General features: G+C 65.6%; 96 protein-coding genes and 1 pseudogene (1 of these 97 cut by a window edge). 53 read left to right on the forward strand and 44 right to left on the reverse strand.

Annotated features, from left to right (window positions below; genetic code table 11):
- Positions 1-277: 277 nt before the first annotated feature.
- Positions 278-1,486 carry an ammonium transporter gene (locus BZL41_RS10435; RefSeq protein WP_084334083.1) on the reverse strand — a complete coding sequence of 403 codons (1,209 nt, stop codon included), beginning with the start codon at positions 1,484-1,486 and terminating at the stop codon, positions 278-280.
- 382 nt (positions 1,487-1,868) lie between these two features.
- Between BZL41_RS10435 and BZL41_RS10440 the strand changes: the two genes are divergently transcribed.
- From BZL41_RS10440 to BZL41_RS10455, 4 genes are all read left to right on the forward strand, one after another.
- Positions 1,869-2,252 (forward strand): YqjD family protein, encoded by a 384-nt coding sequence (locus BZL41_RS10440; RefSeq protein WP_095599229.1) that lies wholly within the window; start codon positions 1,869-1,871, stop codon positions 2,250-2,252.
- Positions 2,253-2,265: 13 nt separating this feature from the next.
- Positions 2,266-2,652: a phage holin family protein gene (locus BZL41_RS10445; protein WP_095599230.1), complete on the forward strand. Its 387-nt coding sequence runs from the start codon at positions 2,266-2,268 to the stop codon at positions 2,650-2,652.
- Positions 2,649-2,966 (forward strand): hypothetical protein, encoded by a 318-nt coding sequence (locus BZL41_RS10450; protein WP_095599231.1) that lies wholly within the window; start codon positions 2,649-2,651, stop codon positions 2,964-2,966. The genes BZL41_RS10445 and BZL41_RS10450 overlap by 4 nt, the downstream gene beginning before the upstream one ends.
- Positions 2,967-3,198: 232 nt before the next feature.
- Positions 3,199-4,374 (forward strand): EAL domain-containing protein, encoded by a 1,176-nt coding sequence (locus tag BZL41_RS10455; RefSeq protein WP_095599320.1) that lies wholly within the window; start codon positions 3,199-3,201, stop codon positions 4,372-4,374.
- Here BZL41_RS10455 and BZL41_RS10460 read toward each other — a convergent pair.
- Positions 4,371-4,760 (reverse strand): YkvA family protein, encoded by a 390-nt coding sequence (locus BZL41_RS10460; RefSeq protein WP_095599232.1) that lies wholly within the window; start codon positions 4,758-4,760, stop codon positions 4,371-4,373. The genes BZL41_RS10455 and BZL41_RS10460 overlap by 4 nt on opposite strands.
- A 215-nt stretch (positions 4,761-4,975) precedes the next feature.
- On the opposite strand from BZL41_RS10460, the gene BZL41_RS10465 reads away from it, so the two are divergent.
- The 3 genes from BZL41_RS10465 to BZL41_RS10475 all read left to right on the forward strand — a co-directional run bounded on the left by BZL41_RS10465 (position 4,976) and on the right by BZL41_RS10475 (position 10,813).
- Positions 4,976-6,307: a deoxyguanosinetriphosphate triphosphohydrolase gene (locus BZL41_RS10465; protein ID WP_095599233.1), complete on the forward strand. Its 1,332-nt coding sequence runs from the start codon at positions 4,976-4,978 to the stop codon at positions 6,305-6,307.
- Between the two features lie 311 nt (positions 6,308-6,618).
- The gene (locus tag BZL41_RS10470; protein WP_095599234.1) at positions 6,619-7,722 is read left to right on the forward strand and encodes an FUSC family protein; all 1,104 of its coding nucleotides are present in this window, start codon (positions 6,619-6,621) and stop codon (positions 7,720-7,722) included.
- Between the two features lie 91 nt (positions 7,723-7,813).
- The gene (locus BZL41_RS10475) at positions 7,814-10,813 is read left to right on the forward strand and encodes an HD domain-containing phosphohydrolase (protein ID WP_095599235.1); all 3,000 of its coding nucleotides are present in this window, start codon (positions 7,814-7,816) and stop codon (positions 10,811-10,813) included.
- 219 nt (positions 10,814-11,032) lie between these two features.
- Here BZL41_RS10475 and BZL41_RS10480 read toward each other — a convergent pair whose 3' ends face one another.
- Complete coding sequence (locus BZL41_RS10480; RefSeq protein WP_084334097.1) at positions 11,033-11,377, reverse strand: YggL family protein; 345 nt, start codon at positions 11,375-11,377, stop codon at positions 11,033-11,035.
- 210 nt (positions 11,378-11,587) lie between these two features.
- Between BZL41_RS10480 and dacB the strand changes: the two genes are divergently transcribed.
- Positions 11,588-13,048, forward strand: a complete 1,461-nt coding sequence (dacB, locus tag BZL41_RS10485) for a D-alanyl-D-alanine carboxypeptidase/D-alanyl-D-alanine-endopeptidase (RefSeq protein ID WP_095599236.1) — start codon at positions 11,588-11,590, stop codon at positions 13,046-13,048.
- Positions 13,049-13,168: 120 nt separating this feature from the next.
- On the opposite strand, the gene BZL41_RS10490 is transcribed toward dacB, so the two are convergent.
- Positions 13,169-15,985 (reverse strand): diguanylate cyclase, encoded by a 2,817-nt coding sequence (locus BZL41_RS10490; RefSeq protein ID WP_095599237.1) that lies wholly within the window; start codon positions 15,983-15,985, stop codon positions 13,169-13,171.
- Positions 15,986-16,103: 118 nt separating this feature from the next.
- Positions 16,104-18,287: a bifunctional 23S rRNA (guanine(2069)-N(7))-methyltransferase RlmK/23S rRNA (guanine(2445)-N(2))-methyltransferase RlmL gene (gene rlmKL / locus BZL41_RS10495; RefSeq protein WP_095599238.1), complete on the reverse strand. Its 2,184-nt coding sequence runs from the start codon at positions 18,285-18,287 to the stop codon at positions 16,104-16,106.
- Positions 18,288-18,708: 421 nt separating this feature from the next.
- Here rlmKL and rmf point away from each other — a divergent pair, with 421 nt between their 5' ends.
- The gene (gene rmf / locus BZL41_RS10500) at positions 18,709-18,924 is read left to right on the forward strand and encodes a ribosome modulation factor (protein ID WP_084334105.1); all 216 of its coding nucleotides are present in this window, start codon (positions 18,709-18,711) and stop codon (positions 18,922-18,924) included.
- A 91-nt stretch (positions 18,925-19,015) separates the two neighbouring features.
- On the opposite strand, the gene BZL41_RS10505 is transcribed toward rmf, so the two are convergent.
- Positions 19,016-20,041, reverse strand: a complete 1,026-nt coding sequence (locus BZL41_RS10505) for a quinone-dependent dihydroorotate dehydrogenase (protein WP_095599239.1) — start codon at positions 20,039-20,041, stop codon at positions 19,016-19,018.
- 52 nt (positions 20,042-20,093) lie between these two features.
- On the reverse strand, positions 20,094-20,315 hold the full coding sequence (locus BZL41_RS10510) for a DUF2835 domain-containing protein (RefSeq protein ID WP_095599240.1): 222 nt from the start codon (positions 20,313-20,315) through the stop codon (positions 20,094-20,096).
- Positions 20,316-20,460: 145 nt separating this feature from the next.
- On the opposite strand from BZL41_RS10510, the gene BZL41_RS10515 reads away from it, so the two are divergent.
- Complete coding sequence (locus BZL41_RS10515; protein ID WP_095599241.1) at positions 20,461-21,336, forward strand: DUF6685 family protein; 876 nt, start codon at positions 20,461-20,463, stop codon at positions 21,334-21,336.
- Between the two features lie 54 nt (positions 21,337-21,390).
- Here BZL41_RS10515 and BZL41_RS10520 read toward each other — a convergent pair whose 3' ends face one another.
- The gene (locus BZL41_RS10520) at positions 21,391-21,906 is read right to left on the reverse strand and encodes a helix-turn-helix transcriptional regulator (protein WP_095599242.1); all 516 of its coding nucleotides are present in this window, start codon (positions 21,904-21,906) and stop codon (positions 21,391-21,393) included.
- Positions 21,907-22,027: 121 nt separating this feature from the next.
- Here BZL41_RS10520 and BZL41_RS10525 point away from each other — a divergent pair, with 121 nt between their 5' ends.
- Together BZL41_RS10525 and BZL41_RS10530 are read left to right on the forward strand one after the other, a co-directional pair.
- Positions 22,028-22,234 (forward strand): hypothetical protein, encoded by a 207-nt coding sequence (locus BZL41_RS10525; RefSeq protein ID WP_095599243.1) that lies wholly within the window; start codon positions 22,028-22,030, stop codon positions 22,232-22,234.
- A gap of 426 nt (positions 22,235-22,660) precedes the next feature.
- Positions 22,661-23,599, forward strand: coding sequence for an alpha/beta fold hydrolase (locus BZL41_RS10530; protein WP_095599244.1), 939 nt, complete (start codon positions 22,661-22,663; stop codon positions 23,597-23,599).
- 70 nt (positions 23,600-23,669) lie between these two features.
- Here the strand turns inward: BZL41_RS10530 and BZL41_RS10535 are convergent, their stop codons facing one another.
- Positions 23,670-28,532 carry an NAD-glutamate dehydrogenase gene (locus BZL41_RS10535; RefSeq protein WP_095599245.1) on the reverse strand — a complete coding sequence of 1,621 codons (4,863 nt, stop codon included), beginning with the start codon at positions 28,530-28,532 and terminating at the stop codon, positions 23,670-23,672.
- 443 nt (positions 28,533-28,975) lie between these two features.
- On the opposite strand from BZL41_RS10535, the gene BZL41_RS10540 reads away from it, so the two are divergent.
- Positions 28,976-30,172: an expansin EXLX1 family cellulose-binding protein gene (locus tag BZL41_RS10540; RefSeq protein ID WP_095599246.1), complete on the forward strand. Its 1,197-nt coding sequence runs from the start codon at positions 28,976-28,978 to the stop codon at positions 30,170-30,172.
- Between the two features lie 42 nt (positions 30,173-30,214).
- On the opposite strand, the gene BZL41_RS10545 is transcribed toward BZL41_RS10540, so the two are convergent.
- Positions 30,215-30,772, reverse strand: coding sequence for a DUF3365 domain-containing protein (locus BZL41_RS10545; RefSeq protein ID WP_095599247.1), 558 nt, complete (start codon positions 30,770-30,772; stop codon positions 30,215-30,217).
- A gap of 364 nt (positions 30,773-31,136) precedes the next feature.
- Here BZL41_RS10545 and BZL41_RS10550 point away from each other — a divergent pair, with 364 nt between their 5' ends.
- From BZL41_RS10550 to BZL41_RS10575, 6 genes are read left to right on the forward strand one after another with little or no spacing between them, the layout of a single operon-like run.
- Positions 31,137-32,096, forward strand: coding sequence for a MoxR family ATPase (locus tag BZL41_RS10550; protein WP_084334126.1), 960 nt, complete (start codon positions 31,137-31,139; stop codon positions 32,094-32,096).
- Between the two features lie 39 nt (positions 32,097-32,135).
- The gene (locus tag BZL41_RS10555) at positions 32,136-33,077 is read left to right on the forward strand and encodes a DUF58 domain-containing protein (RefSeq protein WP_095599248.1); all 942 of its coding nucleotides are present in this window, start codon (positions 32,136-32,138) and stop codon (positions 33,075-33,077) included.
- Positions 33,074-33,568 carry a DUF4381 domain-containing protein gene (locus tag BZL41_RS10560; protein WP_095599249.1) on the forward strand — a complete coding sequence of 165 codons (495 nt, stop codon included), beginning with the start codon at positions 33,074-33,076 and terminating at the stop codon, positions 33,566-33,568. The genes BZL41_RS10555 and BZL41_RS10560 overlap by 4 nt, the downstream gene beginning before the upstream one ends.
- A complete protein-coding gene (locus tag BZL41_RS10565) occupies positions 33,561-34,580 on the forward strand; it encodes a VWA domain-containing protein (RefSeq protein ID WP_095599250.1) in 1,020 nt (339 codons plus the stop codon). Before BZL41_RS10560 ends, BZL41_RS10565 begins: the two co-directional genes overlap by 8 nt.
- Positions 34,577-36,331, forward strand: a complete 1,755-nt coding sequence (locus BZL41_RS10570) for a VWA domain-containing protein (RefSeq protein ID WP_095599251.1) — start codon at positions 34,577-34,579, stop codon at positions 36,329-36,331. The genes BZL41_RS10565 and BZL41_RS10570 overlap by 4 nt, the downstream gene beginning before the upstream one ends.
- Positions 36,328-37,962 carry a BatD family protein gene (locus tag BZL41_RS10575; RefSeq protein WP_095599252.1) on the forward strand — a complete coding sequence of 545 codons (1,635 nt, stop codon included), beginning with the start codon at positions 36,328-36,330 and terminating at the stop codon, positions 37,960-37,962. Before BZL41_RS10570 ends, BZL41_RS10575 begins: the two co-directional genes overlap by 4 nt.
- A 21-nt stretch (positions 37,963-37,983) precedes the next feature.
- On the opposite strand, the gene BZL41_RS10580 is transcribed toward BZL41_RS10575, so the two are convergent.
- From BZL41_RS10580 to norR, 4 genes are all read right to left on the reverse strand, one after another.
- Positions 37,984-39,165 (reverse strand): MFS transporter, encoded by a 1,182-nt coding sequence (locus tag BZL41_RS10580; protein WP_095599253.1) that lies wholly within the window; start codon positions 39,163-39,165, stop codon positions 37,984-37,986.
- Between the two features lie 182 nt (positions 39,166-39,347).
- Positions 39,348-40,586 (reverse strand): gephyrin-like molybdotransferase Glp, encoded by a 1,239-nt coding sequence (gene glp / locus BZL41_RS10585; protein ID WP_095599254.1) that lies wholly within the window; start codon positions 40,584-40,586, stop codon positions 39,348-39,350.
- Positions 40,583-41,137 (reverse strand): molybdenum cofactor biosynthesis protein B, encoded by a 555-nt coding sequence (moaB, locus tag BZL41_RS10590; RefSeq protein WP_095599255.1) that lies wholly within the window; start codon positions 41,135-41,137, stop codon positions 40,583-40,585. The genes glp and moaB overlap by 4 nt, the downstream gene beginning before the upstream one ends.
- Before the next feature lie 323 nt (positions 41,138-41,460).
- Positions 41,461-42,996 (reverse strand): nitric oxide reductase transcriptional regulator NorR, encoded by a 1,536-nt coding sequence (norR, locus tag BZL41_RS10595; RefSeq protein WP_095599256.1) that lies wholly within the window; start codon positions 42,994-42,996, stop codon positions 41,461-41,463.
- A 152-nt stretch (positions 42,997-43,148) separates the two neighbouring features.
- Here norR and ytfE point away from each other — a divergent pair, with 152 nt between their 5' ends.
- The 4 genes from ytfE (at position 43,149) to BZL41_RS10615 (ending at position 48,348) form a co-directional block, all read left to right on the forward strand.
- Positions 43,149-43,835 carry an iron-sulfur cluster repair protein YtfE gene (ytfE, locus tag BZL41_RS10600; RefSeq protein ID WP_095599257.1) on the forward strand — a complete coding sequence of 229 codons (687 nt, stop codon included), beginning with the start codon at positions 43,149-43,151 and terminating at the stop codon, positions 43,833-43,835.
- Positions 43,828-46,104: a nitric-oxide reductase large subunit gene (locus BZL41_RS10605; RefSeq protein ID WP_095599258.1), complete on the forward strand. Its 2,277-nt coding sequence runs from the start codon at positions 43,828-43,830 to the stop codon at positions 46,102-46,104. Before ytfE ends, BZL41_RS10605 begins: the two co-directional genes overlap by 8 nt.
- Positions 46,105-46,493: 389 nt before the next feature.
- Positions 46,494-47,438 (forward strand): ABC transporter substrate-binding protein, encoded by a 945-nt coding sequence (locus tag BZL41_RS10610; protein ID WP_095599259.1) that lies wholly within the window; start codon positions 46,494-46,496, stop codon positions 47,436-47,438.
- Between the two features lie 121 nt (positions 47,439-47,559).
- Positions 47,560-48,348 (forward strand): exodeoxyribonuclease III, encoded by a 789-nt coding sequence (locus tag BZL41_RS10615; RefSeq protein ID WP_095599260.1) that lies wholly within the window; start codon positions 47,560-47,562, stop codon positions 48,346-48,348.
- Between the two features lie 472 nt (positions 48,349-48,820).
- Here the strand turns inward: BZL41_RS10615 and BZL41_RS10620 are convergent, their stop codons facing one another.
- On the reverse strand, positions 48,821-53,314 hold the full coding sequence (locus BZL41_RS10620) for a DEAD/DEAH box helicase (protein ID WP_095599261.1): 4,494 nt from the start codon (positions 53,312-53,314) through the stop codon (positions 48,821-48,823).
- Positions 53,315-53,666: 352 nt separating this feature from the next.
- On the opposite strand from BZL41_RS10620, the gene BZL41_RS10625 reads away from it, so the two are divergent.
- The 8 genes from BZL41_RS10625 to egtD all read left to right on the forward strand — a co-directional run bounded on the left by BZL41_RS10625 (position 53,667) and on the right by egtD (position 63,526).
- Positions 53,667-56,636 (forward strand): aminotransferase class III-fold pyridoxal phosphate-dependent enzyme, encoded by a 2,970-nt coding sequence (locus BZL41_RS10625; RefSeq protein WP_095599262.1) that lies wholly within the window; start codon positions 53,667-53,669, stop codon positions 56,634-56,636.
- Positions 56,637-56,660: 24 nt separating this feature from the next.
- The gene (locus tag BZL41_RS10630; RefSeq protein WP_095599263.1) at positions 56,661-57,596 is read left to right on the forward strand and encodes a fatty acid desaturase; all 936 of its coding nucleotides are present in this window, start codon (positions 56,661-56,663) and stop codon (positions 57,594-57,596) included.
- A gap of 16 nt (positions 57,597-57,612) precedes the next feature.
- The gene (locus BZL41_RS10635) at positions 57,613-58,446 is read left to right on the forward strand and encodes a metal-dependent hydrolase (protein ID WP_095599264.1); all 834 of its coding nucleotides are present in this window, start codon (positions 57,613-57,615) and stop codon (positions 58,444-58,446) included.
- The gene (locus BZL41_RS10640; protein ID WP_095599265.1) at positions 58,443-59,486 is read left to right on the forward strand and encodes a DUF2156 domain-containing protein; all 1,044 of its coding nucleotides are present in this window, start codon (positions 58,443-58,445) and stop codon (positions 59,484-59,486) included. Before BZL41_RS10635 ends, BZL41_RS10640 begins: the two co-directional genes overlap by 4 nt.
- Before the next feature lie 2 nt (positions 59,487-59,488).
- Positions 59,489-60,499 (forward strand): fatty acid desaturase, encoded by a 1,011-nt coding sequence (locus tag BZL41_RS10645; RefSeq protein WP_095599266.1) that lies wholly within the window; start codon positions 59,489-59,491, stop codon positions 60,497-60,499.
- Positions 60,500-60,578: 79 nt separating this feature from the next.
- Positions 60,579-60,890: a hypothetical protein gene (locus tag BZL41_RS10650; protein WP_095599267.1), complete on the forward strand. Its 312-nt coding sequence runs from the start codon at positions 60,579-60,581 to the stop codon at positions 60,888-60,890.
- Between the two features lie 378 nt (positions 60,891-61,268).
- A complete protein-coding gene (egtB, locus tag BZL41_RS10655) occupies positions 61,269-62,564 on the forward strand; it encodes an ergothioneine biosynthesis protein EgtB (protein WP_095599268.1) in 1,296 nt (431 codons plus the stop codon).
- A complete protein-coding gene (gene egtD, locus BZL41_RS10660) occupies positions 62,561-63,526 on the forward strand; it encodes an L-histidine N(alpha)-methyltransferase (RefSeq protein WP_095599269.1) in 966 nt (321 codons plus the stop codon). Before egtB ends, egtD begins: the two co-directional genes overlap by 4 nt.
- A 95-nt stretch (positions 63,527-63,621) precedes the next feature.
- On the opposite strand, the gene BZL41_RS10665 is transcribed toward egtD, so the two are convergent.
- On the reverse strand, positions 63,622-64,014 hold the full coding sequence (locus tag BZL41_RS10665; protein ID WP_095599270.1) for a transcriptional regulator: 393 nt from the start codon (positions 64,012-64,014) through the stop codon (positions 63,622-63,624).
- A gap of 151 nt (positions 64,015-64,165) precedes the next feature.
- Between BZL41_RS10665 and BZL41_RS10670 the strand changes: the two genes are divergently transcribed.
- Positions 64,166-65,935 (forward strand): S8/S53 family peptidase, encoded by a 1,770-nt coding sequence (locus BZL41_RS10670; RefSeq protein ID WP_095599271.1) that lies wholly within the window; start codon positions 64,166-64,168, stop codon positions 65,933-65,935.
- 74 nt (positions 65,936-66,009) lie between these two features.
- Positions 66,010-66,291 (forward strand): hypothetical protein, encoded by a 282-nt coding sequence (locus BZL41_RS10675; protein WP_095599272.1) that lies wholly within the window; start codon positions 66,010-66,012, stop codon positions 66,289-66,291.
- Between the two features lie 71 nt (positions 66,292-66,362).
- Here the strand turns inward: BZL41_RS10675 and BZL41_RS10680 are convergent, their stop codons facing one another.
- Both BZL41_RS10680 and BZL41_RS10685 read right to left on the reverse strand, forming a co-directional pair.
- Positions 66,363-67,088 carry an ABC transporter substrate-binding protein gene (locus BZL41_RS10680; RefSeq protein WP_095599273.1) on the reverse strand — a complete coding sequence of 242 codons (726 nt, stop codon included), beginning with the start codon at positions 67,086-67,088 and terminating at the stop codon, positions 66,363-66,365.
- Between the two features lie 179 nt (positions 67,089-67,267).
- On the reverse strand, positions 67,268-68,323 hold the full coding sequence (locus BZL41_RS10685) for a phosphorylcholine phosphatase (RefSeq protein ID WP_095599274.1): 1,056 nt from the start codon (positions 68,321-68,323) through the stop codon (positions 67,268-67,270).
- A 286-nt stretch (positions 68,324-68,609) separates the two neighbouring features.
- Here BZL41_RS10685 and BZL41_RS10690 point away from each other — a divergent pair, with 286 nt between their 5' ends.
- Complete coding sequence (locus BZL41_RS10690; protein ID WP_095599275.1) at positions 68,610-69,590, forward strand: zinc-dependent alcohol dehydrogenase family protein; 981 nt, start codon at positions 68,610-68,612, stop codon at positions 69,588-69,590.
- A 195-nt stretch (positions 69,591-69,785) separates the two neighbouring features.
- Here BZL41_RS10690 and BZL41_RS10695 read toward each other — a convergent pair whose 3' ends face one another.
- A complete protein-coding gene (locus tag BZL41_RS10695; protein WP_095599276.1) occupies positions 69,786-71,120 on the reverse strand; it encodes a DEAD/DEAH box helicase in 1,335 nt (444 codons plus the stop codon).
- 208 nt (positions 71,121-71,328) lie between these two features.
- Between BZL41_RS10695 and BZL41_RS10700 the strand changes: the two genes are divergently transcribed.
- The 3 genes from BZL41_RS10700 to BZL41_RS10710 all read left to right on the forward strand — a co-directional run bounded on the left by BZL41_RS10700 (position 71,329) and on the right by BZL41_RS10710 (position 72,894).
- The gene (locus BZL41_RS10700) at positions 71,329-71,745 is read left to right on the forward strand and encodes an anti-virulence regulator CigR family protein (RefSeq protein WP_095599277.1); all 417 of its coding nucleotides are present in this window, start codon (positions 71,329-71,331) and stop codon (positions 71,743-71,745) included.
- 178 nt (positions 71,746-71,923) lie between these two features.
- Positions 71,924-72,484: a dihydrofolate reductase family protein gene (locus tag BZL41_RS10705; RefSeq protein WP_095599278.1), complete on the forward strand. Its 561-nt coding sequence runs from the start codon at positions 71,924-71,926 to the stop codon at positions 72,482-72,484.
- Complete coding sequence (locus BZL41_RS10710) at positions 72,481-72,894, forward strand: NUDIX domain-containing protein (RefSeq protein WP_095599279.1); 414 nt, start codon at positions 72,481-72,483, stop codon at positions 72,892-72,894. Before BZL41_RS10705 ends, BZL41_RS10710 begins: the two co-directional genes overlap by 4 nt.
- 2 nt (positions 72,895-72,896) lie before the next feature.
- Here BZL41_RS10710 and BZL41_RS10715 read toward each other — a convergent pair whose 3' ends face one another.
- Together BZL41_RS10715 and BZL41_RS10720 are read right to left on the reverse strand one after the other, a co-directional pair.
- Positions 72,897-73,238 carry a PilZ domain-containing protein gene (locus BZL41_RS10715; protein ID WP_095599280.1) on the reverse strand — a complete coding sequence of 114 codons (342 nt, stop codon included), beginning with the start codon at positions 73,236-73,238 and terminating at the stop codon, positions 72,897-72,899.
- Positions 73,239-73,406: 168 nt separating this feature from the next.
- Positions 73,407-74,735, reverse strand: a complete 1,329-nt coding sequence (locus BZL41_RS10720) for an MFS transporter (protein WP_095599281.1) — start codon at positions 74,733-74,735, stop codon at positions 73,407-73,409.
- Between the two features lie 363 nt (positions 74,736-75,098).
- Here BZL41_RS10720 and BZL41_RS10725 point away from each other — a divergent pair, with 363 nt between their 5' ends.
- A complete protein-coding gene (locus BZL41_RS10725) occupies positions 75,099-77,303 on the forward strand; it encodes a bifunctional diguanylate cyclase/phosphodiesterase (RefSeq protein WP_095599282.1) in 2,205 nt (734 codons plus the stop codon).
- A 29-nt stretch (positions 77,304-77,332) separates the two neighbouring features.
- On the opposite strand, the gene BZL41_RS10730 is transcribed toward BZL41_RS10725, so the two are convergent.
- Positions 77,333-78,223, reverse strand: coding sequence for an NAD(P)-dependent oxidoreductase (locus BZL41_RS10730; protein WP_095599283.1), 891 nt, complete (start codon positions 78,221-78,223; stop codon positions 77,333-77,335).
- A gap of 139 nt (positions 78,224-78,362) precedes the next feature.
- On the opposite strand from BZL41_RS10730, the gene BZL41_RS10735 reads away from it, so the two are divergent.
- The 4 genes from BZL41_RS10735 to phnE are packed head-to-tail and all read left to right on the forward strand — an operon-like array spanning position 78,363 to position 81,602.
- Positions 78,363-79,214 carry a putative selenate ABC transporter substrate-binding protein gene (locus BZL41_RS10735; protein WP_095599284.1) on the forward strand — a complete coding sequence of 284 codons (852 nt, stop codon included), beginning with the start codon at positions 78,363-78,365 and terminating at the stop codon, positions 79,212-79,214.
- Complete coding sequence (locus tag BZL41_RS10740) at positions 79,211-80,017, forward strand: phosphonate ABC transporter ATP-binding protein (RefSeq protein WP_095599285.1); 807 nt, start codon at positions 79,211-79,213, stop codon at positions 80,015-80,017. The genes BZL41_RS10735 and BZL41_RS10740 overlap by 4 nt, the downstream gene beginning before the upstream one ends.
- Positions 80,011-80,838 (forward strand): ABC transporter permease, encoded by an 828-nt coding sequence (locus BZL41_RS10745; RefSeq protein WP_095599286.1) that lies wholly within the window; start codon positions 80,011-80,013, stop codon positions 80,836-80,838. The genes BZL41_RS10740 and BZL41_RS10745 overlap by 7 nt, the downstream gene beginning before the upstream one ends.
- Positions 80,835-81,602, forward strand: a complete 768-nt coding sequence (gene phnE / locus BZL41_RS10750) for a phosphonate ABC transporter, permease protein PhnE (protein WP_095599287.1) — start codon at positions 80,835-80,837, stop codon at positions 81,600-81,602. Before BZL41_RS10745 ends, phnE begins: the two co-directional genes overlap by 4 nt.
- A gap of 45 nt (positions 81,603-81,647) precedes the next feature.
- Here phnE and BZL41_RS10755 read toward each other — a convergent pair whose 3' ends face one another.
- Both BZL41_RS10755 and BZL41_RS10760 read right to left on the reverse strand, forming a co-directional pair.
- A complete protein-coding gene (locus BZL41_RS10755; RefSeq protein ID WP_095599288.1) occupies positions 81,648-82,013 on the reverse strand; it encodes a DUF5064 family protein in 366 nt (121 codons plus the stop codon).
- Between the two features lie 67 nt (positions 82,014-82,080).
- Positions 82,081-82,398, reverse strand: a complete 318-nt coding sequence (locus tag BZL41_RS10760) for a DUF2288 domain-containing protein (protein ID WP_095599289.1) — start codon at positions 82,396-82,398, stop codon at positions 82,081-82,083.
- Between the two features lie 378 nt (positions 82,399-82,776).
- On the opposite strand from BZL41_RS10760, the gene BZL41_RS10765 reads away from it, so the two are divergent.
- The 5 genes from BZL41_RS10765 (at position 82,777) to BZL41_RS10785 (ending at position 87,794) form a co-directional block, all read left to right on the forward strand.
- Positions 82,777-83,898 (forward strand): branched-chain amino acid ABC transporter substrate-binding protein, encoded by a 1,122-nt coding sequence (locus tag BZL41_RS10765; RefSeq protein WP_095599290.1) that lies wholly within the window; start codon positions 82,777-82,779, stop codon positions 83,896-83,898.
- A 250-nt stretch (positions 83,899-84,148) separates the two neighbouring features.
- Positions 84,149-85,072, forward strand: coding sequence for a high-affinity branched-chain amino acid ABC transporter permease LivH (gene livH, locus BZL41_RS10770; protein ID WP_084334203.1), 924 nt, complete (start codon positions 84,149-84,151; stop codon positions 85,070-85,072).
- On the forward strand, positions 85,069-86,325 hold the full coding sequence (locus BZL41_RS10775; RefSeq protein ID WP_095599291.1) for a high-affinity branched-chain amino acid ABC transporter permease LivM: 1,257 nt from the start codon (positions 85,069-85,071) through the stop codon (positions 86,323-86,325). Before livH ends, BZL41_RS10775 begins: the two co-directional genes overlap by 4 nt.
- Positions 86,322-87,089, forward strand: coding sequence for a high-affinity branched-chain amino acid ABC transporter ATP-binding protein LivG (gene livG, locus BZL41_RS10780; protein ID WP_095599292.1), 768 nt, complete (start codon positions 86,322-86,324; stop codon positions 87,087-87,089). The genes BZL41_RS10775 and livG overlap by 4 nt, the downstream gene beginning before the upstream one ends.
- 3 nt (positions 87,090-87,092) lie before the next feature.
- A complete protein-coding gene (locus BZL41_RS10785) occupies positions 87,093-87,794 on the forward strand; it encodes an ABC transporter ATP-binding protein (RefSeq protein WP_084334209.1) in 702 nt (233 codons plus the stop codon).
- A 113-nt stretch (positions 87,795-87,907) separates the two neighbouring features.
- Here BZL41_RS10785 and rarD read toward each other — a convergent pair whose 3' ends face one another.
- The 3 genes from rarD to BZL41_RS10800 all read right to left on the reverse strand — a co-directional run bounded on the left by rarD (position 87,908) and on the right by BZL41_RS10800 (position 90,313).
- The gene (gene rarD, locus BZL41_RS10790; protein ID WP_095599293.1) at positions 87,908-88,807 is read right to left on the reverse strand and encodes an EamA family transporter RarD; all 900 of its coding nucleotides are present in this window, start codon (positions 88,805-88,807) and stop codon (positions 87,908-87,910) included.
- Between the two features lie 419 nt (positions 88,808-89,226).
- A complete protein-coding gene (locus tag BZL41_RS10795) occupies positions 89,227-89,826 on the reverse strand; it encodes an FMN-dependent NADH-azoreductase (RefSeq protein ID WP_095599294.1) in 600 nt (199 codons plus the stop codon).
- Between the two features lie 169 nt (positions 89,827-89,995).
- The gene (locus tag BZL41_RS10800; protein ID WP_095599295.1) at positions 89,996-90,313 is read right to left on the reverse strand and encodes a 3-phosphoglycerate kinase; all 318 of its coding nucleotides are present in this window, start codon (positions 90,311-90,313) and stop codon (positions 89,996-89,998) included.
- Between the two features lie 48 nt (positions 90,314-90,361).
- Here BZL41_RS10800 and BZL41_RS10805 point away from each other — a divergent pair, with 48 nt between their 5' ends.
- From BZL41_RS10805 to BZL41_RS10820, 4 genes are all read left to right on the forward strand, one after another.
- A complete protein-coding gene (locus BZL41_RS10805; RefSeq protein ID WP_095599296.1) occupies positions 90,362-91,288 on the forward strand; it encodes a LysR family transcriptional regulator in 927 nt (308 codons plus the stop codon).
- 7 nt (positions 91,289-91,295) lie between these two features.
- Positions 91,296-92,111, forward strand: coding sequence for an alpha/beta fold hydrolase (locus tag BZL41_RS10810; protein WP_095599297.1), 816 nt, complete (start codon positions 91,296-91,298; stop codon positions 92,109-92,111).
- Positions 92,105-92,659, forward strand: coding sequence for a peptidylprolyl isomerase (locus BZL41_RS10815; RefSeq protein ID WP_095599298.1), 555 nt, complete (start codon positions 92,105-92,107; stop codon positions 92,657-92,659). The genes BZL41_RS10810 and BZL41_RS10815 overlap by 7 nt, the downstream gene beginning before the upstream one ends.
- Before the next feature lie 190 nt (positions 92,660-92,849).
- The gene (locus BZL41_RS10820; protein ID WP_095599299.1) at positions 92,850-94,682 is read left to right on the forward strand and encodes an ABC transporter ATP-binding protein; all 1,833 of its coding nucleotides are present in this window, start codon (positions 92,850-92,852) and stop codon (positions 94,680-94,682) included.
- Positions 94,683-94,860: 178 nt separating this feature from the next.
- On the opposite strand, the gene BZL41_RS10825 is transcribed toward BZL41_RS10820, so the two are convergent.
- The 10 genes from BZL41_RS10825 to BZL41_RS10870 all read right to left on the reverse strand — a co-directional run bounded on the left by BZL41_RS10825 (position 94,861) and on the right by BZL41_RS10870 (position 103,000).
- Positions 94,861-95,985 (reverse strand): GNAT family N-acetyltransferase, encoded by a 1,125-nt coding sequence (locus tag BZL41_RS10825; RefSeq protein ID WP_095599300.1) that lies wholly within the window; start codon positions 95,983-95,985, stop codon positions 94,861-94,863.
- Positions 95,986-96,082: 97 nt separating this feature from the next.
- Positions 96,083-97,381 (reverse strand): OprO/OprP family phosphate-selective porin, encoded by a 1,299-nt coding sequence (locus BZL41_RS10830; RefSeq protein WP_095599301.1) that lies wholly within the window; start codon positions 97,379-97,381, stop codon positions 96,083-96,085.
- Positions 97,382-97,578: 197 nt separating this feature from the next.
- A complete protein-coding gene (locus BZL41_RS10835) occupies positions 97,579-98,178 on the reverse strand; it encodes a DoxX family protein (protein WP_095599302.1) in 600 nt (199 codons plus the stop codon).
- Positions 98,172-98,891, reverse strand: coding sequence for a DUF2063 domain-containing protein (locus BZL41_RS10840; RefSeq protein ID WP_095599303.1), 720 nt, complete (start codon positions 98,889-98,891; stop codon positions 98,172-98,174). The genes BZL41_RS10835 and BZL41_RS10840 overlap by 7 nt, the downstream gene beginning before the upstream one ends.
- Positions 98,888-99,730, reverse strand: a complete 843-nt coding sequence (locus BZL41_RS10845; protein WP_095599304.1) for a DUF692 domain-containing protein — start codon at positions 99,728-99,730, stop codon at positions 98,888-98,890. Before BZL41_RS10845 ends, BZL41_RS10840 begins: the two co-directional genes overlap by 4 nt.
- A gap of 13 nt (positions 99,731-99,743) precedes the next feature.
- Entirely contained in the window at positions 99,744-100,025 is a 282-nt protein-coding gene (locus BZL41_RS10850; RefSeq protein ID WP_095599305.1) for a hypothetical protein, read from the reverse strand.
- 152 nt (positions 100,026-100,177) lie between these two features.
- Positions 100,178-100,417, reverse strand: coding sequence for an anti-sigma factor (locus BZL41_RS10855; RefSeq protein ID WP_084334234.1), 240 nt, complete (start codon positions 100,415-100,417; stop codon positions 100,178-100,180).
- On the reverse strand, positions 100,411-101,019 hold the full coding sequence (locus BZL41_RS10860) for an RNA polymerase sigma factor (RefSeq protein ID WP_095599306.1): 609 nt from the start codon (positions 101,017-101,019) through the stop codon (positions 100,411-100,413). Before BZL41_RS10860 ends, BZL41_RS10855 begins: the two co-directional genes overlap by 7 nt.
- 8 nt (positions 101,020-101,027) lie before the next feature.
- Positions 101,028-102,149, reverse strand: a complete 1,122-nt coding sequence (locus tag BZL41_RS10865; RefSeq protein WP_095599307.1) for a beta-ketoacyl-ACP synthase III — start codon at positions 102,147-102,149, stop codon at positions 101,028-101,030.
- A 410-nt stretch (positions 102,150-102,559) separates the two neighbouring features.
- Complete coding sequence (locus tag BZL41_RS10870; protein ID WP_095599308.1) at positions 102,560-103,000, reverse strand: carboxymuconolactone decarboxylase family protein; 441 nt, start codon at positions 102,998-103,000, stop codon at positions 102,560-102,562.
- A gap of 121 nt (positions 103,001-103,121) precedes the next feature.
- On the opposite strand from BZL41_RS10870, the gene BZL41_RS10875 reads away from it, so the two are divergent.
- Complete coding sequence (locus BZL41_RS10875; protein WP_095599309.1) at positions 103,122-104,042, forward strand: LysR family transcriptional regulator; 921 nt, start codon at positions 103,122-103,124, stop codon at positions 104,040-104,042.
- A 47-nt stretch (positions 104,043-104,089) separates the two neighbouring features.
- Here BZL41_RS10875 and BZL41_RS10880 read toward each other — a convergent pair whose 3' ends face one another.
- The gene (locus BZL41_RS10880) at positions 104,090-105,055 is read right to left on the reverse strand and encodes a lipin/Ned1/Smp2 family protein (RefSeq protein ID WP_095599310.1); all 966 of its coding nucleotides are present in this window, start codon (positions 105,053-105,055) and stop codon (positions 104,090-104,092) included.
- A 311-nt stretch (positions 105,056-105,366) separates the two neighbouring features.
- Between BZL41_RS10880 and BZL41_RS10885 the strand changes: the two genes are divergently transcribed.
- A complete protein-coding gene (locus BZL41_RS10885) occupies positions 105,367-105,978 on the forward strand; it encodes a LysE family translocator (RefSeq protein WP_095599311.1) in 612 nt (203 codons plus the stop codon).
- A 58-nt stretch (positions 105,979-106,036) separates the two neighbouring features.
- Here the strand turns inward: BZL41_RS10885 and BZL41_RS10890 are convergent, their stop codons facing one another.
- The 6 genes and pseudogenes from BZL41_RS10890 to fadD1 form a co-directional block, all read right to left on the reverse strand.
- Positions 106,037-106,579, reverse strand: coding sequence for a GNAT family N-acetyltransferase (locus tag BZL41_RS10890; protein ID WP_095599312.1), 543 nt, complete (start codon positions 106,577-106,579; stop codon positions 106,037-106,039).
- A gap of 4 nt (positions 106,580-106,583) precedes the next feature.
- Positions 106,584-107,009: a 3-isopropylmalate dehydratase gene (locus tag BZL41_RS10895; RefSeq protein WP_095599313.1), complete on the reverse strand. Its 426-nt coding sequence runs from the start codon at positions 107,007-107,009 to the stop codon at positions 106,584-106,586.
- A gap of 321 nt (positions 107,010-107,330) precedes the next feature.
- Positions 107,331-111,341: an ATP-dependent RNA helicase HrpA gene (hrpA, locus tag BZL41_RS10900; RefSeq protein WP_095599314.1), complete on the reverse strand. Its 4,011-nt coding sequence runs from the start codon at positions 111,339-111,341 to the stop codon at positions 107,331-107,333.
- 302 nt (positions 111,342-111,643) lie between these two features.
- Positions 111,644-112,399, reverse strand: coding sequence for a methyl-accepting chemotaxis protein (locus tag BZL41_RS29390; protein WP_371916511.1), 756 nt, complete (start codon positions 112,397-112,399; stop codon positions 111,644-111,646).
- A 102-nt stretch (positions 112,400-112,501) separates the two neighbouring features.
- Positions 112,502-113,371, reverse strand: a pseudogene (locus BZL41_RS29395) (cache domain-containing protein); the annotation flags it as partial.
- Between the two features lie 61 nt (positions 113,372-113,432).
- On the reverse strand, positions 113,433-114,292 hold the 3' portion of the coding sequence (gene fadD1, locus BZL41_RS10910; RefSeq protein ID WP_095599316.1) for a long-chain-fatty-acid--CoA ligase FadD1. The gene runs 829 nt beyond the window's last position; 860 of the gene's 1,689 nt are visible here — the last part of the coding sequence; its start codon lies off the right edge, out of view; its stop codon occupies positions 113,433-113,435.

Raw genomic sequence — 114,292 nt, forward strand, 5'->3', positions numbered from 1 at the left:
CTGTTGGAGAGACATAAAAAATCCGATGCCAGAGACCTGGCATCGGATTTTCGGGGAAGCCCCGCCGGGGCTCAAATGCTTAAGTGAACAGCATTACGCCACCCGGCGGGCTTTTTTTCGCCAGCAGAGCTGGCTCCTACGAAAAACCAGCCCGTGTAGGGACGAGTTCCTTCCCCGAGGGTGGGGTTGGGCGAATAAATCCCCTATGCCCCGTAGAAGCCAGCTCTGCTGGTGATATTCTATGTGGCCATTTGCGAGCAAAGCTCATCAACGACACTCAATCGACGCTGACCGCACCAATCTTGTGCACGGACAGATCGGCCCCGTTGAACTCCTCCTCCTGGCTCAGGCGAAGCCCCACAACGGACTTGAGCACTCCATACACCAGCAAGCCACCGAGGAAGGCCACCAGCACACCGAGCACGGTGCCGGCGAGCTGGCTGGCCAGGCTCACGCCGCCCAGGCCGCCGAGCGCCTGCTGGCCGAAGATGCCGCAGGCGATGCCGCCCCAGACACCGCACAGCCCATGCAGCGGCCAGACGCCGAGGACGTCGTCGATCTTCCACTTCACCTGGGTCGCGGTGAACGCCCAGACGAACAGCGCACCGGCCAGCGCGCCGGTAGCCAGGGCCCCCACCGGGTGCATCAGGTCGGACCCGGCGCAGACCGCCACCAGCCCGGCCAGCGGGCCGTTGTGCAGGAAGCCGGGGTCGTTGCGGCCGACCAGCAGGGCCGCCACGGTGCCGCCCACCATGGCCATCAACGAGTTGACCGCCACCAGCCCGCTGATGCCTTCCACGGTCTGCGCGCTCATGACGTTGAAGCCGAACCAGCCGACGATGAGAATCCAAGAGCCCAGCGCGAGGAACGGAATGTTGGATGGGGCGAAGGCCACCAGACGGCCGTCGCGATAGCGGCCGTTGCGCCGTCCCAGCAACAGCACGGCAGCCAGTGCCAACCAGCCGCCCACCGCATGCACCACCACCGAACCGGCGAAATCATGGAAGGCGGCACCGAAACGTGCCTCCAGCCATGCCTGCAACCCGAAGTTGCCGTTCCACACCATGCCTTCGAAGAAGGGATAGACGAACGCCACGATCAATGCGGTGGCGCACAGTTGCGGAGCAAATTTGGCGCGTTCGGCGATACCGCCGGATATGATCGCCGGGATCGCCGCGGCGAAGGTCAGCAGGAAGAAGAACTTCACCAGACCGTAGCCATGGTCCGCGGTCAACGCCGCGGCCGGCTCCAGGAAGGTTACCCCGTAAGCGATCCAGTAGCCGATGAAGAAATAGGCCAGGGTGGAAACGGCGAAGTCGGAGAGGATTTTCGACAAGGCGTTGACCTGGTTCTTCAGGCGAACCGTGCCCACCTCGAGGAAGGCGAAACCGGCGTGCATCGCCAGCACCATCACGGCGCCGAGCAGGATGAACAAGGTGTTGGAACCGTGGATCAGGGTTTCCACGGCACTGCTGAGATTTTCCATCAGGTCTGTTTCCCCAGTCGAAAAGCACCAAAACAGCTCTCACCGATCCATAAACGCACCGATATAAGGCATTCAGGCTCCAGAGCCCGACCCTCATACGCCCTGCCATGGAGCATTCCTTTCGGAAATTCACGAGCGTGACGCGCGAACTTCCCTTTGTTTTTCAGTGCTATGGCGAGAAATCAATAAGTTGCGGCGCTTTACGAAGCGCGCCTTTAAGGAGCACGAACGAGCGAAAGCGCACCAGACCGATGCAAGCGACATACCAAACCTGCCCCGAAACGCGACGGGGAACCTTGCGGCACGGCCGGGCTCGAAAAATTCAGTAGCCCTCGCCCTGCTACCCTTCGTGGAACATGAAAAAACCGACAGGAGATTCACCATGACTCTGCAAAGCACTTCGACGCCTTCCCCGGATGGTCTCGGCCAAGGCCCGGTCGACGAGAAGGCCGTGCACAAGCGCAACCTGCACGCCGCCCAGGACGAACTGATGGCCGAGTTCCAGAACCTGATCGGCGATACCGAAAAACTGCTCAAGCACACCGCCAGCGTTGCCGGTTCCCAGGCCGAGGAACTGCGCGCGCGGATCAACGAGAACCTCACCCGCGCCCGGGCGATGATCAAGGACAGCGAAGCCAGCCTGCGCGACCAGGGCCGCGCCGCTGTCGAGGCCACCGAGGAGTACGTGCATAGCCATCCCTGGCAATCCATCGGCATCGCCGCCGGGGTCGGTTTCCTGCTCGGCCTGCTCGCCGGCCGCCGTTGATCGAGGAGCGCGAATGGAATCCCTGCCACCACCCGCCGACGACGCGCCCAAGCCATCGCTGAAGAAGCTCGCCGGCGCGTTCGTCGGCTTGCTGCAAAGCCATCTGGAATTGCTCGGCATCGAGTTCCAGGAAGAGAAGGCACGCACCTTTCAGTTGTTCGTCTTCTCCGGGCTCAGTCTGATTTTTGGCCTGATGGTGATGCTGGGGCTGTCGGCGGCGGTGATCATCGCCTTCTGGGACAGCTACCGGCTGACGGCTACCCTCCTGCTATGCGCGTTCTACGGCATCGCCCTGCTGTTCTGCATCAGCAAGGCCGTCCACCTCGCACGCAAGGGTGAATCGCCGTTCCAGGCGACTGTCGAAGAACTCGCCCGCAACCGGGAGCAACTGTTGCCATGAGCACGCCCCTATCCAGTTCGGCCCGTCGCAGCATGCGTAAGGACCTGATCCGCCTGCGCATGGAAATGCACCGTCAGCAGTTGCTCTATCACTCGCGCCCGCTGACCCATCCGCTCGAACAGATCGGCCGCTTCCTGCCCAGCCAGGGCGGCATGCTCAGTTCCAGCAAGACGCCCCTGGCCATCGGCGGCGCGCTGTTCCTGCTGCTGTTCGGCAAGCGCCTGGGCGCCTTCGGCAAGCTGGCGCGCATTGGCCTGGCGGTGTACCCCATCGTCCGTCAGTTGAAGCGCCCCCGCCTCCCTGACAGGCACTGATCCATGCCAGGGCACCGGATGCCGCGTTGCGGCATTCCGGTGCATCCTTCCTCCGCTCCCACTGTTATGTACCCCGCTTGCAGCCTTTCTCCCCGCGCCAATTCCTTTCCTCGCCCGGCGCGCCATTAAATGGCCACATTCTTGCAGTTGGCCAGTACCTATCCGGCGAGTGAGCCCGATGACCTGCCAACTGCCGAACGGCTTTCCGTTCCCACCGCTCAAGGACGCGTCCGTGACAGACGGGCAACCGATTGCGTGTTTCCAGCCTTTCATCGATACCGCCACCGGTTGCATCGCCGGCATCGAAGCGCTCGGCCGTCTGCGCCAGGAGGACGGCGAACTGCGCTCCGTCGGTCCACTTTTCCTCGACCCGAAGAACTCCCCCGCCGCGCTGCGCCGGCTCGATCGGCTGATCCGCGAGGACGCCCTGCGGCGCTTGGCGGAGGCGCCCGACGATTGGTTCCTCAGCCTGAACATCTCGCCGCGCTGGATCAGCCGGCTGCGGCCGGGCCAGCCGCTGCCCAGCCTGAAGCAGTTGGAGCGCCAGGGCGTGCCCGCCGAACGCATCGTCTTCGAAATCACCGAATTCGGCGGCGCCAGCCACCGGCTGCCGGAGGTGGTGGCGCGCTACCGGGAAGCCGGCGCACGCATCGCCATCGACGATTTCGGTGCCGGCTATTCCCAGCTCGACCGCGTGCTGGCGTTGCAGCCGGACATCCTCAAGCTGGACATGCGCCTGTTCCAGGCCGCTGCGCGAGGCGGTCCCAGCGGCGAAGTAGTGAAGGCCCTGGCGATAATGGCGGAGAAAACCGGTTGCTGGATCATCGCCGAAGGTGTGGAGACCGAAGCCGAACTGCACTTCGCCCTGGAATGCGGTGCCCGTTACGTGCAGGGCTACCTGTTCGCCCGGGCCGAGCCGGAGTTCTTCCCGGCCGGTGCCTTCGTCGAGCGCTTCGCCCAGTTGCGCGACCGCTATGTCCACGACAAGCTGGCCGAGCGGGCCCGCGGCATCGCGCTGCGCCAGCAACTGCTCGAACTCATGGGCATCCTCAAACCCTGGGCGGAAGCCGGCGCGGCGCCCGGGCAACTGCCGTCGCTGCAGCGCTACCCGTGGCTGCTGCGTCTCTACCAGTGCGACCGCCAGGGCACCCAGGTCAGCCCCAACCTGGAGCGGCACCAGGGGCAATGGCGGGAAGATGCCCGCTACCTCGGCCATAATTGGTCGTGGCGACCGTACTTCTACCAGTTGCTCGCCGAGGGCTGGGAAGAGCGCCGGCTGTCCGTCTCCGGGACCTACCGCGACGCCACCACCAACCAGTATTGCCTCACGGCCGGGCAATTCGTCGACAACGGTCGCCGGTTGCTATTGGTGGATGTGGATGCGGCGAGCTTCCAGGCAAAGGTTTAATCGGCGCCCACCCAGGCGCCTATCCAACGCACCAACAGCCACGTCAGCAGCAGCCAGATCAGCAGGATGAACGCCGCCGCCCCGTAGCTGACCGGCTTGCCCGCCGCTTGTTGCGCCTGCTCGCGGGCGCTGTTCAAAACCTCCGGCGGGGTCAACTTCACCACCAGGGCCAAGCCCAGGGGAATCAGCAACAGGTCGTCCAGGTAGCCGATCACCGGAATGAAATCGGGGATCAGGTCGATCGGGCTCAGCGCATAGGCCGCCACCAGCAGCGCCAGCAGCCGCACGAGAAGCGGCGTGCGCGGATCGCGCGCAGCGAAGTACACCGTCAGGGTGTGCTGCTTGAGTTGCCGTGCGCGGTGTCTAAGCGAATCCAGCCAGCCCATGTTCGAAGCCCCGGTCGTAATGGCGAGCCAGGATGCTCCGCCGTCCCGGCGAGGAAGGCAATCGGAACGCAAGATCAGGTGAAAAATCCCCTGCCGCGCTGTCGAAACCGGTACGCGCCCGGCAAAACCCGCTCCGGCGCCCGTTCCGGCCCTTGCGGCCAGCGGTACGAACCCTGAAGCTACGGGCATTGGCTATCGAATGGCGAGGACTGGCCTTGGACTGGCAAACCCTGTTGACCCGCGAACGTCTCGGCAAACCGGTGCACAGCACTGATGAACTCGGCCGCAGCCCCTTCCACAAGGACCACGACCGCATCATCTTCTCCGGCGCCTTCCGCCGCCTGGGGCGCAAGACCCAGGTCCACCCGGTGTCCAGCAACGATCACATCCATACCCGCCTGACCCATTCGCTGGAAGTGAGCTGCGTCGGCCGCTCGCTCGGCATGCGGGTCGGCGAGGTCCTGCGCGACGACCTGCCGGACTGGTGCGCGCCCTCCGACCTGGGCATGATCGTGCAGTCCGCCTGCCTCGCCCACGACATCGGCAACCCGCCGTTCGGTCATTCCGGAGAAGACGCCATCCGTCACTGGTTCCAGCAGGCCGAAAGACGCGGCTGGCTCGACGGCATGAGCGAGCCGGAGCGCGCCGACTTCCTCAACTTCGAGGGCAACGCCCAAGGCTTTCGCGTGCTGACCCAGCTGGAATACCACCAGTTCGACGGCGGCACCCGGCTCACCTACGCCACCCTCGGCGCCTACCTGAAATACCCCTGGACGGCGCGCCACGCCGAGGCCCTGGGCTACAAGAAGCACAAGTTCGGCTGCTACCAGAGCGAACTGCCGCTGCTGGAGCAAATCGCCGCCAAGCTGGGCCTGCCGCTGCTCGAAGAACAGCGCTGGGCGCGGCACCCGCTGGTCTACCTGATGGAAGCAGCGGACGACATCTGCTACGGCCTGATCGACCTCGAAGACGGCTTGGAGATGGACCTGCTCGACTACGCCGAAGTGGAAGCCCTGCTGCTCGGCCTGGTCGGCGACGACCTGCCGGAAACCTACCGCCAGCTCGGCCCGCGCGACTCGCGCCGGCGCAAACTGGCGATCCTGCGCGGCAAGGCCATCGAACACCTGACCAACGCCGCCGCACGCGCCTTCGTCGAACAGCAGGACGCGCTGCTCGCCGGCCGCCTGCAAGGCGATCTGGTGGAGCACATGCACGGGCCGGCCAAGCGCTGCGTACTACACGCCAAGACCATCGCCCGCGAAAAGATCTTCCAGGACAAGCGCAAGACGCTGCACGAAATCGGCGCCTACACGACCCTGGAAATCCTCCTCAACGCCTTCTGCGGCGCGGCCCTGGAACAGCATGGCGGGCGCCCCCTGTCATTCAAGAACCGGCGCATCCTCGATCTGCTCGGCAACAATGCGCCGGACCCGCACTGGCCGCTGTACCGCTCCTTCCTGCGCATGATCGATTTCATCGCCGGGATGACCGACAGCTACGCCACCGAGATGGCGCGGGAAATGACCGGGCGCTCGAGCCCGGTCTGAAGCCGGATGGCCGCGAGCGTCGGAAAAAACCAACGAAGCGGCGCCCACGGAGGGTTCGCTTCGCTGCCGAACGGCTATTTTTAGTACGTGATCCAACCTCACCCGTCGGGCGGTAAGGATCGAATGTGAGATGCGGCCTTTGCCGAATGGGGACTTTCGAACAGGATGCGAAGCCGGCCTTCCGTGGAATGGCCGCCTGCGGGCGTGCCTGGAAGAGAGTGCAAGGAGTGACGACACGATGACCACATCCGGGCGACAGCGGAGTTGCCCCCTGACGAACGCCGTCCGCAACCGGCGGAGCCGCATCTGAGATGCGTCGGCTGATACGACAGAGCCTGCACTGGCGTCCGGTGACGCCTGCCTGGGGGCCGGCGATGGTGGCTGGCCTCGGCTGCGCCCTGCCGTTGCTGCTCGGCCTGTTCAGCGCCCATTCGGGTTTCCTCTGGGCCTCGGTCGGCGCCTTCCAGGCCGCCCAGACCAACCCCCTGCACCGCTTCGGCATGCTGCGCATGCTGCTGCTCATCGGCCTCGGCGCCTGTAGCGCGGGACTGGGCTTCTGGGCCGCCATCCATCCGCTTATCAGCCTGGGCTTGTTCGCCGCCTTCGGCCTGCTCCTGGCCTGGCTGCAGCGCTTCGGCAACGAAGCCGGCAAGCTGGGTATCGGCCTGGCCGTCTGTCTTTGCCTGGGACAGGGCCAGTACGGCCTGGGCAACCTCAACAACCCCTATGCGGTGGCCGCGCTGTTCACCCTCGGCGGGCTCTGGGTGATGCTGCTCGCCTTCGGTCTGCGTGGCCTGCACGGCCTGCGCATGTGGCCGTACATGCCGCGCCTGATGGCCCTGCTGCGCGTCCTGCGGCGCCACGCCCGACGCCTGCCACGCATCCAGTGGCGGCTGCATGCGCTGAACTGCACCCTGGCCGGCGCGCTGGCCGGGCTGATCGTCGAACTCGCCGACCTGCCGCGTGGCTATTGGCTGACCCTGACGGTGTTCAGCACACTGCAACTGGAGTTCCAGCACAGCCTGGTGCGGGCGGTGCAATCCAGCTTCGCCAGCCTGTGTGCAGCCGGCCTGCTGATCTTCATCGGCCACAGCTTGCAGAACCCGCCGATGATCGTGGCCAGCATGCTGCCGCTGATCGTTCTGAGCCGGGCGTTCCAGGTCAATCATTACGGCCTTTTCGTGATGCAGAACACCTTCTGTTTCGTGCTGCTGGCCGAAAGCCTGTCCCAGGACTGGCACCTGCCCGAGCAGCGCATCGTCAACACCCTGCTCGGTGCCGGGGTCGCCCTCGGCGTCGCCCTGCTGATCCATGCCGCGCGCCTGCGCCTGGCCAAGCGGAGCGCCCCGCAGGCCAGCGAGGCAAACGCCGGCCCCACCCTGCACGAGCTGGACCAGCCCTCCCGCACCCGGTGAAACACTTCACATTTGTTCCGTGGTATTGAGCACATCGGAAAAGCCTTCACTATTCTTGGGGGCACCCCCGCATTGCCAAGGAGTGCCAGCAATGCCCAAGACGGCCCCGCGCGGCGACAGACGCTATCCCCTTCATATCCACATCAGTGTCGTTTTCAGCCTTCTGCTCCTGATCGCCGGCCTCGTGCTGGGCTATTTCAACTACCGGCAAACCACCGCGATCATCTTTTCCAGCAGCGACAAGCTCTTCGAACGCATCCAAGAGGCCGTCCGCCTCGATCTCGAGCATACCTACGAACCCATTCGCCACCTGCTCAGCCTGCTGGCCCTGGGCGAAGCGGCCCAGGTATCCGACCTCGACGCACGCCTGACACTGCTCAAACCGCTCGCCCAGGCATTGCGCGACCAACCGAAGCTGGCCTCGATCTACCTGGCCGACGAAGACGGCGACTTCTTCATGCTCCGCCCGCTGCGCACCGACGCCTTGCGCGAGCGCTTCGACGCGCCCTCCGACGCGGCGTTCCAGGTCTGGTCGATCGAGCGCAGCGGCGATGCCATCGAGGCTTCGTATTTGTTCTTCGATGGCTCGCTGAACCTGCTAACGCGCCGTCCGCGCCTGCAGGAGACCTTCGACCCGCGTACCCGCCCCTGGTACCGCAACGCCCGTGACGATGGTGGACAAATCACCACCGCACCCTACGTATTCTTCTCCACCGGCGATGTCGGCACCACTCTGGCCCGGCGTGCCGGCATGCGCGGAGTGATCGCCGCCGACCTGACCCTGGCCGACCTGTCCGCCACCCTGGCCCGGCACCGGGTCACTCCGTCCACGGAGGTCGTGCTGTTCGATCCCCAGGGCAACGCCGTGGCCTATCCGGATGGCAGCCGGCTGGTGGTGGAGAACGGCTCGGTGCACCTGGCGCGGGCGGAAGCATTGAGCCCGGCGCTGACGGCCTTGCTGGCCAGCGACTTGCAAGGGCGCCGCCAAGGGGTGACGACCCTGGCCAAGCGTCGCTGGGTGGTCTCCCGCAGCCACTTGCAGGAAGGCGGTCCGCAGGGCCTGCATCTGGCGCTTCTGGTACCGGAGGACGAATTGCTGGCCGACGCCTACCGCATCCGCTGGCAGGGCGCGATGATCACCCTGCTGATCCTGCTCCTCTGCCTGCCCCTGGGCTGGCTGGCCTCGCGGCTGGTGGTCGGCCCCCTGGTCGCCCTGATGCGCGAAGCCGAAGCCATCCGCAGCTTCGATTTCAGCTACCCGGCCAGCGGCCGCTCGCCGGTGCTGGAGATCGACCGGCTGGCCGTGGCCATGGGGCGGATGAAGGAAACCCTCTCCAGCTTCCTCGAGATCACCGCCAGCCTGTCCGCCGAAACCCGCTTCGATGCCCTGCTCACCCGCGTCCTGCAGGAGACCCTGGATATCAGCGAAGCCAATGGCGGCCTGCTCTACCTGATCGACGACGATGGTCGGCTGGAACCCCATGGCCTGTTTCTCGACGGCCGTGCCCACGCGCTGGAAACCCACGGCATTCCCGGCTATGCCAGGAACGCTCCTGACCTGCCTCACTGGCTCGGCCAGCCCGCCAACGGAGGCGACACCGCGGTGGTCTCCCTCGGCTACGACAAGGCCGACGCCTTCCGCAGCCTGCTCAGCAGCCTCGACAGCCCGCGCGTGCACCTGGTCGGCGCCGGTCTGCACAACCGCCAGGGCGATACCGTCGGTGTGCTCGTCCTGCTGCATCGCGACACCGGTAACGAAGCCGACCTGGCGATGCTGCGCCCGGAACGGATCGCTTTCGTCGAAGCGGTCTCCAGCGTCGCCGCCTTGTGCATCGAGAGCCAGCGCCTGCTGCGCAAGCAGAAAGCGCTGCTGGACGCCTTCATCCAATTGATCGCCGGGGCCATCGACGCCAAGAGCCCCTACACTGGCGGCCACTGCCAGCGCGTGCCGGAACTCACCCTGATGCTCGCCCGCGCCGCGGCATCCAGCGACGAAGCGCCATTCCGTCACTACCGGCCCAGCGAGGAGGAATGGGAGGCCCTGCACATCGCCGCCTGGCTGCATGACTGCGGCAAGGTCACCACACCGGAATACGTGGTGGACAAGGCGACCAAGCTGGAGACGCTGTACGACCGCATCCACGAGATTCGCACCCGCTTCGAAGTGCTCAAGCGCGACGCCTGGATAAGCTACTGGAAAGGCCGTGCCGAAGGCGGCGACGCCGAACGGCTCGGCCAATGGCGCGACGAACTGCTGGCCACACTGGACGACGAATTCGCCTTCGTCGCCCGCTGCAATCTGGGCGGCGAGGCGATGGACGAGGCGGATCTGCAACGGCTGCGGCAGGTCGCCCAACGCACCTGGATGCGCACGCTCGACGATCGTCTCGGGGTGTCCTGGGAAGAAGCCCGCCGACTTGCGCGGACGCCAGCCAAGCCGTTGCCGGTGGAGGAGCCATTGCTGGCCGACCGGGAAGACCACCTGATCGAACGGCCCGACAGCGAGCGCATGCCGGACGACAATCCCTGGGGTTTCAAACTGGATGTGCCGGCGTTCAAATTCAATCGCGGGGAGCTGTACAACCTGTCCATCGAGCGCGGCACCCTGACGGCGGAAGAGCGCTACATCATCAACCACCACATCGTGCAGACCATCCTGATGCTCGATCGCCTGCCCTTCCCGCCGCACCTGGCGGATGTGACGGAAATCGCCGGTGGACATCACGAGAAGATGGATGGCACGGGCTACCCGAAACGCCTGACCCGCGGGCAGATGAGCCTGCCGGCGCGGATGATGGCCATCGCCGACATCTTCGAAGCCCTGACCGCGGCGGACCGCCCGTACAAGAAAGGCAAGACGCTTTCCGAAGCCCTCGGCATCATGGCCGGCATGTGTCGCGGCGCGCACATCGACCCGGAGCTGTTCGGCCTGTTCCTCCGCTCGGGCATCCACGCCGACTATGCGCGACGCTTCCTCAAGAGCGAACAGATCGATGCGGTGGACGTCGAAGCCGTCCTGGCCAAGGCCGGCCTGGGTGATGGCCGCCAGACCGGCGCAGCAACGGGGCGGGACGTGTCGACGCATCTGTAGGCCGACGACATCGGGCCGGGCGAATGAATTCGCCCCTGCACAGGCTGGCTTTTCGTAGGAGCCCAGCTCTGCTGGCGAGATTTCCACGTAGCCATTCGCGAGCAGAGCCCGCTCTTGCAAATCGTCGTCGCAGCGGACTCGTAGGGCGAATTCGTTCGCCCAACGAAACCCCACCGAACGACACCGCTCCCACCAAACGACGGAAGCGGCAGCCCGGACTCACGCCGGCTTGTTGATCGGATTTTCCGGGTACCACACATCCATCAGCGGGCTGACGGTGAAATCGGCCAATTCGCTGCGGCCCTTCAGCCAGGCCTCGACCTGGCCCCGCTGCTCTTCGCTGACCGAGCCACGCTTGCCCAGGCAGACGAAACCATAGTCTTCGCCGCCGACATAGCCCAGCCCATTGCCTTCGATGGCTTGGCGCAGGAACGCCTCGAGGAAAGCCTCCAGGTCGGCGGGCGCCATCCCGTCCTTGTAATTCAGGGTCAACTCGAAACCCAGTTCCTGGAATTCGTCGACACAGAGCTTCTTGCGCAGGCGGCGGGAGCGGTTGGTGGCCATGGGGCTATCCTCTAGATGATGAACGCGCGGCACTCTAGCAGGTTGACCGGCGAGACGCCCGTTTCTTCGTCCGGTATCGAGGTTACGCCGGTCGCAGAGCGGTCCCGCCGCCCTTGCGCTTGAGGCATAATGCTGCGCATTTCCCGAACCCTAGTGGGAACTCCTGATGCCTGCTGTTCTGTTTTACCCTCGCCTGGAGGGTGTCTGCCCATGATCAAGTCGCTCCGCCCCCTCGTCCTCGCCTGCCTGCTCCCACTGGCCCTGCCGGCCACCGCCGCACCGACTACCAGCGTCCTGCCGGCCAACGTGCAGAAGGCCCTGCAAGCCAACAAGCTGACCGCCGATGCGATCTCCGTGGTCATGCTGCCGCTGAATGGTCCCGGCACAGCGACCATCCACAATGCCGACGTATCGGTTAACCCGGCATCGACCATGAAGCTGGTCACCACCTATGCTGCGCTGGAGCTGCTGGGGCCGACCTACCAGTGGCAGACCGAGTTCTATGCCGACGGCCCGCTGCAGAACGGTGTGCTGAACGGCAACCTCTACCTCAAGGGCGGCGGCGACCCCAAGCTGAACATGGAGAAGCTCTGGTTGATGATGCGAGACCTGCGCGCCAACGGCGTGCAGAAGGTCACCGGCAACCTGGTGCTCGACCGTAGTCACTTCGTCCAACCGCAGTTGCCGGTCTTCGACGACGACGGCGGCGACGAGAACAAACCCTTCCTGGTGACCCCCGACTCGCTGTTGGTCAACCTCAAGGCACTGCGCTTCATCGCCCGCTCCGAAGGCGGCAAGGTGAACATCGCCGTGGAGCCGCCGATCGCCACGGTCAAGATCGACAACCGGGTCAAAGCCACCGCCGCAGCGAAATGCCCGAGCTGGCCCGACGTCCGCTACAACCCGGTGCAGGAATTCGACGGCGTCACGGTGATCGCCACCGGGAAACTGCCCGCCGGCTGCAGCGCCCAGACCTACCTGTCGCTGCTCGACCACCCGGCCTACGCCGCCGGCGCGGTGCGCGCCATCTGGCAGGAACTCGGCGGCAGCATCCTCGGCAAGGACACCGTCGGCAACGTGCCGAAGAGCGCCCGCCTGCTGTCCCGCGCCTATTCGCCGGACCTGGTGGAAATCATCCGCGACATCAACAAGTACAGTAACAACACCATGGCGCGCCAATTGTTCCTCAGCCTCGGCGCGCAGTTCCGCAATTCGGCCGACCCGGACGACGCCAAGGCCGCGCAGCGGGTGATCCGCCAATGGCTGGCACGCAAGGGCATCACCGCCCCGCATCTGGTGATGGAGAACGGCTCGGGCCTGTCCCGCGACGAACGGGTCAGCGCGCGCGAGATGGCGACCCTGTTGAAGGATGCCTGGAACAGCCCCTACGCCGCCGAGTTCATTTCCTCGATGCCGCTGGCGGCAATGGACGGCACCATGCGCAAGCGCCTGCGGCGTACCGCGCTGGTCGGCGAAGCGCACATCAAGACCGGCACGCTGAACAACGTGCGCGCCATTGCCGGCTACAGCCGCGACATCAACGGCAACACCTGGGCGGTGGTGGCCATCCTTAACCACCCTCGGCCCTGGGGCGCCTCGGCGATCCTCGACCAGGTTTTGGTGGATCTATACCGCCAGCCGAAGATTTCCAGCAACACCGCCCAGCGCTGATCCCGAGAGATCGATCCACAGGCTAATCCCCCCCTCTCTCCCGTTCACGGAAGAGAGGGGGCGAAAACACCGCAAAACTTGTCGCTTCATCCTCCTCCTAACGCGGCCCTCCTACCGCCCTCAGAGCAACTCCAGGCTCTCCTGCTCGATGCGATCTCGGCCCTTCTGCTTCGCCCGATACACCGCCACGTCCACACGCCGGAGCAAGGCATCCGCGCCTTCTCCCTCATGCCAGTTGGCGATGCCGAAACTGGCGGTCACGATGCCGATGCCCTCGACCGATTCGCGCCGCAGCGACTGCCACAACGCCTCGGCGAGCACACCGACTTGCTCGGAACCGGTATCCGGGCAGAGCACAATGAACTCTTCCCCACCCAATCGGCAGAACACGTCGATCCGCCGCAGACGCTGGCTGATTCGCCGGCAGACTTCCCGCAGCACGCGGTCGCCGGCTTCATGCCCATGACGGTCGTTGATCTGCTTGAAGTGATCGATGTCCAGCATGATCAGCGCCAGGGGCCCTTCCTGACGCTCGGCGCGGGCGATTTCGTTTTCCAGACGCTCTTGGAAATAGCGTCGATTGTAGGTGCCGGTGAGCGCATCGGTGATGGAGAGCGCCCGTAACTCTTCTTCCACCAGCTTGAGCCCGGTGATATCGGAAATGTAGCCATACCAGAGCGTGGAACCATCCGGTTGGCGCTCCGGCACCGACTCGCCACGTACCCAACGCAAGCCCTGGCGAGGCAACAGCAACCGGTAATCCTCGCGCCAGGGGGTCAGATCGCGGGCCGAGCGCAGGATCGAGGTGAATACCCGTTCCTGATCCTCGGGATGGACGCGCCGGAACATCGTCTGCACGCTCTGCCTGGCATGTTCGGGCTCCAATTCGTAGACAGTGCGCACCGCCGCGCTGACATAAGGCATCCTGTCGCGGCCGTCCGGAAAGCGCTGGTACTGGTAGATGACGCCGGGCACCCGCGAAGTGAGTTTCTCCAACAAACGATCCCGCGCCTCCAGCGCTTCGCGGACCCGCTTGCGCTCGGTGATATCCAGGGCGATGGCGAGGTAGCCGACCAAGCGGCCCTGCACGTCGTGCACACCGGTAACAATGAGGTTGACCGTCAACCGGCTGCCATCGCGCCGCAGCCAGGTCCACTCACGCTCCTCGTGACTATTCTCCTCGACGGCTTCCGCCACCAGGATTTCGAACCCCACCACCGTGCGGCCGTAGCGCTGGCTCAATTCCAGACCACGGGCCTGCAACTCATCGGCGACGAACAGCCGCTCCGGCGTCCACTGCCCGATCATGTCCAACGCCCGATAACCCAGCATGCGCTCGGCACCGACGTTGAAAGTAAGGATCACCCCCTCCAGATCGGTCGCAATGATCGCCACCTGGGTCGCGGCGTTGAGCACGCCGCGCAACTGCGCGTTGGCGCGGGCGAGTTCCAGTTCGGCGGCCTTGCGTGCGCTGATATCGGTCTGGGTACCGATCAGCCGGCGTACTGCGCCCTCCTTGTCGCGCTCTACCGCCCTGCCGCGCTCCTGGACCCAAAGCCAGCGACCATCCCGGGTGAGCATGCGGTGCTCGTCCTGATAGAACGAGGTCTCGCCGGAAAAGTAACGTGCCAGGCTGGCTTCGCAGCCCGGCGCATCCTCGGGATGCAGCAAGCGCAGATAAGCCCGGCGGTTGTTTTCCACCTCGCCCTCGGCATAGCCGAGCATCGCCACCCAGGCATGCGAGAAAAACACCTCGCCACTCTCCAGGTTCCAGTCCCAGACGCCGTGCCCCGCCCCATCCAGGGCAAAGCCCCAGCGCTCCTCGCTGACCGCCAGCTCTTCCTCGCGCAGTTGCAGATCGGCGGTGCGTTCATCCACCAGCGCCAGGGCCCGCTGGCGCTGGCTCACCAGGCTGTAGCAGAAGGCACTGAACAACAGGCTCAGCAGTGCTCCCAGCGTCGCGAGCAGCCCCAGGCCGGAGGCCTGGTTCGCCAACAGGTAGCGCTGCGTGGGACGCAGATTCAGTTCGTAGTAGCGGTCGGCCAGGCGCAACGTCCGGCTGATCCGCAGCGGGCTGTCGGCAGGCTCTTGCGGCGAGCGGTAGAGCGCCTTTCGCAGCGAGGCGCCATCCATGTCGGTTAATTCCGCAGCTAGGTGCAGGCTGCTCTCCTCGGTCAGCCCGTCCTCCATCAGCTGCTCCAGGCTGATGCTCGCCATGACGAAGCCGCGCAACTGCGCGCGACGCTGTTCGGCCGTCGCCGGCGGCACCGGCCCAGGGTAGAGGGCAACCAGCATGACCAGCCCCGAACGGTCGTCGCCCCTCGATTGCGCCAGGTGAACCGGGTCGGATACCACCATCTCGCCGCTCGTCACCGCCCGCTCCAGCACGGCGCGCCGCGCGGTTTCCGAGGCCATGTCGACCCCGATGAGCGGAAGGGCCGTCCGCCGGGCGGTATTGAACAGGACCGGGAAATACTCTGCTCGCTCCGGCATGGCATACCGGTCGCCCGCTTCGTCCATCCCCTCGATGGTGAACCCGACAATCCCCTCGTCGCGCACCTGCCTCTCGAATGTCGCGCGCTCGCCAGAGAGGATGCGCGGCCCCCAGGAATAGGACAGCGTGCCGTTCAGCAACGGCCTGGCGTAACCGGTGAAATCCGCGCGGACGACCTCGCCGGCGTACAGCATGAAGCGCCGCAGGCTGTCCAGCTTCAAGACTTGATCGTCGAAACGCTCCTGGGTGCGGCTGAAACGTTCGCTGGCCACCAGCTCGAAACGCTGGCGAATCTGGCGTTGATGAATGTCCTGAGTAACGACGATGACGCTGGCGGTCAGCAGGGCGCCCCCCAGCAGGGCAACGCTGGCCACCAGCCAAGCAGCATGGGGCCGTCGAATGAAACGCTGGTTTTTTTCACCAACGGCCGAGAGGACAGACATGGGACAGACTCGCGACAGGCCTGTCCGTGGCAACTACTTGTTAAAAGACTTTCCGTTCTTATAGCCAATTGCCAGCATTTTGCCTAGACTCCGAGCCGTGTAATCCCCCGCCGTTCGTCTAGCGCGCCGTGAAACGCCAGGCGCGATGGATCTTCGGGTTGCGGGCGAAATCCGGGTCCAGCGTGGACGCGCTGATTTCCTCCACCGCGTAGCGGGCCGCCACGCCCTCGTCCAGCTCGAACTTGCGGAAGTTGTTGGAGAAATACAGAACCCCGCCACGGGCCAGACGGGCCATGGCCAGGTCGAGCAGCGCCACCTGGTCGCGCTGCACGTCGAACACGCCCTCCATGCGCTTGGAGTTCGAAAAGGTCGGAGGATCGATGAAAATCAGGTCGTACTCGCCGCGATCCTCCGCCAACCAGGCCATGACATCACCCTGCTCCAGCCGCTGCCTGTCGGAAAAACCGTTCAGTGCCAGATTGCGCCGCGCCCAGTCGAGGTAGGTCTTCGACAGGTCGACGCTAGTGGTGCTGCGCGCGCCGCCCTTGGCCGCATGCACCGTGGCCGTGGCGGTGTAGCAGAACAGGTTGAGGAAGCGCTTGCCCGCCGCTTCGCGCTGGAGGCGCAAACGCAGGGGGCGATGGTCGAGGAACAGGCCGGTGTCGAGGTAGTCGGTGAGGTTGACCAGTAGCTTCACGCCGCCCTCCGTCACCTCGAGGAACTCACCCTTGGCCGCCTGCCGCTCGTACTGGCGAGTACCGCTCTGCCGCTCGCGCCGCTTCACCACCACCTTGCCCGGATCGACGCCAAGCGCCTGGGGAATGGCGGCCAGGGCATCGAGCAGGCGGGCCTGGGCCTTCTCCGGGTCGATGGAGCGCGGCGGCGCGTATTCCTGTACATGCACCCAATCGCGGTACAGATCGACGGCCAGGGCATATTCCGGCATGTCCGCGTCGTACAGGCGATAGCATTCGATACCTTCGCGCCGGGCCCATTTGCCCAGTTGCTTGAGATTCTTTTGCAGGCGATTGGCGAACATCTGGCCGCCCTCGCTGAGACGCGCCGGCTCGCTGGGCACCGTCGCACCGGCCTCCTGCGGCCGGGTCTCGCTGCGCCGCTCGCCGGTGACGAATTGATCGGGCTGGACCTTGATCAGCAGCAACTTGCACGGCAGCGCGCCATTCCAGAAGGCGTACTGCTTGTGGCTGCGGATGCCCATGCGCTTGCCCAGCTCGGGCGCGCCGGTGAATACCGCGGCTTCCCAGTTCAGGCAGGACTGGCGCAGGCGCTCGCCGAGGTTTTGGTAGAGATAGAGCAGGCTCGCTTCGTCACCCAGACGCTCGCCATAGGGCGGGTTGCACACCACCAGGCCGGTCTGGTTGCGATCCGGGCGCGGCTCGAAGGTGGCCAGTTCGCCTTGGTAGATGCGAATCCACTCGCCCAATCCGGCGCGCTCGACGTTGTTTCGTCCCGGGGTGATCAGGCGCGGGTCGGCCTCGTAACCGCGAATCCACAGCGGCGGCCGTGCGAGACCGGCCTCGGCGCGGGCGCGTGCCTCTTCGTGCAGCTTCTTCCAGAGGGCGGGCACATGGCCGAGCCAGCGGGAAAAGCCCCAGTGCTCGCGCTTGAGGTTCGGTGCGATGTCGGCCGCCATCATCCCGGCCTCGACCAGGAAGGTACCGACGCCGCACATGGGGTCGGCCAGCGCCCCGCCGGCGGCGGCGATGCGCGGCCAGCCGGCGCGGATCAGAATGGCGGCGGCCAGATTCTCCTTCAGCGGCGCGGCGCCCTGCTGCAGGCGGTAGCCACGCTGGTGCAGGCTGTGCCCGGAGAGATCGAGGGACAAGATCGCCTCGCCCCGGTCCAGGCGCAGGTGGATGCGCACGTCCGGGTTCAGTTTGTCCACCGACGGGCGCTGGCCGGACAGGCTGCGCAGCTTGTCGACGATGGCGTCCTTGACCTTGAGCGCACCGAAATGGGTGTTATCGATGCCCGCACCGCGTCCACTGAACTCCACCGCCAGCGTACCGCTGGGCTCCAGATGGTCGGCCCAGTCCACGGCCAGCACCCCACGGTAAAGCGCCTCCGCATTCTCCACCGGGAAGCGCTTGAGCATCAGCAGTACCCGGTTGGCCAAGCGCGACCACAGGCACAGGCGATAAGCCGTCTCCAGCGTCGCGTATCCCCGTATCGCCGCGCTCTGCTCGCGCGCCTCCTCCAGGCCCAGGGCGGTGGCTTCCTCGACCAGCAGGCCTTCCAGGCCCTTGGGGCAGGTGAGAAAGAGTTCATAACGATCCGACATGGAGATCAGCAACCTCGACAATGAGGGCGCGCGGAACGGTCCGCGACACCGGAAATAGTGCGACAAAGAGTCACGAGCGGCCCTTCGTCGGAATTGGTTACATCTGCAACCGCTAGGTATTCGCGATGGCAAAAGGCGTTCACGAAACCCTGCAGCCCTTCTAGCATGGGGCCTTGCCCTTTCAGGTCCTGATCGAGGGCCCGGGCTTATGGCCCCAACCCCAAAAGCGTTACGTCCTTATGACAAAACGATCATTCACAGGTCTAAGGGCTTTCGTTAGAAATCAGCTTAACCGACGCCGCAACGGTGTCGTCAGGAGACCCGCCACGCCGGCAGCGGGCTCCGTTGGCAGAGCCATTCTCTGCCGGGCCTCGGCATGAGGCCAACGGGACATAACAGTCAACAGTGAGGGCAATACCCTATGAGAAGACTTAAGCGTGATCCGTTGGAACGAGCATTTCTGCGCGGCTATCAGCACGGCATCCATGGTAAATCCCGGGATCTTTGTCCTTTCACCCATCCGTCCACCCGCCAAGCCTGGATAAACGGCTGGCGCGAAGGTCGAGGCGACCAGTGGGACGGCCTGACCGGCACGGCCGGCATCCATCGACTCAACGAACTCCACGCCGTAGGCTGATATAGGATCACTCGATTTCATCAAGCGCGCCCCATCCGGGCGGCGGGCGCAAGCCCAGAAGGGCTCCTCCGAGGAGCCCTTTTTTATGCCCTCACGCCTTCGGCAGCGCCGCAATCGCGTCCACCGCTTCTCGAATCAGCGCCGGTCCCTTGTAGATGAAACCGGAATAGACCTGCACCAGGCTCGCACCGGCAGCGATCTTCTCCGCCGCATGCCGGCCCTCGGTGATGCCGCCCACAGCGATGATCGGCAACCGCCCGCCCAGGGCATCGGCCAGCACCCGGACCGTGTGCGTGCTCTTGTCGCGCACCGGTGCGCCGGACAGACCGCCCGCCTCGTCGGCATGCAGCATGCCCTGGACGCCTTCGCGGCCCAAGGTGGTGTTGGTGGCAATCACCGCGTCCATGCCGGCATCACGCAGCGCCTCGGCGACCTGGACGGTTTCCTCGTCGCTCATGTCCGGCGCAATCTTGATCGCCAGCGGCACACGCCGGCCATGCAGTTGGGCCAGATCTTCCTGGCGCTGGCGCAAGGCTTCGAGCAACTGTTTCAGCGACTCGCCGAACTGCAGGCTACGCAGTCCGGGGGTGTTCGGCGAACTGACGTTCACCGTCACGTAGCTGGCATGCGGGTAAACCTTGTCCAGACATAGTAGGTAGTCATCCACCGCACGCTCGACCGGCGTGTCGAAATTCTTGCCGATGTTGATGCCGAGCACACCCTTGTATTTCGCCGCCTTGACCCGCGCCAGCAGATGATCGACACCCTGGTTGTTGAAACCCATGCGATTGATGATCGCCTCGGCCTCCGGCAGGCGGAACAGGCGTGGTTTTGGGTTGCCCGGCTGCGGACGCGGCGTGACGGTGCCGATCTCGATGAAACCGAAACCCAGTTGGGCGAAACCGTCGATGGCGTCGCCGTTCTTGTCCAGCCCCGCCGCCAACCCGACCGGATTGGGGAACTCCAGGCCCATCACCCGCACCGGCAGACTCGGCACCGGTTTGCTCAGCAGGCGGTTGAGCCCCAGGCGCCCGCCGGCCCCGATCAGGTCGATGGACAATTCATGGGACGTTTCCGGGGACAGTTTGAACAGGAGATCGCGGGCCAGGCTGTACATGGGCGAGCATCGTTGGACGAATGGGCCGGGGATTATAGCCGCCCCCTCCCGCTCAGGCGAGGCGGCGCAAGGCCAGAAGCTCGCCGTCTGTGTTGAATTCCAGGGCAAAGGAACCGTAGACGCCATCGTGAGTCAGAAAGGGGCGCAGATGATGGGCCGGCAGGCTGACCCGCCGACCATCGCGACTGCGCAGCAGCACCCGATTGGCACGCCCCTGGTAGACAGCGCGCAGCCGCTCGGCGGACAAGGCGATATCCAGCAACAGGCTGGGCATGGATGGAGGTTCCCCTCGCAATGATTGCGTTCAGTTTGCCACAACCCCAGGCGTTGTCAGGTTACTATTCGCTTCGCGAAGCCCGTGCGTCCCGCGTAACCCTCTGCCACACTGGCATACATGCCCCTGGAGTTCCCCTCTGGCCATGAGTCTGCCCGAGCCGATGCCATCTCTGTCCTCCCGCCTTGCCGCACTGACCCAGCGTCTGGGGCTGACCGGCCGTGCGGCACGTCACATCCTGGAGCGCGCGCATGCCTTGCGCCTGCCGTTCCAGGCTCTGCCGGCCGTCAGCGACAGCATCTGGTGGCAAGCCAGCCCACCCCTGCAATGGTTGGTCGACTTACCGCGCGGCGCCCTCTCCGGCCCGGTGCAGGAAGACAAGGCCATGGCCCATGCCGCATTGGTCCGGGTGGTCGAACAGAGCCAAAGCCACCTGGATGCCATCGACCTGCGCCAGATCGACGGCCTCGGTGGCGGCACAGCGGATTCGCCAGCCTGCCGCACCCTCGAAGACTACGCCGCGACCCAGGCATGCCGAAGTGTGCGCATCATCAGCTACAAGGATTTCCTGCGCGCCATCGGCCAGCCGCTGCCCGGTTTCTCGAGCGGCGAACCGATTACGCTGCGCCAGGCGACCTGGCGGGGAGAACGGCTGTTCTGGGCCGGAGAGCACCATGGCGAAGCCTTCGCCTGTGCCATCGTCTATGCCCGCCGCCGCGGACTGGAGATCAGCCTGCCGGCGGAGCTGACCCGCTATCGCCTCAGCGAAGAAGGATTGAACGCCCTGCGCCTGAACTATCACGCGCTGGCCATGCCGGTTCAGTCCTGGAACGATCCAGGCTTCATGGGCCTGTTGCTGGACAATGGGCTGCCCTATGCCCGCCTGTCCCTGCTGCGCACCCCGGGAGCCCCCGAAGTGTTGCTGCTACCCAGGCAGAACCCCGAGGCCAACGCACTGGGCGAAGGGCTTCATCTGGCCGGTGCTGCCGATGTGATTGCTTATCTGAAAACGTTGCTCTGACCGGCCGCCTATAAGGCGGCCTCCGTCCGGCAGGCCGGACGGCCATCTCGCTCGTTACGTCGGCTCGCTGTCCGTTGCCTTGGCTTGGGCTTCAGCCAGGGCTTTGGCTCTTTTCGCTCTGGCCTTGCTCTTGGGCTTGACCTCCGGTATTTCCTCGCCCTCCTGCAGTGCTGCAGCTGCCTGCTGTGCTTCGGCTTCCTGTAGTTCGTTGAGGATATTCTCGTGGCGCTGCTGCCACTCCTCGAAGGTCAGATCACTGCCCTCGAGCAACTCCGGGTTGCGATTGACCAGGTAGACCGCGGCCTTCTGCGCCGAATCGGCCACCTTCAACTCCATAGGCTTCGGGTCGAGTGGCCCTTCATAGGAAATCCAGCGGCTGAACTCAGGGAATACGCTGCAAACCTTCTGGAAGTCCTCGTCATGCATGCGCTGCCAGCCGTTCTCGATATTTTCCAGTCGCTTCGGCTTGATGCCGACGACCATGGAGAATTTTCGACGACTCAGCCCGGCCAGTTCGCGCAGACCCCGCATGCGTTCGCCGGCCGAAAACATGAAGTATTTCTTATTCATGAAAATCCCATCCTGGGTACACCACTGAAAGCATTGACTTACTAAATATTAGTAAACAAGAATGACGATATCCGACCTGCCCGAGGTCGGAAATGGACTTGCTCATGTTGCAGGAAGCCGCATGAAACTGGAAGAACTCTCCCCGGCGCAATTTGTTGAATACCCCCGCTATATCAGCGTGATGCGCTTCGCAGAACTGATTGGTCTGGGCGAAAAGCAGGAGATCGTGGCGACATGGATAGAAAGCGGAAAATTACCCGTCCGGCGCTTCGGCAAGCAGACTCTGGTGGATCTGGAGGAGCTGGAAAAACGCATCCGGCAACCCTGACACCCGGTGAGGTCAGCCTGCCTCGCCTCTGCCATCACGCCGTCGATCTCGCACGCGGCAAACCCATCTGGCTGAACCATGCCGAGCAGGAAGCCTTTCGCTCCCTGGCCGAACTGGGTTATCTGCGTTTCCGCGATCCGCAAGGTGGCCAGACGCTCTGCACCTGCCTGCACCCGGCCTTGTTCGAGTTCCACTTCTATTACCGCTGGCTGCCGGAGCATTCGCACCGTTTCAGGCCCCGGCGCGCCACCTGACCGCGACCGCCGCATGTGAAACCTCAGGCCGGTTCGACGCTCGAATCCTGAGCCCCGCCGACGAATCGGCCGGCTCGGACGCCTGAAGGAGAAATCGCATGCCACGTGGCCGCTTTGCCTGATCCCGCTTCTTTGCCTGCCCGCCCTGGCGAACGCCTCTTCCACCACCGAAATGCCCAGCTATGGCGAACGGCTGGAAGGGTTCGAGTATCCCTTCCCGGTCAAGACCTTTGCCTTCCAGTCCCAGGACGAAGCGCTGGAGATGGCCTACCTGGACGCCCAACCGGAACGCCCCAACGGCCGCACCCTCGTGCTGCTGCACGGCAAGAACTTCTGCGCCGCCACCTGGGAAGACAGCATCCGCGCCCTGACCCAAGCCGGCTACCGCGTGGTGGCGCCAGATCAGGTTGGCTTTTGCAAATCGACCAAGCCGACTCACTACCAGTACAGCTTCCACCAGCTCGCAGCCAACACCCGCGCCCTGCTCGACAGTCTCGGCATCAGCCGTTTCGGCCTGATGGGACATTCCATGGGTGGCATGCTCGCCACCCGCTATGCCCTGCTCTACCCGGAGCAGGTCGAGCAGCTCATCCTGCTCAATCCGATCGGTCTGGAAGACTGGAAAGCCTTGGGAGTGCCATATCGCAGCGTCGACGAGTGGTTTCTGCGCGAACAACGGACCAGCGCCGACAGCATCCGCGCCTATCAGCGCACCACCTACTACGCCGGCGAATGGCGCCCCGAATTCGAGCGCTGGGTCGGCATGCAGGCAGGCCTGTTCAAGGGGCCGGGCAAGGACAAGGTGGCCTGGAACTCGGCACTGACCTACGACATGGTCTTCACCCAGCCGGTGTTCTATGAATTCGAAGGATTGAAAATGCCGACCCTGCTCCTGATCGGTGAGCGCGACAATACGGCCATCGGCAAGGACGCCGCGCCCGAGCCGCTGCGCAAGAAGCTCGGCGATTACCCGCGCCTGGCCCGGGAGGCCGCCCGGCGCATCCCCGGCGCCACTCTGGTGACCTTCGCCGATCTCGGCCATTCGCCACAGATTCAAGACCCGCAGCGCTTCCACGAAGCCTTGCTGAAGGGATTGGAAAGAGCGCAGTGACCGGAACCGCAGGATAAAAAAGCCCCGCACGAGGCGGGGCTGAGCACAAAGCCAATGACGCAAGCGTCGATCAGGGAATGCAAACTCCCTGTTTGTCGCTCTGCGCCAGATCCATCAGCTCGCGGTTGGCGACGGCATACATGGCGTAGTCGGTGCCGGTAGCCGCCCGCAGCTCGGCCAGCATGGCGCGCCAGCGCTCGACCAGCGGACGATGCTGTTCCAGCCAGAGCGCAACGCGCTCCTCGATGTCTTCCGGGGCATCGGCCAGTTGCAGCACCGAGACGGTAATCGCCCGCTGCTGCCAATCCAGATCGTCACGGAAGGCTTCCCGCGCCAGGGCCTGCCAGTTGTTCTCCACCGGCAGACTGGTGATCTGCTGCAGGTACCAGGTCAGGTCCAGAGCACCGCCGACGGCGAAGTAGGCCGCCGCAACCTGGGCCGGGTCCTGCCCGGTGAGGTCCGCCGCTTCGAGAATCGGCAACAGGGTATACAGGTGGCTGGTACCGGCGACCATGCGCGCCAGCAGCTCCGGTACACCCGCATCCACATAAGCCTGGAAGCGCGCCTGCCACAGCTCTCGGGTCGGGCCCTCGAGCAGTTCGTCGAGCTTCAGGCCGAGCGCGGCGATGCGCGGACCGAAGTGGGCGACATCGCGGGCGGCATCCAGCTCGTTGCGTCGATTACGCAGGAACCAGCGGGTCGCGCGACGGCCCAGACGCATCAGTTCGTCCATCAGGCTCAGTTGCAGCTCGGCAGGCACCTGGTAATCCAGGGCTTCGATCTGACGGAACCAATGCGGCAGGTGGAAGATGTCGCGCACGATCACGTAGGCGCCGGCCACATTGGCGGCGCTCATGCCGGTGGACTCCTTCAGGCGCTGGACGAAGGTGATGCCCATGTGGTTGACCAGATCGTTGGCGATCTGGGTGCTGACGATCTCGCGCTTCAGGCGGTGGCGACACATGGCCTCGCCGAACTTCTCGGTCAGCAGCGCCGGGAAGGCGGTCTGCATCTCGCGGGCAAGGTAATCGTCGTCCGGCACCTGGGACTTCAGCAGCGCTTCCTTGAGGTCGATCTTGCTGTAGGAGATCAGCACCGACAGCTCGGCACGGGTCAAGCCGTGGCCGTTGGCGGCGCGCTCGATCAACTGCTCGTCGGTGGGCAGGAACTCCAGGGCACGGTCCAGCTTGCCGGCCGCTTCCAGCGCGGCGATCAGGCGGCGGTACTCGCCGATCCGCTCGCGGGCGCGGCGCTGCGCCAGGGACAGCGCCTGGGTCTGCTTGTAGTTGTTGTTGAGCACCAGTTGGCCCACGGCATCGGTCATCTCGGCCAGCAGCTTGTTGCGCTGCTTCTCGGTCATGTCCCCTGCCGCCACCACTTCGTTCAGCAGGATCTTGATGTTGACCTCGTGGTCCGAGCAGTCCACGCCGCCGGCGTTGTCGATGAAGTCGGTGTTGCTGGCGCCGCCATTGAGGCCATATTCCACGCGGCCCAGTTGGCTCATGCCGAGGTTGCCGCCCTCGCCCACCACCTTCGCACGCAGCTCGTTGCCGTTGACCCGCAGGGCGTCGTTGGCCTTGTCGCCGATGTCGGCGTGGCTCTCGCTGCTGGCCTTGACGTAGGTGCCGATGCCGCCGTTCCAGATCAAGTCGACCGGCGCCTTGAGCAGCGCGTTGATCAACTCGGTCGGGGTCAGCTTGTCGGCGGCGATGTCGAAGCGCTCCTTCATCTCCTTACTGATCGCGATGCTCTTGGCGCTGCGCAGGAAAATCCCGCCACCAGCGGAAATCAGCTTGGCGTCATAGTCGGCCCAAGACGAACGCGGCAGGTTGAACAGGCGCTGGCGCTCGGCGAAGCTCTTCTCCGCATCCGGGTTCGGATCGATGAAGATGTGCATGTGGTTGAAGGCAGCCACCAGTTGCAGCTTGTCGGACAGCAGCAGGCCGTTGCCGAACACGTCGCCGGCCATGTCGCCGATACCGATGACGGTGATGTTGTCCCTCTGCACGTCCAGCCCGCGCTCGCGGAAGTGGCGCTGCACCGACACCCAGCCGCCCTTGGCGGTGATGCCCATGGCCTTATGGTCGTAACCGGCGGAGCCACCCGAAGCGAAAGCGTCGCCCAGCCAGAAGCCGTATTCGGCCGCGATGCCGTTGGCGATGTCGGAGAAGGTCGCGGTGCCCTTGTCGGCCGCCACCACCAGATAGGGGTCATCCTCGTCGTGGCGCACCACGTTGGCCGGCGGCACCACCTCGCCTTCCTTCAGGTTGTCGGTGATGTCCAGCAAGCCGGAAATGAAGATGCGATAGCAGGCGATGGCCTCGGCCTGCACCTCGTCACGCGAACCGCCGACGGGCAGGCGGCGCGGCACGAAGCCGCCCTTGGCGCCGACCGGCACGATCACCGCGTTCTTCACCTGCTGGGCCTTGACCAGGCCGAGCACCTCGGTGCGGTAATCCTCCTCGCGGTCGGACCAGCGCAGGCCGCCACGGGCGACCTTGCCGCCACGCAGGTGCACGCCCTCGACGCGCGGCGAATAGACGAAGATTTCGAACTTCGGCACCGGACGCGGCATTTCCGGAATGGCGCGCGGGTTGAACTTGAAGCTGAAGTAACTCTTCGCCTGACCGTTGGCGTCCGGCTGATAGAAGTTGGTACGCAGGGTGGCCTTGATCAGGTCCAGGTAGCGCCGCAGGATGCGGTCTTCGTTGAGTACCGCGACGTTGTCCAAGGCGCTGAGGATGGCCTGTTCGAGCTTCTGCTGCTTGTCGTCCAGATCTTCTGCGGACAGCTTGCGCGCCAGGTAGAAGCGGGTGCGGAACAGACGCACCAGCTCCTTGGCGATGTCGGTGTGGTTGATCAGGGTGCTGGCGATGTAGCCGAGGTCGAAGCCCAGGCGGATCTGCTTCATATAGCGCGCATAGGCACGCAGCAGCGCCACGTCACGCCAGGCCAGGCCAGCGGTCAGCACCAGGCGGTTGAAGGCATCGTTCTCCGCCGCACCGTTGCTGATATGGATGAAGGCATCCTGCAGGGTGTCATTGAGCTGCTGGATATCGATGTCCACGCCTTCGGCATAAGTGAAGGCGAAGTCATGGATCCAGAACTCGCGGCCGTTCTGCTGGCGCATGCGATAGGGGAACTCACCGAGCACGCGCAGGCCGAGGTTCTCCAGGATCGGCAGCACGTCGGACAGCGGCAGCGGGCTGTCGGCGTGGTAGAGCTTGCAATGCAGCGTCTGGCCGACCTGCGTCAGCGGCTGGTAGAAGCTCATCACCAGCGGGCGCTGGTCGCCCAGGCTGAGCAGGTGCTGCATGTCGACCACCGCCGAGTGCGGGGCGAAACGCTCGCGGTAGCCGGCCGGGAAACCGCCCGGGAACTGGGCCAGGATCGACGTGCCCTGGGCCTCGCCAAAGCTTTCCACCATCAGACTGGTGTAGTCGTCCTTCCACGAACGGCAGGCCTGGATGACTTCCTGTTCGAGGCGCAGCGGATCGATCTGCACCTTGTTCTTCGGGTCCACCCGCAGGATGAATTGCACCCGCGCCAGCACCGACTCGGAGAAGTAGGTCCAGAATTCGCAATCGCTGGCCTGCAGACGCTCCATCAGCACCTGCTGGATCTTCACCCGGGTCTCGGTGGAATAGATGTCACGCGGCACGTAGGCCAGGCAGTAGCAGAAGCGACCGTAGGGGTCCTTGCGCAGGAACAGGCGCAGCTTGTTGCGCTCCTGAATCTGCACGATGGAAATGGCGGTGTTGAACAGCTCGTCCACCGGGGTCTGGAACAGGTCGTCGCGCGGCAGCACCTCCAGCACCTGGGCCAGTTCCTTGCCCAGGTGGGCGGAGCTTTCGAAGCCGGAGCGGCGCTTGATCTCGGCAACCTTGCGGCGGATGTAGGGGATGTGATGCACGCTTTCGGCATACACCGAGGAGGTGTAGAGGCCCATGAAACGGCACTCCTTGACCACATTGCCCTTGCTGTCCAGTTCGCGGATGGAGACGAAATCCGGGTAGGCCGGACGGTGCACACGGCTCGGCACCGCCGCCTTGGCGAAGGACAGCAGCAGCGGCTCGCGCAGGTAAGCCACGGCTTCCGGCTCGATGTGCACGTCCTCCGGCTTGAGCCCGGTGCGCAGACGCCTGGACAGGCCCAGCAAAGACTTTTCGTCGTAGACCATGTGGCCGCCGCCGGGCTGTTCGGCAACGGTGAATTCTTCATAGCCGAGGAAGGTGAAATGGTTGTCCAGCAGCCAGCCGAGGAAGACCTTGACCTCCGCCAACTCGTCTGCGTCCACCTTCAGCTTGCCCTTGTCCAGCGCGGCCAGCAGCTCCTGGGCCTTGGCCTTCATCGGCTGGAAGTCGGTCACCGCCAGGCGCACTTCCTCGAGCACTTCCTGCAAGGCGCTTTCCAGAGCCCGCAGCTCGCCCACGTTGGCGCAGCGATCAATCTCCAGGAACATCAGCGCTTCCTGCTGCACGCCCTCCTCCTGACTGCCCTTGGGCAGCAGTTCGAGCAATTCGCCAGCGGCGTTGCGGCGCACGCTGAGCACGCTGTTCTGCAGGGTGTGGATGCTATAGCCGCGGCGGTTCAGCTCCATGCGCACTGAGTCGACCAGGAACGGCAGGTCGCGGTGCAGCACTTCCACCGCTGTGTGGGTGGACTGCCAGCCATGCTTCTCGTAATCTGGATTGAACACCCGCACTTCGGGCTTGGCGGGATCGAAGTTCTCCAGCAGCCGCCAGGACGACAGCGTGCAGCCGACCAGGTCGGACAGCCGGCGCTGGATCAGTTCGTCGAGGGCGATGATGCCGAAGAATTGTTCGGCGAACAGACTCACTTGTGGCAGTGCCTGCTCGCTGACGTGCTGCGCCAGGGCCGCTTGCAGTTGATGCTGGAAGTCGGCTTTGCTGGCCGCCGTAAAGAACGCCATGGTTTAACTCCAGTTGGCTGTTGTTCGATCGAAAGTGCCCAAAGGCTGACGGGTTGGAAGACCGGTGCGCGACGCCGTGGTTCAACATCCGGCCCCTGCGGAGCACCGCCTGCGCGTACTCCGTACAGAGCCTAGTCCAATGCATCGAACCGGCACCCCATGGAACTCAGGCGCGTCCCACGACCCATCAGTCACATCCGCGCCAAAGCTTAGCGAGTGACGGCGCTTCGCAGCTTTCCAGGCTGCGACATATTCGTTCAGGAAATAGGGCTGCTTCGGGTTATCGCCGAATCGAAACAACTGCCAACCACGTATCGCATGACCTGCGAATCAATTGACAAAACAAGCACGACCGTACCGCTTAGACTGCAGCTTCGCCTCGGGAAGGCGCGCCCAAACGAAACGCCAGGGAACCGGCCCCACCAACGGATGAAGGTGTGGACATGAAAACAACGATGAAACGCCGCTTTACCCTCCTGGCTGCCGGCCTGCTCCTCAGCACGTCGTTGCCCTCCCTGGCCGACGACCTCGGTTACGACCAGATCCACTATGGCGAAGCCACCGGATACGGTGGCGGCCCCGGCGGGCAGTGCAGCTTCCCGCTGCCGGACGACCTGCCCATCGTCGCCATGAACCACACCGACTATGCCGGCTCCCAGGCGTGCGGCGCCTGCGTCGAGATCACCCGGCCGGAAACCGGCAAGACGGTGATCGCACGGGTCGACAACCGCTGCCCGGAGTGCGCGCCGGGCGACATCGACATGAGCGACCCGGCCTTCCTCCAGATCGGCACCTATCAGGAAGGGCGCTTTCCGATCAGTTGGAAGTACATCCCCTGCTCCTACGCCTCGATGTCGCTGTTCTTCAAGGAAGGCTCCAGTCAGTGGTGGACCGCCGTGCAGGTGCGCGACGCGCGCTATCCGGTGAAGAGCCTGGAGTATCGTCGCAGCAACGGCGATGCGGCCTACAAGACGCTGCCGCGGGAAATGTACAACTACTTTCTCGAAGCCGGTGGCATGGGCGAAGGCCCGTATGATTTCCGCATCACCGATGTCTTCGGCCACGTCGTCGAAGCCAAGGGCATCGCCCTGGTGGTGACCACGCCCATCGTGCTGAACCAGCAGTTCGAGACCAGCCCGGAGCCCGTCCCGGCGGCCTGCGCCGATGGCATCGACAACGATGGCGACGGCAACACCGATTACCCGGCCGACAGCGGCTGCACTTCCGCCAGCGACGATGACGAAGCCGGTTCCGTGCAGGAGCCGGCGAAAGCCTGCTTCGACAACATCGATAACGACGGCGACGGCCTGATCGACTACCCCACCGACCTCGGTTGCGACTCGGCGGGCGACGATGATGAAAGCGGCCCGACGACCACACCGCCGGCCAGCGAAGCGACCGTCGCCCAGCGCATCGACAACGACTGGGGCAACGGCTATTGCGCCACCGTCACCGTCGCCAACCCCAGCAGCACAGCGCTGACCTGGAACATCGCGCTGAACGTGGAAGGCACCCTCTACACCGCCTGGAATGCCACCTGGAGCCAGGACGGTGCGACCCTGACGGCCTCCGGCGTCAACTGGAACGCCACCCTCGCCGCCGACGCCAGCACAGAGTTCGGCTACTGCGCCAACCGCTGAACTCCCTTTCCGCCCGTTGCCTGCTGCAACGGGCGGAATCCCCTATTCCGCCGACGCCTCCAGCGGACGCCGCAGAGTGAAGGCACCGCGCAGGTCGCCCACGGCAAAGTCGCGTGCCTGGTCGCCCGGGTAGCGCTGGTCGATAAGCGCCGCCAAGGCTGGCTCGATCTTCTGGCCATGGCACGCCAGGCAGGGTTCTCCAGTGGGAATGGCCTTCATCAGCCGTACCTCTCCGTCCACCACGTCAACCTGCTGCATCGACGCCAGCGGCTCGCCGGCCGCCGCCCGCTCGGTGAAGCGCTCGAGCACGGCACGCTCCCAGGCATCCGGCGCGTTGTCCGGGTTGCGCACCTTCAACGCCGTCCGCCCCACCGCCCAGCCATCGCGCCCATGGGCGGACGCGATACCCGGCGCCAGCAACTGGCAAGCTTCCACCGCCTTGGCCGGCCCACCGCTGGCCATGGTGGTCTTCACCGTCTCCAACAATTGCTGCTGGAACGGCGGGATCAGCGCCGCGCCTTCGGCGGCCAGTTCCTCCAATGGCTCGGCGGCGACATGCACACTGAACAGGACACAACAGACAGCGGTGAGGTGGCGCATGAGGACTCCTTCGGCCCAATGACCTTCAAAGAACAGAAACGGCGGTACATGCGAACCCTGCTCTGCCCCGGGCAAGCGCACTGCGAACATTCCGGCCGATGCACCGGAAAGCCCGCCCGCCAAACGGATCGAATGTTGATGCCCGAGACGAATGCTCGGGATTCACTTCAACAAACAATATTATGTATTTTTATATATTGTATTTCGGTAGTATGTCCAGCGAAACGGTGCTCTCCGGGTGCTACGACAAATCCACTAACGCTCTTCGTGCGCTGGCCGTTAGTTTCCACACCGCTCTTGGATTAAAGTGATCGCCCGACCATGACGGTCCACCCCGTCGGAACCCTTGAACAAGAGCCCCTCGATGGAACACCGTGAAGCGCTCGTCGCGCTGCGACACTTTCTTTCAAGCCAGATTCTCGGCCAGGAAAAACTCATCGAACGCCTGCTGATCGCGCTGCTCGCCGACGGCCACCTGCTCGTCGAAGGCGCCCCCGGCCTGGCCAAGACCAAGGCGATCAAGGACCTGGCCGAGGGGCTCGAAGCCGAGTTCCACCGCATCCAGTTCACTCCCGACCTGCTCCCGGCGGACATCACCGGCACCGAGATCTATCGCCCGGAAACCGGCAGCTTCGTGTTCCAGCAGGGGCCGATCTTCCACAATCTGGTGCTCGCCGACGAAATCAACCGCGCCCCGGCCAAGGTGCAATCGGCGCTGCTCGAAGCCATGGCCGAGCGCCAGGTCAGCATCGGCCGCAGCACCTACGAGCTGTCACCGCTGTTCCTGGTCATGGCCACGCAGAACCCCATCGAGCAGGAAGGCACCTACCCGCTGCCGGAGGCTCAGCTCGACCGCTTCCTCATGCACGTCAGGATCGGCTTCCCGGATGCCGGCGTGGAGCGGCGCATCCTCCAGCAGGCCCGCGGCGAGGCGCTCAACGGCGAGACCAAGCCGGAGCGCCGCCTGAGCCAGCAGGCGATCTTCGCCGCACGCAAGGAAATCCTCGGCCTGTACATGGCCGACGCGGTGGAGGAGTACCTGGTGCAATTGATCATGGCCACCCGCACGCCGGCCAAGTTCGATCCCGAGATGGCCGAGTGGATCGCCTATGGCGCCAGCCCACGCGGCTCCATCGCTCTCGACCGCTGTGCGCGTGCCCATGCCTGGCTGGCCGGGCGCGATTTCGTCAGCCCCGAGGACATCCAGGCGGTGCTGTTCGACGTGCTGCGCCATCGCATCATCCTGTCCTTCGAGGCGGAAGCCGCCGGCATCGACCAGGACCGGGTCATCCAGCGCATTCTCGACGTGGTGGCGGTGGCCTAAATGCAGCAGCAAGCCGTAAGCGACCAGCCGTAGCCCGCCATGCACAGCCTCGCCCCGCAACCCGGCATCTATGCCAGCCTGGCCGAACTGATCGAGATGCGTCACCGCGTGCGCGAGGTGCCGTTGTTCTCCACACCCGGCCGGCGCAGCCCGTTGATCGGCCTGCACCACTCCAAGCTGCGCGGGCGCGGCGTCGACTTCGACCAGGTGCGCGTCTACCAGGCCGGAGACGACGTGCGCAACATCGACTGGCGCGTCACCGCGCGCACCCAGGAACCGCACACCAAACTGTTCCACGAAGAGCGCGAAAGACCGATCTTCGTCCTCGTCGAACAGAGCCGACAGTTGTTCTTCGGCTCCTCGCTGATGTTCAAGTCGGTGCTCGCCGCCCAGGCCGCCGCGTTCATCGGCTGGGCCGCCCTGGGCCACAATGATCGCATCGGCGGGCTGGTGTTCAGCGACAGCGAACACCATGAAATCAAGCCCCGGCGCAGCAAGCAGAGCCTGCTGCAACTGCTCAACCGCCTGGTCCGCGCCAACGTCGCCCTGCACACCGAAATCCAGCCCAACCGCGATGCCTTCGCCCTGGCCCTGCGCCGCACCCGAGAAGTACTGCGTCCCGGCAGCCTGGTGGCAGTGCTATGCGACGAACGCACCCTGAACGACAGTGCAGAACGCCAGCTCGCCCTGCTGGCGCGGCACATCGACCTGTTGCTGCTGCCAATCGCCGACCCACTCGACCGCGCCATGCCCGCCGCCGGCCTGCTGCGCTTCGACCAGCGCGGAGCCCTGCTCGAACTGGATACCCACGCCGCCGAGCTGCGCCGCACCTACCGCGACCGCGGCGAAGAGCGCGGCGCTCGCTGGCAACGCCTGGCGCAGAAGCTGCGCGTACCGCTGCTGCCGCTGAGCACGCAGTACGAGCTGGTCGATCAGTTGCGCGACCACCTCGCCGTGCAACGCCAGGACATCGCCCCATGAACCCGCTGGACCAGTTGCAACCGCTGATACTGCCACCGCCGGTGAGCTGGTGGCCGCCGGCGCCCGGCTGGTGGCTGCTGGCCGTGCTGCTGCCGCTGCTGGTCGCCGGGCTCTGGCGACTGCGCCGTCGGCTGCCCTGGCCACGTCGCAAGGTCGCCACCGAACAGCCGCTGGACCCGCTGCGCCTGGCCGCCCTCGCCGAGCTGGCGCAACTGCGCAAACCCTACGACGGCGTGCCGGCCGGCCCCTGGCTGCAACAGCTCAACGCCCTGCTCAAGCGCCTCTGCCGGGCCCATTACCCGGATAACCACAGCCATACCCTCAGCGGCCGCAGTTGGCTCGCCTTTCTCGACAGCCGCTGCCCGGCCGCCGGCCTGACGCGCTGGATGATCCTGGTGGAAGGCGCCTACCGCGCTGAATGCCGACTCGACGACAAGGCCGTGGACGGTCTCAACCAGGCCGTGGAAACCTGGATTCGCAAGCATGTTTGAGTTCGCCTGGCCCTGGGTCTTCCTGCTCGCCCCGCTGCCCTGGCTGCTGCGTATCCTGCTGCCGGTGGCCGACAGCGGCGAAGCGGCACTGAAGGTCGCCTACCTCGACGAGCTGGAAGGGCTGGCCGGCCGCCGCGCCCGCGCCAACCTGCCGGCCTGGCGCCAGCAGGCACCCTTCGCCCTGCTCTGGCTGCTCCTGCTGCTCGCCGCGGCCCGCCCCGAGTGGGTCGGCGAACCGCTGCCACTGCCGGCCAGCGGGCGCGACCTGCTGCTGGCGGTGGACGTGTCCGGCTCCATGGATTACGCCGACATGGAATGGGAAGGCACCGAAGTCAGCCGCCTCATCCTGGTCAAGCATCTGCTCGGCGACTTCATCGAGGATCGCCGCGGCGACCGCGTCGGCCTCATCCTGTTCGGCAGCCAGGCCTACCTGCAATCGCCACTGACCTTCGACCGCGCCACCGTGCGCACCTGGCTCGACGAGGCGCTGATCGGCATCGCCGGCAAGAACACCGCCATCGGCGACGCCATTGGCCTGGCAGTCAAGCGGCTGCGCGAGCGCCCGGCCAATAGCCGCGTTCTGGTACTGGTCACCGACGGAGCCAACAATGGCGGCCAGATCGAACCGATCACCGCGGCCCGCCTAGCCGCCGAAGCCGGCGTGACCATCTACCCCATCGGCATTGGCGCCGACCCGCAGCAGAGCGGCGCCCTCGGCCTGCTCAGCTTCAACCCCGGCGTCGACCTGGACGAACCGACCCTGCGCGAAATCGCCGAACTGACCGGCGGCACCTACTTCCGCGCACGCTCCAGCGAAGAACTCGAAGCCATCGAAGAAACCCTCGATCGCCTGGAGCCGGTCGCCCAGCAACCCACCCAGGCGCGCCCGGCCCTGGCCCTGTATGCCTGGCCGCTGGCCGCCGCCCTGCTGCTCAGCCTGCTGCTGGTCGTCCGCGAACTCTGGCCGCAGGCCCTGCACCGGCCGCCGCGCGGATTCTGGAGGCGTACATGATCGCGCTCTGGCCTCACTGGCTACGCCCCTACTGGCTGATCCTGCTGCCATTGCTCGGCTGGCTGCTCTGGCAGCTCTGGCACCGCGAACGGCGCAGCGGGCACTGGCAACTGCTGCTGCCGCCCGCCTTCCATGCGGTACTGCTGTCCGGTGGCCGTGGGCGCGGCAGCCGGCTGCCCTGGATCGCCCTCGGCCTGGCCTGGCTGCTCGCCCTCCTGGCCCTGCTCGGGCCGAGCTGGCAGCGCGTCGAGCAACCCGCGCAGAAACGCGCCGACCCACTGGTGATCCTGCTCGAACTGACGCCTGCGATGCTCGCCACCGATGCCGCGCCGAACCGCCTGGAACAGGCCAAGCGCAAGCTCCTCGACCTGCTGGAAGTACGTCGCGACGCACAAACGGCCATCGTCGTTTTCGCAGGCAGCGCTCACACGCTGGTCCCGCTCTCCGACGACCTCGCCACCACCCGCAACCTGCTGGAGTCGCTCAAGCCGTCGATCATGCCGGTGCCGGGGCGGCGCGCCGACCTCGCCGTGGAAAAGGCGTTGGCCCTGCTCCAGCAAGGCGCCCAGGGCAACGGCCAGATTCTGCTGATCGGCTCGGAACTCGACGAACAGGAACGCCAGGGTATCCGCCGCGCCCTCGACCAGGGTGAGCGCCTGCGCATCCTCGGCATCGGTACACCCCAGGGTGCACCCATCGCCGCCGAGAACGGCGGTTTCCTCAAGGATGCCCAGGGTGCGATCCTCCTGCCGCGCCTGGACAGTGCCGGGCTCAAGCGTTTCGCCAACGAACTGGGCGGCAGCTACCGGCAGGCGCGCCTGGACGACAGCGACCTGCGCGCCCTCGGCCTGCTCGATGGCCCGCAAAGCCTGCGCAGCGACGGCGAACCGACCCGCCTGCAAGCCTGGGCCGATCAGGGCTACTGGTTGCTGCTGCCGCTCCTGCTGATCGCCGCCTGCGCCGGCCGTCGTGGCTGGCTGTTCTGCCTGCCGCTGCTGATGCTCAGCCTGCCGCAACCCGGTTATGCCTTCGATTTCGACGACCTCTGGCTGCGCCGCGACCAACAGGGCCAGCGCCTGCTCGACGCACAGCGCCCGGCCGAAGCCGCCCAACGCTTCGAAGACCCGCGCCGCCAGGGCCAGGCGCTCTATCAGGCCGGCGATTATGCCGCCGCCGCCGAACGCTTCGCCCAGAGCGACAACGCCGCCGATCAATACAACCGCGGCAATGCCCTGGCCCGCAGCGGTGAACTGGAAGCCGCGCTGGATGCCTACGACCAGGCCCTGGAGCGTCAGCCGGACCTGGAGCCGGCGCGCAAGAACAAGGCGTTGGTGGAAGAGTTGCTGCGCCAACAGAAGCAAAAACAACAGCAGGGCCAGAACGCGCAGCAGGACGGCGATTCCAGCCAAGGTCAAGCCTCCCCACAGAGCGCCGGCGACAGCCAGAACGGCGATGAGGGAGAGAAACAGCAGGCCGGCAACGAACCGCAGAATGGCGGGAAAGACAACGGGAATACCGGCGAGCAGAAGCCTTCGGAGCAACAGGCCGGCCAGCCGCAAGGCAACGGCCAGGAAAACGGCGACGGCGATCCCGCCAAGGCCAGCCAGGCCGAAGAAGCCCTCGACTCGCTCGACACCGAGCGCCGCCAGGCCCTGGAACAATGGCTGCGACAGATCCCCGACGACCCGGGCGAGCTGCTGCGGCGCAAATTCTGGTATGAACAGCAACAGCGTCAGGAACAGAACCGATGATCCGCCTGCTTTGTGCCCTTCTGCTCAGCCTGCTCGCCTTGCAGGCCGGCGCCGCGGGCTTCTCCGCCAGCGTCGACCGCACGCGCCTGAGCGAAGGCGAAACCGTCGAACTGATCCTGGAATCCAGCGACGCCACGCTGTTCGGCAAACCCGACCTGAGCCCCCTCGAAGAGCGCTTCGAGGTGCTCGGCACGCGCCAGGTCAACCGGCTCACCACGCTCAATGGCGAAGCCCGCGCCACCACCCGCTGGATCGTCACCCTGCAGCCGAAACAGAGCGGTGAAGTGCAGATCCCCCCCCTGCGCCTGGCCGACGCCGAGACCCAGCCCATCATCCTCCACGTCCAGCCCAGCGGCAGCGCGGACACCGCCCAGTTGGCCCCGGTGTTCATCGACGCCAGCCTGGACCAGGACAGCGTCTACGTGCAGGCCCAGGCGGTGCTGACCCTGCGCATCTATCATTCGGTTTCGCTCTACGACGACAGCAGCCTGACCCCGCTGCAGATGCCCGACGCCCGCATCGAGCCACTGGGCGAACCGCGCACCTACGAGAAGACCATCAACGGTGTGCGCCACGGCGTGATCGAACTGCGCTACGCCATCTTCCCGCAGCGTAGCGGCGAGATGACCATCCCCGCACAGACCTTCAGCGCTACCCTGGTGGACCGCTCGCAGCGCGACGACTTCCTTCCCTTCGGCCCGCGACCGGGCAAGCTGACCCGGGTGAAATCCCCGGAAATCCCGCTGGAGGTCAAACCGATCCCGGCCGGTTACCCCAACGATGCCCCCTGGTTGCCGGCCCGCTCCGTAGGACTTGCCGAAGCCTGGAACCCCGACCCGGCCCACGCCATGGTCGGCGACTCGCTGACCCGCAGCCTGATCCTCAAGGCCGAGGGCCTGTCCAGCGCCCAGTTGCCGCCGATCCGCACCGGCCAGGTGGAGGGCCTGCGGCGCTACCCCGACCAGCCGCAACTGTCCTCGACGGCGGGCGAACGGGGCCTGACCGGCAGTCGGGAAGAACGCGAGGCACTGGTGCCCACCCGCGCCGGGCGCATCGAGCTGCCGCCAGTGGAAGTGGTCTGGTGGAACACCCGCGAAGACCGCCTCGAACGCACCCAACTGCCCGGCCGCAATCTGGACGTGGCAACCAACCCGAACCTGGAAATGGACAGCCCGCGAGGCGTGGAGCCCAGCCCGATCCTCGTCGAAGGACCGGTCGTATGGCCGTGGCAGCTCGCCACCGCACTGCTGGCCGGTACCACCCTGCTCGGCTTCGGCCTCTGGTGGCGCGCCCGCCGGCAGCCGGCGATCCCGCCCAGCACACAGAGCGGCCCGAGCCCACGCACGCTGCTCGACGACCTCAAGCGCGCCTGCCTGGCCAACGATCCCCAGGCGACCCGCCAGGCCCTCGATGCCTGGGCCCGCCAGCAACCGGAAACCCTGGCGGACATGGCGGCGCGTTTCATACCCCTGTCGGATGCCCTGGATGGCCTGAACGGGGCGCTCTACAGCGAAAGCGGCCAGCACTGGCAAGGCGAGGACCTGTGGAAGGCGATCCGCGCCCTGCCCGCCGCCGAAGCGCCCAGCGGCCCGCAGGAACCGAGCCCGCTGCCGCCGCTGTACCCGCGCTGAAGTCAAGCGTCGGGGAAAGTTCTACAGGCGCCTCGCACGCCACGCCGCGAGCACGAAGACGGCGGCCAGCAGGCCGAGCAACGGCAGCCAGCCGGCGTGTTCCCAGACATAGCCGCCGATATAGCCCACCAGACTGGAGCCCAGGTAATAGGCGCACAGGTAGAGCGCCGACGCCTGCGCCTTGGCCCCCTGGGCGCGCTGGCCAACCTGCCCGCTGGCCACCGCATGGGCGGCGAAAAAACCCAGGGTGACCAGAGCCAGGCCGATCACCGCGGCACTCAGCCAGGGTAGCGCGCAGAGCGCCACGCCAGACAGCATGATGCCGATGCCGCCGAGCATCACCCGTCGGGCGCCGAAGTGCGGCACCAGGCGCCCGCCCCAGCCGGCGCTGAGGATGCCCACCAGGTAGACGGTAAAGAGCAGACCGATCACTGTCGAAGACAGGCCGAACGGCGGCCCGGCGAGGCGGAAGCCGACGTAGTTGAACAGCGCGACGAAACCGCCCATGAGCAGGAACGCCAGCAGGAACAAGCCGCGCAGGTCCGCATTGCCCAGGTGGGCCCGGAAGTTACCGAGCAACCCGCCGAGGGACAGCGGATGGGCCTTGAAATGCCGCGACGGCGGCAACAGCCAGACAAACAGCGCCAGGGCCGCCAGCCCCACCGCGGCAATGCCGCCGAGGGCCAGTTGCCAGCCGCCGAGGTCGCTGAGCAGGCCAGCGAGCAGACGGCCGAGCAACCCGCCCAGCGCGGTGCCGCCGATGTACAGCCCCATCGCCGCCGGCAACGCTTCCGGGTCGAACTCTTCACCGACATAGGCCATGGCCAGCGCCGGCAACCCGCTCAGTGCCAACCCGAGGGCGGCACGCAGCACCAGCAGCAGATGCCAGGACTCCACCAGCGCACAGGCGATGCCGAGCGCACTGGCCAATCCCAGCGCCGCCGCCATCACCGGCTTGCGTCCCCAGCTTTCCGCCAGGGCCCCGGATACCAGCAGGCAGACCGCAAGGCTCAACGTGGTGAGCGACAGGACCAGACTGCTGCTCGCCGCCGACACCTGGAAATATCCGGCCAGAAGGGGCAGCAAAGGTTGCACGCAGTACAACAGGGCGAAGGTGGCGAAACCGGCGCAGAACAGCGCCAGCGTGGCGCGCCGGTAAGCGGCGGTACCGCGCTTGAGGAAGGTATCGGGCGTGGGGGACATCGGCAGGGCTCGCAACGAACGGGGTCCTGATTGGACCGCGCGGCAGCCTAGCATGTGCCCGTCCGACCGGCTTTGCCGATCCTGCAAAGGGCCTTTGCGGGGATGACAAAGGCCGGGCTCGCGACGCGGAGCGTCGCAGGCGGCATTCCCACGCGGAGCGTGGGAACGATCGATGCTTTCGCCTACCCCCGCAACAACCCATCGAACGGTAGGAACGCCACCGTCTCGCCCCGCGCCAGGGTGGCGCCCCGCTCCACCACCGCCAGGCCGTCGGCCCAGCTTGCGGCGGTGAGCATTGCCGAACCCTGCTGCGGATGCGGGATCACCTCCAGCCGCCCGTGATCGCCGCGCTCCAGGCGGGCGCGCAGGTACTGGCGACGCGGGCGCGGCTCCGGCCAATCGAACCCGGCGGGCAGCGGCATGGCCTTGGGCAGCACATGCCGCTGGCCCTGGGCGCGTAACAGGAACGGCCGCGCCACCACCAGGGCAGTGATCAACGCCGCCGCCGGGTTGCCCGGCAGCCCCAGCCAGGGCTTGCCGCTCACCTCGCCGAAGGCCAGCGGCTTGCCCGGCTGGATCGCCAGACGCCAGAGATGCAGCTCGCCCAACTCGCGAATCGCCTGCTTGAGATGATCTTCCTCGCCCACCGACACTCCACCGGAGGTGATCAGCAGGTCCCACTCGGACGCAGCCAGGCTCAGGGCGTCGCGGCTGGCGGCCAGCTCGTCGACCATCACCCCGTAGTCTTCCACCTCGACGCCGAAGCCCTGCAGCACCGCGCCCAGGCTGAAGCGATTGGCGTTGTAGATCTGCCCCGGCCCCAGCGACTCGCCCGGCTCCCGCAGCTCGTCGCCGCTGCTCAGCAGGCCGACACGCAGGCGTCGGTAGACCGGCACCTCGGCCTGCCCCAGGCTGGCCAGCAGCCCCAGCTCTTGCGGCCGCAGACGGTGACCGGCGTCCAGTACCGGCTGGCCCTGCCGCAGCTCCTCGCCCTGGGGGCGCACGTGGGCGCCGCGCCGCACCGGAGGCAGCCAGACGGCCTCGGCCTCGGCCCGGCAGTGCTCCTGCGGCACCACGCTATCCGCTCCCGGTGGCAAGGGCGCACCGGTGAAAATCCGCACGGCGTGCCCCGCCGGTAACGGCGTCAGGCCCGCATCGCCGGCCGCGACGCGCCCGGCCAGCGGCAACCGGCCACCCTGGGGTGGCAGATCGGCGGCGCGCAGGGCGTAGCCGTCCATGGCACTGTTGTTCCAGGCCGGCACGTCGGCCGGCGCCAGGATCGGTTCGGCCAGGACCCGGTCCAGCGCATCGGCCAGTGCCACGCGTTCCACCGGCGGCGGCCCCGACACGCGCCCAAGCAGGTGTTCGATGGCTTCGTCGACCGGTCGCAGCTCGCCGCCATCGCAGCCGCAGGCGCTCATGACCGGCTCCCACAGGCGACCGCCGGCTGCTCCGGCAGCGCCTTGAGGTGCGGCACGAAGTTGCAGGGCCGGGTGCGACTGTCTAGTTGCTGGCGGAGGATACCGGTCCAGCCGGTGCGGCACGCGCCCGGCGAGCCCGGCAGGCAGCAGACCAGGGTGCCATTGGCCATCCCGGCGAGCGCCCGCGATTGCAGGCTGGAGGTGCCGATCTCGTCGGTGGAAATCTGCCGGAACAGCTCGCCGAAGCCTTCGACGCGCTTGTCCAACAGCGGCTCCACCGCTTGCGGCGTGTTGTCCCGCGCGGTGAAACCGGTGCCGCCGGTGATCAACACCACCTGCACCAGCGGATCGGCGATCCACTGCGAGAGTCGGGCACGGATGCGGTAGATGTCGTCGATGACCAGATCGCGCTCGGCCAGGGCGTGGCCGTCCTGCTCCAGCAGATCGATCAGTGTCTGTCCGGATGTGTCGGTGGCGAAGGTACGGGTGTCGCTGACGGTCAGCACGGCGATGCGCAGCGACTGGAAGTCCTGCCGGGCCAGGTGAGCCATAGTGAAATCCTCGGGTGTAACGGTTTCGCCAGAGCCTGAACCGGCACGGTCTCCCGGCCTATTCCCCGAAGGAGGTAAGGGCGGGGCGAAAGGCATACGCAGCGACCTTGCGGGCTGCGGTGTTTTGTCTCAGGGGATGTACGAGGGGGTTCGGCGACACGAAAGAGGATTGCAGGTCATCGCGAATGAATTCGCTCCCACAAAAGAAGTTCGGTGCTTTTTGTAGGAGCGAGCTTGCTCGCGAATGGGGCTGCATAGAAGCTTCGCCAGCAGGGCTGGCTCCTACAAAAAAGCCCACACCCCGTAGCCCGGCAGGGCGCGCCTCACCCCTGCTTCACCCCCAATCGTTTCGCCAGTTTGTGCAGGTTGCTCGGGTCCAGGTCGAGCAGGCGGGCGGCACTGGCCCAGTTGTCGTCGCACAGCTCCAGGGCGCGGCGGATGCTCTGCCTCTGGCAATCCTCCACCGCCTGGCGCAGCGGCACCGGCTGCGTCGCAGACGGCAGCTCGCCTGCCATCCCGACGATGGGTGTCACGGCAGCCGGCACGGTGTCGAGGTCGAGCAGTTCCGGCGGCAGGGTAAGGATTTCGCTGCGCGACGCGCCGCTGCTGAGCAGCTTGAGCGCGGCACGGCTGATCACGTGTTCCAGTTCGCGCACGTTGCCCGGCCAGGGGTAGGCCAGCAGCGCCCGTTCGGCGGCCGGCGACAGGCGCACGCTGCGCAACCCGAGGCGGGCGCGGTTGAGTTCGAGGAAGTGGCCGGCAAGGATCAGCACGTCGTTGTCGCGCTCGCACAGCGGCGGGATCGGTGCCGGGTAGACCGACAGCCGGTGATAGAGGTCGGCGCGGAAATGCCCGTCGCGCACGCTGTCGCCGAGCTGGCGGTTGGTCGCGGCGATGATGCGCACGTCCACATGGCGCGGCTTATCGGCACCGAGCCGCTGGATTTCGCCGTTCTGCAAGGCGCGCAGCAGCTTGGCCTGCACCGTGAGCGGCAGCTCGCCGACTTCGTCGAGGAACAGGGTGCCGCCATTGGCCGCTTCGAAGCGTCCGGGGCGGTCGCTGGCAGCGCCGGAGAACGCACCCTTCACATGACCGAACAGCTCGCTCTCGGCCAGTGACTCGGGCAACGCCGCACAGTTCACGTGGACCAGCGGTTTGTGCCGGCGCCGCGAGTGGCGGTGCAGCCAGCGGGCGAACAGTTCCTTGCCGACGCCGGTCTCGCCGAGCAGCAGCACCGGCAATTCGGAATCCGCCACCACTTCCAGCTCCTGCAACAGGTCGCGGATCGCCTTGCTCTGGCCGAGGATTTCACCCTCCCCTGCGACATGCTCGATTTCCACCACCTCGCTGCGCGCCTGGCGCAGGCTGCGGTTCTCCCGCTCCAGGCGGGTGATACGCACCGCCGCTTCGATCAGCAGCGTGTATCGCTGCAAATCGCGCCGGGCCTGATCGTCGAAGGTACCGGCGTGCAGCGCATCGAGGGTCAGCGCGCCCCACAACTGGCCTTCGACGAACAGGCTCACGCCCATGCAATCGTGCACCGGCAGGGGTTCGCCGACGTGTTCGTCGAGCAGGCCGTCGTAAGGGTCGGGCAGGCGGCTGTCCGGCTCGAACCAGGTCGGCTCGCGGCGCGCCAGGATCGCCGCCAGACGCGGATGCTGGGCGACCACGAAGCGCCGGCCGAGGGCTTCGTGCACCAGCCCTACCGCCGCCACCGGGCGCAGGCTGTCCTCGTCCAGGCGCAGCAAGCCGACGGCGCCGCAATGGAAATGCTCGCGCAGAGTCTGCACCAGGCGTTGCAGGCGCACGGCGTTCGGCAATTCGGTGATCAAGTCGGCCAGCAGGGCTTCTTCCATCATGGTGTTTTTTACCTTTAATGGTTTTTTTAACCCTATCGCATAAAGGTATTTTTAACCATTTAAAATTTAAAACCCTTTATTTTCAGAGACTTAAACAATGGCACAGCGTTTGCCCTGTATCAGGTGTCTTTTCCCCAACCGGAGATACCTGAATGAGCAACGCCCTCCTCGACGAAACCCTGGGCAACCTGGCCTGTGAAATTCCGGGCGCTACCCGGGTATTCCACGAATACAACCTGGACTTCTGCTGCGGCGGCCAGAAGACCCTGCGCGAAGCGGCCATCCGCCGCGGTGTCGATCCATCAACCATCGCCGCCCGCCTGGAAGAACTGCAAGCGCAGCCGGGCCAGGGTACCGACTGGCGCGGCGCCGATACCGACAGCCTGATCAGCCATATCCTCTCGCGCTTCCATGCCCGCCATCGCGAACAGCTACCGGAGCTGATCCGCCTGGCCCGCCGCGTGGAGCAGGTACACGGCCATCGCCGCGACTGCCCGAACGGCCTGGCCGACCACCTGAGCGACATGCATCAGGAGCTGGAGAGCCACATGCTCAAGGAAGAACAAGTGCTCTTCCCCATGTTGCTGCGCGGCCAGGGCGCGTTCACCCAGGGGCCGATCTCGGTGATGCGCTTCGAACACGACCAGCACGGCGCCGCCCTGGAACGCCTGCACGGCCTCACGGCCGGCATCACTCCGCCGGAAGACGCCTGCAACACCTGGATGGCGCTGTACCGCGGGCTGACTGAGCTGCGCAACGATCTGATGCAACACATCCACTTGGAAAACAACGTCCTGTTCGTCCAGGCCCTTGCGCCGCAGGAGGTGCATCATGGGTGAATACCGCAAACTCTGGGGCCTGCTGATCCTGGTCCTGGGCATCACGTTCTGCCTGCTCGGCTGGTTCGGCCGGGAAGTCTATCGGCAGGCACCGCCGATTCCGCAGCAGGTCATGACGCTTGACGGCGAGCGGCTGTTCGGCGCCGACGACATCCTCGACGGCCAGACCGCCTGGCAGAGCGTTGGCGGTATGCAGCTCGGCTCGGTCTGGGGCCATGGCGCCTACCAGGCGCCGGACTGGAGCGCCGACTGGTTGCACCGGGAGCTGGTCACCTGGCTCGACCTGGCCGCCGACGAAGCCTACGGCAAGCCGTTCGCCGAACTGGACGACGAGGCCCAGGCCCTGCTGCGCCATCGTCTGAAGCGCGAATACCGCGACAACGACGTCGATGCCGCCGGCAACCTGCTGCTCTCGCCGCGCCGCGTCGAGGCCGTGCGCCAGACCGCCGCCTACTACGACAGCCTGTTCGGCACCACGCCGGACCTGCAAGGCACCCGCGAAAGCTACGCGATGAAGGAAGGCACCCTGCCCGATGCCGCCCGTCGCGAGCAACTCACCCGGTTCTTCTTCTGGACCGCCTGGGTCGCCGCCACCGAACGCCCGGACAGCGACGCCACCTACACCAACAACTGGCCCCACGAGCCGCTGATCGACAACAAGCCCACCGCGGAAAACCTGATGTGGTCGATCGTCAGCGTGGTGCTGCTGATCGCCGGCGTCGGCTTCCTGGTCTGGGCCTGGGCCTTCCTGCGCGGCCAGGAGGAAGAGGAACCGGCCGCTCCGGCCCACGATCCGCTCAGCCTGGTCGGCCTGACCCCGTCGCAGAAGGCCCTGGGCAAGTACCTGCTGCTGGTGGTCGGGCTGTTCGTCTTCCAGGTCTGCCTCGGGGGCGCGACCGCCCACTACACGGTAGAAGGCCAGGACTTCTACGGTATCCCGCTGTCCCAGTGGTTCCCCTACTCGCTGCTGCGCACCTGGCACATCCAGAGCGCGCTGTTCTGGATCGCCACCGGCTTCCTCGCCGCTGGCCTGTTCCTCGCCCCCATCATCAACGGCGGCAAGGACCCGAAGTACCAGAAGCTCGGCGTGGACGTGCTGTTCTGGGCGTTGGTCGCCGTGGTGGTCGGTTCCTTCATCGGCAACTACCTGGCCATTGCCCAGTTGATGCCGGCCGAATGGAACTTCTGGCTCGGCCACCAGGGTTATGAATACGTCGACCTCGGCCGCCTGTGGCAGATCGGCAAGTTCGCCGGCGTCGCCTTCTGGCTGCTGCTGATGCTGCGTGGCATCGTCCCGGCCTTCCGCCAGCCCGGCGACAAGAACCTGCTGGCCCTGCTCTCCGCCTCGGTGATCGCCATCGGTCTGTTCTACGGCGCCGGCTTCGGCTACGGCGAGCGTACCCACCTGTCGGTGATGGAATACTGGCGCTGGTGGGTGGTGCACCTGTGGGTGGAAGGCTTCTTCGAGGTCTTCGCCACCACCGCCCTGGCCTTCATCTTCTCCAGCATGGGCCTGGTCTCCAAACGCATGGCCACCACCGCCAGCCTGGCCTCGGCCTCGCTGTTCATGCTCGGCGGCGTGCCGGGAACCTTCCACCACCTGTACTTCGCCGGCACCACCACGCCGGTGATGGCGGTGGGCGCCACCTTCAGCGCCCTGGAAGTGGTGCCGCTGATCGTGCTCGGCTACGAGGCCTGGGAGAACTGGCGCCTGAAGAGCCGCGCAGCCTGGATGGAACGGGTCAAGTGGCCGCTGCTGTGCTTCGTCGCCGTAGCCTTCTGGAACATGCTCGGCGCCGGGGTGTTCGGCTTCATGATCAACCCGCCGATCTCGCTCTACTACGTGCAGGGCCTCAACACCACGCCGGTGCATGCGCATGCCGCGCTGTTCGGGGTCTACGGCTTCCTCGCCCTGGGCTTCACCCTGCTGGTGCTGCGCTACGTCCGCCCGCAGATGCAGTTCAACGAGCGGTTGATGAAGACCGCCTTCTGGTGGCTCAACGGCGGCCTGGTCCTGATGATCGCCACCAGCCTGCTGCCGATCGGCATCATCCAGTTCCACGCCAGCGCCAGCCAGGGCCTGTGGTATGCCCGCAGCGAAGCCTTCATGCAGCAGGACATCCTGGAAACCCTGCGCTGGGTGCGCACCTTCGGCGACGTGGTGTTCATCGTCGGCGCCCTGGCCATGGCCTGGCAGGTGGTCTCCGGCGTGCTCTTCGGCAACCGTCGGCAGGAGCCGGTCGTCCTTGGCGCCAACCAGCGCGCCTGAAGCAAGCGGGCCCCAGGGAGGGGGCCTTTCCTCCGCCGTCCCGTCATCCCCTCCCTGATGGGAACGGCGGTTCCCCTACCCCTCGGCCATGGACTGGCCGAGGGGTTTTTCCGCTCGGACAACGCAGCCGTTCATCCCGCTGAGGATGAGCGAACGGAATGCCTGTCCAGGCGGGAAGGCACCGCAGGGTAAACGATATCCGACACCGACGTGTGCCCAGCCGTTCTCGCCCAGGGCGCCAGACGCATGACAAAGGTCTGTTTTCGGCACGTCGACGTCGTATTTTGCCAACCGCCCAGCCCATCTCTTGCTGTGTACTAACGTGCCCGGTCCTTCACGGAAGTTTCTCACCCAGGCGCCCCGCTCACTCACAGAGGCAGGTACGGTTGATGAACAGATACACGCACTGGCTGCTCGCACTCCCCTTCCTTTTCGCTGGCAGCCTGCAGGCCGCCGAGGATGCTCGCTGCGAACTGGTACGTCTCTCCGACGTGGGCTGGACCGACATCACCATGACCACCGCCGTGGCCCGCCTGGTGCTCGGGGAGATCGGCTACCGCACCCAGATCAAGCGCATGTCGCTGCCGGAAACCTACCGCACCCTCGCCGAAGGCCAGACCGACGTGTTCCTCGGCAACTGGATGCCGGCGCAGAGCGAGCTGGTCCAGCCGCACCTGGATAGCGGCCGCATCGAGAAACTGCAGACCAACCTGCCGACGGTGCGCTACACCTTGGCCGTACTCACGCCCGGCTATGAGGCCGGGCTGCGCGATTTCGCCGACATCCACAAGTTCAAGGAGCAGTTGAACGGCCAGATCTTCGGTATCGAGCCCGGCAACGAAGGCAACGCGATGATCAAAGGCATGATCCGCGACAACACCTTCGGCCTGAGCGGCTTCACCTTGGTCGAGTCCAGCGAGAGCGGCATGCTCAATCATGTCGAACGCGCCCAGCGCCTGGGCAAATGGGCGGTGTTCCTCGGCTGGGAACCGCACCCGATGAACGAACGCCTGCGCATGAACTACCTGTCCGGCGGCGACAAGTTTTTCGGCCCCAATTATGGCGCCGCACAGGTCAACACCGTCGCACGCGGCGGCTTCAGCGACGAATGCCCGAACCTGGCGCGGCTGTTTCGCAACATGACCTTCACCATCCCCGCGGAAAACCAGCTGATGGGCGCGGTGCTGGAAGGCAACACCAACCGGCGCCGGGTAGCCAAAGCCTGGATCGAGGACAACCCGCAGACCATCGCCGCCTGGCTCGACGGCGTGACCCATTGGCAAGGCGGGCCCATCACCGGCATTTTTGGCCTACCTTTGGGTCGAAAGGACTGAACAGTCCCAGTGAGAACCTGGTTTACGCTCTCGCGAGCTAGAGCCATGCAAGGCCCCGGCGGCCCTACGAAAGCAGGGCCGACGCGCAGCAGATCGTAAACAGGTTCTGAGAGGTCCTTCGATGGATACCCTGAAGATCGCCACCTTCAACATCAACGGCATCCGCTCGCGCCTGCCGGCGCTACTGGAGTGGCTGGAGCGCGAAGCACCGGACGTGGCCTGCCTGCAAGAGCTGAAGGCACCGGACACGGCATTCCCCATTGACGCCATCCAGGCAGCCGGCTACGGGGCGATCTGGCAGGGCCAGCCGTCCTGGAACGGCGTGGCCATCCTGGCGAAGAATGCGGAACCGCTGGAAATCCGCCGCGGGCTGCCCGGCATGGAGGAGGACAGCCATAGCCGCTACCTGGAAGCGGCCGTGCAAGGCGTGATCGTCGCCAGCCTCTACCTGCCCAACGGCAACCCGCAGCCGGGGCCGAAGTTCGACTACAAGCTGGCCTGGTTCGAGCGCCTGATCGCCCATGCGGCCGGGCTGCTGGAGAGCGGGCATCCGGTGGTGCTGGCCGGCGACTTCAACGTGGTGCCCACCGACGAGGACATCTACAACCCGCGCTCGTGGCTGAAGGACGCCCTGCTCCAGCCGGAAAGCCGCGCCTGCTACCAGCGCCTGCTCGCCCAGGGCTGGACCGATGCGATCCGCGCCCGCTACCCGGACGAGCGCATCTACACCTTCTGGGATTACTTCCGCCAGCACTGGGAGAAGAATTCCGGCCTGCGCATCGACCACCTCCTGCTCAGCCCCGACCTCGCCCCGCGCCTGCGCGATGCCGGTGTCGACCGCTGGGTCCGCGGCCAACCCCACGCCAGCGATCATGCGCCGACCTGGATCACGCTGGAGCGGAGCCGGTAGGGCCGCCGGACGAATGAATTCGCCCCTACACCGGACCGCGGGCTTTTCGTAAGCGTCAGCTCTGCGGGCGGACCTTGCGCACCCCATTCGCGAGCAGAGCTCGCTCCTACAGGTGCGTGCATCGATATCGACCGTAGCCCGGATAAACGAAGCGCAATCCGGAAATCCGTTGCCCCGGATTGCGCCAAGGCTTATTCGGGCTACGGACTGCGAAGCTTCTGTGCAGGTCCATTCGCGAGCAGAGCGCGCTACAAGAGCACCGGACCTCTGGTGTGGGAGCGAATTCATTCGCGATAGACCGAAAGGCTGCCTTCGCGGATGAATCCGCTCCCACAGGCTGTACGTCACACCGACCGCTTCCGTAGGAGCCAGCTCTGCTGGCGAAGCCTTTTACACGGGTTCGTTTCACGTGTTTTTACAGGACAACACCAACCCTGTAGGGGCGAATTCATTCGCCCACCCCGCCCAACCCTCACGGCCGCTGCACCAACCGCGCCTGGACCTGGCGGGTGTTATCGGCGTCCAGCTCCAGCCAATACTGCGGCTTGCCGGCCACGATGGCGGCGGCCGGCACACCGTCGCGGTAGAGCACGCGGTTGCCGGCCACGGCCGGGACCTTGGTGCCGGGGATCAGGCTGCCCACCAGGTTCAGCGGGTCGGCGGCGGACACGCAGACCAGGCTGCCGTCCGCCGGGCGCTTGCGCACGTCGCGCAGCAGGCCCACCGCTTCCGGCAGGGCGAACTGTTCGCCGGCCAGCCCGCTGACGAAGCGCCCGCCGCGAATCTCGCCACGGGCCTCCAGGCGGTGGTAGACGCGCAGCAGATCGCGCCAGGGCGGCAGCCAATCCGCCTCGCGCTCCAGCAGCCGCCAAAACACCACGCCGTAGCGACGCAACAGGCAGCGGGCGATATGCTCCAGCGCCTCGTCGGCCAGCGCCGGACGCCGCCCGCCCATCGGCTCGACCGGCTCCGCCGCGGGGCGCCGGACCAGCGCCCAGCGCCCCGCGTCGGCCATGCCGCCGATGAACGCGCCGCCCCGCGCCCGCCGACCGGCGCGTACCCGCTGCTTGTTCGCCGGCATCAGCAAGGCGCGCAGGCCGGCGAAGCTGTCGGCATTCACCAGTTCGACCGCCACCAGCTCGCCCAAGGCGTTCTCCAGTTCGGTGCGCAGCAGACGCACCTCATCCAGCAGCTCATCGAAGAACAGCGCACCGTGGCGACCCAGCGCATCCAGCACCAACTGCGCCCGGGACGACAGTTGCGGCGTCGGCGCATCCGCCGCGAGCGCACTCCAGGCCCCCAGGTGACGACGCGGCAGCAGCACGATGGGCGTACCGCGCACCGGCCCGCCGCTGGCGCGCAGGCGTCCGGCCAGGCGCAGCCAGACCACCCGGCCGGAGCGGCACAGCTCATCCAGCCTGGTAATGCCGTAATCCTTCACGCGCGCCGGCAGAATCTCGCTCTCCCAGGCCCCCGCTGCGGCCTGGAAGCCCTCCAGTTGCCCGACCACCCCAGCCAGGGCCTCGGCGCCCTGCACCCGGGTCGTCGGGGTGACCCGCTGCCAGTCGAACAGGAAGCGCAGGAAATCCACCCGCTCCACCGGCTCGATCTCGCGGCGCAAACGCTTGACCGTGTAGCGATGGATGCGTGCCAGCAGGTGCCGCTCGCACCATTCGTCCTCTGCCGTGCCCGGGGTGAAACGGCCACGCAGCACGTAGCCTTCCGCCTCCAGGCGTACCAGCGCCTGGGCCACCTGCGAAGCGGGCAAGGCCAGAGCGCGGGCGATCAGGCCCACCGGCAGCGGGCCGAAGCCAGTCAGACGGGCGCGGACGACATCGACCAGCGCGTCTTCCTCACTCCACGGCTCGGCGAACTCGGCCGGCGGCTGCACCGGCGGCTCGATCGGCGCCACCGGGTACACGGCACGAAAGCTCTGCAGACGCTCCACCGGCAACCACAGCGCCGTCTCGCGTGCCACCTGCATACGCGTGGCGCGCCCGGCCCTGGCCAGCGCCGAGAGCCAATCCGGCCAGCCGTCCTGGCGCTGCGCCTCGGCCTCGGCGATGCAGGCCAGCCCCATCAACGCCTCGTGCATTTCGTCCGCATCGCGGGCCTCGGGCCAGGCTTCGGCAGCCACGGCGGCGATGGCCTCGGGGTCCAGCGCGCCGAGGTCGTCGGCCGATTCAGGGTCGGTCCAGCGGCGAGCGAGCACCGCCTGGGTGCGGCGCTCTTCCAGCGGCGCATCGTCGAGAAAGGCATAGGGCCGGGCATTGAGGATTTCCGCCGCCAGCGGCGACGGCGCCGGCAGGTCGCGGGCCACCAGGCGCACCTCGCCGCGCTCCATGCGCCGCAGCAGGGCCAGCCAGCCTTCGCTGTCCATGGCATCGTGCAGACAATCGTCGAGGGTCTGGGCGACCAGCGGGTGATCGGGAATCTCGCGCTCGCCGACGATATTCTCCAGGCACGCCACCTGGTCGGGGAACACCGTGGCCAGCAGGTCTTCGCTGCGCATACGCTGCAGTTGCGGCGCCACCTTGCGCCCCCCGGCCATGCGCGGCAGGGCCAGCGCGGTGGTGGCGTTCCAGCGCCAGCGCACGCCGAACAGCGGCGCATCGAGCAGGGCCTGGATCAGCACGTGCTCGGCGGAGTTGGAATGCAGGTAGCGCCAGACGTCCTCCAGCGGAAAGCTGTGGCTGGTGGACAGCGACAGCACGATGGCGTCCTCGGTGGCCGCCGCCTGCAATTCGAAGTTGAAGGTACGGCAGAAGCGCTTGCGCAACGCCAGCCCCCAGGCGCGGTTGAGACGGCTGCCATAGGGCGAGTGGATCACCAATTGGGTGCCGCCGGACTCATCGAAGAAGCGCTCCATCACCAGGGTCCGCTGGCTCGGCAGCACGCCCAGGGCGGCGTGTGCGCGGGCGAGGTATTCGACGATCTGGCGGGCGGCGGCTTCGCCGAGGCCGAGTTCGCCGGTCAGCCAGTCGAGGGCGGGTTGCAGGGGGTTGTCCGGGCCCGTGGGCTGTAGGCGCGCATTCATTCGCGATGCGGGCTCGACCGAACTCTCTCTTTCGCGAATGAATGCGCTCCCACTCGCCAGCAGTTCGTCGATCCGCTCGCGCAGGCGCGCCACCCCTGCCGACAGCTCATCGCTGCGCCCCGGCGCTTCGCCGAGCCAGAACGGGATGTTCGGCGGCTGGCCCCGGGCATCCTCGACCCGCACCCGCCCCGGCTCGATGCGCAGGATGCGGTAGGAGGCATTGCCCAGCTGGAAGACGTCGCCGGCCAGGCTTTCCACGGCGAAATCTTCGTTCACCGTGCCAATGTTGTGCGCCTGGGGTTCGAGGATCACCGTGTAGTCGGCGTTGTCAGGGATGGTCCCGCCGGAAGTGACGGCGGTCAGCCGGCCATTGCGGCGGCCGCGCAGGGTACGGTTCACCGTGTCGCGGTGGATGTAGGCGCCGCGCGCGCCGTGGCGGCTGCTGTAGCCCTCGGCGAGCATGCGCAGCACGGCCTGGTAGTCCTCGCGGCGCAGTTCGGCATAGGGCGCGGCGCGGCGGAACAGCGCGAACAGCGCGTCCTCTCCCCACTCCTGGCAGGCCACTTCGGCAACGATCTGCTGGGCCAGCACATCCAGCGGGGCCCGAGGGATGGCCAGGGCGTCCAGCTCGCCGCGCCGCACGCAGTCGAGCAGCGCGGCGCATTCGATCAGGTCGTCGCGGGAGTTGGGGAACAGCCTGCCCTTGGGCAACCCACCGACCTGGTGCCCGGAACGGCCGACGCGCTGCAGGAAGGCCGCGATGGAGCGCGGCGAGCCGAGCTGGCAGACCAGCTCCACGTCGCCGATGTCGATACCCAACTCCAGCGAGGCGGTGGCGATCAGCACGCGCAGCTTGCCGTGCTTGAGGCGTTGCTCGGCGTCCAGCCGCTGCTCGCGGGCCAGGCTGCCGTGGTGCGCCGCCACCGCCTCGGTGCCCAGACGCTCGGACAGGTGCCGCGCGGCGCGCTCGGCCATGCGCCGGGTGTTGACGAAGATCAGTGTGGTGCGGTGCTGCCGGGCCAGTTCGGCGAGGCGGTCGTAAACCCGCTCCCAGACGTCGTTGGCCATCACCGCTTCGAGGGGGACCGGCGGGACTTCCAGGGCCAGGTCGCGGGCACGGGTATGGCCGATGTCGACGATGGCGCAGGGGACGAGTGGGGATTGGAGGGTGATGTTGGGTCGGGACTCCGCATCCTCACCCCCCACACCCTCACGCCTCCCCTCTTCTCCCCTCACCCCCACCAAAAACGCCGCCACCGCCTCGATGGGCTTCTGCGTCGCCGACAGACCGACCCGCACCAGGCGGCGGCCGCAGAGGGCTTCGAGGCGTTCCATGGAGAGGGCCAAGTGGCTGCCGCGCTTGCTGCCGGCGATGGCATGGATTTCGTCGACGATCAGGCTGCGGGTGGTGGCGAGCATGCGCCGGCCGGATTCCGAGCCGAGCAGCACGTAAAGCGATTCCGGGGTGGTCACCAGGATGTGAGGGGCGCGCTTGCGCATCGCATTGCGCTCGGTTTGCGGGGTGTCGCCAGTACGCACGGCGGTACGGATTTCCAGGGCCGGCAGGCCCTGGCGCACCAGCTCGGCGGAAATCCCCTCCAGCGGCGCTTCGAGATTCAGACGGATGTCGTTGGACAGCGCCTTGAGCGGCGAAACATAGACCACCACCGTTTCGTCCGGCAGCGTGCCGCCGCGCGCCAGGCCCTCGCGGACCAGTTCGTCCAGCGCGGCGAGGAAGGCGGTCAGGGTCTTGCCGGAACCGGTCGGCGCGGCGACCAGGGTCGGCCGGCCGGCGCGGATCAGCGGCCAGGCGGCGACCTGCGCCGGCGTGGGTGCGGGAAAGGTGCGGCGGAACCAGGCGCCGACGGCGGGATGGAAGCCAGCCAGCACGTCGTCCGCGAGCGGGGTGTCGAGGGTCGATTGGCTCATTCGCGGACTATGGCGGGAGCCCGCCCAAGGCACAAGCCACAAGACTTGCATGGGCCAAAACCTGACCATCCGGTCGTCGCGAAGCGGGTACCGCACCCGCCGTTTTTTGTGATCAGTTTCACACCTGAAACACGAGCGGAAAAACTTTTCGCAAAACTCTACTTCGATAGGAACGTTGCGCATCAGCCACAAGAACAACGCCGCGATGTCGCTTCGAACGTGCGCGAACGTGTGCGCTGATGGCGCTTTCTTGCCCGGTTTCCCGCAGTAGCCAGGCCCAGGTTCATGGAACGCACGTGACCGTACCGGTCACGCCTTGCAGGACGGCTTCGCGCCGCCACGGGAGAAGTGCATGCTGGCCGAGAACAGACTGGCGTTCGCCACCACCACCGACGACAACCGTCTCAACTACCAACGCTTCGTCCGCCCGCTCACCGGGCGCCTGCTGGAAGCCCTGCGCCTGGACGTGGAGTACGTCTTCGGCGAGGGCGACACCCTCGAATACTTCGACGAGCACGGCGAACGCGTGCAGGTCTACGATTTCCTCGGTGGCTATGGTGCCCTGCTGTTCGGCCACAACCACCCGCAACTGGTGGATACCGCCATCGACCTGCTGCGCGCCGGCCGGCCCTTCGCCGTGCAGGCCAGCCTGCGCGGCTACAGCGCCCAGCTCGGCCGCAAGCTGAACGACATGCTGCAGGCGCGCCTCGGCCGGGAATACGTCACCACCCTCGCCAACAGCGGCACGGAGGCCGCCGAAGCAGCGCTCAAGCACGCCCAGTTAGCCCACCGCAACCGCAAGCAGGCGCTGCTCGACCGCCAGGAGGCCCGCCTGCTCAAGCTACGCAACCAGCAGCACCCCGAGCGCCTGCCGCTGGCGCCGGAATCCGCGCGGCTGTTGCGCAGCCTGCTCGGCGAGAAGATCGAGACCTTCGCCCAGGCCGTAACCGCTGTGCGCCGGCTGAACCGCGAACGGTTCCTCGAAACCGGGGCGCTGTTCTGCTGCCTGAACAAGTCCTACCACGGCAAGACCGCCGGCGCGGTGAACCTCACCGAAAACGAGCTGTACCGCAGCCCGTTCGTCTCCATCGGCCCCTCGGTGCTCTTCGTCGATCGCCGCGACCCGGCCGATTTCGAGCAACAGGCACGAGCCAACCGGTTACGCTACTTCAGCCTCGCGCTGGACGAACAACGCCGGGTGACGGTGCAGAGCCACGACTTCTGCAACATCGCCGCGCTGTTCGTCGAGCCGATCCAGGGCGAGGGCGGCGTGCATGTGCTGGACGGCGACTACCTCGCCGCGCTCCGGCGGATTTGCGACGAACACGGCATCCAACTGGTGTTCGATGAAATCCAGAGCGGCATGGGCCGCACCGGCCACTTCCTCGCTTCCGAGCCCAGCGGCGTGCGCGCCGACTGCTACCTGCTGTCGAAGAGCCTCGGCGGCGGCCTGGCGAAGATCGCCAGCGTCAGCATCGCCCGCGACTGCTTCGAGGAAGACTTCAGCCTGATCCACACCTCCACCTTCGCCGAGGACGACTTCAGCTCGGCCATCGCGCTGCGCGGCCTGGAGTTGCTGGAGAGCGACCGGTCGATCCTGCGCAACTGCCGTGAGGTCGGCGCGGAGATCAAGGCCGCCCTGCTCGGTCTCCAGCGACGCTACCCTGAGGTGATCGCCGAGGTGCGCGGCGAAGGGTTGATGCTGGCCATCGAGTTCGCCGACCAGGGCGAAGCCGAGTCCCATGGCCTGCGTGCCCTGGCCTGCAGCGAGCTGATCGGTTTCGTCTACGCCGGCTACCTGCTGCACGAGCACCGCATCCGCGTGGCGCCGCTGCTGTCGAACAACAACGTGCTGCGCCTTGAACCGGCCGCCTGCGTCAGCCGGCAGGCACGCCAGCAACTCTACGCCGCCCTCGATCGCCTGTGCCTGGCCCTGCGTCAGCAGCACTTCCACGAACTGGTGAAGTTCATCGTCGGTCAGGCCACCCCCGGCCGGCACGAGCCGCTGGCCGACTATCGCGGGCGCTGCTTCAGCACGCCGCCCGAGGAGGCCGTGGACCGCACCGTCGGTTTTCTCATGCATTTCGTCGATGCCAGCAACATGCACCTCTTCGACCCGAGCTGCGAGCAGTTCAGCCTGGCCGAGCTGGAAGACCTGCTGGAGCGCTGCTACCTGTTCCTCAAGCCGTTCCGCATGCACGCCCACGTGCTCTATTCGAAGACCGGCAAGAAAGTGCGCCTGCAACCGTTCGGCCTGGCCATCACCTCGGAAATGATCCAGCGGCACATGCAGGCGCGCGATCTGGAACCGTTGCAGACGCTGATCGAGACCGGCATCGACAAGGCCGTCGCCGCCGGCTGCGAGGTGCTCGGCTTCGGCGGTTTCACCTCCATCGTCATGCAGAACTGCAAGGCGGTGCGCGCAGAGACGCTGGCGGTGACCACCGGCAACTCGCTGACCGTCGGCATGGGCTACGAAGCCCTGCTACAGGCCGCCGCCGAGGCCGGCATCGACCTCGACAGCGCCTGCTTCGCCGCCATCGGCGCCAACGGCAACATCGGCAGCCTCTACTGCGAGCTGATGGCGGAGAAGGTGCCGAGCCTGGTCCTGATCGGCCGCCCCGGCCGCGAGCGCGCCTTGCAGGCGCTCGCCGCGCGACTCTATGCCCAGGCATTCCGCCGCCTGCGCGCGGCGCTGGCGCGCAAGGGCGGGCTGGTCCGCCTGGCCGAGGAGCACACGCTGGCCGCGCGACTCGCCGAACTGCCGGCGGCTCGCCGCTGGCTGGAGGATGAGACCGATGACGAAACGATCGGCACCCGCCTCTACCACGGCCTGCTGGACGCGCTCGGCGAAGAGGCCCCGGTGCGGATTTCCACCGATCCGGCGGACATTCGCCACGCCAACCTGATCCTCGGCGCCAGCAACCAGGCTGGCAGCCTGATCCTGGCGGAGTACCTGCGGCCGGGGCCGGTGGTGATCTGCGACGTCGCCCTGCCGGCCGACACCCACCCTTCGGTGGCCAGCCAGCGACCGGACGTGCGGGTGATCAAGGGAGGTCTGGTACGAGTACCGCCGGCGCCGGATTACGTGGCGGCACGCAATGCCCACCTGGGCGTGTGCGACTTCCTGTTGGAAGGGCTGCCGATCCCGCCGGAGCACGTCTTCGCCTGCATGGGCGAAACCCTGCTCATGGGCCTCACCGGCATCACCAGCCACTACAGCCGCGGCGACGTGCGCCAGGAGCAGGTACGGGAAATGCTCGAGCTGGCGCGGCTGCACGGCTTCACGCTGGGCGACCTGAAGACCGGGCGCAGTTTCTGACCCCACCCCACGTCGGAGACAGACATGAACATCACGGACCCCGTTGCCCGTCACGGGCATTCCCTTGCCGGCCATCCGGCCGCCGAGGGCGATATTCGCCAGGACAGCCTGCGCCTGGAGGGCGGTTGGCTGTTCCGCCACAGCGCCCTGGACGGCCTGCTGGTGCTGCTCTCGCTGGGCAACGCCGCCGCCCTGGCGGCCACCGCCCTCGCCTTCGAACGCCTCGGCGGCTGGGCACTGGCCGGGCTGGCGCTGTTCTTCATGGCGATGATCTGCACCAACTACCAGTGCATCGCCCATAACCACATCCACAACCCGTTTTTCCGCCATGAGGGTCTGAACCGGCTGTTCGCGGTGCTCAACTCGCTGTCGCTGGGCATGCCGCAGACGCTCTACCGCGTGCATCACCTCAACCATCACCGCTACAACAACGACCCCAAGGACCCGCTCAGCGGCCTGACCGGCGACCTGTCCTCGCTGTACCGCTTCTCCCGCCGCGAGGGCCGGCCGGAGAACATCTGGTGCTATTCGCTGCTCGGTCCGCTGCGCACCGACTTCGCCCTGCTCTACCGCATCGCCCGGCGACGCCGGCTGGATGGCCAGGTACGCCTGGAAAGCGCGGCCCTGGTGGCCTTTTATGCCGGGCTGGCCTGGCTCGACTGGCGCTTCGCGCTGTTCTACTTCCTGCCGGTGCTCTACGCCGGCCAGGTCCTGGCGCTGGCGGAGAACTACCTGGAGCACTACGGCGCCGACCCACGCGACCGCCGCACCGATTCGGTGAGCTGCTACGGCCGGCTGTACAACCTGCTCTGGTTCAACAACGGCTACCACCAGGAACACCACTTCCGCCCCGGCGTGCATTGGCGGCTGGTACCGCGCCTGCGCCCGGCCATGCTGCCGGAAGACCGCCGCCGGGTGGTCCGCGGCGCGCACGTTTTCAACTTCTTCCGCCAATCCTGACCGTCCGGGGGACACCATGAGCGAACCCGTCAACGCTTCGATCCGCGCCCGCCACTTCGCCGTCGACTATGCCGAGCCCAAGCCGGCGCGGCTGTGGGCCGGCGGCAGCCCGTTCCTGACCCACTGGCTGAACGCCTACACCATGACCATCCCGGACGGCGAAGCCTTCATCGTCCAGACCTTGCGCAATTTTCTCGACCGTATCGAAGACCCACAGCTCGCCCGCGACGCGTTGGGACTGATCGGCCAGGAAATCTCCCACTCGCGCGGCCATCTGAAGTTCATCGAGGCGCTGCGCGAACAGGGCTTCAAGCTGGACACCTACCTGCGCTTCACCCGCTTCATTTCCTTCCGCATCCTCCAGCCCACCGCCACGCCGCTGCAGCAACTGGCCTTCGTGGTGGGCATCGAGCGGGTCAACGAGCTGTTCGCCGAAATCACCCTGGGCAGCGGCAAGCTGGCCGGCGCGGAGCCGTCGGTGCGGGCACTCTACGAGTGGCATTTCGCCGAGGAGATCGAGCACAAGGCGGTGGCCTTCGACGTCTACCAGGCGGTCTCCGGCAAGCGCTTCTGGCTCGCCTACGGGGTGCTGTTCTGCTACGTGGTGAACATGAGCTACCTGTTCCTGGCCTGCGCCACCTTCCTGCGCCAGGACGGCCAATTGTTCAAGTGGCGGGTGTGGAAGGAGGCATTCCACTACTTCTTCCTCGACGAGCGTTTCCTGCCACGCATGACCCGTGGCTGCCTGCAGGCGATCCGCCGCGGCTTCCACCCGTCCCACAGCGACAACCGCCCGCTCGCCGAGCACGTCCTGCGCCGGCAGGTGATCAGCACGGAGGTCGCGCCATGATGAACGGTACCTCCCTGGTTCTCGGCGAGCCCCTGGAAGGCGCCGCCACCAACCGCGATGCGCGCCTGCGGCACTTTCTCGGCCGCCACGGGCGCGGCTGCATGGCCTACTCGACGCTGCAACCGGGCCTGGAGTATTTCATCCACGACTCGCTCGGCTACCTCGCCTACCTGCCCTTGCGCCATCCGCTGTTCGCGCCGGGCCGGCTGCATGTGGTGATCGGCGACCCCATCGCCGCGCCCGCCGACTACGAGGCGCTACTGGATGCCTACCTGGCCGCGCCGGGTGCGGCGGCCACGGTGTTCCTGGAAATCGGCGCGGCCTTCGCCGATATCCTCGCCCGGCGCGGCCTGCCGGTGAACGAGATGGGCATCGAGTGGGAAATCGACCTGCCGACCTTCGACAGCGATCTGCGCGGGCCTGCCTTCGCCCATCTGCGGCGCTGGCGCAACAAGGCGCGCAAGGACGGCGTGGAAGTGGCCGAGGGACGCATCACCGACCTCGACGCCGACGAACTGCTCGCCCTCAGCCGGCAATGGCTGCAACGCAAGGGCGGCCACGAGTTCATCGGCCTCAACCGGCCGCTGCTGCTGGAGAATGAGCCGGATGCCCGCTATTTCTGGGCGACTCGCGACGGCCGCCTGCTGAGCCTGGCGATCTTCGACCCGCTGTACCGCGACGGCCAGGTGATCGGCTACCTGCATAATCTGTCGCGTACCCTCGCCGAAGCGCCCCACGGCACCAACGACCTGATCGTGCTGGAGGCGATCCGCCGCTTCCAGGCCGAAGGCCGCGAGGTGCTGTCCCTCGGCCTGTCGCCTTTCGCCGAGGTGGAAAACGGGCCCTATCCGCACCGCGCCTACCTGACCGGGCTGTTCCGCTTCATGTTCCGCCACTGCCCGTTCATCTACCCGTTCCAGGGCAACTACTTCCACAAGGACAAGTACCGCGGCCGCTCCTTCAAGGTGTACCTGGCCTCGGTCCCGGCGCTGAACCTGTACCGGGTGCTGGGGGTGTTCAAAGCGCTCAAGGTGTTCTGACCATGACCAGCCTGACCGTTCGCCACCCACAACTACGCAGCCAGTTGCTCGCACTGCGCGATGCCTATGCGCAGCCCCGCCCCTGGCGCTCCACCTGGCAACTGGCAAGCACCCTGGTGCCGCATTTCGTGCTGACCTGGCTGACCTACCGCCACTGGAACGGGCCGTTGTGGATCACCCTGGCCCTGCTCTATGCCAACAGCCTGTTCCTCAACCGCCTGTTCGTGCTGTTCCACGACCTCATGCACGGCTCGATGTACCGCTCGCGGCGGCTGGGCAACCTGCTCGGCACCCTGACCAGCCTGCTGCTGTTCATGCCGGCCCATCACTGGCAGTACGAGCATAACTTCCACCACGCCAGTTCCAACGACCTCGGCCGGCGCGGCTACGGCGACATGCCGCTGCTGACGGTGCGCGAGTATCACGCTCTGCCCCCCTGGCGACGTCTGTGCTACCGGGTGCTGCGGCATCCGCTGTTCCTCTTCGGCCCGCATGCACTGTACAAGCTGGTGCTCTTCCCAAGGGTGGTGGCCAACCCGGCCTGGCCGGTGCGAGTGAAGCGCTCGGTGTACCTGACCAACCTGGCGCTGCTGGCGATCTTCCTCGGCCTCTGGGCGGCCGGGCTGGAGCGGCTGTTCTGGATCCAACTGGCGAGCTTCGCCATCAGCACACCGACCACGGTGTTCCTCTTCTACATCAACCACCACTTCGAGCAGTCGCAGTGGCGCGCGCCGGCCCAGTGGAATTTCGTCGACGCGGCGCTGCGCGGCACCTCGGTGCTGATCTATCCGCCCTGGATGCGCTGGTTCGCCGCCGGCATCGGCATGCACTGCATGCACCACCTGGTGCCGAAAATCCCCAACTACAACCTGGAGCGCTGCTGGAAGGAAAGCCCGCTGTTCGACCAGGCCACGGTGATCCCCTTCCGCGACAGCCTGGCGGCGACCCGGCTGCGCCTTTGGGACGAGGACAAGCAGCGCTACGTGGGCGCCGAGGGCTATCGGCGTGGCTGATACCGGTCGTCAGCGCGGCTCTTTTCCGCCGGGGCGCTGTCTACCTTTAGGTATGTTTTTCCACAGCAGGAGGCAAATAATGACCACCACCCCGCTGGATATCGATGCCGCCATGAAGCTTGCGTCCGAAGCCTTCCAACCCTACGGGTGCGTGACCAGCGCCAACCCCGAGGACGACAGCTTCGGCTTCACCGTGATGAGCAGCGCCGGAGCGGAGGTGCTCGCCGTGCCGCACGTACCGCGCACCCAGTACGCCAACCCGCTGCGGCTGTGCGGCGTGATCGAACAGGCGCGGCTGGATCTCCTGCACAAGGGCTGCCATCTCGATCCCTGGACCATGCCCTACATCACCGATCCTTCGGCGATTCCGGAGACACCGCCGAATTACTAGGCGGGTCCCTTCATTCGCGGATGAATCCGCCCCCGCAAACGGAGCGCAGCACCAGGCCGCTTTGGTAGGAGCCAGCTCTGCTGGCGATGCTTCCGTGTGGCCGCCTTCGCCAGCAGAGCTGGCTCCTACATAAAGCAAAGCACGCTCGGCGACGCATCCGTAGGAGCGAAATTCATTCGCCCAAAGGGCCCCGGACCAGCGAGCACATGGGCGGGCGACACCGCGCATGGCTCCAGGTTCCCTGCCGTCAATCGGCCTTTCGATACTGTGAGCCAATGCCCAGCCTGGCTCATTCCATCCGAAACTTTCGATATTCCTCCCGGTCGGTTCTAGGAAGCGGGCCCGTCCGCGCCCGACCTGCCGACAGGAGGATGCCGCATGCCCAATCTCGCCCGCGAGCCACAGGAACGGCTCGCCGCGGATCGCTTCCATGAGCTGTTCGTTCGATTCCAGGCCGTCCGCGCCACCAGCGAGGCGATCTGCGCGCCGCTGGCCATCGAAGACTTCGTCGTCCAGAGCATGCCCGACGTCAGCCCGCCGAAGTGGCATCTGGCGCATGTGAGCTGGTTCTTCGAGGCATTCATCCTGCAACCCTACCTGCGCGGCTATCAGCCCCTCGATCCACGCTACGACCACCTGTTCAACTCTTACTACCAGACCCACGGCACGCCGTTTCCCCGCGCCAACCGGGGCCTGCTGTCGCGACCGACGGTGAGCCAGGTCTACAGCTATCGCCAGCACGTCGACCTGGCCATCGGCGACCTGCTCGCGCATCCGCCCGCCGAACATGCCGAGGAGATCGCCCGCCGCGTGGAGCTGGGTCTGCAGCACGAACAGCAACACCAGGAACTGCTGTTGATGGACATCAAACACATCCTGGCGCAGAACCCGCTGCTGCCGGCCTATCGCAGCGATTTGCGCCCCGCTCCGTTGCAGGCGGCCGGGATGACACGCTGGCAACGCTATCCCAGCGGCCTGCGGCAGATCGGCCACGGCGGCGACGGCTTCGCCTTCGATTGCGAGACGCCCCGCCACCGCCAGTTCCTCGAGGATTTCCGCGTGGCCAGCCGGCCGGTGACCAACGGCGAGTACCTCGCCTTCATCGAAGACAAGGGCTATGAGCGTTCCGACCTCTGGCTGGCCGACGGCTGGACGCTGAGTCGCCAGGCCGGCTGGCGGGCGCCGCTGTACTGGCAACGTGTGGACGGCGCTTGGTGCGAGATGACCCTCGGCGGCCTGCGTCCGCTGGATCATGAGGCGCCGGTCTGCCACGTCTCCTTCTTCGAGGCCGATGCCTTCGCCAGTTGGGCCGGCGCGCGCCTGCCGAGCGAGGCGGAGTGGGAAGTCGCCGCCCAAGGCATGCCGGTGCGCGGCAATTTCCTCGAAACCGACTATCTGCAACCCGTCGCGGCCACGACCGCCAGCGAGATGCCCGGACAGTTGTTCGGCGACGTCTGGGAATGGACCGCCAGTGCCTACCGCCCTTACCCCGGCTTCCGCCCGTTGCCCGGCAGCCTGGGCGAATACAACGGTAAGTTCATGTCCGGACAGATGGTTCTGCGCGGCGGGTGTTGCGCGACGCCGCAGAGCCACGTCCGCGCCAGTTACCGCAACTTCTTCTATCCCGGCATGCGCTGGCAGTTCGCCGGGCTGCGCCTGGCCAGGGAGGCATGAGCATGACCGTGCACTTCCACGACCAGCGCCAACGCGCTGCCTGCGCCTCGCTGCGCGATGAGACGCTGGCCGGCTTCGCCACCGATCCCAAGGCCGTGCCGCCGAAGTTCTTCTACGACCGGCGCGGTTCCGAGCTGTTCGAGGCGATCTGCTGCCAACCGGAGTACTACCCGACGCGCACCGAAGAAGCCATTCTCGCCCGCGCCGCCCACGACATCGCCGAGATCGCCGGGCGGGACACCAATCTGGTGGAACTGGGCAGCGGCGCCAGCCGCAAGGTGCGCCTGCTGCTGGAAGCGCTGCATCCGGCCAGCTACCTGGGGATCGACATTTCCAAGGATTTCCTGCTCGACAGCACGCAGCGCCTGGCCAACGACTATCCCTGGCTCGACGTGCATGCGGCCTGCGCCGACTTCTCTCAACCGATGACGTTGCCGGAAGGCTTCGACGACCATCATCCGCTGGCGTTCTTTCCCGGCTCCAGCATTGGCAACTTCGACCCGGAAGACGCCCGGCGCTTCCTCGGCAACATCCACGAGCTATTGCCGGAGGGTGGCGGCCTGTTGATCGGCGTCGATCTGGTGAAGGACAAGGACATCCTGGAGGCCGCCTACAACGACGAGGCCGGCGTCACGGCGGCCTTCAACCGCAACCTGCTGGAACGCATCCGCCAGGAACTGGACAGCGACATCGACCCCAGCCGCTTCGAGCACCATGCGTTCTACAACGAAGCGGCGTCACGCATCGAAATGCACCTGATTAGCCCGGAGGCGCAGCAGGTGCGTATCGAAGAAACGTGCTTCGACTTCACCGCCGGCGAAAGCCTGCACACGGAGAACTCCTACAAATACACCGCCGCCAGCTTCCGCGACCTGGCCGGCAGCGCCGGTTTCGACACGGTGGCCACCTGGACCGATCCGAGGGAGCTGTTCAGCGTGCATTACCTGCAGCGCGTGGCGTGAGCGGAACCAAGGCTAACGAACGCCGCGCGCTTTTCGTGGGAGCCAGCTCTGCTGGCGATGCTTCGCAGCCGAACCGCAGCACCGCACCCTTTCCGCTACACCACGCCCATACCGTTCGCCAGGTCGTCGAAGATTTCCGGCACCAGCGCCGCCGTATCCTTTTCATCCAGGCGTCGACGGGCCTCGGCACTGGATTCGGAGGTGCCGCCGATCAGGCGCAGCAACCGTAGCCCGCGTTCTGTCAGGACGAAGTTTTCCCCGGTACCGCCACGTTCCTCCGGACGGGGTTCGATGAAGCCGCCGTTGAACAGCACGGCTTCGTAATCCGCCGCGTCCTGCTTCATGGCGTCCAGGTTGCCCACCGGCAACCCGGCAGCCGAATGCTCCTGCGCCAGCTCTTCGGCATAGGCGCGCGGCGCGAAATTCTTACCCGCGGACTCCTGGACCTTGAGCAGCAGGCGTTCGATGAGATCCCAGTTGTAGGCCATACCCGATCTCCTCCGGTTGCCGGTCTGCGGCGCCCGAACGGCGCCCTCTATGCATTCCGACCTACCGGCGGCCGGGATGGTTCGAGACGAACGAGCCCCGACGCGCCCGGTCTGAACACACAGGCCCGATCTTCACGAGGATTGCCGCAACATGCCGTTCATCGCCCCACGTTACCCCGTCTGCTTGCTGCTCGCCCTGTTGTCTTCCTTTATCCCGGCCGCCCATGCCGAAGACGCGCTGCGCATCGAGCAGTTGCAACGCTGCGGAGACCTGCTGGAGCAGGAGCGCCAGGAATTCTGCCTGCGCATCCGGGGGCTGGAAGACGGAGACCTGCGCGTGTCGCTCGGCGAGCGGGCACTGCCCGCCGCGAGCATCCGCCGCGAGGGCAAGCAACTCCGGCTGAGCCTCGCCAGCGCCGATCACCGAAGCGCTCCGCTCTGGCTGGAACAGGGCGAACGCCGCAGTAACCCGGTATGGCTGTCGTTACGCGGCAGCCACGTTCTCGCCGCCACCCCGGCGGAGGTGGCGAAGAACATGGACGGGCTGACCACTTACGTCGATCTGGTCAGCCTGATCATCGAAGAGCGCTTCGATGGTCTCGAGGAGGCCAGACGCCTGGCGGACAAGTACGGCGCCCGGGTAGTCGGCGCCATCGCCCCGCTGAACACCTACCAGCTTCGCCTGCCAGTGAAGAATCTCACCGAACGCGACGCCCTGCTGCTGCGCCTGGGCAGCGAGACCAGCGTCGATGCCGTGATAGTCGAGGAATCCGCGGCGGAGGGCGAAGCCGAGGTAGAGCCGGCGCAGGAGAAACCGGACCAGGACGAATGGGCCGCCAATCGCTTCGTCGATGCGGTGAACTACTACCGTCGACGTATCCCGGCGGGCGAGTCGCCGATTAAACCCACACCGATCCGCATCGGCATCATCGAACGCAACGTCGACTTCGATGCCCCGGATTTCGCCCGGTATCTCGGCGATTGCCGCCCGCAACAGCCACGCACCTGCCTGTACGCCCGCGACGCGAACAAGCCGGACAACCACGGCTCCACCGTGGCCGGAATTCTCGCCGCGCACTGGAACAAGGGGGGCAACACGGGCTTTCTCAGCGGCCTGGAAAAGGCCAGCGGCGGCTTCGAGGTGATCGTCGAACGCAACTCGGACGCCGGCATTACCGCCAACATCGCCGCCTCGGTGAACCTGGTGGAAGACGGCGTGCGGGTGCTCAACTGGAGCTGGGGCATCCACCGTGTCGGCGCCAAGGACATTCAGGGCGACGAGGTCGATTCGCTGATCCGTTCGGGATTGGCCATGAGCGGCTATGAAGAGCTACTGGAGGAGTTCTTCCTCTGGCTGCGCAGCAAGCACCCGGACGTGGTGGTGGTCAACTCGGCGGGCAACGGATCGTCCTTCTCCGGCACCGACGAGTACCGCCTGCCCTCCTCCTTCGTCACCGACCAGTTGCTGGTGGTTGGCGGCCACCAGCGCAGCGGCCGCACCGACGTGGCGGTGGACGACCCGGCCTACGTGACCAAGCGCAGTTCGTCGAACATCGACATGCGGGTCGACATTACCGCCTCGGCCTGCGCCCACGCCTCGACCCTGCGCGCCGACCAGCGCGGCGACGTGCACTGCGGTACCTCCTACGCCACGCCGATGGTCACCGGCATCGTCGCCGCCATGCTGTCGATCAACCCGACCCTGACCCCGGAGCAACTGCGCATGCTGCTCCGGCGCAGCGCCATGACCATCGGCGGCGACTACGACTTCGAGCCGATGGACGCCGACGACCTGACCGCGCCGATCCTGCCGTCCGAACGCAACTACGAGTTGAACAACGAGGACGTCGGCCGTTCCGCCCGGCTGGACATGCAAAAGGCGCTGGACCTGGCCGTACAGAGCCGCGACCGGGTGCGCTGAGGCATACCGGATGAACTTTCCCGATACTTCGGCAATCCACCGGACAGGCCCTGCCGCAACGAAAGGAGCCCCCGATGAAAATCTTCATAGCCCTGGCCAGCGCGCTTTCCCTGCTGGCCGCCGTGCCCGCCCAGGCGTCCTGCACGCCGGAAGAAGCCACCGCGAAAGCCGAACAACTGGCCGCCAAGGTCAACGAACTCACCCAAAGCGATCCGGAGAAAGCCGCCGAAATAAACGAGGAATTGAAGCGGATGAAGGTCGAGCGTACCGCCGAAGAACTGGAGAGCGAATGCGCCGCCTACGACAAACGCCTGCAGGAACTGGAAGAGGCCGAAAAGAAAGCGGCGGAGGATTGAGGCCATTGGCGGGCGGGCGAGTGAATTCGCCCTGTAGTCGAGCCATTCGACCACCCGGACTTTTCCAGCCCTCAATACGCCTCGTAGCGCCGTTCGATGGCCTGGTAAGTACCATTGCTGCGAATGGTCGCCAGGCCCCGGTTGAACTTGTCCCGCATCGACGCGGTGCGGAAACCGACATGGTAGGGCGTCGGCGGAAAGAGTTGGTACAGGGTCAGCGGCTGCGTCACATCGACCTGATCGGCGACTTCCCGATTGAAGTAATTGAGGATGCGCAGGTCTCCCACCACGACATCGATGCGTCCGCTGTAGAGCAGACGGTTACGGGCAATCTGGAGGGCTTCTTCGCGGTAGCGCGGGTTGCTCTCCGCCATGCTCTGGAATTCCGGGCCAAGCAGGTAGCGGGCTCGCTGGAAGGCGCTCACCGAGTAGCGACCGAGGTCGGCGATGCTGTGAATGTCGTATTTCCGCGAGGCCAGAGCGGCCGCAACATTGTGATACTGGATGTAGACGTCGGAATAGGCCACGTCGAGCTGGCTGAACCGGTTGGTGGTGGCGATGCCGTCCAGCTCACCCCGTTTCAGCATCAGGTGCAGGCGCTCCATCGGCAGGTAGTGGGCTTCGATGGTATAGCCGGCACTGCGGAACGCCGCGTCGACGATGTCGTATTCCAGCCCACGGTGCTCATTCTCGAAGATATACGGCGGTTTGTGCGTTCCGAAGCCCATCCGCACCGGATCGGCCGAGACGCCGACAGCCAACCAGAGCAGGCCCCAACCCAGAACACCCCTACCCATGCATACCCCTGCCACTGCCCACGCTGCTTACGCCTCCGGCGTCGGCCGGCGGGTGCCGTGCTGTAACGAGGAAGCCACGAAACGACAGTTTAGTGCTCCGCTCCGCAAATGACGACGGCCTGGGGGGGAAAGCCGGACGGCCAGCAGTGGGCGCGCCCGGCCGGTGGATCGCCGGTGGATTAGAGAATGTCGTCAGGCTGGACGACGATCCAGTTCTTGTCCGCGGTGACCGGCACGCCGGCCTTGGCCTGGGCTTCGGCGTTCCGTTTGATCATCGCGTCGATCTGGTCCATGTACTTGGCCTTGCGGTTCACCCAGAGGTGGATGCCGCCCTTCGCCACGTCGGTGCCGTGGAACAGCATGTAGCCATCGCTGCTGGGCGTATCGCCGGCCACCAGGATCGGCTTCTTCCACTCATCGATGTAGGTGAGGATGGCCGCGTACTTGCCGGACATCCAGGTCGCCGGGGTCCACAGGTAGGGGGTCATTTCCAGGGCCAGGTTGGCCTTTTCGTCATAGCTCCCGCTGGCGATCTGCTTGCGGGCGGTAGTCACGGCACCGGTGGCGCGGTCCTTCAGCAAGGTGGTGACGCCGATGACGTTTTCCGGCTTGACCTTGTAGCCGTACTTCGGATCGGACGCCACCATGCGCACCAGCTCCTCATGGGCGGCGGTCATGATGTACACCTCGATGCCGTTCTCCTGCAGCAGATTCATCAGCTCGACCTGCCCGGTGAAGATCTTCGGCGGGTTGATCTCGATGGTCTTGACCGCATCGCCTTCGTAATAGGTACTGGGGATCGGCTTGCCGTAGGCCATCAACTCATCGACATAGCCCTTCAGTTCCTTCAGGGTGAAGCCGGAGAACACCTGCGCCACCCAGGGGTAGCAGACCATGTCGTCGATTTCGCAGAGCCGGTAGTAGTAGCTGTTCAGGCTTTCCTTGTGGCCGTTGACGTCCTTGAAGGGAATCAGCTTTAGCGATGGGTCGATGCTGTCGCGGGTCAGCACTCCTTTCATTTCCATGAACGGCAACAGCGACTCTTCCAGGTCGAAGCGATAGCTGGTGTTGTCCATGTCGAACACGGCATAGGCGCCGGAGTTGGCGTGGGCCTTGGCCAGCTCGTTCAGTTGCTTGGCGGCCGGTTCCGGCCAGTGCTTCAACTCGACGGCCGGGGCCTGGCCGGCGAGGCCGATGCAGAACAGTCCTGCCAGTAGCGTGCGTGCAAACGTCATAGTTCGTATCCCTGAGTGCGCGATGGGGCGAGGAAGCCGCCGCGAAACGGCGACCGCCTGACCGTAACAAGGCGCGCAGCGTGGCAAGGCTTCGTTACCGACTCATGACATTCCGATTACGCCGCCACCCTGTTCATTTGCGACAGACCGACACCGCGACCCACGTCATGCCGCGTCATCAGCCGGGGAAATATCCGCCGATTCATCGCGGCATAGAGTCTGGCGGCTAGACTCTCCAGCCAATGCACGGATGGGATCGCCCCATCACCAGCCCAGGAGAACAACGATGCGCAAAGCCGAATACCAACAGCGCGGCCCCGTACCGCAGGACGTGATCGATGCCGTGGAGTTCGAGTTGCCGCCACCGGCCGCCGGCCAAGTGCTGGTCAAGGTGCTGGCCGCACCGATCAACCCCTCCGACGTGCTCACCCTGACCGGCGAATACGGCATGTTGCCGCCGCTACCGGCGGTGGGCGGCAACGAAGGCGTCGGCCGCGTCGAGGCGCTGGGGCCGGAGGTCGGCTCGCTGAAGGTCGGCCAGACCGTGCTTCTACCGGCCGGCTGCGGCACCTGGACCACGCATCTGGTGGCTGCGGCGAACAAGCTGATCCCGCTGCCGGATGCCGATCCGCAGCAACTGGCGATGCTTACCGTCAATCCGCCGACCGCCTACCTGATGCTGCGTGAGTTCGTCGACCTGCAACCGGGCGACTGGGTGATCCAGAACGTCGCCAACTCCGGCGTCGGCAGTTACCTGATCCAACTGGCCAAGCTGCGCGGACTGAAGACGGTCAACGTGGTGCGCCGCGAATCGGCGGTGGCCGGTGTCCAGGCCGAAGGGGGCGACGTGGTGCTGGTGGACGGCCCCGACCTGCACAAGCGGGTGCGCGAGGCGACCGGCGGCGCGGCCATCCGCCTGGGCATCGATGCCGTGGGCGGACGCGCCACCGACCACCTGGCCGCCTGCCTGGCCGAAGGCGGCACCCTGGTGAACTACGGCATGATGAGCGGCGAGCCGTGCCAGTTGTCGCCGGCCTCCTCGGTATTCCGCGACATCACCCTGCGCGGCTTCTGGCTGGCCCGCTGGTTCCGCAACGCCAGTCCGGCGGATCAGATGAAGGTCTACGGCGAACTGACCCAACTGATCGCCAGCGGCAAACTTCACGCCCGCATCGCCGCGACCTACGACGTCAGCGAGATCAAGCAGGCGGTGGCCGCAGCAGCCAGCGGCGAACGCGACGGGAAGATCCTGATCGTGCCGAAGTGACGGCCCCTGCCGGCCCGAGGCTCGTTGTAGGGTGAGGGGCGGGGCGTCCGTCACACCGGGAGTCCCGGAACATCGATGCCCATTCGCGAGCAAGCTCGCTCCTACAACAGAACGAACCGTTGGGGCGAATGCATTCGCCCCAACACGGACTGGCTTTTCGTAGGAGCCAGCTCTGCTGGCGAAGCGCCCGACCCGTTACTCCGCAGCCGGCTTCTTGCGCTTGAGCGGTGCCATGCCGTCCTGGCTGACGACGGCCGAAGGCGTGCCGGTCTTCGGCCGGCTGGCGGACTTGCGCTTCGGAGCGGCCTTGGCGGCGGCCTTCTTGTCGCCCGCCTTGTCCTTTTTCTTCTTGGTCCCGGCCGCCTTGCCCGAGGCCTTGAGGTTCTTCGGCCCCTGGTAGGTACCCTTGAGACCCTTGATCACCCGCCGCTCGAAGCGCTGCTTGAGGTAGCGCTCGATGCTCGACATCAGGTTCCAATCGTTGTGGCAGATCAGCGAGATCGCCAGCCCCTCGCCGCCGGCCCGCCCGGTACGGCCGATGCGGTGCACGTACTCGTCGCCGGAGCGCGGCATGTCGAAGTTGATCACCAGGTCCAGCCCCTCGATATCCAGGCCGCGCGCCGCCACGTCGGTGGCCACCAGGACCTTCACCCCGCCCTGCTTGAGGCGCTCGATGGCCAGCTTGCGTTCCTTCTGGTCCTTCTCGCCGTGAAGGACGAAAACCTTGTAGTCGCCAGCCACCAGATGGCCGTAGAGCCGATCGGCCTGGGCACGGGTATTGGTGAAGACGATCGCCTTCTGATAGGCCTCGTTGGCCAGCAGCCACTCCACCAGCTTCTCTTTGTGAGCGGGGTCGTCGGCCGTGATGATCTGTTGGCGGACGCCCTCGTTCAGCTCGCGCACGCTGTTCAGCAGCAGATGTTGCGGCTCGCGCAGCACCTCACCGACCATTTCGCGTAGCGCGGCACCGCCGGTGGTGGCGGAGAACAGCATGGTCTGCTGGCGGCCGGCACACTCCCCGGCCAGGCGGCGCACGTCATCGGCGAAGCCCATGTCGAGCATGCGATCGGCTTCGTCCAGCACCAGTACCTCGACCTCCTTCAAGTCCAGGTTGCCGGCGTTCAGGTGCTCCAGCAGGCGCCCCGGCGTGCCGATCAGCACGTCCGGCACCTTGCGCAGCAGGGCGGCCTGGACCTTGAAGTCCTCGCCGCCGGTGATCAGGCCGGACTTGATGAAGGTGAACTGGGAGAAACGTTCCACTTCCTTCAACGTCTGCTGGGCCAGTTCGCGGGTCGGCAACAGGATCAACGCACGGATGCGTACGCGCGGCTGGGCATCGCCGATCAGCCGGTTGAGCAGCGGCAGGACGAAGGCGGCAGTCTTGCCGCTGCCGGTCTTCGCCGTCACCCGCAGGTCGTGTCCCTCCAGGGCCGGCGGAATGGCCGCCGCCTGGACCGGCGTCGGCTCGACGAACTTCAGCTCGGCCACGGCTTTCAGCAGGCGTTCATGCAGGGCGAATTGGGAGAACACGGGGTTACCTCGACGAAGACCGAAAAAACAGGGTGCATAGCCTAACGTGTGTCGCGCCGGAAAACCCGTAATCCGTGCATTGCATCGTGAACCGGCGGACGATCCGCGCGTTATCCTGCGCGCCAGCCCACCAACGACGGCTTGCGCAACGACGGCCGACGCGGGATCGTAGGCCCACTTCGCGCCGCCGGCGCATCAAGGAGACCCCATGCTGAAACCCTCCCGCTTCGCCCTGCTCGGCACCGGCCTGGCACTGATCCTGAGCGCCCAGCACGGCCTCGCCGCGCCGAAACACGACAAAGGCAGTCACCAGGGCGGCCACGAGAGTGGCGGCGCCAGTGTCCAGATCAGCGGCCCGACCATCGACATCGGCCGGGTACGCATCGTCCTCGGCGAGAACCGCAACCTGATCGGCCCGACCACCGCCCTGCCGCCGGGCGTCAGCAAGAACCTCGAGCGTGGCAAGCCGCTGCCGCCCGGTATCGCGAAGAATTTCGACGGCCGCATCCAGAGCCAGTTGCCGCACTACGACGGCTACGAATGGAAGCAGGTCGGCCGCGACGTGGTGCTGGTGGCCATCGCCACGGGAATCGTCTACGAAGTGCTGCGCAACGTACTCGACTGAGCGGCACCCGACCGACCCACAGCCCGGAGAACTTCACGCGATCCGGCGACTCCAACCAGCGAATCCGCGGCCGCAACAGGCCGCGGTATCCGGTCGGCCATCGCCGGATCGTGCGCCATCCCCGGATGCGCCCCGTCGTGGTCCGTCGTCGGCAGCCTGGATGGAGCGGAACGCATCGATGAAACCTTCCCTGATCTATTACGTGGCCGCCAGCTTGGACGGCTATATCGCCCGCCCCGATGGGCGCATCGACTGGCTGCAGCCTTTCGAGGACAGCGGCGAAGACCACGGCTACAAGCACTTCTACGCCAACATCGACGGCCTGCTGATGGGCCGCGCGACCTACGAAGCCCTGCTGGCCATGGGCATCGACTGGCCGTACCCCGGCAAGCCGTGCATCGTCCTGACCCGCGCCGAGCACCTGCCCATCGCTTCCTCCGACGTCCGCCTGCGACATGACCTGCCGGCGGAGGCCATCGCCGAGCTGGAAGCGTCCGGCTGCCGGCGCATCTGGCTGGTGGGAGGCGGATCGCTGGCCGGCACTTGCTACGCCGCCGGACTGCTCGACGAACTGGTGGTCAACATGGTGCCGTACCTCCTGGGTGCGGGCATCCCGATGTTCGCCACCGGCCTCGAACACGGCCTCACCTTGCTGGACCAGCGGCATTTCGCCAACGGCGTGGTGCAGATGCACTATCGGTTGCAGGCGGATACGGATAGTCAGGAGGTCGCCGCGTGACCATCTTTCGCATTGCCGCCGCCTGTCTGTTGGACGCCCAGGGCCGCCTGCTGCTGGTACGCAAACGCGGCACCCGGGCCTTCATGTTGCCGGGCGGCAAGCATGAGCCGGGGGAGTCGGCGTTGGAAGCCGTCCTGCGCGAATTGAGCGAAGAGATCGAACTGTCGCTGCCAGCGGAGGCCCTGCACTATCTCGGGCGTTTCCAGGCGCCGGCCGCCAACGAGCCGGATTGCCGGGTGGATGCCGATGTCTTTTGTGCCCGCCTTCTCCATCCAGTGCGAGCAGCCGCCGAGCTGGAGGAACTCGCCTGGCTCGATCCGGGCAGCCCATTGCCGGACAGCCTTGCCCCGCTGCTGCGCGAGCAGGTGTTGCCCGTGCTGCAACGGCATCTGGAGGCCGAGACGGCCTGATCTCAGACGCGGGCCTCGCGGGCGGCGCCGAGGGTGCGGACGTACTCGGCGAACGCGACGCAGGGCCCGTCCAACGCCATCCCGGCTTCGAAGTTGTCGCGCTTGGGATTGGCCCGCGACCATTGGCAGACCACGTCCACGTCGATATAGCGGGTGTGGTCTTCCGCCTCGCGGATTTTCAGGCACAACGCCAGTTCGCTGCCGGCCTCGATCGGCGCATCGGAAATCAGCCGGAAACCGCCGAACGAGATGTCGCCGGCATAGCCCAGCAGTTCATCGTTCTCACGCAGGAGAACCCGGACACGGAATTGGTTGCGAAAGGTGACGCGGCGGTGTTGGCGCATGCTCTCTTCACACTTCTCAGGGTGCTGGGCTGTCGTCAGCCCGGTGGCCGCCGTGTGCGGTCGGCCATCGGGCTGCGGAGTCTCGTCAGAGCGCGGATATTACCTTCCGCCTTTATCAATCGTTCTCAAAACCCATCAAAACAGCGCTTTTCCATCACATTTCCGGCTTCAGGCCGGAGCAGCCGCCGCCAGTCCCGCGCGCATGTTTGCCGCATCGCGACCGAAGCTGCGTGCCGCCTGCACCAGGCAGAGCATGGCAAGGAACAACGCGGCCGGAATCAGGTACATGGCGTCATGCAGGCCGACCGCCTTGAAGGCTTCGGTCATCTCGACGGCCCCCGCCGCGCCCATCGCCGCCTGGGCGAAGTGATCGGAGAGCAGCCCCACCACCACCGGCCCCAGGCCGCCGCCGAGCAGGTACAGCCCGGCGAAAAACAGGGCCATGGCGGTGGCACGCAGGCGCGGCTCGACCACATCCTGGATCGAGGTATAGACGCAGGTATAGAAGTTGTAGGAGAACAGCCAGCCGATGCTGAATACCGTCACGAACAGGCCGATCTCGATCCGCCCCGAGAACAGCGCGAAGCCGGTGGCGACAGAAGCGACGAACATGCTGAAGGCGCCGAACAGCAAGCGTCCACGCTCGTTCCTCAGGTGCAGGCGGTCGGCGACCCAGCCGCCCAGGGTCAGCCCGATCAGGCCGGTGACGCCGACGATGACGCCGGTCGCCAGTGCCGCCTGTTGCAGCGAAAGCAGGAAGTAGCGCTGCAGCATCGGCACCATGAAGGAGTTGCAGGCGTAGGTGGCGAAATTGAAGGTCAGCCCGGCGATCACCAGCCACCAGAAAGTGCGGATCGCCAGGACCTTGCGCAGCGGCTTGTCCACCGGTGTGGTGGCGCTTTTCACCGCCTCGGCCGCGCCGCGCTGCGGCTCCTTGATGAAGAACATGAACAGCGCCAGGACCAGGCCGGGCACGGCCGCGATGAAGAAGGGCGCGCGCCAGCTATCGAACGCCTTGACCATGGCGCCGATGGTGAAATACGCCAGCAGCAGCCCCAGCGGCAGGCCGAGCATGAAGATGCCCATGGCGCGGGCACGCCGGTGCGCCGGGAAGAGGTCGCCGATCAGCGAGTTGGCCGCCGGCGCGTAGCTGGCCTCGCCCACGCCGACGCCCATGCGCACCAGCAGGAAGCTCCAGAAGTTCCAGGCCAGGCCGTTGACGGCAGTCAGCCCGCTCCAGGCCGCCAGGCCCCAGCCCATGATCTTGCGCCGCGCCCCGGTATCGGCGAGGCGCCCGAGCGGTACCCCGGCGATGGCATAGATGATGGTGAACGCCGTGCCGATCAGGCCGATCTGGAAATCGCTGAGGCTCCACTCCATCCGGATCGGCTCGATGATGATCGCCGGGATGGTGCGGTCGAAGAAGTTGAACAGGTTGGCGAGGAACAGCAGGCACAGGATGCGCCATGCATTCGCCGCTTGCGGGGGATGCTGCATTGAGTCGTTCTCGATCCGATTGTTGTTATTGGAAAACGCAAGACACGCCAAGGCTTCCGGGCAATCTAGAAGCTGCGCCCGTTGCTGTCTGCGAACATTCGTAGGTTTTATGTAACGCGATGCGATGACGCGGAGACGGAAGGGATAAGCGAGGCATTCGAAGGGTCATGTCGTCGTCCTTTACGACCAGGGCAAAATCCATATACCCGGGCAGTCTAGAACAATTCGCTATAACTGTGATTACCAATTAGTAGAAAAGCACGGCTGCCTTACCGGAACGGCGCTTGCCCCGTCTCTATACTGATGCCAGATTGCCATTGCGATCCGTCGGACTGTCGGCCCACATCAAGGAGAAGCTGCGCTATGGAATGGATGGGGCTGCGTTTTCTCTCCAGTCTGCCCGAGGATGGGCAGGTCATTCTGGAATGCACCCACGACCCGCTGCTTGTTCTGCTGGCCTATCTGGTCGCCTCCATCGCCAGCCTGACGACGCTGGGCATGGCCGAGCGGATCGGCTATGCGGCCCACGAGCGGGCCCGCCTGTTCTGGCGCTGGGGCGGGGCCTTCTGCCTGGCAGGCGGCATCTGGGCGATGCACTTCATCGCCATGCTGGCCTTCAATGCACCGGTGCCGTTGCGCTATGACCTGCTGGGCACCGTCATCTCCCTGCTGATCGCCTTCATTGCCGCCCTGCTGGCGATGAATACGCTCAGCCATGCCCGCCTGCAGCCGTCCCAGTATCTGATCGCCGCGGTGTGCATCGGCCTGGGCATCGCGGCCATGCACTACAGTGGCATGGCCGCCCTGCGTTCCGAGGCCACCCTGTACTACGACGCCGGGTTGTTCGTGTTATCGGTGTTCCTTGCCATCGCCGTCAGCCTGGCCGCCTTGCTGCTGGCGCTGTACTTCCGCCACGGCAACGGCATTCTCAACCTGTTGTTGAAGTACCTGGCCAGCCTAGTGATGGGTGGCGCCATCGTTTCCATGCACTTCACCGGCATGTGGGCGCTGCACCTGGTGGTGCCCGTGGGGACGCCGCTGGCCTTGCAGGGCGCGTCGGAGGTGCTGCCGCTGGCCCTGAGCCTGGGCTTGGTGACACTGCTGATCCTCGGTGGCGGGCTCAGCGCGGTCTGGGCCGACCGCAAGCTGGAAAGCAAGGAGCGCGACCTGCTGCGGGTCAATACCCTGCTCAGCCAGCTGGACCAGGCCCGTACCTCGTTGCAGATGGCGGCGCACTATGACGCCCTGACCAACCTGCTCAACCGCCGCGGCTTCAACGAGGTGTTCGCCGAGCGCTTGGAGGAACACGCGCAACGCCACCAGTCCCTGGCGGTGATGTTCCTCGATATCGATCACTTCAAGCGGATCAACGACAGCCTCGGCCACGATGCCGGCGACGAGCTGCTCAAAGTGGTGGCGGAGCGCCTGAGCGGCACCTTTCGCGAACAGGACGTGGTGGCCCGTTTCGGCGGCGACGAATTCTGCGTGCTGGCCAGCCTGCACAACGCCGACGAGGCCCGCGACCTGGCCCAGCGGGCGATCCAGGCGATGAAGGAACCCATCGCCCTGGCCGGGCGCTGCATGGTGATGACCACCAGCATCGGCATCAGCCTGTTCCCCCAGGACGGCGAAACCTGTGAGGAGTTGCTCAAGCACGCCGACCTGGCGCTTTACCAATCGAAGGGCAGCGGGCGCAATAACATGCACTTTTTCAGCGCCCATCTGAAAGCCAAGGCCACCGTGGAACTGCAACTGGAAGAAGCGCTGCACATCGCCCTACGGGAGGAGCGCGGCCTGCAGCTCTACTACCAACCGATCCTCGACCTGCGCAGCGGCGAGCTGAACAAGCTGGAAGCACTGGTGCGCTGGCACCATCCGCAACACGGCCTGCTCTCGCCGGATCGCTTCATCGGCATCGCCGAAGCCAATGGTTTCATCGACGAACTGGACGACTGGGTGCTGCGCCGCGCCTGCCAGGAACTCGCCCTGCTCTGCGGCACCGGCTACCGCCTGAAGGTGGCGGTGAACTGCTCCGCGCTCAACCTCGGCCGCGAGGACCTGCCGCAGGTGGTGGACCAGGCGCTGCGGTCTTCCGGCGTGGCCCCGGCCCTGCTGGAGATCGAAGTCACCGAGAACGCCCTCATGGGCAACATCAACCAGGCCGTACCGTTGCTGCAACGCATCCGTGAGCTTGGCGTGTCGCTGTCGATCGACGACTTCGGCACCGGCTACTCCTCGCTGGCCTACCTCAAGCGCCTGCCGCTGGACACGCTGAAGATCGACCGCTCGTTCATCCAGGACATCAACAACTCGCAGCAGGACATGGAAATCGTCCAGGCCATCATCGTCATGGCCCATGCCCTGCGGCTCAAGGTGGTCGCCGAAGGGGTAGAGGATGCGCAGCAACTGGCTTTCCTCCGCGACCACCGTTGCGATTTCGTCCAGGGCTACCTGATCGGGCGCCCTTTGCCACTGTCACAGTTGCGCGACTACCTTGAAACGGTCCCCTTGCCGCCGCGGATGGCGGCCAACACCCAGGCGCAGGCGGCCATTCGAGCCGATTGCTGAAAGGGTCATGGACAGCCTGACCCGAGCGATCAGTGCCGGTGCTGCCGGAACATCTCCACCAACGTGGCCGGATCACGCTCGAGATTGCCCTGACTGCCGTGCAGGCGCATCAGTTGCGCCGCCAACCCGCTCAGAGGCGTCGCCGAACCCTGCTCGCGGGATAGTTTGACCGCCGTGTCGAGGTCCTTGAGCAGCGTGCGGACGTGCCACTTGACCGGCTCGAACTCGCTGGCCGCCATCTGCGGCGCGAGGATCTGCAACGGCCTGGAGTCGGCGAAACCACCGGCCAGCGCCGGGGCGATCAGCTCCGCATCCACCCCGGCCTTCTCTGCCAACGCCACCACTTCGGCGATCACCAAAGCATTGCAGGCGACGATCATCTGGTTGCAGACCTTGGTCACCTGGCCGGCGCCGACATCGCCCATTCGGGTCAGGCGCTGGCCGAGGTGGGCGAGCACCGGGCGCACCCGCTCGATATCGTCTTCGCGCCCGCCGGCCATGATCGCCAGTGTCCCGGCTGCCGCGCCGGGCGTGCCTCCGGATACTGGCGCATCGATCCAGCGCATGCCGCTGCGACGCTCCAACTCCGCCGCCATCTCACGGGTGGCGGCCGGCTCCAGGCTGGAAAAATCCACCAACAGTTGACCCGGCCGCGCGCCTTCGACGATGCCACCGGGGCCGAACACCACCTCGCGCACCACAGCGGTGTCGGCCAGGCAGAGCATCACGATCTCCGCCGCCCCGCACAGCTCGGCCGGATTCGCAAGGCTCCGGGCACCCTGCTCCACCAGCGACGCGCACTTTTCCGGCGAGCGATTCCAGACGCTCAGCGGATAACCCGCGGCGAGCAGCCGGCGGCACATCGGCAGCCCCATCAGACCGATGCCGGCAAAAGCGAGGGAAGGCAGGGCGGTGGTCATCGCGGGTCTCCTAAGTGGTTTCGAGTGACGCATCTTACCGCGCCATCAGAAACCATCCGCATACGCTGCCTGATGTTTATTCGCCAGCCAGCCTCTATAATCCGCCCGCTTTTTCCGCTATTGAACCGGAGAACCCGTCATGCTCAAGCGTACCCTGGCGCTCGCCGCCGGCTTTGCCCTGTCTTTGTCCGCCGTTTTTTCCCATGCCGCCGAGGTACTGAAAGTCTCGGCCATTCCCGATGAAGCCCCCACCGAACTGCTGCGCAAGTTCAAGCCGCTGGGCGCCTATCTGGAAAAGGAGCTGGGTATGGAAGTCCAGTTCGTGCCGGTATCCGACTACGCCGCCGTGGTCGAAGCCATCGCCGCCGACCGTATCGACATGGCCTGGCTGGGGGGCTTCACCTTCGTCCAGACCCGCCTGAAGACCGGCAACGCCATCCCATTGGTGCAGCGCGAGCAGGACGAGAAGTTCACCAGCACCTTCATCAGCGCCGACCCCGCCGTCAAATCCCTGCAGGATCTCAAGGGCAAAACCTTCGCCTTCGGCTCGGTGTCCTCTACCTCGGGCAGCCTGATGCCGCGCTATTTCATGCTGCAGGACGGCATCAAGCCGGAAGAATTCTTCAGCCGCGTCGCCTACTCCGGCGCCCATGACGCCACCGCCGCCTGGGTCGAGGCCGGCAAGGCCGACGGCGGCGTGCTCAACACCTCGGTCTGGGAAAAGCTGGTCGCCGCCGGCAAGGTCGACACCAGCAAAGTCAAGGTCTTCGCCACCACCCCGACCTACTACGACTACAACTGGACCGTCCGCGGCAGTCTCGACCCGGCCCTGGCCCAGAAGATCAAGGCGGCGTTCCTCGCCCTCGATCCGGCCAACCCCGAGCACAAGGCGATCCTCGACCTGCAGGCCGCCAGCCGCTTCGTCGAGACCAAGCCGGAGAACTACACCGGGATCGAGGAAGCCGCCCGCGCAGCCGGCCTGTTGAAGTGAACCTGCGTCTGTCCGGCGTGGGTCTGACCCATGCCGACGGCCAGCCGGCGCTGCATGGCATCGACCTGGAGATCGCCCGTGGCGAGCGCGTCGCCCTCATCGGGCCGTCCGGTGCCGGCAAGACCAGCCTGCTGCGATTGCTGGCCACCGGCCTGAAACCCAGCGCCGGGCGACTCGAACTGCTCGACGCGGAACCCTGGTCGCTGTCCGCGGCGGCCCGGCAGAAATTGCGTGCTCGTATCGGCCTGATCCACCAGGCTCCACCCCTGCCGCCGCGCCAACGGGTGGTCACCGCCGTTCTCGCCGGACGTCTCGGCCAGTGGTCGCTGGGCAAGAGCCTGCTCAGCCTGCTGCACCCGGTGGACAGCGTCGGCGCCGAAGCGGCCCTGGCGCGCCTGGACCTGGGCGACAAACTGTTCCAGCGCTGCGACCAGCTCTCCGGCGGCCAGTTGCAGCGGGTGGGCATCGCCCGCGTGCTCTACCAGGCGCCGGACCTGATCCTCGCCGACGAGCCGGTCTCCGCCATGGACCCGGTCCTTGCCGGCCATACCCTCGGTGTACTCAACCGTGAGGCCGAGGCCCGTGGCATCACCCTGCTCGCCAGCCTGCACGCGGTGGACCTGGCCCTAGCGCATTTCCCGCGCATCGTCGGCATCCGCGACGGCCGCATCGTCTTCGACCATCCGGCCCATGAGGTCGGCCAGGCCGAACTGGATGCGCTCTACGCCAACGAGCAATTGCAGGCCAGCGTGCCCGCCTCCGCTCCGCCGGCGCCGGTCACTCTGCACATCCCGCGATGCTGAACGCTGCGCCCCGCGATCCCGCCGCCTTGCCGCGCCTGGTCCTGACCGTCCTGGCGCTGGCCCTGTTGTGGCCGGGCCTGCGGCTCAGCGAACTGGACCTGGGCGTGCTGGTGCAGGGCGACAACGCGCGCAGCATGGGCCGCTTCGTCTCGGCCTTCTGGCCACCGGAGCACGGCAGCGAATTCCTCGCCCTGCTCGGCCGCGCCACCCTGGAAACCCTGGCCATCGCCACCGCCGGCATGTCCCTGGCCCTGCTCATTGCGTTTCCCGCCGCCCTGCTCGCCTCCCGCGCCCTGTCGCTGAGCGCCCTGCCACGTGGCGGACGTCCGGCCTGGTGGGCGCGCCTGCTGCGCTGGCCGGTGCGAGGCCTGTTGATCGTGCTGCGCAGCGTGCCGGAGATAGTCTGGGCGCTGCTGTTCGTCCGTGCCGTCGGCCTCGGCCCCACGGCCGGCGTGCTAGCCATCGCCATCACCTACAGCGGCATGCTCGGCAAGGTCTATGCAGAAATCTTCGAGTCGGTGGACGCCCGGCCGTCCCGCGCGCTGCTGGTCGCCGGCAGTTCGCGGCTGGCCGCGTTCGCCTATGGCATTCTGCCGAACGCGGCGGCGGAGATGCTCTCCTATACCGTCTACCGCTGGGAATGCGCGATCCGTGCCTCGGTGGTAATGGGTTTCGTCGGCGCCGGCGGGCTGGGCCAGCAGATCGATCTGTCGCTGCGCATGTTCGCAGGCGGCGAAGTGGCCAGCATGCTGCTCACTTTCCTTGCCCTGGTGCTGCTCGCCGACCAGCTCAGCCGTTTCCTGCGGGCACGCCTGACATGAAACGCCTGGGCAACTACATCCTGTTGCTGACGCTGCTGATGGCAGTGGCGGCTTCGTTCATCTACCTCGGCATCGACCTTGGCGAACTGGGCAGCACCCGCAGCCTGCGGCAGATGGGGCAGTACGCGGCGAGCTTCCTCTCGCCGGACTTCTCCGCCGGGCACCTGCACGCCATCGGCCAGGGCGCGCTGGAAACCCTCGCCATGTCGGCAATCGGCACGTTGCTGGCGGCGATTCTCGGTCTGGCCCTGGCATTGCCGGCCGCCGGGCGTTGCGGGCGGTTCGCCCTGAGTGCGTCGCGCCTGCTGCTCAACGCCCTGCGCGCGGTGCCGGAGCTGGTCTGGGCCGCGCTCATGGTGCTCGCCGCCGGCCTCGGCCCGAACGCCGGCACCCTGGCGCTCGCTCTGCATACCGCCGGGGTCCTCGGCCGCCTGTTCGCCGAAGCGCTGGAAAACACCCCGCCGGAGCCGGCCGAATCCGTACACCTGGCGGGCGGCGGACGCATCGCCGCCTTCTGCTACGGCACGTTGCCGACGCTCTGGCCGCAACTCTTGGCCTACATGCTCTATCGCTGGGAAAACAATATCCGCATGGCCAGCGTGCTCGGCTTCGTCGGTGCCGGCGGCCTGGGGCAAATGCTCTACGTGAGTCTCAGCCTGTTCCAGGAGGCCCAGGCTGCTACGGTAATCCTGGCCATGCTTCTGCTGGTGCTGGCGGTGGATGCGCTGAGCGGCTGGCTGAGGCAGCGCTGGGTGGCGGGCTGACACGTAAGGAGCGAGGGGTGAGGCGTAGATGCTACCCCTCCGGGTTCATAGGCCGTCTTTTTCCAGGTGGTCGAGGTTGACCGACTCGCCCGAGTGGGCGCCGAGCTTTTGGCGGATGTCCTCGAACATCCGGTCGTACTCGTCATGGGCGCGCATGATCAGGCTGTGGTTGGTCGGCAATCCGTGCCTGGCCGCGATGCGGGTTGCGACGGCGGCGAAGTTGAACGCGGTGTCGCGGTGCATCTCGAACTCTTCCTCGAAGCGCTTGCCAGCCACCTCGCCTTTCATGCGGAAGTGCAGCATAGGCCCTTCCTTCGGGTCCTGGCGCACCTCGTAATAGAGATCGACGGCATACCCCGGCTGGTCGCCCATAGGCGTGCTCGCGCGATGCAGATGCCCCGGTTCGAACATGATGGCGTCCCCTGCTGATAAGTCGCCTCCAGTCTAGCGCGACCCTGGCATGGCGAATTGCCCTGGGTCAGTGCAGGGAGGGGCTTTCGGCGCGCTCCTGGACCAGCACCCAGGGCGCTACCACCACCGCCCACAAGTGCGGATCGCGCGCCAGCAGGTCCTGGGCCCGCGTCTCTTCCACCTTGGCCAACTGCCCGGCGCCCAGCCATCCGGCGACCTTGGCCTGGTCATCCTCGGCCACGGCCAGCGCCACCTCCACCAGATCGAGATGCCCCTCCACCCAGAGCAGCGCGCCGCGGGCGAAAAAAGGCTGCAATTCCTGCCAGGTGATGGGCGCGGTCTCGCCGAGCAGCTTGGCATAGAGGGTGCTAGCGTGTTCCGTCATGGCTTGGTTCCCCATCGAAAAAAGGGCGTCATGATAACGTCGACGCCCTGCCCGGCAAGCACCGGGCGGCAATTGGCGCAGGGCCAGCTATGCTCGTTGGCACTGCCGCCCCAAAAAGGAGCAGCCATGACCTCCGGGTCACCGACAAACCTGATTCAACGCAAGGAGCACGCCTCAAATAGCAACGCCGTTTTTCTATACATTTGTTGTATTTAAGCGACACATGTCTCGTCATCCCTCAAGTGTCGGCTTTTCAAGCGATAAAGCCGCACTCTACACTGTTCCGGTACAGTTGCCGGGGGGTATGACCGGGGCGCTTCCTTCCCGGTTCTGCAGCTTTGGCCGCGAGAACTAAAACAAAACAAAGAGTGGAGCACTATGAATAAGGCTACTAAGCAGCTTTCCAGACTGTTCGCAGCGATGGCACTGGCGGGTGCCACCAGCTACTCCATGGCCGCCGACACCATCAAGATCGCCATGGCCGGTCCGGTTACCGGTGCCGTCGCCCAGTACGGCGAGATGCAGTTCATCGGCGCGAAAATGGCCATCGAACAGATCAACAAGGCTGGGGGGGTGAATGGGGCCCAGCTCGAAGGCGTGGTCTACGACGATGCCTGCGATCCGAAACAGGCCGTGGCCGTAGCCAACAAGATCGTCAATGACGAAGTGAAGTTCGTGATTGGCCACCTCTGCTCCAGCTCCACCCAGCCGGCGTCCGACATCTACGAGGACGAAGGCATCCTGATGATCACCCCGGCCTCCACCAGCCCGGACATCACCTCCCGCGGCTACAAGCTGATCTTCCGCACCATCGGCCTGGACAGCCTGCAGGGCCCGACCGCCGGCAAGTTCATTGCCGAGCACATCAAGCCGAAGACCGTCGCGGTCATCCATGACAAGCAGCAGTACGGCGAAGGCATCGCCACCGCGGTCAAGCAGACCGTCGAGGCCGCCGGCATCAAGGTCGCCCTGTTCGAAGGCATCAACGCCGGCGACAAGGACTTCTCCGCCCTGATCGCCAAGCTGAAGAAAGCCGGTGTCGACTTCGTCTACTACGGCGGCTACCACCCGGAATTGGGCCTGCTCCTGCGCCAGTCCAAGGAAAAAGGCCTGGACGTCCGCTTCATGGGTCCGGAAGGTGTCGGCAACAAGGAAATCTCCGCCATCGCCGGCCCGGCCTCCGAAGGCCTGCTGGTGACCCTGCCGAAGTCCTTCGACCAGGATCCGAAGAACCAGGCACTGGTCGAGGCCTTCAAGGCCAAGAACGAAGACCCGAGCGGTCCGTTCGTGTTCCCGGCCTACGCCGCCGTCCAGGTCATCGCCGACAGCATCAAGAAGTCCGGCAGCACCGACACCGACAAGGTCGCCGAAGCGCTGCGCTCCAACTCCTTCGAGACCCCGACCGGTACCCTGGCCTTCGACGAGAAGGGCGATCTGAAGGACTTCAGCTTCGTCGTCTACGAATGGCACCAGGACGGCACCAAGACCGAAGCCAAGTAAGCGTCCCGCGTGAAAACCCAAAGCCCACTGCTCCGTGCAGTGGGTTTTGTTTATCCGATGAGGTTCTCGCAAGACCGCGGAACAGACGCTTCGGCAACGGAACGGGTACGCAGCGCGTCATTTACCCATGGCGCCTTTCGCCCTGCTCCACCTTCGTCCCGGCCACGGTTCTTTGTAAGCGCCTCCAAGCATTCCGGGTATCCGCCGCGCCACAAGCGCCGCTTTACGTGATATCCGAGGAGTGAGGTAAATGCCTGAGCTCTATCACTACCTGCAACAGCTGGTGAACGGTCTGACCGTCGGCAGCACCTATGCCCTGATCGCCATCGGCTACACCATGGTCTACGGCATCATCGGCATGATCAACTTCGCCCACGGCGAGGTTTACATGATCGGCTCGTACGTAGCCTTCATCGCCATCGCCGGGCTCACCCTGCTCGGTCTCGACAACCTGCCCCTGCTGATGATCGCCGCCTTCGCGGCCAGCATCATCGTCGCCAGTGCGTACGGCTACAGCATCGAGCGCGTCGCCTATCGCCCGCTGCGCGGCAGCAACCGCTTGATCCCGCTGATCTCCGCGATCGGCATGTCGATCTTCCTGCAGAACGAAATCCTGCTGACCCAGGACTCCAAGGACAAGGCGATCCCCAACCTGATCCCGGGCAACCTGGTGATCGGCGAAAGCACCATGAACGGTGTGGTGATCTCCTACATGCAGATCCTCATCTTCGTCGTGACCTTCCTGGTGATGTACGCCCTGACCCTGTTCATCTCGCGCTCGCGTCTCGGCCGTGCCTGCCGGGCCTGCGCCGAAGACCTGAAGATGGCCAACCTGCTCGGCATCAACACCAACAACATCATCGCCCTGACCTTCGTCATCGGTGCCGCCCTGGCCGCCGTCGCGGCGGTATTGCTGGGCATGCAGTACGGCGTGATCAACCCGCATATCGGCTTCCTCGCCGGGATCAAGGCGTTCACCGCCGCGGTTCTCGGCGGCATCGGCAGCATTCCCGGCGCCATGCTCGGCGGCCTGGTGCTCGGCGTGGCCGAGGCCTTCGGTGCCGACGTCTTCGGCGATCAGTACAAGGATGTGGTGGCCTTCAGCCTGCTGGTCCTCGTGCTGCTGTTCCGCCCCACCGGCATCCTCGGCCGCCCGGAGGTGGAAAAGGTATGACTCGCAACCTCAAGACCGCCTTTTTCAGCGCCCTGCTGGTGCTGGCCGTTTCCTACCCGGTGCTCGGCCTCAAGCTGACCACCGTCGGCATCGGCCTGCAGGTGCAGGGCGCCAGCCCGGCAACGCTGTGGACCATCGCCAGCGCCGCCGTGCTGATGTTCTTCTGGCAATTGTTCCGCGACCGCATCGGCGCTGCCTGGGGCAGCCGTCCCCAAGCCGGCCTGATCCCGGCCAGCGCCAAGGACTTCCTGACCCTGCAATCGACTCAGCGCTGGGCCGTCCTCGCCCTGGTGCTGCTCGCCCTGGCCTGGCCGTTCTTCGGTTCGCGCGGCGCGGTGGATATCGCCACGCTGATTCTGATCTACGTGATGCTCGGCCTCGGCCTGAACATCGTCGTCGGTCTCGCCGGCCTGCTCGACCTCGGCTACGTCGGCTTCTATGCCGTCGGCGCCTACAGCTATGCCCTGCTCTCCCATTACTATGGGTTCGGCTTCTGGACCTGCCTGCCAATCGCCGGCCTGATGGCGGCCTTCTTCGGCTTCATCCTCGGCTTCCCGGTGCTGCGCCTGCGCGGCGACTACCTGGCGATCGTCACCCTCGGCTTCGGCGAGATCATCCGCATCCTGCTGCGCAACATGACCGAGCTGACCGGCGGCCCCAACGGCATCAGCAACATCGACAAGCCGACCCTGTTTGGCCTCGATTTCAACCGCCGCGCGGAAGAAGGCTTCCAAACCTTCCATGAGTTCTTCGGCATCGCCTACAACTCGACGCACAAGGTCATCTTCCTCTACCTGGTGGCCCTGCTGCTGGTGCTGATCACCCTGTTCGTGATCAACCGCCTGCTGCGCATGCCCATCGGCCGCGCCTGGGAAGCCCTGCGCGAAGACGAGATCGCCTGCCGCGCCCTCGGCCTCAACCCGACGGTGATCAAGCTCTCCGCCTTCACCCTCGGCGCCTGCTTCGCCGGTTTCGCCGGCAGCTTCTTCGCCGCGCGCCAGGGGCTGGTCACGCCCGAGTCCTTCACCTTCATCGAGTCGGCGATCATCCTCGCCATCGTGGTGCTGGGCGGGATGGGCTCGCAGCTCGGCGTCATACTCGCAGCCATCGTGATGATCCTGCTGCCGGAACTCGCCCGTGAATTCAACGAGTACCGCATGCTGATGTTCGGCGCCCTGATGGTGCTGATGATGATCTGGCGTCCGCAGGGCCTCCTGCCCATGCAGCGCCCCCACCTGGAGCTGCGCCAATGAGCCGACCGATTCTCGAAGTGAGCGGCCTCACCATGCGCTTCGGCGGCCTCCTGGCCGTGAACAACGTGGGGCTGACCGTCAAGGAAAAGCAGGTGGTCTCCATGATCGGCCCGAACGGCGCCGGCAAGACCACCGTATTCAACTGCCTGACCGGGTTCTACCAGCCGACCGCCGGCCGGATCGTCCTCGATGGCGAGGAAATCCAGGGACTGCCCGGCCACAAGATCGCCCACAAGGGTGTAGTGCGGACCTTTCAGAACGTCCGCCTGTTCAAGGAAATGACCGCGGTGGAGAACCTGCTGGTCGCCCAGCATCGCCACCTGAACACCAACTTCTTCGCCGGCCTGCTGAAGACCCCGGGCTTCCGCCGCAGCGAGCGCGAAGCCATGGAGTTCGCCCACCACTGGCTGGAGCGGGTCAACCTGCTGGAGTGCGCCAACCGTCCCGCCGGCACCCTCGCCTATGGCCAGCAACGCCGCCTGGAGATCGCCCGCTGCATGATGACGCGTCCGCGCATCCTCATGCTCGACGAGCCGGCCGCTGGTCTCAATCCGCGCGAAACCGAGGACCTCAAGGCCCTGATCGCCATGCTGCGTGACGACCACAACGTCACCGTGCTGCTGATCGAGCACGATATGAAGCTGGTCATGAGCATTTCCGACCACATCGTGGTGATCAACCAGGGCTGCCCCCTGGCCGACGGCACGCCGGACGAAATCCGCGGCAACCCGGACGTGATCAAAGCCTATCTGGGGGAGGCGTAATCCATGCTGTATTTCGACAAGGTTTCCACCTTCTACGGCAAGATCCAGGCGCTGCACGACGTCAGCGTGGAAATCCAGAAAGGCGAGATCGTCACCCTCATCGGTGCCAACGGCGCCGGCAAGTCAACCCTGCTGATGACCCTCTGCGGCTCGCCGCGCGCGGCCAGCGGCAGCATCCGCTTCGAGGGCGAGGAACTGGTCGGCCTGGAGTCGTCCGAGATCATGCGCAAGGACATCGCCGTGGTCCCGGAAGGCCGGCGCATCTTCGCCCGGCTGACGGTGGAGGAGAATCTGGCCATGGGCGGCTTCTTCACCAGCAAGGAGGACTATCAGGTCCAGTTGGACAAGGTCCTGCATCTGTTCCCGCGCCTGAAGGAGCGTTACAACCAGCGCGGCGGCACCATGTCCGGCGGCGAACAGCAGATGCTCGCCATCGGCCGGGCGCTGATGAGCAAGCCGCGCCTGTTGCTGCTCGACGAGCCGTCCCTGGGCCTGGCGCCGATCATCATCCAGCAGATCTTCGACATCATCGAACAACTGCGTGAGGACGGGGTGACCGTCTTCCTGGTCGAGCAGAACGCCAACCAGGCGCTGAAGCTGGCCGACCGCGGCTACGTGCTGGAGAACGGCCGGATCGTCATGCAGGGCAGCGGCGAAGCCCTACTCAACGATCCCAAGGTGCGCGACGCCTACCTGGGCGGCTGAACGCGCGCAATATGAAAACGGCCCTTCGGGGCCGTTTTTCATGGCGGTGTGCGTGACGCGGAGTGTCACAGGCGGCATTCCCACGCGGAGCATGGGGACGATCTTCGCCCTCTTCACCCAGACATTCGCCGCTGCTGCTTGCGCAGCAGATACAACCCATCCCAGACGATCAGTCCCAGGGCCAGCCAAATCGGCACGTAAGTCCAAAGCTGCGTCGATGCGAAAGGCTCCCCCAGCAAGCCGACCGAAACCGCGAACAACAGCGCCGGCTCGACATAGCTGAGAATCCCGAACAACCCCAGCGGCAGGCGCCGGCTGGCCGCCATCAGCGTGCCGAATGCCAATGCGCTGAACAGGCCCAGCCCCGGCAGCATCCAGTAGAAACGCGGCGCCTCGGCGAACAGCGTGAGAACGCCGGAATCCCGGACCAGCCAGACGGCCAGCGGCACCATCAGCAACACTTCCAGCAGGAAACCGTTGAGCGCTTCCAGGCGCATCCAGCGGCGCAGCATGTAGTAAGGCGGATAGCCGACGGCGACCAGCAAGGTCACCCAGGAGAAGGCGCCGGTCAGCCAGAGCTCGTGGAGAACGCCGAGCAGCGCGCAGGCCACCGCAAGCCACTGCAGCGGGCGCAGACGCTCGCCATAGAACAGGCGGCCGACCAGCACCATGGTCAGTGGCAGCAGGAAATAACCGAGCGTGACGTCCAGCAGATGCCCGGACAGCGGCGCCCAGACGAACAGCCCCCACTGCACGCCGATCAGCAGCGACGCCAGCGGCAATGCCGCGAGCAGCAAGGGCTCCCGACGCAAACGCGCGAAGGCGCTGGCCAGCGTGTGCCACTGGCGCATCAGCAGCACCAGCAACAGCACCGCCGGAACAGACCAGAACACGCGCTGGGCGAATACCTGAGCGCCATCCAGCGGCGCCAACGCACGGAAATAGCTCGGCATCAGGGCGAACAGCAACGATGCGACCAGCGACAACAGCACGCCCTGCATGGACACGTTCATCCCCACTCCCCATAGCCAGTCCGTTCGCGACGGCAGCGACCTTAGAACCTGTTTACGCTCTCGCGAGCTAGAGCCATGCAAGGCCTCGGCGGCTCCACGAAAACAGGCCGGGCCGCGTAGGCGAGGACGCGCTGGGATCGCATTCGACTTTACGAGCTGTAAATGAGCAGTCCGACCGGGCTGGCGATCCAGCGGTTGTTAACGCAGCAGGGCCGACGCGCAGCAGATCGTAAACAGGTTCTTAGCCTTTCGCGAGCTTTCAGAAGTGCTGAGACGGCATTGCATGCACCAGAGTCGTGCATGGAACAGAGCCACGTCCGGAGCCAGGGACACGGCCACAAAAAAGGCCAGCCGGAGAGCCGGCTGGCCATGGTCGCGCCCAGGAGCAAGGGCGCTGGGGGAGCGGGTGAAACGGTCGGTCAGGCCACCTGGGCCAGTTGTGCCTGGGCCTGTGCCAGGCCTTTCTCCATGAATTCGGCGCCCATGTTCAGGCCTTCGGCATGGATGAAGGTGACGTCATGGATACCGACGAAACCCAGCGCCTGGCGCAGGTAGGGCTCCTGCTGGTCCAGGTTGCCGCCGGCGTAGATGCCGCCGCGGGCGGTCAGGACGAAGGCACGCTTGCCGCTGAGCAGGCCCTGCGGACCGGTCTCGGTGTACTTGAAGGTCACACCGGCACGCAGCACGTGGTCGAGCCAGGATTTCAGGGTGCTCGGAATACCGAAGTTGTACATGGGCGCAGCCAGTACCAGTACGTCCGCGGCCAGCAATTCCTCGGTCAGCAGGTTGGAACGGGCCAAGGCTGCCTGCTCGGCCTCGCTCTGCTGGTCGGCCGGCTTCATCCAGCCGCCCAGCAGGTCGGCATCCAAATGCGGAACGGGCTGCGCGGCGAGGTCGCGGACCACGACGTCATCGCTCGGATGAGCCTGCTTCCAGCGAGCGATGAACTGCTCGGTGAGTTGGCGAGAGACGGAACCTTGTTGGCGGGCGCTGCTTTCGATTACCAGTACACGGGACATTGGGATCACCTCAATCGGGGTTGTCGTTCGTCGATGAGGTGAGATTAGGGTGACACAGATCGATAAAAAAGCGAAAAAAACCGCTAGAACCTATCGATCAAGTTGATTTATCGAAAACGACTCACTAGCCTTGGTCGAGTGCAAACACAGGTCGCCCCGGGGCGAACGCTCACTCGAGGCCGCAAGTCAGCTGGATACGCAGCTTGATGATGCTGCGGGTGAACTTGGCGGTGAGGTTGAGCGTCTGTCCCGGCTCGAGCACCGCCTTGCGGGTGCGCGGCTTTTCCGGACCGTTGCGGAAAACGGCGGTACAGCGCGCCGTGCTTTGTCCCAGGTTGGAAAGCGTGATGGCCCCCAAGTCGTGATCGATATCCTGGGTGGTATAGGACACCTCGGCGCCGTTGAGCTGTTTTTCCACTTCGATCGGGTAGGCCGCGAAAACCGCCAACGGCAGCAGGGCGATCAGCGCACAGCAGATTCTTTTCATGGTCGGTCTCCAACGAGGGACCGCCAGCTTAGACAAGAGGAGTCCGGGATGAAAGCGCCCCGCGTGACCCTGGATCAATGGCGGACGCTGCAGGCCGTCGTCGATCACGGCGGCTTCGCCCAGGCCGCCGAGGCTCTGCATCGCTCGCAGTCGTCGGTCAGCTACACGGTAGCCCGCATGCAGGAACAGCTCGGTGTGCCGCTGCTGCGCATCGACGGTCGCAAGGCGGTGCTTACCGAGGCCGGCGAAGTGCTGCTGCGGCGCTCACGGCAACTGGTGAAACAGGCCAGCCAACTGGAAGACCTGGCGCACCAGATGGAACAGGGCTGGGAAGCCGAAGTCCGCCTGGTGGTGGATGCAGCCTACCCCACTGCCCGCCTCGTCCGCGCCCTGACCGCATTCATGCCGCAAAGCCGCGGCTGCCGCGTACGCTTGCGCGAAGAAGTGCTGTCCGGCGTCGAAGAGGTATTGCGCGAAGGCACCGCCGACCTCGCCATCACCGCCCTGAACATCACCGGCCACCTGGGCAGCGAACTGAACCCCGTGGAATTCATCGCCGTCGCCCACCCCGATCATCCGTTACACCGGCTCGGCCGCACCCTCAGTTTCCAGGATCTGGAGACCCAGATGCAGGTGGTCACCCGCGATTCCGGCCGCCTGCAGCCACGCGACGCCGGCTGGCTCGGCGCCGAACAGCGTTGGACGGTGGGCAGCCTGGCCACCTCGGCCACCTTCGTCAGCAGCGGCCTGGGCTTCGCCTGGCTGCCGCGCCACCTGATCGAACGCGAGCTGAAGGACGGCCTGCTCAAGCCCCTGCCGTTGGAGCAGGGGGGCACTCGCAACCCGCTGTTCCTGCTCTACTCCAACCAGACCAAACCACTGGGACCGGCTACGCAGATCCTCATCGAACTGATCAAGACCTTCGACGCCGCCCCCCTGGACGCCCCCTTCGGCGCGCCGCAATCCCCGGCCTGAGGAACCCATGTCCTACTTCGAGCATCAAGGCTGCCAGCTCTACTACGAAGACCACGGCCAGGGCGCCCCGCTGGTTTTGGTGCACGGCCTCGGTTCCAGCGCGCGCGACTGGGAATACCAGCTCCCCGCCCTGATCGGCCGCTACCGGGTCCTGGCCATGGACATGCGCGGCCACGGCCGCTCCGGCAAGCCGCGCGAACGCTACAGCGTCTCCGGATTCGCCACCGACGTGGCGGCGTTGATCGAACACCTGGGGCTTGGCCCGGTGCACCTGGTCGGCATCTCCATGGGCGGAATGATCGGCTTCCAGCTGGGCGTCGACCGCCCCGAGCTGCTGAAAAGCCTGACCATCGTCAATAGCGGCCCGGAACTGAAGCCGCGTAGCCCAAGCGATTTCGTGAACCTGGCCAAGCGCTGGCTGTTCTCCCGGCTGTTCAGCATGGAGACCATCGGCAAAGGGCTCGGCCGCCTGCTCTTCCCCAAGCCGGAACAGGCCGAACTGCGCGAGAAAGTCGAGCAGCGCTGGATGCTCAACGACAAGCGCGCCTATCTGGCCAGCCTCGACGCCCTCATCGGCTGGGGCGTGCGGGAACGACTCGCCGCCATTGCCTGTCCTACGCTGGTTGTCACCGCCGACCGCGACTACACCCCGGTATCGGTCAAGGAAAGCTACGTCCGGGAATTGCCCGACGCACGCCTGGTCGTGATCGAGGAGTCCCGCCACGGCACCCCGTTGGACCAGCCGGAACGTTTCAACGCCACCCTGCTCGACTTCCTCGACGAGGTCGAACGACAACACCCCAAGGACCCTGAGAAATGCTGAAGAAACTTGTCCTCGCCGCCTGCTCCCTGCTGTTCGCCGCCAACCTGCTGGCTGCGGAAAAACCGCACGTGCTGCTGACCACCAGCGTCGGCGAGATCGAAATCGAACTCGAAGCCGAGAAGGCGCCGGTCAGCGTGAAGAACTTCCTCGCCTATGTGGACAGCGGCTTCTACAACGGCACCATTTTCCACCGCGTGATTCCCGGCTTCATGATCCAGGGCGGTGGCTTCGATGCCGACATGCAACAGAAGGACACCCAGGCGCCGATCAAGAACGAGGCCGACAATGGCCTGCACAACGTGCGCGGCACCCTGGCCATGGCACGTACCCAGGCGGTGAATTCCGCCACCAGTCAGTTCTTCATCAACCACCAGGACAACGCCTTCCTCGACCACGGCTCGCGCGACTTCGGCTACGCCGTGTTCGGCAAGGTGGTGCGTGGCATGGAAGTGGTCGACCAGATCGCCCAGGTACCCACCGGCAACCGCGGCATGTTCCAGAACGTCCCGCGCCAGCCGGTCGTGATTCTCTCCGCCAAACGCCTCTGAGACCTGTTTACGATCTCGCGAGCTAAAGCCATGCAAGGCCTCGGCAGCAGGGCTGACGCGCAGCAGATCGTGAACAGGTTCTGACAACGGCCCGCACAAGCGGGCAATAGGCCGGGCGCACTCGACCGCGCCCGTGCCCGGAAGGGGCGGAACACCCAGACAGGAGCGCCCTTTCCGGGCGACAGCACTCATGTTCTTCCGTCGTTTCGAACACCTCATCGATATCTTCCAACCCGGCCCCGAGGGCGCGCCGCCCAGCCGGGTGACCGCGTTCTACCTGCACTACCTCCGCCAGGTCTGGCCGACCTTCGCCGTACTGCTGGTGGTCGGGTTGATCGTCGCCCTGATCGAGGTGGCGCTGTTCAGCTTCCTCGGCCAAATCGTCGATTGGGCGCAAAGCACGCCGAGCGAGCAGTTCTTCGAGCGCCATGGCCACGCCCTGCTCGGCATGGCGCTGGTGGCACTGGTGCTGCGCCCGCTGTTCAACGCCCTGCACGATCTTTTGGTGCACCAGAGCATCAACCCGAGCCTGGCCAATCTGGTCCGCTGGCAGAATCACCGCTACGTGCTCAAGCAGAGCCTCGGCTTTTTCCAGAACGACTTCGCCGGCCGTATCGCCCAGCGCATCATGCAGACCGGCAATGCCCTGCGCGACTCTGCCGTGCAGGCGGTGGACGCCCTCTGGCACGTGCTGATCTACGCCATCAGCGCCCTGGTGCTGTTCGCCGACGCGGACTGGCGACTGGTGGTACCGCTGGCCCTGTGGATTATCGGCTACATCGCCGCTCTCGCCTGGTTCGTCCCGCGGGTGAAGCAGCGCTCGACGGTAGCCTCGGATGCCCGCTCCAAGCTGATGGGACGGATCGTCGACGGCTATACCAACATCACCACACTCAAGCTGTTCGCCCATACCCGCTTCGAGGAAGGCTACGCCCGTGACGCCATCGAAGAGCACGCGGACAAGATGCGCCTGAGCAACCGCATGGTCACTGGTATGGACGTCACCATCACGCTGATGAACGGGGTGCTGATCGCCGGCACCACGGGCCTCGCCCTCTGGCTCTGGACCCAGGGCACCCTCAGCGTCGGTGCCATTGCCCTGGCCACCGGCCTGGTGATCCGCATCAACAACATGTCCGGCTGGATCATGTGGGTGATCAGCGGCATCTTCGAGAACATCGGCCAGGTCCAGGACGGCATGCAGACCATCGCCCAACCGCGCCTGGTGACCGACCGCGAGCAGGCACCGGCGCTGCGCGTCGAACGCGGCGAGGTGCGCTTCGAGAACATCCACTTCCATTACGGCAAGGGCAGCGGCGTGATCGCCGGCCTCGACCTGCATGTCGCGCCGGGAGAGAAGATCGGCCTGGTCGGGCCGTCCGGCGCCGGCAAATCGACCCTGGTCAACCTGCTGCTACGCCTTTACGACCTGGAGGGCGGACGCATCCTCATCGACGGCCAGGACATCGCCGGCGTGGCCCAGGAAAGCCTGCGCGAGCAGATCGGCATGGTCACCCAGGACACCTCCCTGCTGCACCGCTCGATCCGCGACAACCTGCTCTACGGTAAGCCGGGCGCGAGCGATGCGGAACTCCGGGAGGCGGTGCGCAAGGCCCGCGCTGACAGTTTCATCCCGCAGTTGGCCGATGCCCAGGGCCGCCACGGTTTCGATGCGCATGTCGGCGAGCGCGGCGTGAAGCTCTCCGGCGGCCAGCGCCAGCGCATCGCCATTGCCCGCGTGCTGCTCAAGGACGCGCCGATCCTGATCCTCGACGAAGCCACTTCAGCGCTCGATTCGGAGGTGGAAGCGGCCATCCAGGAAAGCCTGGAGGCGTTGATGCAAGGCAAGACGGTGATCGCCATCGCCCACCGCCTCTCCACCATCGCCCGCATGGACCGTCTGGTGGTGCTGGACCAAGGCCGGATCGTTGAAACCGGCAGCCACGCCGAGCTGGTGGCGCGCGGCGGTCTGTATGCACGTCTGTGGCAGCACCAGACCGGTGGGTTCGTCGGGGTGGATTGAGGCATGCGCCGAGCGAGCGATTTCGCCTTGTAGGAGCGAGCTCTGCTCGCGATTGGGGCCGTACAAGAGCCTCGCCAGCAGAGCTGGCTCCTACATTGTCCGACTCCGCTGGACGAATGAATTCGCACCTACGAGTGGGCTGCTGTAGGGGCGAATTCATTCGCCCGCCGTTTACCACCTACGCCTGCCGATAGGGCAGCAACTCACGGGCCTGTTCCGCGTATTGGATGATGCCCAACCGTTCCTGCTCGAGGAAGTCCGCCACGGCCGCGCGCAGCCCGGGATGAACCAGGTAATGCCAGGAGCGGGTGATCACCGGCTCGAAGCCGCGGATCAGCTTGTGCTCGCCCTGTGCGCCAGCGTCGAAGCGCTGTAGCCCCTGGCCGATGGCGTATTCCAGTCCTTGGTAGAAGCAGGTCTCGAAATGCAGCCGGTCGAACTCGGCCAGGCAACCCCAGTAGCGACCGTACAGGCTGTCATCGCCGAGCAGGCTGAAGGCCATGGCCACCGGTCGCGCATGTTGGAGCGCCAACACCACGCGGATCGCTTCCGGCATGCGCTCGGCCAGCAGGCTGAAGAAACTCCGGGTCAGGTACGGCGCCTGGCCGCGCACGTGGTAGGTGTTGGCGTAGCAGGCATAGACAAAGTCCCATTCGGCTTCGCTCAGCGTATGCCCCTCGCGCCAGTCGAAGTCGATGCCCTGTCCCGCTACCTGCTCGCGCTCCTTGCGCAGCTGCTTGCGCTTGCGCGAGGCCAAGGCGTCGAGGAAGTCCTGGAAGTCGCGGTAGCCACGGTTCTTCCAGTGGAACTGGCAGCCCAGCCGCTCCAGCCAGCCGTCACGACCGCGTAGCAGGTCATCCGCCGTCGCGTCGGTGAAGTTCACATGCAGGCCGGACAGCCCCTGCTCTTTCAGCCCCGCACACAACGTGTCGAGCAGTTCGGCGACAGCCTCGCCACGACCAAGTAAACGCGCACCGACCACCGGGCTGAACGGCACCGCACAGAGCAACTTGGGGTAATACGGAATGCCCGCACGCTGGCAGGCGTCGGCCCAGCCCCAGTCGAACACGTACTCACCGTAGGAATGGTTTTTCACGTAGAGCGGCAAGGCTGCCAGCGGACGTCCGGCGTCATCGGTGAGCAGCCGGTGTGCGGGACGCCAGCCGCTACGGCCACCGACGCTACCGCTATCTTCGAGGGCGGACAGGAAAGCGTGGTGCAGGAAAGGCTGGTCATCGGGCAGCAATGCGTCCCAGGCGGATGGGTCCAGGTCGGAAATTCGGTGCAGGGTCATGATCGGCATGGGCGCAGTCTGGCCTGTGCCGCAGACGAAAAAAAGCCCCGCAGAAGCGCGGGGCTGGAAAGTAGGAGCAACGTTCTTGCTTTGAATCTAAGGTTTTTTAGAACACGTACTGGGCGCGGACTACGAAGCCATCGCCGCTGTCGTCGCCGTTGGCGTTTTCCTGGTTGTCCACCTTGGCCTTGACGTAGGCGCCGCTGAGCTTGACCGCCTCGTTGACGTACCAGTTCACGCCGACGTTATGCACCTTGCCTTCGACGTCCTTGGAGCCATCGATGCCCACGGTATCGTCTTCCACGCTGATGTTGTCGTAGCGGTAGAACACTTCCCAGGCGCCGGTCTGCTTGTTCTCGGGCTTGATGCTGTCGAACTTGCCGAGCTTGTAGCCGCGAGCCTCGCCGGTCAGGGTGTAGGCGACCTGGGCGTAGTAACCCTTGGCTTCGATGTCTTCGAAGGCGTCGTCGTCGGCTTCCAGGTCACGCTTGATGTATTCGCCCTGGATCGAGAACGGGCCCATGGCCCAGGCGGCTTCCAGGCCCCAGGCGCTGTCGTCGTCGTAGGAGCCGGCCGGCAGGTTGTTGGCGCCGCCGAGCAGCAGGCGGTTACCGTTGGTGCCGGCGTCGTTGCCGCCGGAAGTGCTCACGCCACGCATGCCCAGGCGGCTGCGGATGCGGCCGTCGAAGGCGGTATCGGAGAGGTCGCGCTGGGCGTAGTTGACGCCGAGGTGCAGGACGTTGCCGGCTTCGTGCATCGGGGCGAACACACCGCGCACGTTGAACTGCTTGACGCTTTCGCCGTCGACGTCGTTCTGGTCCTTGGCGCTCAGGCTGACCGAACCGTACAGCGAATCGCCCGCGGTACCCAGGGCCTGGATGCCCATGCCGTTCTGGTGGGAGTTGGTCCAGTCGACCAGATCGTAGGCGGCGTTACGCTCCTGGGCGGTCACCCACTTGGAGCTGGTGGCCTTCTCCAGACCGAACTCCGGGTCGAAACGGCCAACCTTGATGGACAGCGGCTTGAAGCCGTTGTAGGCGATGGACGCCTCGTCGAAGTAGCCGTCTTCCGAGCTGCCGGCGTTGTGGGAGAAATCGTAGTTGATGACGTAGGCCCAGTCGGTGAAGGCAACGCCGGAGATTTCCAGGAAGGCGCGGCGGAAGTAGGCGGCATCGGCGCGCTCACCGTTGACGGTGTAGAACTCGTCGAAGGTGCTGTAGTCGGCCTGCAGGCGGCCGCCGATCTTGAAACCGAACTGCTTGTCGGTGGTTGCGACTTCCAGGCCGCCTTTGGTCTTGATAACGATGTCGGCGCCGTCGGTGGTGACGGTACCGGCGAAAGCCTGGGCGGAAACGGCCAGGGCCAGGGCGCTGGCGGCGAAACCGGCGAAGTGCTTACGGATCATCGAAGAATTCCCCTTATGGTCTTTTGCGTTGGAAACACACAGGCGACGAGGTCGTGGGTGTTGGTGGGGAATCTTGGCGAGGGGTTATTTCAGCTCAGTTGCTCCTAGATAAAGATTTGATGACAGCGGAACTTTTTTAGTCCAGTCGTCTATAAGGCGAAAGGCCAGCCTCCGCCTGGAGCGGAGCTGTGACGGAGTCATTCCGCCGGATGAAACCGCGCGGCCAACCAGTGATCCACGCTGGCCCAACGCCCGGCGCCAGTGAAGAACAGGCTCAACAGCATGATGAAATAGGTAGCGGCGAACTCGATGCCGTTATTGAGCACCACGAAGCGGCCGCTCGCCGTCAGCCAATCGTAGTTGCCATGCTCCTTGAGGATCGCCCGGGCCCTGTCCAATTTCTCCGCCGCCGCCATCACCCGCTCGTTGGCGAAGGGCGCCGAGGGATCGGCGATGGCCTGCCAGCCGAATTCCCAATGCACGCTGAACATCGCCACCAGCATGGTCACCATCAGCGGTACGCTGATCCAACGCACCGCCAGGCCAAACAGCAGCAGCACGGCGCCACCCGTTTCGGTCAAGGCGGCCAGCCAGGCCAACAGCGTGGGGAACGGCAGGCCGAGGCCCCAGTCCGGGTTGCCGAACCAGGCGATGGTCGCGTCCATGTCCGCCAGCTTGTGGGTGCCGGCCATCCAGAAGATCGGCACCAGATACAGGCGCAGCAGCAACGGCCCGAGGAAATCCAGGCGGCGGGTCGCGTCCAGGGCATCCTGGGCACGGTTGAGAAAGATCAGCATGGCAAACTCCCGGAGCCGATGAAGAAGATGTCCTGGCGGCGCCAGGCTTCCAACAGCTCGTCGGCGTGTTGGTAAAAGGCGGCGGCGGGAGCGATCCCGCTCTCCTCCGCCAGGTGTTTCAGCGCAGCCTCGGGTGCCTCGCCCGCGCGCAGCCGAAGGGCCAATCGGTAGGCGAAAGGGCTGAGTTGCATGAAGCGCACGCAATCCTGGCCATCGCGCCAGGCCAGCAGGCAGGTCGGCTGTTCCGGTGGCGCCTCCGGCCGGTAGTCCAGGCCGATGCGCTGCACCGGCCAGACGTAGGCCAGCGGCCAGGCCAACGGCGACCAGCCGACGCTCGGCAACTCGACCGGCGATAGCTCCAACGCCAGCTCCACCCATTCGTAATGGGCCAGTTCGAGCAGGAACGGCGGGTCATCGGCGTGCGTGCGATGGCCGTCGGCCAACCAGCCGACGAACTCCTCGCCAATGGTCGGGAAGTACGGCGTGGTGCAGCGATGCCCGGCGAGGAAGTCCCTGACCAGACGGTGCCAGCCCGCCTCGTCGAACAGCTGTCGCGACACGGGAAAGCCGCTGGAGAGAAAGCCCTCGATCGTGTTGAAGAACAACTGCTCGTAGATCGCCATCCGCCCGGCGGGAACGCCGTCCGGCAGAGGATGAACGTCGGGCTGGCGAATCCGCGCGGCGAAGTCGCGTTGCGCCTGGAGGCCGGTCATGTGCCGTACCCCTGCTGTGCCTCCGCCCTCGCCTGCAAGCGACGGATACCCTCCACTTCGGTATACAGCTCGCTCAACGGCGGGAAGTTGAAGTCCCGCTCCAGCAGGGTCGGCCTCACCCCATGCAGTGCGTAGGTCTGAGCCAACAGGGACCAGACAGGATCGCCCACCGCTGCGCCATGGGTGTCGATCTTCAGCCCAGGCGCTTCGTCGTAGTGCCCGGCCACATGGAGATAGGCAATTCGCTCGCTCGGCATGGCGGCCAGATAGGCAGACGGATCGAAACCGAAGTTGACGCTGTTGACGTAGACGTTGTTGACGTCCAGCAGCAGTTGGCAATCGGCAGCCTCCAGCACGGCGCGGACGAAGCCGGGCTCATCCAGCTCGCCAGGCAGCCGCGCGTAGGCCGAAACGTTCTCGATGATCAGCGGACGCTGTAGAACGTCCTGAACGATTCGCACCCGTTCGGCGACGCGACGCACCGTCGCCTCGTCGAACGGCAGCGGCATCAGGTCATAGAGCATGCCCTCGTCGGCACAGGCCGACAGGTGTTCGCTGTAGGCGCGGATGCCGTGCGTATCGAGGAAAGCCTTGATCGCCTTCAACAGCTCCCGGTCCAAGGGGGCGAAGCCCCCCAGGTTCAGCGACAGGCCATGGCAGACGAAGGGCAACCGTTCGGTCAGCGCGCACAACTGGCGACCGAGACGACCGCCGACGCCGATCCAGTTCTCCGGCGCGATTTCGAGGAAATCGACCTGTCCGACCGCACTCTCTCCGAGCCCGGCGAGCAGGCCTCGACGCAGGCCGAGCCCGGCGCCGCTGACGAACGACCTGTCCATGATTCGTCCTTCCTCAGCCTTGCTTGTCGGCACCGCACTTGCCTTCGCCGCACTTACCCTCCGCGGCGGTCTTCTCCCCTTTCGTGGCTTCGGTATCGCCCTGGGTCGACTTCATCTCGCCGCCGCATTTGCCTTCCCCGCAGGCGCCCTCATGGTCTTTCTCATGGGCTGCCAGGCTGTAGCCGCTGGATAGCTCCTGGGCAGAGAACGGATTCTGCGCGGCCTGGGCGGACCAGGTGACGGAAGTCAGCAGAGCGGCACCCAGGGTGGCGGCAACGGTATTCAGGTGTTTCATGCGGTGTTCCTTCTCATTGGCGGAGCCGGAATGGCTCTCTCGGCACAATGGACGGAGCAGGCGAAGCGGCGTTACAGCGGGGTGGGAATTTTTCTGGTGAGGCGGGAAGAAGCGGGCGAATGAACTCGCCCCTACACATCAGAGATCATGCACTACGAAACGAGATCATCCCGCCGCTGCTTGGCAAGGCGGGCGGACAAGGCGTCCAGCTCGGGAATCGGCGTATCCGGCAGGCGCCGCAGCACGGCCTGGCTCAGGCGCATCTGTCGGATGAAGCGGCGGCAATGGCGGCACATGGCGAGGTGGGTCCTCACGGCCAGCCGCTCGCGGAAACTCAACTGGCCATCGAGGAAATCGCTCGAGTGGGCGACCAGCTCCTTACAACTCAACATTGGCCGGTCTCCTCGAAATGTTCCAGGGTGGCGAAAACCTTCAGGCGGGCACGGTGCAACAACACACGGACATTGGAGAGCGAAATGTCCAAAAGATTACAGATCTCCTCCAACTCCAGTCCCTGCCGCTCCCGCAACACCAGCACACTCCCTTGCAGCTCGGAAAGGCTGGCGATGGTCTTTTCCAGGCACTCCCGCAATTCGCTCTCGTTCAGCAGCGCTTCGGGGGAGTCCTCGTGCCAGGCGGAAGGCGGCGTCAGCCAGTGGCCGTCACTGGCGAAACGTTCGCCACCAACGGTGCCGTGGGGCGCCGGCAGGTCGTCCAGCAGCACTTCGCGGCGGACGTGGCGGAGCCGGCTCTTGGCAGTGTTGGCAGTAATAGTCAGCAGCCAGGTCTTCAGGCTGGCGCGGCCCTGGAAGCCGTTCAGGCTGCGCACCACCGCGAGCCAGGCGTCCTGCACCACTTCGTCGGCATGCCGGCTGCCGACGATGGCGTAGGCCACGGCGCGCATGGCGCCCTGATAGGCGCCGATCAGCTCGCGAAAGGCCCGGTCGTCGCCCGCCAGCAAACGCGGCAGCAGATCGTCGTCGGCGGGCGACATGGACAGACTCAACGCTTGCGCAGAATCACGCTGCCGATGGAGTAGCCGGCACCGAACGAACTCAGCACACCCAATGAGCCCTTGGGCAGGTCGTCCTGGTTCTTGTGGAAGGCAATCACCGAACCGGCCGAACTGGTGTTGGCGTAGGTATCCAGGATCACCGGCGCCTCGTGCGGCTCGGCATCGCGACCGAGAAGCTTCTTGATGATCAGCAGGTTCATGTTGAGGTTGGCCTGATGCAGCCAGAAACGCTTCACGTCCGACACCTGCAGGTCGTTCTCCTCCAGGTGCTTGCCGATCAGTTCGGCCACCATCGGGCAAACGTCGCGGAACACCTTGCGGCCTTCCTGGACGAACAGCTTGTCCGGCTTGCCGATGCCTTCTTCGCCGGCGCGGTTGAGGAAGCCGAAATTGTTACGGATGTTATTGGAGAACTGGGTCAGCAGCTTGGTGCTGAGGATGTCCCACTGGTAGTCGGAGGTCGCCAGGTCGGCGCGCTCGACGATCACCGCGGTGGCGGCATCGCCGAAGATGAAGTGGCTGTCGCGGTCGCGGAAGTTCAGGTGGCCGGTGCAGATTTCCGGGTTGACCATCAGGATGGCGCGGGCCTGGCCGAGCTGGACGGCGTTGGTCGCCGCCTGCAGGCCGAAGGTGGCAGAGGAGCAGGCGACGTTCATGTCGTAGCCGAAGCCCTGGATGCCGAGCGCGGCCTGCACTTCGATGGCCACCGCCGGGTAGGCGCGCTGCAGGTTGGAACAGGCGACGATCACCCCGTCGATGTCGGCGGCGGTACGGCCGGCGCGCTCCAGGGCCTGTTTCGCGGCGGCGACGGACATTTCGCAGAGGATGCCCCACTCCTCGTTCGGACGCTCGGGAATGCGCGGCACCATGCGCTGCGGATCGAGGATGCCGTCCTTGTTCACCACGAAGCGGCTCTTGATCCCCGACGCCTTCTCGATGAAGGCCACGCTGGACTCGGCCAGCGGTTCGATCTCGCCCCGCTCGATGGCGGCGGCGTTGTCGGCATTGAACTGGTGCACATAGGCATTGAAGGATGCCACCAGTTCTTCGTTGGAAATGCTATGGGGCGGGGTGTACAGACCGGTGCCGCTGATCACTGCGTTGTGCACGGTGCTTCCTCTCGTTCGTGGCCACTCTGGGGCAGCCTGGGTTAGGCATTGGCACTGCCAAGTCAGCGCCGGAAATCGAAAGTCGTCTGCGGGTCGCGACGGGCGAACCAGAAAGCTGTCGCCTCGGACAGGCCTGCTTTATTCAGATACACAAGGGTAACGCCAGGTCACGCAACGTGCACTGGAAACCTGCCGGGAAAATGCGGGATCAGGCCACCTCTTGCGCCTATTCATCCAGGCCAGGCAGTCATGCGGGAAAGCGACCGGGCGAGCAGCGACAGCGGATACTCGTTCAGCGACCAACGACCGGTCAAGAGCGAGGCGCCCGGAGGCATGAGAACGGGGGAGAAAGGCCGAGCGGCGTGGCTCGGCCTTGATGGACAGAGGAATCGGTCAGCGGCGCGGCGCCGTCATTCCGGCTGCATGGCGAGACCGACGCCAATGCGGTTCCAGGCATTGATCGTGGCGATGGCGAAAGTCAGTTCGGCCAGCTCGCGCTCGCTGAACTGCTCGGCCACTTCGGCGTAAATGGCATCCGGCGCATGACGCTCGGCCAACAGGGTCAGTGTCTCGGTCCAGAGCAGGGCCGCCCGCTCCCGCGCCGTGAAGAAGGGCGTCTCCTGCCAAGTCGGCAAGGACAGCAGGCGGCGTACCGTTTCGCCGGCCTTCAACGCATCGGCGCTGTGCATGTCTACGCAGTAGGCGCAGCCGTTGAGCTGGGAAGCACGGACCTTCACCAACTCGCGTAAGGACGGCTCCAGCAGCGATTCGGCGAGGACCTTCTCCAGTCCGAGCAGGGCGGTAAAGATATTCGGCGCGATCTCTCTGTAGCGGATACGGGGTGTGCTCATCGGTAGGCTCCCAAAGCGGGCTGCGACCCAGCGTCGCAACCTGATGGGGGCACTGTATTGACCAAGAAGGTGGCAATAAACTATCCATCCAAGCAAAGCCTGTACGAAAAACCGGACAATCATGGCCTTCGACCGTATCGATGCGATGCGCGCCTTCTGCCGCATCGTCGAACTGAGCAGTTTCACCCGTGCCGCCGATGCCCTCGGTATTCCCAAGACCACGATCTCTGGCCAGGTACAGGCGCTGGAAACGCAACTGGGGGTAAAGCTGCTGCATCGAACCACCCGCCGGGTTTCCCCAACCACCGACGGCACCGCCTATTACGAACGCGCCCGTGCCCTGCTCGACGACATCGACGAACTGGAAGCCACGGTCTCGCGCAGCCGCAGCGTCGCTCGCGGCCGGGTGCGGGTGGAAATGCCTTCGCCGGTGGGACGCCTCCTGATCATCCCCGCCCTCCCCGACTTCGTCGCCCGCTATCCCGATATCCAGCTCGATATCGGCTGCAGCGAACGTATCGTCGACCTGGTGCAGGAAGGCGTCGACTGCGCGATCCGTGGCGGTCCGATCGACGACCCCGACTTGGTCTGCCGCCCCCTCGGCCAGATGCGCTTCACTCTCTGCGCCGCGCCCGCGTACCTCGACCGAGCCCCGCCATTGGTATCGCCCGACGATCTGCAGCGGCATCGCTTTCTGGCGTTCGTCTTCCCCGCGACCGGGCGCCAGTACCGGGTGGTGTTGCACAGGGACGGGCAGACGCACGAGATCGACCAGACGCCCGCCATGCGCTTCAACAGCGGCGGCGCCTATATCGCTGCCGCCGAAGCCGGGCTCGGACTGGTCGCGGTACCAACCGCCGAAGCCCGACCCCAGCTCGATACGGGCCGGCTCGTTCGCGTGCTGCCGGACTGGACACCGGCCAGCATGCCGATGAGCCTGGTCTACCCCTACTCCCGTCACCTCTCGGCCCGCGTGCGTGCCTTCGCCGATTGGGCGAGCACAGTGTTGCAGAACGATCCGCTGTGGACACCGGATAGATGACCGGAGGGATGAGTCCGTCTCGTCCCGCCGGCCGTCGTTTCAACGGTTCAATTGCACGCCGCGTTCGGCGTGTTGGCGACCACGGTGCTGAAGTGATAGCTGTAGTCGCCGTTCAGCGCCTGGGTACCTGATGCGCCGGCGTGCTCGCCGATGATCCAGGTTTCCGACTTGGGCAACCCGGCATCGGCATAGGCGGCGATGTCGGTGGTGGCGTTGCCGTAGGCACGGACGATGTTCAACCCTACGTCCTGGCGCAGGTACTTGATGTAGTTGGTCTTGTGCGCCTGGGTATCCGGCGGGATCGGCCCATCGCCGTATGGATTCGAACGGTAATGCCAGCGCGGCAGGTTCTGATGGTCGAACCATTCGCGGGCATCGCGGGTGACCCAGTACGGCCGGGCGGTCAGGAACACCAGTTGGTAGCCCTTATCCCGGTACGCCCGTACCGTTTCCGGGGCGTAGTAATAGGCTTGCGCGGTCTTCAGGCCGACATAGTCGGCATAGGCCTCGAAATCGTTGATCGTCAGGGTGCCGTCGATATCGAACAGCACGGCCGGGCGATTCGGATCGACCACACTGAGATAACCGTCGACCTGGCTGAGGTCGCCTTCCACCACGAAGCGCAGCCGGTATTCGCCCACTCGGCGGGTACCGGTGGCGACATTGATCTTGCCGTCGCTGTCGGTGGTATAGCGGCCCAGATACTCCCAGGCGCTCATGCCGGTGCCGTAGAGATAGGCATGCACGTATTCGCCTTCGAGGTCCTTGTGCAACACGGCGTCGTAGTCGAACTTGGCGGTGACTGTCGCCGCCTGGCCGCTGCGGACCATCTGGTCGTGCACCATGTGCCAGGGCGAGTAGAGGCCGGCCAGTACGGTGTTGCCGAAGTTGCGGAAGCTCTTCTTCGCCGGCTTGGTGAATGCGGGCGGGTTGGCGGGGCTGGTGAAATCCGGGCATTGGGCGACGGCCGAAGCACTGCCCGTCAACAGAGCAAGGAGCGCGAGGGTACGCATCGAGGGTTCCTTCTGATTGTCGTTATTGTCCAGACGCCGGAGCGGCGCAGACTCGACTGTAAGCAACCCGGATTAATCTTGCATGACCGAAACAAGAAGACCAGTCACGGTGCAAACACTTTTATGGTGTAGCGAGCCGCTTTAGCCCGCGGTTCAAGACGTTCCGGCCGATTTCAGGCCTCCCGGGAGCCGGATCGCATGACTTTTCGGATTTGTGAACGACCTCGGGTTTTCGCGGGCAGAGGCAGGCACTTGCTGCGGACCGGAGGCTCCAGTAGCTTCGATCCCTCTCCTGCCCCGGAAGAAGCACCATGGCACTTCACCTCTGGCTCCTGTACCTCACCGCCGTGATCGGCCTGTCGCTGACGCCCGGCCCCAATGGGCTGCTCGCGCTGTCCCACGGCGCGCTCTACGGGCACCGCCGGGCGCTGTTCACCGTGACGGGCGGCCTGCTCGGTTTCGTCGTGCTGATGGCCTTGTCGATGTTCGGCATCGGCGCCCTTTTGCAGGCATCCGCCAACGCGCTGACTCTCCTCAAGTGGATCGGCGGCGCCTACCTGGTCTGGCTCGGCATCCAGCTCTGGCGCTCTCCGCCGCTGCGCCTGACCAACCTCGACGACGCAACGGCCAGGCCGGGCGCGCAACTGTTCCGCCAGGGCCTGTTCTCCGCCCTGTCCAACCCCAAAGTGATCCTGTTCTTCGGTGCCTTCCTGCCGCAGTTCCTCGACCCGCAGCGGCCTCTGTGGCTGCAGTTCGCGGTGATGGCGCTGACCTTCGCCCTGGTGGAAGGCATTGTCGAATACATCCTCGCCCGCCTCGCTCACCGCATCCGCCCCTGGCTGGAGCGCAGCGGCAAGGGCTTCAACCGTGTCTGCGGCGGCTTGTTCGCCGCCATGGGCGCGGCGCTGCCGACGGTGAGATGACGGTCCGCAGCGCCAAACGACTTCTTATAGGGGTGAATTCATTCGCCCCCGCAACCGCCTAGCGAGGAACATCCTCGAACAGTAAGTACCAGAACAGCGCGATCTCGCGGGTCTGCGGCGACAGGCCGCGATACAAGAAGCGGTCGATGCCCTCCAGACGGAAGCCATAGCGCTGGTAGAACAGGCAGGCCGCGACGTTGTTGGACTGGGTTTCCAGGGTGACGCCAGCCAACCCCTGGCGTCTGGCCCAGGCCACGGCGGCATCCATCAGCACACGCGCCACGCCATGACGGCGCATGGTGCGCTCCACGGCAAGGTCTTCGACCAGGGCGAAGCCGTTCCAGTGGCAACTGATCGCCAGGTACCCGGCCCACTCACCCTCGACGACCGCCGCCAGCAATGCCTTGTCCGGCGCATCCAGGTAATCGCGATAGTCTTCCAGGTCGCTCTGGTAGTCCTTGCTATAGGGTTCCAGCGGAGCCAGGCGGTGACTGACATCCGTGTCGAACGCCGGCAGGAATTCACGTTCGACGAGAAAGCCGAAATCGCCCTGCTGCGCCCAGGCGAACAACGATTCGTCGGCGGGTCGGAGTTCAACCATGGACTCAGCGCTCGACCGGGCGAATATCGAAGCCGCCGTTGGCCTCGCTGACGATGCGGAAATGCACGCTCTCGCCATCCTGCAGCCGGAACGCCCGATGGATGTTCAGACGGGCCATGGCGCACAATCCCTCGTCCTGCTTGTCCGGACCGATCCCGACCAGATGGCCGCCGGGGGGCAGGTGGAAACTGGCCGACTCGCCAACATGGATGCGCGCGGCGACCTGCTTGTCCACCAGTACGGCGACGTAGCAGCCGCCGCCGAGGAACCCGAGGTCACGCTCCACCACCAGTTGGCCACCGTCCGTGCTGGCCTCCTGAAACGCCAGCAGGCGGTCTTCCGGGACCGGGGCCACCTTGTCCGGCGCCGCGGGAAAGGACGAGCAGCCGGCCAGCGCCAACACAGGCAATACCGCATGGATCAATCGCATGAAATCCCTCCGTGGTCCGATGGCGTCGCCCTGGACAGGCGCGACGAGGGGCATTATTGGCAGTCCCGCAGGGATGACTCAAGGGTTCTGTCGAAGCCTCGGGATTCTCGTAGGGGCGAGTTCATTTGTTCACGCAGCCCCACCGGGCGAATGAATTCGACTCTACAGCCATCATTCCTCGGGGCTTCGGCGCGGCTCATCGCGAGTAGAATTCGCTTCTACAAGGCCTCCGAATCTCCCCCCAAGCTGAGCACCACGCCGGCTCCCGCTTTTGTAGGAGCCAGCTCTGCTGGCGAAAGGTTGCCGAGCCCATGCGCCTCGTCAGGCCTCCACCACGCTCCACTGCTTGCTCAGGCGTTTGTCGGACACGGGCATCTTCGTACCGAGCTGCTGGGCGAACAGCGAAACGCGGTACTCCTCCAGCATCCAGCGATACAGCGTCAGATTCGGATCGCGCTTGCCCTCCTGGGCGTGCTTGGCGGCCCGGGCCTGGTACTGCTCCCAGTAGCCGGCCAGCTCGCCGGCCCAGACACGGTCGCGCTGCACCTGGGCGCCGACTTTGTCCAGGCGCTGTTCGACGGCCTTCAGATAGCGCGGGTACTCCTTGAGCCATTCGGCCGGCGTCTCGCGGACGAAGCCCGGATAGACCAGGTTGGCCAACTGCGCCTTGATGTCGTTCAGCGCCACTGCCTGGGCCAGGTCGATCCGCCCCTTGAAGCGCTTCTGCAAGCCGTGCCACAGCTTGAGAATGTCCAGCACCAGCCGCGCCAGGCGCTCGGCGTGCTCGGTCCAGACGCCGCGCTTTTTCTCGGCAAGGGCCGCGAGTGCCGCACCATCGCGCGGCAGCGTGGGTTCGCCGTCGAGGATGCAGCTATCCAGGCTGGCCAGGAGGATATCCTCCATCAGTGCATCGACGCGGCCCAAGTCGCGATAGAGCAGACCCAGCTCGGTCAAGCCCGGCAGTCTGCCGCGCAGGTATTTCGCCGGCTCGGCCAATTGTTGCAGGAGCAGGCGCTGCAAAGCACGGCGGTGCTGGAACTCGGCTTCGGCCTGGGTCGGGAAGCGTCCCTCCTTGACCACCCCACCCTCTTCCACCAGTGCGGGATAGACCGTCAGCGACAGGCCGGCGACCTTCTGCTGGACCTTTTCCGCCACCTGGGCGAACGCCTTGGCCTCCACCGGCTTGGCCTCGGCCTTGCGCTCCGGCAGCGCCAGCGCCGCCTGGCTGGCTTCGGCGAAGCGCGCGGTCAATTCGGCCAGGTCGCGGCCTTCGCCGAGGAACTTGCCACGCGCATCCACCACCTCGATGTTCATCTTCAGGTGGCTTTCCAACTGCGCGGCAGCTTCAGCCCAGGCCTCTTCCGGCACCCTGGCACCGGTCATGCGCTGCAATTCGCGGCCAAGGGACTCCGGCAAGCTGCCTTGCCCGAACGCCAGCTTGGCCAGGGCGGCGCCGACGAAATCGGGGACCGGCACGAAGTTCTTGCGGATCGCCTTGGGCAGGTTACGCACCAGGGCCACGGCCTTGGTTTCCAGCAAGCCGGGAACCAGCCAGTCCAGGCGCTCGCCCGGCAATTGCGGCAGCAGCGGCGCCGGCACCCGCACGGTAACGCCGTCACGCGGATGCCCGGGCTCGAAGTGGTAGGTCAGCGGCAGCTCCAGCTCACCCAGGCGCAGGCGGTCCGGGTACTGCGCGGCGGTGACCTCGCTGGCCTCGCGGGCCAGCACGTCCTCTTCGCGCATGATCAGCAGTTGCGGGTTCTTTTCGCTCTCGCGCTTGTACCAACTCTCGAAACTGGCGGCCTGGTAGATGTCCTGCGGCAGGCGGGCGTCGTAGTAGCCGAACAGGGTTTCCTCGTCGGCCAGGATGTCGCGCCGGCGGGCCTTGGCCTCCAACTCGTCGAGACGCTCCAGCAACTGGCGGTTGGCATTCAGGCAACGGGCGCGGCTGTTGATTTCGCCGCGCACCAACCCCTCGCGGATGAACAGCTCGCGCGCAACCGGCGGATCGATGGGGCCGTAGTGCACCGGGCGGCGGCCGACCACGATCAGCCCGTAGAGGCTGACCTGTTCGTAGGCGACCACCTGGCCACGCTTCTTCTCCCAATGCGGCTCCAGATGGTTCTTCTTGATCAGGTGGCCGGCCAGCGGTTCGATCCAGTCCGGCTCGATGCGCGCCACCATGCGGGCGAACAGCTTGGTGGTCTCTACCAGCTCGGCGGCCATGATCCATTGCGGGCGCTTGCGCGCCAGCACTGTGGACGGATGAATCCAGAAGCGCCGCTGGCGCGCACCGTTGTAGTCGCCCTCTTCGGTCTTCTGGCCGATCTGGCTGAGCAGGCCCGCCAGGATCGCCTTGTGCACCGCGGCGTAATCGATGTCGCGGCGGGCGGCCTCTCCGGCCGCCTTGCCCTCGATAGCCGTGGGCCGTCGTTGAGCAGAACGCTCGCCGTTGCCATTGCCCTTGTCCGCCCCTTGCTGGCCGCTGGGCAACTTCAACTCACGGGCGATCAGCAACAACTGCCGATGGGCGTCGCGCCATTCGCGCAAGCGCATGTAGTTGAGGAAGTTCTTCCGGCACCAGTTGCGCAGGGCGTTGGAGCCCAGCGCCTGACGCTGTTCCTCGAAGCCGCGCCAGAGGTTGATCAGCGCGGCGAAGTCGGAGTCCGGGTCCTTCCACTGGGCATGCGCCTGGTCGGCGGCCTGCTGGCGCTCCACCGGACGCTCGCGCGGGTCCTGCACGGATAGCGCGCTGGCGACGATCAGGACTTCATCCTGGCTGCCCTGGCGTGCGGCCTCGAGAATCATCCGGCCGAGACGCGGGTCCACCGGCAGGCGCGCCAACTGGCGGCCGATGGGGGTGAGCTGGCCTTCGCGGCTGACCGCCGACAGTTCCTGCAGGAGGGTGAAGCCATCCTTGATCGCCTTACCGTCCGGCGGCTCGATGAAGGGGAAGTCCTCGATATTGCCGAGACGCAGATGGAGCATCTGCAGGATCACCGCGGCCAGGTTGGTACGCAGAATCTCCGGGTCGGTGAATTCGGGACGGGCTAGGAAGTCCTCCTCGCTGTACAGGCGCACGCAAATGCCGGGTTCGACCCGCCCGCAGCGGCCCTTGCGCTGGTTGGCACTGGCCTGGGATACGGCCTCGATGGGTAGGCGCTGGACCTTGGCGCGGTAGCTGTAGCGACTGATCCGCGCGGTGCCGCTGTCGATCACGTAGCGGATGCCCGGCACGGTGAGCGAGGTTTCGGCGACGTTGGTGGCGAGGACGATCTTGCGCCCCGGCATGGGCTGGAAGATTTTCTGCTGCTCGGCCGGCGTCAGGCGCGCGTACAGCGGCAGCACCTCGGTGTGGCGCAGGTTGGCCTTGCGCAACACCTCGGCGGCATCGCGGATTTCCCGTTCGCCGGGCAGGAACACCAGCACATCGCCGGGACGCTGGCCGACACTGCGTTCGTGGGCCTCGATCTCCTCCAACGCGCGCAGGATGCCCTGGTCGACGCTGAGGTCGTCGAACAGCGGCTCGCCCTCTTCGTCCAGTTCGGCAGCCAGCGGCCGGTACCAGGTTTCGACCGGATAGGTACGCCCGGACACCTCGACGATGGGCGCATCGCCGAAATGGCGGGAGAAGCGCTCCAGGTCGATGGTGGCCGAGGTAATGATCAACTTGAGGTCGGGACGGCGCGGCAGCAGGGTCTTCAGGTAGCCGAGCAGGAAGTCGATGTTCAGGCTGCGCTCGTGGGCTTCGTCGACGATGAGGGTGTCGTAGCGTTCGAGGAAGCGGTCATGCTGGGTCTCGGCGAGGAGAATGCCGTCGGTCATCAGCTTGATCAGGCTGCGCTCGTTGGACTGGTCCTCGAAACGCACCTGATAGCCCACCAGCTCGCCCAACGGGCTGCCGATCTCCTCCGCCACCCGCGTCGCCACGCTGCGCGCCGCCAGGCGCCGGGGCTGGGTATGGCCGATCAGACCATGCACGCCGCGGCCGATTTCCAGGCAGATCTTCGGCAACTGGGTGGTCTTGCCGGAGCCCGTCTCGCCGGCGATCACCACGACCTGGTGCTTGTCCAGCGCGGCCTTGATCTCGTCGCGTTTGGCGGCGATCGGCAAGGCGTCGTCGTAGCGCATCGCCGGCACACTCTGCCGGCGCGCCTCGACCCTGGCCTTGGACGCCTGGAAGCGCTCGATCCACTGCGCCAGCTTCGCCTCGTCCGGCGCACCGCCCTTGCGCAGTTCGTGCAACTGCCGGCGCAAACGGTGGCGGTCGGCGATCAGGGTCTGGTCGAGATTCTTCAGCAGTTGATCGAAGGAAGGCGTCGGAGCGGTCATCGGCAACGTCGGACAATTCACGTAAAGAGCGGAATTGTCGCAGATTTGCCCGACCGGGGCATTCGAATGGCGTTCGGCCAGGCTCTTGCAGAGGCGAATGAATTCGCCTGCAACGCGGGGCCTGTGGTTTTTCGTAGGAGCCAGCTCTGCTGGCGAAGCTTTTGCGCGGCTCATTTCGCGAGCAGAGCTCGCTCCTACAAAGCCACGCCGGACGTCCACGCAGGGACGAATTCATTCGTCCAACCCGGCCTCGCCGGGCGAATGACTTCGCCCCTACAACCGTCCCCGGCACAACTGGTCGGCTAGATGCGGAACTGCCCCACCAGCCGCTGCAACTGCTCGCCGAGCGCCTTCAACTCCTGGGCGGTCTGCGCGCCCTGGCTGGCATCGTCGGCCACGCCGTCCACGGCGACGGCGATCTGGTGCACGCTGCGGTTGATCTCCTCGGCCACGGCGGTTTGCTCTTCCGCCGCGCTGGCGATCTGCGCGTTCATTGAGTTGATGGTACCGATCAGGGTAGCGATGGCATCCAGCGACTCGCCGGCCTGGTTGGCCTGCAGGCTGGTCTGCTCGCCCATGTCGCTGGCCCGGCGCATGGCGTCCACCGCCTGGAGAGTGGCGTTCTGCAAGCGGTCGATCATGCCCTGGATTTCGCCGGTGCTCTGCTGGGTGCGGCTGGCCAGGGCACGGACCTCGTCGGCGACCACCGCGAAGCCCCGCCCGGCCTCGCCGGCGCGGGCCGCCTCGATCGCCGCGTTGAGGGCCAGGAGGTTGGTCTGATCGGCAATGGAACGAATCACTTCGAGCACGCCGACGATGCCCTGCACGTCCTGGCGCAGGCCTTCGAGGGAATCGCTGGTGCTGCCCAGGCCAACGACCAGCTCGCGAATCTGGCCAATGCTCTGGTCCACCACACGCTTGGCGTCATGGCCCTGCCGATCGGTTTCGCTGGCAGCTTCGGCGGCGCGCTGGGCGCTCATCGCCACCTCATGGGCCGCCGCGGACATCTCGTTGATCGCGGTAGCGGTCTGGTCGGTCTCGTGGCGCTGCCCGGTCATCGCCTGTTCCGAGCGCTCGGCCTGGGCCGCCACGGCGCTGACCAGGCCGGACAACCGGGTGGTGGTATCGGCCACCTGGCGAACCAGGGCATGGATCTTTTCGACGAAGCGGTTGAAGGAAACCGCCAGTTGGCCCAGTTCGTCCTTGCCCATGGCCGGCAGCCGGTGAGTGAGGTCGCCCTCGCCTGCCGCCATGTCGTCCAGGTTGGCCTTGAGCAGTTGCAACGGACGCAGGATGCCGTTGGTGATCGGTAGCGCCGTCACGGCGATCAACGCCAGCAACGCGAGGGCCGAGCCCATCATGATCAGCAGCAGGTGGTCGATGCGCTCCTGGAAGACTTCGCGGGCGCTTTGTACGTCACGTTCGACGCCATCCAGGTTGAGCGAGGTGCCGATGACCAGGTTCCATTTCGGCAAATACTCTGCGTACCCGATCTTCGGCACCAGGGTATCGCTGCCTGGCACGACGAAGCTGTAGGCAACGACATGGCTGCCGTCTTTGCCCGCCTTGACCAGCTCGCGAATGGCATAGACGCCGTTGGGATCACGGTAATCGCTGAAGTCGTCGCCGATACGCTCGTTGGTGTCTGCCTGGAAGACCCGCCGATGGTTGCCGTCGTAGCCCCAGAAATAGCCGCCGTTGCCGTAGGACAGGCGCTTGAGCAATGCCACGGCTTCGTCCCGCGCCGCCATGTCGTTCTGTGCGGAGGCTTCATGGATCGGGCGGATCGCATCGAGGGCCAGGTCCACGTAATGCTGCAATTCGTTGCGTCGGTCCTGGGTCAGGCTCTGGCGGGTTTGCTCCTCCTGTTGGTCGGCGAGCTGCTGGAGCACCAGCGTGGCGATGAGACTGAGGAGGATAGCCAGGGCGAAGATCGGCCCGAGCGCCAGCAGGAGAATTTTGGTGCGGAGTCCAAGCGACGAAAGCATGTTCATACACCTACGACTTGAAAGGTTTTTGAATGATGCCATTTTGCCGCTTTTCGCGTACAAAAAAACCCGCCGAAGCGGGTTTTTCCGTCATCCCTAAGTCTTATTTCTTGCCGAGTTTCTTCAACTCTTCGTCACGCAACTCGCGACGCAGGATCTTGCCGACGTTGGTGGTCGGCAGGCTGTCGCGGAACTCGACGGACCTCGGCACCTTGTAGCCGGTGACATTGGCGCGCATGTGTTCCATCACCTGCTCCTTGGTCAGGCTCTCGCCCGGCTTGACCACCACGAAAACCTTGATCGCCTCGCCGGACTTCTCGTCCGGCACGCCGATGGCCGCGCATTGCAACACGCCTGGCAGGGTCGCCAGCACGTCTTCCAGCTCGTTCGGGTACACGTTGAAGCCGGAGACCAGGATCATGTCCTTCTTGCGGTCGACGATGCGCATGTAGCCATCGTCCTGGATCACCGCAATGTCGCCGGTCTTCAGCCAGCCGTCGGCAGTGAGGATGTCGTCGGTGGCCTCCTGGCGCTGCCAGTAGCCCTTCATCACCTGCGGGCCCTTGACGCACAGCTCGCCAATGGCCCCCATGGGCAGGTCATTGCCTTCGTCGTCGATGACCTTGCACTGGGTCGACGGCAGCGGAATGCCGATGGTGCCGACCTGGATGTTCTGGAACGGGTTCACCGACACCACCGGGCTGGTCTCGGTCATGCCGTAGCCTTCGCAGATCGGGCAGCCGGTGACTTCCTTCCAGCGCTCGGCCGTGGCCAGTTGCAACGCCATGCCGCCTGACAGGGTGAGCTTGAGCTGGGAGAAGTCGAGACGGCGGAAATCCTCGTTGTTGCACAGGGCGACGAACAAGGTGTTGAGGCCGACGAAGCCGGTGAAGCGATACTTTTCCAGGTCCCGGATCATGCCCGGCAGGTCGCGCGGGTTGGTGATCAGGACGTTGTGGCAGC

The sequence above is a fragment of the Pseudomonas sp. PIC25 genome, assembly GCF_002286785.1.
Classification (GTDB): domain Bacteria; phylum Pseudomonadota; class Gammaproteobacteria; order Pseudomonadales; family Pseudomonadaceae; genus Pseudomonas_M.

Excerpts from the sequence above, each read along its gene's own strand:
- BZL41_RS10435 (WP_084334083.1), bottom strand. The coding sequence starts at position 1,486 with ATGGAAAATCTCAGCAGTGCCGTGGAAACCCTGATCCACGGTTCCAAC.
- BZL41_RS10440 (WP_095599229.1), top strand. The coding sequence starts at position 1,869 with ATGACTCTGCAAAGCACTTCGACGCCTTCCCCGGATGGTCTCGGCCAA.
- BZL41_RS10445 (WP_095599230.1), top strand. The coding sequence starts at position 2,266 with ATGGAATCCCTGCCACCACCCGCCGACGACGCGCCCAAGCCATCGCTG.
- BZL41_RS10450 (WP_095599231.1), top strand. The coding sequence starts at position 2,649 with ATGAGCACGCCCCTATCCAGTTCGGCCCGTCGCAGCATGCGTAAGGAC.
- BZL41_RS10460 (WP_095599232.1), bottom strand. The coding sequence starts at position 4,760 with ATGGGCTGGCTGGATTCGCTTAGACACCGCGCACGGCAACTCAAGCAG.
- BZL41_RS10470 (WP_095599234.1), top strand. The coding sequence starts at position 6,619 with ATGCGTCGGCTGATACGACAGAGCCTGCACTGGCGTCCGGTGACGCCT.
- BZL41_RS10475 (WP_095599235.1), top strand. The coding sequence starts at position 7,814 with ATGCCCAAGACGGCCCCGCGCGGCGACAGACGCTATCCCCTTCATATC.
- BZL41_RS10480 (WP_084334097.1), bottom strand. The coding sequence starts at position 11,377 with ATGGCCACCAACCGCTCCCGCCGCCTGCGCAAGAAGCTCTGTGTCGAC.
- dacB (WP_095599236.1), top strand. The coding sequence starts at position 11,588 with ATGATCAAGTCGCTCCGCCCCCTCGTCCTCGCCTGCCTGCTCCCACTG.
- BZL41_RS10490 (WP_095599237.1), bottom strand. The coding sequence starts at position 15,985 with ATGTCTGTCCTCTCGGCCGTTGGTGAAAAAAACCAGCGTTTCATTCGA.
- rlmKL (WP_095599238.1), bottom strand. The coding sequence starts at position 18,287 with ATGTCGGATCGTTATGAACTCTTTCTCACCTGCCCCAAGGGCCTGGAA.
- rmf (WP_084334105.1), top strand. The coding sequence starts at position 18,709 with ATGAGAAGACTTAAGCGTGATCCGTTGGAACGAGCATTTCTGCGCGGC.
- BZL41_RS10505 (WP_095599239.1), bottom strand. The coding sequence starts at position 20,041 with ATGTACAGCCTGGCCCGCGATCTCCTGTTCAAACTGTCCCCGGAAACG.
- BZL41_RS10510 (WP_095599240.1), bottom strand. The coding sequence starts at position 20,315 with ATGCCCAGCCTGTTGCTGGATATCGCCTTGTCCGCCGAGCGGCTGCGC.
- BZL41_RS10515 (WP_095599241.1), top strand. The coding sequence starts at position 20,461 with ATGAGTCTGCCCGAGCCGATGCCATCTCTGTCCTCCCGCCTTGCCGCA.
- BZL41_RS10520 (WP_095599242.1), bottom strand. The coding sequence starts at position 21,906 with ATGAATAAGAAATACTTCATGTTTTCGGCCGGCGAACGCATGCGGGGT.
- BZL41_RS10525 (WP_095599243.1), top strand. The coding sequence starts at position 22,028 with ATGAAACTGGAAGAACTCTCCCCGGCGCAATTTGTTGAATACCCCCGC.
- BZL41_RS10530 (WP_095599244.1), top strand. The coding sequence starts at position 22,661 with ATGCCCAGCTATGGCGAACGGCTGGAAGGGTTCGAGTATCCCTTCCCG.
- BZL41_RS10535 (WP_095599245.1), bottom strand. The coding sequence starts at position 28,532 with ATGGCGTTCTTTACGGCGGCCAGCAAAGCCGACTTCCAGCATCAACTG.
- BZL41_RS10540 (WP_095599246.1), top strand. The coding sequence starts at position 28,976 with ATGAAAACAACGATGAAACGCCGCTTTACCCTCCTGGCTGCCGGCCTG.
- BZL41_RS10545 (WP_095599247.1), bottom strand. The coding sequence starts at position 30,772 with ATGCGCCACCTCACCGCTGTCTGTTGTGTCCTGTTCAGTGTGCATGTC.
- BZL41_RS10550 (WP_084334126.1), top strand. The coding sequence starts at position 31,137 with ATGGAACACCGTGAAGCGCTCGTCGCGCTGCGACACTTTCTTTCAAGC.
- BZL41_RS10555 (WP_095599248.1), top strand. The coding sequence starts at position 32,136 with ATGCACAGCCTCGCCCCGCAACCCGGCATCTATGCCAGCCTGGCCGAA.
- BZL41_RS10560 (WP_095599249.1), top strand. The coding sequence starts at position 33,074 with ATGAACCCGCTGGACCAGTTGCAACCGCTGATACTGCCACCGCCGGTG.
- BZL41_RS10565 (WP_095599250.1), top strand. The coding sequence starts at position 33,561 with ATGTTTGAGTTCGCCTGGCCCTGGGTCTTCCTGCTCGCCCCGCTGCCC.
- BZL41_RS10570 (WP_095599251.1), top strand. The coding sequence starts at position 34,577 with ATGATCGCGCTCTGGCCTCACTGGCTACGCCCCTACTGGCTGATCCTG.
- BZL41_RS10575 (WP_095599252.1), top strand. The coding sequence starts at position 36,328 with ATGATCCGCCTGCTTTGTGCCCTTCTGCTCAGCCTGCTCGCCTTGCAG.
- BZL41_RS10580 (WP_095599253.1), bottom strand. The coding sequence starts at position 39,165 with ATGTCCCCCACGCCCGATACCTTCCTCAAGCGCGGTACCGCCGCTTAC.
- glp (WP_095599254.1), bottom strand. The coding sequence starts at position 40,586 with ATGAGCGCCTGCGGCTGCGATGGCGGCGAGCTGCGACCGGTCGACGAA.
- moaB (WP_095599255.1), bottom strand. The coding sequence starts at position 41,137 with ATGGCTCACCTGGCCCGGCAGGACTTCCAGTCGCTGCGCATCGCCGTG.
- norR (WP_095599256.1), bottom strand. The coding sequence starts at position 42,996 with ATGATGGAAGAAGCCCTGCTGGCCGACTTGATCACCGAATTGCCGAAC.
- ytfE (WP_095599257.1), top strand. The coding sequence starts at position 43,149 with ATGAGCAACGCCCTCCTCGACGAAACCCTGGGCAACCTGGCCTGTGAA.
- BZL41_RS10605 (WP_095599258.1), top strand. The coding sequence starts at position 43,828 with ATGGGTGAATACCGCAAACTCTGGGGCCTGCTGATCCTGGTCCTGGGC.
- BZL41_RS10610 (WP_095599259.1), top strand. The coding sequence starts at position 46,494 with ATGAACAGATACACGCACTGGCTGCTCGCACTCCCCTTCCTTTTCGCT.
- BZL41_RS10615 (WP_095599260.1), top strand. The coding sequence starts at position 47,560 with ATGGATACCCTGAAGATCGCCACCTTCAACATCAACGGCATCCGCTCG.
- BZL41_RS10620 (WP_095599261.1), bottom strand. The coding sequence starts at position 53,314 with ATGAGCCAATCGACCCTCGACACCCCGCTCGCGGACGACGTGCTGGCT.
- BZL41_RS10625 (WP_095599262.1), top strand. The coding sequence starts at position 53,667 with ATGCTGGCCGAGAACAGACTGGCGTTCGCCACCACCACCGACGACAAC.
- BZL41_RS10630 (WP_095599263.1), top strand. The coding sequence starts at position 56,661 with ATGAACATCACGGACCCCGTTGCCCGTCACGGGCATTCCCTTGCCGGC.
- BZL41_RS10635 (WP_095599264.1), top strand. The coding sequence starts at position 57,613 with ATGAGCGAACCCGTCAACGCTTCGATCCGCGCCCGCCACTTCGCCGTC.
- BZL41_RS10640 (WP_095599265.1), top strand. The coding sequence starts at position 58,443 with ATGATGAACGGTACCTCCCTGGTTCTCGGCGAGCCCCTGGAAGGCGCC.
- BZL41_RS10645 (WP_095599266.1), top strand. The coding sequence starts at position 59,489 with ATGACCAGCCTGACCGTTCGCCACCCACAACTACGCAGCCAGTTGCTC.
- BZL41_RS10650 (WP_095599267.1), top strand. The coding sequence starts at position 60,579 with ATGACCACCACCCCGCTGGATATCGATGCCGCCATGAAGCTTGCGTCC.
- egtB (WP_095599268.1), top strand. The coding sequence starts at position 61,269 with ATGCCCAATCTCGCCCGCGAGCCACAGGAACGGCTCGCCGCGGATCGC.
- egtD (WP_095599269.1), top strand. The coding sequence starts at position 62,561 with ATGAGCATGACCGTGCACTTCCACGACCAGCGCCAACGCGCTGCCTGC.
- BZL41_RS10665 (WP_095599270.1), bottom strand. The coding sequence starts at position 64,014 with ATGGCCTACAACTGGGATCTCATCGAACGCCTGCTGCTCAAGGTCCAG.
- BZL41_RS10670 (WP_095599271.1), top strand. The coding sequence starts at position 64,166 with ATGCCGTTCATCGCCCCACGTTACCCCGTCTGCTTGCTGCTCGCCCTG.
- BZL41_RS10675 (WP_095599272.1), top strand. The coding sequence starts at position 66,010 with ATGAAAATCTTCATAGCCCTGGCCAGCGCGCTTTCCCTGCTGGCCGCC.
- BZL41_RS10680 (WP_095599273.1), bottom strand. The coding sequence starts at position 67,088 with ATGGGTAGGGGTGTTCTGGGTTGGGGCCTGCTCTGGTTGGCTGTCGGC.
- BZL41_RS10685 (WP_095599274.1), bottom strand. The coding sequence starts at position 68,323 with ATGACGTTTGCACGCACGCTACTGGCAGGACTGTTCTGCATCGGCCTC.
- BZL41_RS10690 (WP_095599275.1), top strand. The coding sequence starts at position 68,610 with ATGCGCAAAGCCGAATACCAACAGCGCGGCCCCGTACCGCAGGACGTG.
- BZL41_RS10700 (WP_095599277.1), top strand. The coding sequence starts at position 71,329 with ATGCTGAAACCCTCCCGCTTCGCCCTGCTCGGCACCGGCCTGGCACTG.
- BZL41_RS10705 (WP_095599278.1), top strand. The coding sequence starts at position 71,924 with ATGAAACCTTCCCTGATCTATTACGTGGCCGCCAGCTTGGACGGCTAT.
- BZL41_RS10715 (WP_095599280.1), bottom strand. The coding sequence starts at position 73,238 with ATGCGCCAACACCGCCGCGTCACCTTTCGCAACCAATTCCGTGTCCGG.
- BZL41_RS10720 (WP_095599281.1), bottom strand. The coding sequence starts at position 74,735 with ATGCAGCATCCCCCGCAAGCGGCGAATGCATGGCGCATCCTGTGCCTG.
- BZL41_RS10725 (WP_095599282.1), top strand. The coding sequence starts at position 75,099 with ATGGAATGGATGGGGCTGCGTTTTCTCTCCAGTCTGCCCGAGGATGGG.
- BZL41_RS10730 (WP_095599283.1), bottom strand. The coding sequence starts at position 78,223 with ATGACCACCGCCCTGCCTTCCCTCGCTTTTGCCGGCATCGGTCTGATG.
- BZL41_RS10735 (WP_095599284.1), top strand. The coding sequence starts at position 78,363 with ATGCTCAAGCGTACCCTGGCGCTCGCCGCCGGCTTTGCCCTGTCTTTG.
- BZL41_RS10745 (WP_095599286.1), top strand. The coding sequence starts at position 80,011 with ATGCTGAACGCTGCGCCCCGCGATCCCGCCGCCTTGCCGCGCCTGGTC.
- phnE (WP_095599287.1), top strand. The coding sequence starts at position 80,835 with ATGAAACGCCTGGGCAACTACATCCTGTTGCTGACGCTGCTGATGGCA.
- BZL41_RS10755 (WP_095599288.1), bottom strand. The coding sequence starts at position 82,013 with ATGTTCGAACCGGGGCATCTGCATCGCGCGAGCACGCCTATGGGCGAC.
- BZL41_RS10760 (WP_095599289.1), bottom strand. The coding sequence starts at position 82,398 with ATGACGGAACACGCTAGCACCCTCTATGCCAAGCTGCTCGGCGAGACC.
- BZL41_RS10765 (WP_095599290.1), top strand. The coding sequence starts at position 82,777 with ATGAATAAGGCTACTAAGCAGCTTTCCAGACTGTTCGCAGCGATGGCA.
- livH (WP_084334203.1), top strand. The coding sequence starts at position 84,149 with ATGCCTGAGCTCTATCACTACCTGCAACAGCTGGTGAACGGTCTGACC.
- BZL41_RS10775 (WP_095599291.1), top strand. The coding sequence starts at position 85,069 with ATGACTCGCAACCTCAAGACCGCCTTTTTCAGCGCCCTGCTGGTGCTG.
- livG (WP_095599292.1), top strand. The coding sequence starts at position 86,322 with ATGAGCCGACCGATTCTCGAAGTGAGCGGCCTCACCATGCGCTTCGGC.
- BZL41_RS10785 (WP_084334209.1), top strand. The coding sequence starts at position 87,093 with ATGCTGTATTTCGACAAGGTTTCCACCTTCTACGGCAAGATCCAGGCG.
- rarD (WP_095599293.1), bottom strand. The coding sequence starts at position 88,807 with ATGAACGTGTCCATGCAGGGCGTGCTGTTGTCGCTGGTCGCATCGTTG.
- BZL41_RS10795 (WP_095599294.1), bottom strand. The coding sequence starts at position 89,826 with ATGTCCCGTGTACTGGTAATCGAAAGCAGCGCCCGCCAACAAGGTTCC.
- BZL41_RS10800 (WP_095599295.1), bottom strand. The coding sequence starts at position 90,313 with ATGAAAAGAATCTGCTGTGCGCTGATCGCCCTGCTGCCGTTGGCGGTT.
- BZL41_RS10805 (WP_095599296.1), top strand. The coding sequence starts at position 90,362 with ATGAAAGCGCCCCGCGTGACCCTGGATCAATGGCGGACGCTGCAGGCC.
- BZL41_RS10810 (WP_095599297.1), top strand. The coding sequence starts at position 91,296 with ATGTCCTACTTCGAGCATCAAGGCTGCCAGCTCTACTACGAAGACCAC.
- BZL41_RS10815 (WP_095599298.1), top strand. The coding sequence starts at position 92,105 with ATGCTGAAGAAACTTGTCCTCGCCGCCTGCTCCCTGCTGTTCGCCGCC.
- BZL41_RS10820 (WP_095599299.1), top strand. The coding sequence starts at position 92,850 with ATGTTCTTCCGTCGTTTCGAACACCTCATCGATATCTTCCAACCCGGC.
- BZL41_RS10825 (WP_095599300.1), bottom strand. The coding sequence starts at position 95,985 with ATGCCGATCATGACCCTGCACCGAATTTCCGACCTGGACCCATCCGCC.
- BZL41_RS10830 (WP_095599301.1), bottom strand. The coding sequence starts at position 97,381 with ATGATCCGTAAGCACTTCGCCGGTTTCGCCGCCAGCGCCCTGGCCCTG.
- BZL41_RS10835 (WP_095599302.1), bottom strand. The coding sequence starts at position 98,178 with ATGCTGATCTTTCTCAACCGTGCCCAGGATGCCCTGGACGCGACCCGC.
- BZL41_RS10840 (WP_095599303.1), bottom strand. The coding sequence starts at position 98,891 with ATGACCGGCCTCCAGGCGCAACGCGACTTCGCCGCGCGGATTCGCCAG.
- BZL41_RS10845 (WP_095599304.1), bottom strand. The coding sequence starts at position 99,730 with ATGGACAGGTCGTTCGTCAGCGGCGCCGGGCTCGGCCTGCGTCGAGGC.
- BZL41_RS10850 (WP_095599305.1), bottom strand. The coding sequence starts at position 100,025 with ATGAAACACCTGAATACCGTTGCCGCCACCCTGGGTGCCGCTCTGCTG.
- BZL41_RS10855 (WP_084334234.1), bottom strand. The coding sequence starts at position 100,417 with ATGTTGAGTTGTAAGGAGCTGGTCGCCCACTCGAGCGATTTCCTCGAT.
- BZL41_RS10860 (WP_095599306.1), bottom strand. The coding sequence starts at position 101,019 with ATGTCGCCCGCCGACGACGATCTGCTGCCGCGTTTGCTGGCGGGCGAC.
- BZL41_RS10870 (WP_095599308.1), bottom strand. The coding sequence starts at position 103,000 with ATGAGCACACCCCGTATCCGCTACAGAGAGATCGCGCCGAATATCTTT.
- BZL41_RS10875 (WP_095599309.1), top strand. The coding sequence starts at position 103,122 with ATGGCCTTCGACCGTATCGATGCGATGCGCGCCTTCTGCCGCATCGTC.
- BZL41_RS10880 (WP_095599310.1), bottom strand. The coding sequence starts at position 105,055 with ATGCGTACCCTCGCGCTCCTTGCTCTGTTGACGGGCAGTGCTTCGGCC.
- BZL41_RS10885 (WP_095599311.1), top strand. The coding sequence starts at position 105,367 with ATGGCACTTCACCTCTGGCTCCTGTACCTCACCGCCGTGATCGGCCTG.
- BZL41_RS10890 (WP_095599312.1), bottom strand. The coding sequence starts at position 106,579 with ATGGTTGAACTCCGACCCGCCGACGAATCGTTGTTCGCCTGGGCGCAG.
- BZL41_RS10895 (WP_095599313.1), bottom strand. The coding sequence starts at position 107,009 with ATGCGATTGATCCATGCGGTATTGCCTGTGTTGGCGCTGGCCGGCTGC.
- hrpA (WP_095599314.1), bottom strand. The coding sequence starts at position 111,341 with ATGACCGCTCCGACGCCTTCCTTCGATCAACTGCTGAAGAATCTCGAC.
- BZL41_RS29390 (WP_371916511.1), bottom strand. The coding sequence starts at position 112,399 with ATGACCGGGCAGCGCCACGAGACCGACCAGACCGCTACCGCGATCAAC.